Genomic DNA, 113,068 nt, shown 5'->3' with positions numbered 1-113,068 from the left:
ACCGGTGAGCACGGTGACGACCACTTCTTCGAGCCCGCGCGCCACGCGCGGCGGCCAGGGCAAGCCACTGCTGTCGATCCGCGACTTCAAGGTCGAGTACCGGACCGGGGCCGGGGCGACGGTGCAGGCCGTCCGCGGTGTCGACCTCGACCTGTTCCCCGGCGAGAGCCTCGCGCTGGTCGGGGAGAGCGGCTGCGGCAAGACGACGTTCGGCCTCGGGCTGCTGCGGTTGCTGCCGCGCCTCGGGCACGCCAGCGGCAAGGTCACCTTCAACCGCAGCGACGGCACCGAGATCGACGTCCTCGGCCTGGACGGCAAGGACCTGCGGCAGTTCCGCTGGCGGGACGCGGCGATGGTCTTCCAGGGCGCGATGAACGCGTTCAACCCGGTCCTGAAGATCCGCGCGCACATGCACGACACGATGCGTGCGCACACCAAGGCCAGTAAGCAGGAGATCGAGGACCGGGCGTCCGAACTGCTCCGGCTGGTCCGGCTGGAGCCGTCTCGGGTCCTCGACTGCTACCCGCACGAGCTGTCCGGCGGTATGCGGCAGCGGGTGCTGATCGCGATGAGCCTGCTGCTCGAACCCGAGGTGCTGATCCTCGACGAGCCGACCACCGCGCTCGACATCCTCACCCAGCGCTCGGTCGTCGACGTCCTGCACGAGGTGCGCGAACGCCTCGGGTTCTCGATGATCTTCATCTCCCACGACCTGTCGCTGGCCGCCGAGCTCGCGGACCGGGTCGCGACCATGTACGCCGGGCGCATCATCGAGACCGGCGGCGTCCGGGACATGTTCTACCGGCCGCGGCACCCGTACACGCTCGGGCTGATCAAGGCCGTGCCGCCGATCGTCGGCGACCTGCCGGACATGGAGTCGATCCCGGGCGGACCGCCGAGCCTCGCCGCGCTCCCGAAGGGCTGCACGTTCAGCCCGCGGTGCAAGTTCGCCACCGAGGAGTGCAAGGAGCAGGACCCGGCCTTGATCCCGATCACCGACGAGCCGGGCGACGCGCACGAGGCGGCCTGCATCCATTGGAAACAAGTGCACCTCGAGCGTGAGGTGCCGAGCGACTTGGGGAACGCATCATGAGCGCGCTGGAGAAGTCCCCCGAGACCCCGGAGTCCACCGAGTCCACCGCCCGGACGCCGCTGATGACGCTCGGCGGGGTCAGCCAGGTGTTCAGCACCAAGGCCGGCCCGATTCGTGCGGTCGACGACGTCGACCTGTCGGTCAACCCCGGCGAGGTGCTCTGCCTGGTCGGCGAGAGCGGCTCCGGGAAGACCACCGCGGCGCGGATGGCGGCCGGCCTGGCCCGGCCGAGCAGCGGCGAGGTGGCCTTCGACGGCAAGGACATCTGGTCGATGAACCGGCAGGACTTCAGCGCCTTCCGCCGCAGCGTGCAGTACGTGCACCAGGACCCGTACGCCTCGCTCAACCCGACGCGGACGATCCAGCAGACGCTCATCGCCCCGCTGCTCAAGCACGGCGTGGTGAAGACCAAGAAGGCCGCCGCCGAGCGCGCGGCCGAGCTGCTCACCAAGGTCGACCTGACCCCGCCCGAGAACTACCTGCCGAAGTTCCCGCACCAGCTGTCCGGCGGCCAGCGGCAGCGGGTCGCGGTCGCCCGGGCGCTGACGCTGGACCCGAAGCTGATCATCGCCGACGAATCCACTTCGATGCTGGACGTGTCGATCCGGATCAGCGTGCTGGCGATGCTCGGCCGGCTCCGCGACGACCTCGGGGTGGGATTCCTGTTCATCACCCACGACCTGGCGATCGCGAAGTACTTCGGCTGGAACGGCAAGACCGCGGTGATGTACCTGGGCCGGATCGTCGAGTTCGGGCCGACGCCGAAGATCATCAACGCGCCGACGCATCCGTACACCCGGGCGCTGATCGACGCGATCCCCGAGCCGGACCCGGACCTGACCAAGACCAAGGGCCGTGAGTCCCTGCGCAGCCTGGAGATCCCGAGCCTGGCGAACCTGCCGTCCGGATGCTCGTTCCACCCGCGCTGCCCGCTGTTCGAGGACGGGCTGTGCGACGCGACGATCCCCGACCTGACCACGATCCGATCCGGCCAGTCCGCCGCGTGCCACGTGGTCGCGCGCGACGGCGTACCAGAGGCCGGGCCGGATGACCTGGGGGCTTGATGTCACCTCAGCTCGGCCGGATGGCCATCGGCTGGGCGGCGTTCCTGGTTCTGGCCAGCGGAGTACTGCTGCTCACGCTGTCGCCGGGCACCCCGGAGTTCGTCGTCACCCTGTTCACCTTGTGTTTGGGCCTGCTACTGGGCCTGGTGGTCGTCGCCGGGATCGTCGTGACCCGGCGGCGGGAAAAACGCGAGGGCGGTAGTTAATCCCACCAGTAGTACCTGACCCACATGGGCGTGCGGTCAGTCCAGAAAGGACGAAGGATGAGCCCCACCGACACCAACGATCCCGGCACCAACGGAACGGGCGCTAGTGCCCTGACCAATGCGGTCTCCCGCCGGCACGTGCTCCAGCTGTTCGGCATCGCCGGTGTCGGCGCCGCCGGCATCGGTTCGCTGACGGCGTGCTCTCCGAGCTCGCCGAACAGCAACAGCGAGGGCGGCGGAAAGTCCGGCACCAAGGAGTTCCACGGGGCGTACCCGTACCAGCTCCCGCCGAAGGGTCACTTCAACCTGATCGCCGGTGTCACCGACGGCATTCAGGCCAGCAACAGCCCGTACTTCGACCTCGTCTACCCCAGCGCCGGCATGTACTACTGGGCCGACAAGAAGTGGGAATGGATGATGGCCGAGTCCGGGACCCTGGACGAGGCGAACAAGACCTACACCCTGAAGCTGCGCTCCGGCCTGAAGTGGAGCGACGACAAGCCGGTGACGGCGAAGGACGTCGTGTCGACGTTCAGCCTGCGCTGGCTGCTGCGCCAGCAGGAGTGGACGTTCCTGACCGACATCAGCGCCAAGGACGACACCACGGTGGTCTTCACCATCGGTACGCCGTCCACCGTGCTCGAGCGCTACATCCTCCGGGCCGGGATCCTGCCGGACTCGGTGTACGGCGAGTGGGCGACCAAGGCCGAGGCGCTGCGCAAGGCCAAGACCAGCCTGGACAGCGCCGAGGGCAAGCAGCTGAACGGCGACTTCCAGAAGTTCCGTCCGGAGAACCCGCCGGTCTCGGGCCCGTTCAACTTCGACGTGAAGAGCATGACCAACGCGCAGATGTCGCTGGTCAAGAACGACAAGGGCCTGTTCGCCGACAAGATCGGCTTCACCAAGGTCGTGCTGTACAACGGTGAGACCTCGGACATCACGCCGGTCGTGATGAACAAGGACGTCGACTACGCCACCCACGGTTTCGCGGTGGCCAGCGAGAAGACCATGCTGGGTTCCGGTTTCCGGATCCTCCGGCCGCCGGTGTACTCGGGCCCGTCGCTGGTGTTCAACTACACCACTCACCCGGAGCTCTCCGACGCCCGCGTCCGGCAGGCGATCGCCTACGTCCTGGACCGCAGCGAGAACGGCACCGTCGCGCTCGGCGACTCCGGCAAGCCTTGCAAGTTCATGGCCGGCTTCTCCGACATCCTGGTCCCGGACTGGATCTCGGACGCCGACCAGAAGAAGCTGCAGGCGTACGAGAAGGACGAGGCCAAGGCCACCTCGCTGCTGCAGGCCGCCGGGTGGAAGAAGACCGGCGGCAAGTGGATGCTGCCGAATGGCAAGCCGGCCGCCTACGACATCAAGTTCCCGACCGAGTTCGCCGACTGGAACCCGGCCGCCACCAACGCGGCCGACCAGCTGAACAAGTTCGGGTTCAACATCACCAAGCGGGGTATCACCTTCACCCAGCTGAACCCGGACGTACTGGCCGGCAAGTTCGACATCGCCATCCAGACCTGGGGCGCTTCGAGCCACCCGCACCCGTACTTCGCGTTCGTCCAAGACCTGTACACGTTCAACTACGTGATCGCGGCGAACTCGGGCGGCAAGGGCATGAACTTCCCGCTCAACCAGACCACCTCGGCCGGTCCGATCGACCTCAAGGCCGTCGTGGACAAGTCCGCCCAGGGCCTGAACCTCGACGAGCAGAAGAAGAACATCACCGCCGCGGCGATGGCGTTCAACGAACTGCTGCCGATCATCCCGCTCTGGGAGCGCTACGGTAACAACCCCGCGCTCGAGGGCACCCGGGTGGCGAAGTTCCCGGCCGACGACGACTCGATCCTGAAGAACGCGCCGTACGCGGACAACTTCGTGATCATGGGCATGTACTCGGGCAAGGTCGGTCCGGTCTAAAGCACTGGCGTTCTGACCCGATTGTTTGGTTGGGTCGGCCGGGTGATCAGCATGCGCGAGATCGACCCGGCCGACCTGGCCTTGTTCGACGAGTGGTACGACGCCTTCCGGGCCGGCGCGGTCGCCGGGCGGGAGGCCGCGCTGGTGACCGGACCTGAGGCGCTCGGGTACTCGCTGCGCAACCCGAGCCCGTTGAAGCAGCGGATCGTGGTCGGCGCGTTCGAGGACGACCGGGTGCTCGCCACGTTGCTGTTCGAGTACCGGCTGAACGACAACCTCGACACGGTCGAGGTCGAGATCGACGTTCCACCCGCGCACCGGCGGCGGGGGATCGGCACGGCGCTGTGGCAGTGGGCCGCGACCCGTGCCGCGCAGCTCGGGCGCACGATCGTGCAGGCCGAGGTCGCCGTACCGGCTGCCGGGTCGCCTGGGGCGGCGTTCGCTGCGCGGCTCGGATTCCAGGTCGAGCACGTCGAGGAGCATCTCGTCGTACCGCTGCCGTACGACGATCTGCGCCTGGAGGAGCTGCGCTCCGATGCCGGGCGGCTCGACGGGTACCGGCTGACGTCGTGGGCGGGGCTGTGCCCGCCGGAGCACCAGCAGGCGTACGCCGACCTGCACACCGCGATGGATCTCGACGTGCCGACCGGCGGTATGACGCGTGAGGTCGTGCCGTGGACTGTCGAGAAGCTGGAGGCGAGCGAGGCCCGGATCGACCGGAGCTACCTCGCGCTGGTGACAATGGCGCACACCCTCGCCGGTGAACCGGCCGGCTACACGCTGATCTACCTGCCGCGGGCCGATGCCGTGAACGCCCAGCAGGACGACACGCTGGTCCTGCGGGAACACCGCGGCCACAACCTCGGCATGTTCCTCAAGCTCGCGAACCTGGAACAGCTGGCCAAACATCGAACGACGCAACGCTTCCTGCACACCTGGACGGCGTTGACGAACGCCCCGATGCGCAAGGTCAACGCCCGCTTCGGCTTCCGTGCCGTCGAGGAGCACCGCGAACTCGAGCTCCGGCTGCCGCGGCTCCGCCCGGCGGCTCGGGGGTTGATCGTGGACGAGAACGAGCGGGTCCTGCTGGTCCGGTTCGAGTTCGCGGACGGGCCCTTGTGGGCGACACCGGGCGGCGGCCTGGAAGCCGGTGAGACCGTGGTCGAGGGCCTGCGGCGCGAGCTCGTCGAGGAGGTCGGCCTGACGGGCTTCGCCGACCCCGTCCACCTCTGGCACCAGGAAGTAGTTGCCGACGGCCACGCCACGGGCTACGACGGCGTCCTCAACGACTACTTCCTGATCCGCGCGGACCACTTCATCCCCGCCGGCTCCATGTCTGCCGCCGAGCTCGCTGCCGAGAATGTCCACGCGATGCGCTGGTGGACCCTCGACGAACTGCAAGCTCACAAGGACCGCTTCGCTCCGCGCGACCTCCCGGAGCTGGTTCGCCGCCTGCTGGCGAACGGCCCACCCAGTACACCCACCCAGCTCGGCCTGTGAGAGGCCCGTGCGAACTCCGTGAGAACCAGGGCGGCAAGCTGAGGGGCACAAGGGGTAGGTTCGGGGCATGCGTGAATCCCAGCTCGGTGACCTGACCGTTTCCTGCCTCGGCCTCGGCTGCATGGGCATGTCGCAGTCGTACGGCGTCCGCGCCGACGACTCGGAGTCCGTCGCGACGCTGCACGCGGCCATCGACGCGGGCTGCACCTTCATCGACACCGCCGACGTGTACGGCGACGGCGAGAACGAGGAACTCGTCGGCCGCGCACTGGCCGGCCGCCGCGACCAGGTGGTGCTCGCGACCAAGTTCGGCTTCAAGCGCCCGTCGTCGGCGTCGGCGGTGCCGACCGTCGTGGACGGCTCGCCGGCGTACGCCGCGGAGGCCCTGGACGCCTCGCTGCGCCGGCTCGGTGTCGACCACATCGACCTGTGGTACCTGCACCGGCGCGACCCGCAGGTCCCGATCGAGGAGACCGTCGGAGCGATGGCCGCCGCGGTCGAGGCGGGCAAGGTGCGGTACCTCGGGCTGTCCGAGGTGAACGGCGACACGGTGCGCGCGGCCCACGCCGTCCACCCGATCACCGCCGTCCAGAGCGAGTGGTCGCTGTGGACGCGGGACCCGGAGACCGTCGTCCTGCCGACGCTGCGCGAGCTCGGCATCGGGTTCGTCCCGTTCAGCCCGCTCGGGCGCGGGTTCCTCACCGGGCAGATCAAGTCCGAGGCCGACTTCCCCGAGGACGACATGCGGCGCGGGCTGCCGCGGTTCCAGGGCGAGAACTTCCAGCGCAACCTGGACCTCGTCGAGCAGGTCAAGACGCTGGCCGCCGCGAAGGGCGTCACCCCCGGCCAGCTGGCGCTCGCCTGGCTGCTTGCCCAGGGCAATGACGTGGCGCCGATCCCGGGGACGAAGCGGCGCAAGTACCTGGCCGAGAACCTGGGCGCCGTGGACGTCACGCTGACCGCTTCCGAGCTGGCCGACCTGGACGCGGCGTTCCCGCCGGACGCGGTGGCCGGCCAGCGGTACCAGCAGGGCGGGATGGACCTGGTGGGCAAGTGATCGGCGTCACCGGGTCGACCGGACAGCTCGGGTCCCGGATCGTCGCGCGGTTGACCGGCCAACCGCTGCGACTGATCGTGCGGGACCCGGCGCGGGCTCCGTCGGTGCCGGGCGCCACGGTGGCGCAGGCGGCGTACGGCGAGCATGCCGCTCTCTTGGCTGCTTTTGAGGGTGTCGACGTACTGCTGCTCGTCAGCGCGAGCGAGTCGGCGGACCGGGTGGCGTTGCACAAGGCCACGGTCGACGCGGCGGTGGCGGCGGGTGTGCAGCGGATCGTGTACACCTCGTTCGTCGGGGCGGCGCCCGGCGCGACGTTCACGTTCGCGCGGGACCACTGGCACACCGAGCAGCACATCCGGTCGGTTGGGGTCGACTTCACGTTCCTGCGGGACAACATCTACCTCGACTTCGTGCCCGGGTTCGTGGGTTCGGACGGCGTGATCCGGGGCCCGGCGGGGGACGGGCGGGTCGCCGCGGTCACTCGAGACGACGTGGCGGCGGTCGCGGCCGCGGTCCTGACGTCGGACGGGCATTCCGGCGCTACCTATGACCTGACCGGGCCGCGCGCGTTCACGCTGGCCGAGGCGGCGGCCGTGCTGACCGATGCGTTGGGGCGGAAGGTGCGGTACGAGCCGGAGACGCTGGACGAGGCCTACCGGTCGCGTGAGTCGTACGGCGCTCCGGCGTGGGAGGTGGCCGGCTGGGTGACGTCGTACGCCGCCATCGCCAGCGGGGAGCTGTCGGGCGTGACGACCGCGGTGCGTGACATCACCGGAGTCGAACCGACGGGGCTCGAGGAGTATGTCCGCGCTCAGTGAGACACTACTGACGTGCCGCTCTACCGGGATCAGGCGATCGTGCTGCGCACCCAGAAACTGGGTGAGGCGGACCGGATCGCCACGCTGCTGACCCGGGCCAACGGCAAGGTCCGCGCGGTCGCCAAGGGGGTCCGGCGGACGTCGTCGCGGTTCGGCGCCCGGCTGGAGCCGTTCAGCCACGTCGACCTGCAACTCGCCACCGGGCGCACCCTCGACGTCGTCACCCAGGCCGAGTCGATCGCGGCGTACGGCGAGGGCATCGTGGGCGACTATGCGCGGTACACCACCGGCACTGTCCTGCTCGAGACCGCCGACCGCCTCGTCGTCGAGGAGAAGGAACCGGCGATCCAGCACCACCTGCTCCTGGCCGGCGCGCTCCGCGTCCTGTCCACCGGCGAACGCGAACCCGCGCTGGTCCTGGATTCCTTCTTGTTGAGGTCTTTGGCGATCTCCGGCTACGCCCCGTCCTTCGACGACTGCGCCCGCTGCGGCGAACCAGGCCCCCACCGAGCCTTCAACCCCGCAGCCGGCGGCATGGTCTGCACCTCCTGCCGCCCACCCGCCTCAGCCATGCCGTCCCCCGCCACCGTCACCCACCTGGCCGCCCTCCTCACCGGCGACTGGCCCACCGCCCTCCAAGCCGACCCCAGAACCCGCCGAGAATCCACCGGCCTGATAGCCGCCTTCTTCACCTACCACCAAGAAAACCAACTCCGCTCCCTACCCCACCTAGACCTAACCTCCGGCGGAGCCTGATCCTCGGCTGTCAGGTCCGGCTACGGCCTTTCCGAGAGGTACCGCGGTACGCCGCGTCACGGCCGGCAGCCCGCCGACCGTCGCGCAGTTCAGGCCGCTGGGACGTGGCGCCCGAGGCAGGCGCCGTACCGGTCAGAAACCGCAGCTCGCCGTGGCTCACCATCCGCTCCTGCGGACCGCCGACGTGCTGATACGCCGACCGCGCAACCCGGAAATTAGGGTTCTCCGCGGGGTACGGCGTACCAGGATTCTGCAGGTAATGCTCGCGAATCCGATCCGCGGCCGCGCCGATTGCCTGCGTGGTCTCCTGTGCGACCGCCGCACCGACGTTTGCCTGGGTCTGATGCACATCGAGCCACCCCGGCCGGGTCATAGCGTGAATCAGTTCGGCGCGAGCGGCCTGCCGGTGCAGCGGATCCGGCGGCACCGTCGTTCCGAGATGGTTCTTCACGATCTCGTCCGCGATCACGTCCCATCGCATCACCACGGGCGCGTCGATCGCTCGGTCAGCGAGTTCCTGTGCACGGTCCGTGCCGGCGGCGTACTCGAGGAGGAGCTCAGTCGCGTAGTACACCTGGGAGTACTCCGGCACCGCATCCGGGAGCTGGCCGTAACCGGCCTCGTCGGCGAACACCGCAACGCCGTCGATGGCAACCCACTCCGTCAAGCCCTCGTCGAGCGCCTGCGAATGCTGCGACGGCACCGCGTTGGGCTCGAGCGGCGCGTCAACCTCGACGCGCGCATGGAGCGATTCGTGCAGGACCGTAGTGACCGCCTGCACCTGCTTGTGCGGCGGCGTACCGGCAGCCAGCCTGTCGAGTACGAGCTCCTTCGACAGCTTGAACGAGCCGTCCCGCTGGAGGCTTCCCCATCTCCGGCCTTCGCCGACCGTCGCGTACAACTTGCCGTTCCAGCGGTCGACCGCGCTCGGAAACTGCCTCCGCGCGATCCGGTACAACTTCGCGAACTGTCCGTACGTCTCCGACGAGGGGTCGATCTCAACGGTGGCCACCGGCTACTGCCCGTTGTGCCGCTGCCGTCCATCCGACGGCCAGTACGGCGCGCGGAGATTGTTCTCGAGGTGTTCCAGGACCCGTGTGAGTCCTTGGATACTCGGCGCCTCCTCCGCCGAGGCCCGCTCGGCCATCTCGAAGATCTGCCGACGCGCATCGGCGATCACCGCGGCCCGCTCCTCGACCGTCCCGGTGGCCTCGTACGCGGTGCGTTCGACCTCGCGCGCTTCCTGCATGAGCGCGCTCGGCGGGCTCGGGGGTACGGCGTAGCCCGGCAACCGCTCGATGAGATTGACTGCCAGCCGACGATCCTCGTCGGACGTCAGCTGAGGCAACAACGCCCGAAGCTCAGCCTCGGCCGCCGGCACGGCATCAAACCCCTCCCGTCGAATCCGCCGCTTCGCAGTCGCATGAGCGACGTTGAACTCCCTGAGCTCCACCGAACCTCCCTCCCTGCCGCGGCAATGATCGCGTACGATCCTCGCCCGTATCAGAAGTCTGCTCTGCGTCCCATCAGCGCCCGGCAGACCTCGCTGGTACGGCGTACTGCGGATGTCGGCCGATCAACCACCTGCCGATGCCGCGCCTTCCCGGACTCCCGTCCGCCACCGCTCAGCATTTCGAGTCGACCGGAGCTGTCGCCTCGCCACCATTCGGGTCGACAAGCACCGGAACTGCCTCCCCGATCCGAAGCTGGACCGAGGCCTGCTGAGTCATGGAGATCTCGCCGTTGTCACCCAAAGTGCTCTGCCAGGTGATCTCCCACTGCGCAGTAGCCGTCACCGGATACTTGCAGTTCGCCAGCTCCCGAGAGGTCTTCACATACCGATGCCCACAGGTAGGCGAGGCCTTAACCCCCATGGACTCGTCATACGGAGTCCCCGGCCCTTCACATCGAACCGTCTGACCGTCCCCCATAGCCCAGCTGATCGCGTTCACCCGAGCCGTCACCGTCACAGCCAACCCAGGCACACTCGCACTCCGCACGATCGGCCCCCAGGTGTTCTCCGACTTGGTCACCCACAACCAAACCGGCATATTCACCAGACCGATCTGACCAGGTGCCGGTGCCGTCTTGATCAGCGGCGGCCCCAAGTGCATCTCTCCGATGGCCTCGTAAACCAACGTCACCGGGTCAACCACAACCGTGTCAGGCCTACCGGGCAACCAGATCCACCGCGTCACGAAACGTGTGCCCTGCTCGCGAACGCAGGACCAAATTGCACCGTCCGTGTGTCCCTGCCACGCGGGGTCGCTCTTTGGAGGCTGCGGGGAGAGACGTTGCAGGTAGCACTGATGGCTGTTCGACCAATTACCAGCGTCGGATGTGCATGAGCGCGCGGCGCCACCATCGAAGCAGATCGGCTTCGGCTTCCGTGTGATCGACGTGGTGGGCTTCGTCCCCGGCTTCTCCGGCTCACCCGGGATGTTTACCGTCGTACGTGGAGCCCAGTAGCAGCGGCCGTTCGGCAAGCACAGCGGAACGTAGTCGCCGTCGGCCGGCTTCGGCGGCATCTTCTTGTCTTCGGTCGAGGCCCTCCCGGCAAAGGCGAGCGGTGTCAGAGCCGATGTGCTGATGAGAAGACCAGCGAGGAGCCGGAGCCCGAGCTTCAGCATTCGCCCGTGTCCTGCTGATCGATGAGGAACCACATCTTCTTGGTCTCCCCGTCCGGAGGTGCGAATACAAGCTTTGCCTGCACTTTGCTGCGCCCGCTCGTTCCAGGCCCGAGAGGCACGGGCTTGTGCGTTGCCAGGTACCTCAGCGTGACCTTGGTCGAGTTGAGGCAGGCGCTGAGGTTTACCTCTGGTTGCTCACCCTTGGTTTTGACCGATGTGACGGTCATCGACTCGACTTTGACCTTGCCGTCCTGGTACCAGCCGCGCTTCCGGTTGAACCCGACGTTGCCCCACACCTGGATGAGCCAATTTCCGCCTGTGCCCGCCTGCAAGAGTTTGTCGCGAGAGGCTGCAGGCGGGTTGTTCAGCGCCGCGTCGATAGCGACCCACGCCGCAACGTAGCGCGCTTTTGCGGCGGTGATGGCGGCCTGTTCCTCCGAGGGTTTGGGGGGCGTGGATGGTGCGGTCGGCGTCGCAGCTGGGGTTGCGGCGGGTGAAGTTGGGGCTGTGTTGGGCCGGCCGGCTTCGGGCGAGCCGTTGCAAGCGGTCAGCAGGCTGAGGGTGCTGAGCGTGGCGACGGCGGCGAGTATCGGTCGGCGGGGCATGTGGTGGGGCTCCGTTCTTGGGTGCTGTTGGTGTAAGGGTGGCATACGGAGGGTGTTCGGCGGGGTCGGTCGTCCACAGGTTGCAGGTTGCTGCAGTGACGGTGGGTTAGCGGTTGGTGAGGGTGCTTGGTGGAGTGGTCAGTTTGTGCGTTCTGTCCGTACGGCGGGCTGCCGCGGGTGCGGATTCGGTGCACAAAGCAGGGTGGTGACAGGCGCGGCCGTGGGTGCGGTAGCGGGTGGGCAGGGCGGCGAGCGAGTCGGCGTACAGCGCTCGGCGTTGCCTCCCGGCGTCGACGGCGACTGTTCTGTCAGTCGCGCGACTGTCTGCGGCCGCCGCGGTGTTCAGGGGGCCCGCCCGCCGGCCGCGGTTGCCGGGTCGGCTACCGCCGCGTGGTGGGGTGGGGTGCGGGTGGTGGGAGACTTCGGGTATGTCGCCTTTAGGTCGTCGTCGGGGTCGGGGGAGTTCGGGGCCGGTGGGGGAGAAGGTGGTGGTGGCGCCGGAGCCGCATCCTTCGGGGGCTCGGGCGCCGGGGGTGCCGAAGGAGTTGGTGCCGCGGCATGTGGCGATCGTGATGGACGGGAACGGGCGGTGGGCCAAGCAGCGGGGGCTGGCGCGGACCGAGGGGCACAAGGCGGGTGAGGCGAGCCTGCTGGATGTGATCAAGGGCGGGATCGAGATCGGGGTGAAGTACATCTCGGCGTACGCGTTCTCGACCGAGAACTGGGCGCGGTCGCCGGAAGAGGTGCGGTTCCTGATGGGGTTCAACCGTGAGGTGATCCACCGGCGGCGCGACGAGCTGGACGCGATGGGGGTCCGGGTGGTGTGGTCGGGGCGGCGGCCGCGGTTGTGGAAGAGCGTGATCGACGAGCTGGAGTACGCGCAGGAGCGGACGAAGGACAACGACACCATCACGCTGCAGTTCTGCGTGAACTACGGCGGCCGGGCGGAGCTGGCGGACGCGATGCGGGCGATCGCGCGGGAGGTTGCCGAGGGCAAGGTGAAGCCGGACCGGATCTCCGAGCAGACGATCGCCCGGCACCTGTACGCGCCCGACATCCCCGAGGTGGACCTGTTCGTGCGGTCGTCGGGGGAGCAGCGGACGAGCAACTTCCTGGTCTGGCAGCTCGCGTACGCCGAGATGGTGTTCCTGGACACACTCTGGCCGGACTTCGACCGCCGCGATCTGTGGCGGGCGATCGAGATCTACGCGCAGCGCGACCGGCGGTACGGCGGTGCGGTGCCCAACGAGATCGCGCCGCAGACCTGAGACCGGGTGGAACCGCGGACGGGTACGGTCGCGTCCATGGTCGTTGGAGGACTCCCCGACGACAGGAGCTGGAGCGTGCCGGAGCACGAGACACCGCGGCAGACCGCGGAGCGGGAACTGCTCGCCGCGCGCGAGGAGGTACGCCGGATGGCCGAGTCCATCCGCGCCAGACTCCCCGCCGACAACCACGACGAGCACGAGCAGGACGAGCCAGACAAGCAGCAAGAGCAGGAAGAGCAAGACAAGCAGCAAGAGCAGGACGAGCGAGCGGGGCGTTGGGAGAGCTGATGGTGAATCTGGCCGAGGTTGCCGGGCGGACGCATGAGGTCGCGTCGGCGATGGACGAGGCGAAGAACGTGCTCGTGCGCGCCGAGCGTGTGCTGGGCGAGCAGGAGGTCGACCACGCGCTGACCCGCCGGCTCGGCGACGTACAGTCCCTGGCCGACTCGTCCGAGCGGGTCTCCGCGCGGGAGCAGGACGCGAGTCGCAAGCGGCAGGTAGCGGCCACCGGCAAGGACGTCGCAGAGTCGGACGAGGCGGACAGGGCGCTGTGGAGCGCGTTCAGCAACTCGGTGGGCGAGGCCGCGAACATCCCGTCGGCGCTCCGGGAGACGTGGGCGGACCTGGCCGACCTGCGCGACCGCCTGGAACGCAGCAGCAAGCAGCTCGGCACGGCCGCGGAGCACGCCGATGCGCTCGACCGTATGCCGGAGTACGACGGCGACAAGTTTCTGCTCGCGAACGTCCGAGGCGTCAAAGGCGTTGTCGACAAGGCACACGAGGCTGTCGCGGAGGTCGTGGAGCGCGTCGAGGCGGTGCGGACGATCACCTCCCGCTTCGAGCAGGACCCACCTCATCTCAGAAGCGGTCAGATGGCCGAGCGGGTCACGTCGACCAGCAACAGCCTCCGGGGCGAGCTTGTGGCCGCGCAGAACAGGGTGCGTGAGGCGCACGGCCCGGTCGTGGCCAACAAGGCTGCCGTCGAGAAGGCGACGCAGCAGGCGATCGACGGGGCGGTCGCGGCCAAGGACGCGGAGAGGGACGCGGAGAGGGACGCCAAGGACCTGGCGAAGAGTGTGCAGGCCGCAACGAACCCCACTCCCAGGGACCAGCAGGTCCAGGGCAGTTCGCAGGAGGAGCTGCGCCGCCGGCTGGACGGGCCCGCGCAGGAAGCCGGAGTGCAGCGCTAGCGGCCGGGTGAAGGGAGCAGGCCGCGTTCGATTGCCACGGTGACCGCTCGCGTCCGGTCGTCGACGTCGAGCTTGGCGAACAGCCGCTGCAGATGTGTCTTGACCGTCGCCTCGCCGATGAACAGTTCGCGTCCGATCTCGGCGTTGCTGAGCCCGCGGGCGACCGCGGCCAGCACCTCGAGTTCGCGCGGTGACGGCTGCGCCGCAGCGGGCGCTGCCGGCGTCCGCAGACGCGACATCAGCCGCGCTGCGACCGGCGGCGCGAGGACGGTCTCACCGCGCGCGGCCGCCCGGATCCCGTTCAGCAGTTCGACGTGCGGCGTGTCCTTCAGCAGGTATCCCGCGGCGCCGGCCTCGACCGCGTGCAGGATCTCCGTGTCGGTGTCGTACGTCGTCAGCACCAGCACGCGCGTCGACGGGTAGCCGGACACGATCGCGCCGGTCGCGGCCACCCCGTCCATCCGCGGCATCCGCAGATCCATCAGTACGACGTCCGGCACCGTCGACTCGACCAGGGCGAGCGCCTCGAGACCGTCACCCGCCTCGCCGACGACGGAGATGTCGTCGGTGACCGCGAGCATCCCGCTCAGCCCGGACCGTACGACGGGGTGATCGTCGACCACCAGAACCCGGATCACACATTTTCCTGCACTGCCGGAATCAGGACTTGTACCCGGGTGCCGTGACCGGGGCTGCTCTCCACCTCGACGCTGCCGCCGGACTCCTCGACCCGCCCGCGCATGGCGCTCAGCCCGAAGCCGCCCGACACCGAACCCGGCGTGAACCCGGATCCGTCGTCGCGGATCTCGATCCACACCCGGCCGTCGGACAGCCCGAGCGTGATCAGCACCTGCGTGGCCGCCGCGTGCTTGCGGACGTTCGCCAGCGCCTCCTGCGCCGACCGCAACAACACGACCTGCTGCGCCTGCGGCAGCGCCGCGACCTCGTCGTCCGGCAGGTCCAGCGCGACCTGTACGTCGACCCCGGTCTCCGCGGCGAACCGCTCCGCCTGCCGGCGCAGCACCTCGGTCAAGGTTGCCTCGGACAACGCGACCGGGGTGAATGCGGCAACCAGCGCCCGCGCCTCGGCCAGGTTCTCCCGCGCGGTGTCCTCGATCGCCGCCAGCCGGGCCGCGGCGCCGTCGGTCCCGCCGCGGGACAGCTCGACGGCGGCGGCCTGCGCGAGCATCACGATCGACGTCATGCCCTGCGCGAGCGTGTCGTGGATCTCGCGCGCCATCCGCTCCCGCTCGGCCATCACGCCGGCGCTGTGGTGCGCCTCGGCGAGCTCGTCCCGCGCCGACTCGAGTTGCTCGATCAGCTCGGCGCGCTGCTGGCTCTGGGTGATCACCTTCTCGATCCAGATCCCGAACAGCAGGCTGACCACGAGACTGACCAGCATCCACGGCAGGATCTGCCAGAACGCGGCCCAGCCCCACCCGGCGCTCCACAACTGCGCCGTACCGACGCCGACCACGAGCAGCAGGCTGAGGCCGACGCCCTCACGGATGTCCTCGCACAGCAACCAGATCTGCGCCGACGCGATGAACATCAGGAACACCGACTGCGGGTAGATCCCGATCAGCACCATCAGGCAGGCGATCAGGACCAGCCGATAGGTGTACGACGGGAGCGCCCGCCGGGACCGGACCGCGGGCAGCCCGACGAACTGGTACGCCGCGCCGAGCAGCACGACCATCCCGGCGTACACCGCCTGCCGCGTGGCGCCGAGCTCGCCGGTGAACGACAGGGCCAGCGTCATCCCGAGCAGAACCCAGAACACGATGTGCCAGCCGATCAGCGTCCGTGTCCAGACGGGCTGCCCGGCACTGTCTCGTGAGCTCTGCACGGACCCCATCATCCTCCACGCCAGGATCCAGACCCGCGGTCCGGTCCAGGCGGGGCGGTCCATCAGCCCGCGTCCCGGCGGGTCCAGCGGAACAGGCGCTGGGCGAGGAACAGGCCGACGAGCAGCCAGGCGGTGAGGACCATCGCGCCGGTGCCGAGCTGCCAGGACCCGCCCGGCTCGTTCACCTGGTACCCGTCGGGCAGGAACACCGACCGCATGCCCTGCGCGAGCCACTTCAGCGGGAAGAACTCCGACACCGTCCGCATCCAGGCGGGCAGGCTGCTGTAGACGAAGTACACGCCGGAGATGAACTGCAGCAGCAGGACGACCGGCGTGACCACCGCGGACGCCGCCCGGCCGGACTTCGGGACGACCGAGAACGCGATGCCGAGCACCGAGCCGGACGCGGTGCCGAGCACGAAGATCCAGAAGAAGTTCAGCCACTTCTCCGGCGACGTCGGGACGGCGACGCCGAGCAGCAGGCCGGCGATCGTCAGCAGCAGCGCGAACTGCAGGACCGAGGTGACCAGGACCATGCCGATCTTGCCGATGAAGTACGACTGCGGCGACATCGGCGTACCGCGCAGCCGCTTGAGGACGTCCTGGTCGCGCTCGATCGCGATCGCGATGGCCAGTGACTGGAAGCTGGTCAGGAAGATGCCGGAGGCAATCATCCCGGGGGTGAAGTAGGTCGCGGCGGTGACGCCGCCGGAGAAGTCGGTGCCGCTGAACACGGCGGAGAAGATGCCGAGGAAGATGATCGGGAAGAAGAACGTGAAGATCAGCTGCTCGCGCTCGCGGAAGAACTCCTTCACCTCGATCGCGGTGCGGGACAGTCCGACCTTCAGCGGCGACGGCAGTACGGTGCTCACGTCGGGGCTCACGCGAGAGCTCCTTCCGGTTCCGGGGCGGCGCTCGCCACTCCGATGAGTTCCAGGTAGATGTCTTCCAGGCTCGGCCGCCGGACCTGCAGCTCCGGCACTTCCGAGCCGCCGTACTCGGCCATCAGCCGGGCGACCTCGGCGGTCGGGCGGTCGGTGCGTATCTCGCGCGGGCCGTCCGGGGTCAGCCAGGAGACGCGCGCGGTGCGGGCGCCGCGGCCGCCGAGCGTGTCCGGCGTCGCGACCTCGACCATCCGGCCGTCGGCGATCACGCCGACCCGGTCGGCCAGGTGCTCGGCCTCGTCGAGGTAGTGGGTGGTGAGCAGGATCGTGGTGCCCTCGGTGCGGAGCTCCTCGATCAGCGTCCAGAACTGACGGCGCGCCTCCGGGTCGAACCCGGTGGTCGGCTCGTCGAGGAAAAGCAGCTCCGGGTTGCCGATCACGCCGAGCGCGACGTCCAGCCGGCGACGCTGCCCGCCGGACAGGTTGCGCACCCGGGTCCTGCGCTTCTCCTCGAGCCCGACCGCGGCGATCACCTCGTCGGGGTCGCGCGGGTTCGGGTAGTAGCCGGCGAAGTGCCTGATCATCTCCGTGACCGACAGCACTGCCTCGTCGCGGGTGGTCTGGGCGACGATCCCGAGCCGCGCCCGCCAGTACCGGTCGCCGTGCGCCGGGTCGGTGCCCAGCACGCTCACCTCGCCCTCGTCGGCCCGGCGATACCCCTCCAGAATCTCCGTGGTCGTCGTCTTGCCGGCCCCGTTCGGCCCGAGCAGGGCGAACACCTCGCCACGGTGGATGTCCAGGTCGACCCCGTCGACCGCCACCTTGTCGGGGTACCTCTTGACCAGACCGCGCACCCGCACTGCGTCGTCGTTCTCCATGCCTCAACCCTCCCGCCCCGGCCCCCTCCCCGGGAGCCCCCGCCCGACGGACCCCTTGTCCCCCGACCGGTGGACACGGAGTCCTTGAGCGCCCACCAACCGTTTTCGCGGCCTCGGAATGGTTGGTGGGTGCTCAAGGAGGAGGTACGGCGGCGCGCCAGGTGGTGACGTGCTCCGGCGGATGCGGTTAGGTTCGGGGAATGGCTCAGACGGTGCGTGGTGTGGTGGCGGCGGGCAAGGGTGCGCCGGTGTCGATCGAACAGATCACGATCCCGGACCCGGGTCCGGGTGAGGCGGTCGTGCAGGTGCAGGCCTGCGGGGTCTGCCACACGGACCTGCACTACCGCGAGGGCGGGATCAACGACGAGTTTCCGTTCCTCCTCGGGCACGAGGCCGCGGGGATCGTGGAGGCGGTCGGCGACGGCGTCACCGACGTGCAGCCGGGCGACTTCGTCGTACTGAACTGGCGGGCGGTCTGCGGCAACTGCCGCGCCTGCCTGCGGGGCCGGCCCTGGTACTGCTTCAACACGCACAACGCGCAGCAGAAGATGACGCTCGCCGATGGCACCGAGCTGAGCCCCGCGCTCGGCATCGGAGCGTTCGCGGAGAAGACCCTGGTAGCGGCCGGGCAGTGCACGAAGGTCGACCCGGCGGCGAAGCCCGAGGTCGCGGGCCTGCTCGGATGCGGCGTGATGGCCGGCCTCGGCGCCGCGCTCAACACCGGCAACGTCGGCCGCGGTGACACCGTCGCCGTGATCGGTTCGGGCGGCGTCGGTACGGCGGCCGTGGTCGGCGCCCGCCTCGCCGGGGCCGCGAAGGTGATCGCGATCGACATCGACGAGCGCAAGCTCGCCACCGCGCAGGAGCTCGGCGCCACGCACGCGGTGAACTCCAAGGGCCTCGACCACGACGGCGTCGTCGCGGCGGTGCAGGAGCTCACCGGCGGCTTCGGCGCCGACGTCGTGATCGACGCGGTCGGCCGGCCCGAGACCTGGAAGCAGGCGTTCTACGCCCGCGACCTGGCCGGCACGGTCGTGCTGGTCGGCGTACCGACGCCCGACATGCGCCTCGAGATGCCGTTGCTGGACTTCTTCGGCCGCGGCGGCTCGCTCAAGTCGAGCTGGTACGGCGACTGCCTGCCGACCCGTGACTTCCCGCTGCTGATCGACCTGCACCTCCAGGGCCGCCTGCCGCTGGACCGCTTCGTCTCCGAGACGATCGCGCTGGACGAGGTCGAGGACGCCTTCGCGAAGATGCATCACGGGGACGTCCTGCGCTCGGTCGTCGTCTTCTAGCGAGCTCGGACCGCCCGGGCGAGGAAGCCGGCCGCGACGATGCCGATCGCGGCCGTCGACGCGATCGACCAACTCGTGGTGCCGAAGGACCGTACCGACAGGAACAGCGTTCCGAACAGCGTGACACCGCCGACCTGGCTGAGTTGCATGGCGGTGGTGAGGATGCCGCTCGCGTCGGCGGCCCGGGCCAACGGCACGTGGACCAGGGATTGGGTGACGAGTGGGCTCGCTGCCAGACCCATGCCTGCGCCCGCCAGGACGAGACCAGGCCACAGAACGGACAAGCTGACGCCGGCATAGCCGAGCGCGCACAACGCGAGGCCGGCGGGAACGACCAGGTGGTGCACTCGGCGCGGGAGGACACGCCAGAAGTAGCCGACCAGGCCGAACGTGACGGCGAACGGCAGCCAGGTGAGACCGGCCTGCTCAGGGGATTCACCGAGTTCGTTCTGCAGGTGGAGGGTGAAGGTGAACAGGAACCCGCCCATCGCCAGCAGCGTGCAGACGAGTGTCACGAGACCTGATGGCAGACCGCGGGCGCGCAGTACGTCGAGGTTCAGCAGCGGGTCGCCGCCGCGGTCCGCAAGCCGCCGTTCGAACGGTACGAAGACCACCGCGACCACCACCCCGGCGGCGCTGCAGCCGAAGGTCCAGAGCGGCCAGCCGACCTCGTGACCGACCACCGCCGGCAGCACCATCAGCAGTACGGCGCAGGTCGACAGTGCCAGGCCGATGACGTCGAGACGGCGCGTCGCGCTTGGCCGGTCCGCCGGCACGGACAGCGGTACGAGCAGTGCGAGGCAGATGCCGACCGGGACGTTCACCAGGAACACCGGGCGCCACCCGGAGCCGAGCAGGTTCGCTCCGACGAGGAGCCCACCGGCGATCAGCCCGGCGACCTGACCGGCGGACAGCGTCACGCCGTACGCCGACAAGGCCTTGGCCCGGGCCGGACCGGTGAAATGCGCCTGGATCAGGCTCATGATCTGCGGCACCATCAGCGCCGCCGAGATCCCTTGCACGAAACGGAACAGCACCAGCGGCAGGATTGCCGGGGCCAGGCCGCAGGCGAGCGACGCGAGGGTGAACAGTATCGCGCCGGTCAGGTACGTCCGGCGGCGACCGTAGAGATCGCCGAGCCGCGCGCCGGTGACCAGCATCATCGCGTACGCGACCAGGTAGCCGCCGACGACCAGTTGCAGCCAAGCGCCGGAGGCATGGAAGCCGGCACCGATGGCCGGCATCGCGACGTTCACGATCGAGGTGTCGAGCAGCGCCATGAACTGGCCGAGGAGCAGGACGGCGAGCATCAGCCCGCGCCGGGTGTCCGGGCCCGCCGGGCGGTCGGTGGTTGTTACAGCGGTCATCAGGTTTCTCCTTTGTCTGCACGGGACGTGGGGCATACCTGGCGGGTCCGCAGGATTCATCGGTGGCCGACCGATGATTTTCGCGAGGTTGCGCAGTACGTACTCCGGCAACCGAACCGTGGGAGGCTGACCTCGATGGACCGTGACGAATTCGACCTGAGGGCCGAGCCGCACCGGCGTGAGTTGCTGGTGCACTGCTACCGCATGCTGGGGTCGATCCAGGACGCGGAAGATCTGGTGCAGGAGACGCTGCTGCGTGCATGGCGCGCCGCTGATTCGTACGACGAGCGGCGCGCCTCGATGCGGACCTGGCTCTACCGGATCGCCACCAACGCGTGCCTGACTGCTCTCAAAGGCAGGGGCCGGCGCGCGCTGCCGTCGGGACTCGTCAGTGCAAGCCACGACGCCCAGGCGGCGATCGATCTGAACACGGACGTGGCCTGGCTGCAGCCCTTTCCGACGGCCGGCGACCCGGCCGCTGCGATCGCCGCCAAGGGGAGTCTGCGGCTCGCCCTCATCGCCGCCATGCAGTACCTACCGGCCCGGCAACGTGCCGTCCTGGTACTGCGGGACGTCCTCGACTGGCCGGTCGCGGACATCGCCGAGGCACTGGAAACCACGACCGCAAGTGTGAACAGCGCGCTTCAGCGGGCCCGCGCCAGGCTGGCCGAGATCGACATCACGGAGGACGACGTCGACGAGCCTGACGACCGGGAGACCAGTTCCGTCATCGACGACTACGTCCGGGCCTTCGAGGCCGCCGACGTCAACGGCCTGACCCGGCTGCTCACCGACCAGGTCGTCCTGGAGATGCCGCCGGCCCCGCTCTGGTACGTCGGGCGTGACGCGTACGGCGAGTTCATGGCCCGCGTGTACGCGATGCGCGGCCCGGCCTGGCGAGTGCTGCCGACCGTGGCCAACCAGCAGCCGGCCGTCGGCGCCTACGTGCGTGGGGACGACGGCCGCTTCCACGCGCACAGCCTGCAGGTGTTCACGGTCACCAAGGCCGGCATCACTCACAACGTCGTGTTCTTCGGCCAGGACCTCTTCGCGTACTTCGACCTGCCCTTACACCTTGAATGAGATCCACAGATCCGGCGGCGTGTCCGGCTTGCCCGGGATCGGCCGAGCCTCCTGCGTCCACACGTCGCTGGAGATCTCGGTCGCGACCCGCTGCCAGAACCTGACCGCCTTCTCGTTGCTGGCTTGGAAGGCGACCTCGCAGGGGCCGGGGTGGTGCGCCAGCACTTCCTGGACCGCCCGCAGTCCGAAGCCGCTGCGACGCACCGGTCGCACCATGAAGAACCCGTTCAGCACATGTACCGGCTGCTGCAGTGCGCGCATGAGGCAGAACCCGACCGGGTTCTCGCCGAGCGAGATGACGTACCCGGCCCACTCCGGATGGCCGGTCAGGGCGTTCTCCAGCCACTCGGTGCGGTAGCTGCCGTCGGGTCGCGGGAGCTGGCCCTGGAACTCGGACATGTCGTGGCGGAACATCAACCACAGCCGCTCCATCACGGGTCGGTCGGAAGGCTCCATACGGCGCACCAGAAGATCGGACATAGGTCTCCTTCGAAAGGGTCGGAAACGCAGAAAAGCCTCCCGCCGGAAGAGTCCGGTACGGAAGGCTTACTGCGCTCAGTTTATCAGTCGCGCGGTGCGGTCTGCCCGGCGACCCAGTTCATGTCCGGGTAGCGGGTGCCGACCGGCGTCAGCTTCGCGAGCGCCTCGACGTCGGCGGCGGACAGTTCCAGTCGCAGCGCCGCGACGTTCTCCTCCAAGTACTTGCGCCGCTTCGTGCCGGGGATCGGCGCCACGTCGTTGCCCTGCGCAAGCACCCAGGCGAGCGCGACCTGGCCGGGCGTCGCGTCGTATCGGCCGGCGACCGCGCGGATCTCCTCGACCAGGGCGAGGTTCGCGTCCAGGTTGTCACCGGAGAAACGCGGCAAGGTACGGCGGAAGTCGTCGGCCGGAAGGTCCGCGGGCAGCGCGCCGGTGAGCATGCCGCGCCCGAGCGGCGAGTACGGCACGATCCCGATGCCGAGCTCGCGGCAGGCCGGCAGCGCCGACTCCTCGATGTCCCGGCTGAACAGCGACCATTCGCTCTGCACGGCGGTGATCGGATGGACGGCGTGCGCCCGCCGGATCGTCTCCGCGGACGCCTCGGACAGGCCGAGGTACCGGACCTTGCCGGCCTCGACGAGCTCCGCCATCGCGCCGACCGTCTCCTCGACCGGTACGCCGGGATCCATCCGGTGCTGGTAGTACAGGTCGACGTGGTCGACGCCCAGCCGCCGCAGCGACGCGTCGATCGCGGACCGGACGTACTCCGGCGACCCGTTCACGCCCCGCACCGCGTCGGTGAGCGGATCTCCGGTGATGCCGAACTTCGTCGCCAGGAACACCTCGTCGCGGCGGTCCGCGATCGTCCGGCCGATCAGCTCCTCGTTGGCGCCGAAGCCGTAGATGTCGGCGGTGTCCAGGAACGTCACACCGAGATCGAGGGCGCGGTGCAGTGCCGCGGCGGACTCGATGTCGTCGGTGGTGCCGTACGCGTAGCTCATCCCCATACAGCCGAGTCCGAGCCGGCTGACCTCGGCGCCTTGGCTACCCAGTTTCATCAGAGTCTTCCCTTCAGATGGCCTTCAGATGGCATGGCTCCGCCGGCCGAGCGTCCGCGACGGTCGGCTGAGCTCAGTGGTCGGTTACGGGGCGGCGGTGCCGCCGTACACGGTGATCTTGTAGTCGGTCACCGCGAGGGCGAGCTGCAGATCACGCAGCTGCCGCTGGATCCGGTCGCGGTGCTCCTGCATCAGGGCGAGCCGCTGGGGTGCGGTGTGTTCGCCCTCGAGCACCAGCTCCAGATAGTGGCTGATCGTGCCGATCGGCATGCCGGAGGCACGCAGCCTGCTGATGAACACGATCCGCGCCATCGCCCGCTCGTCGTAGCTGCGGTAGCCGGCGGCGTCCCGGCGTACGTCGAGCAGACCGATCCGCTCGTAGTACCGCAGGGTGTGCGCGGTGAGGCCGGTGAGCTCGGAGGCCTCCGCGATCGACAGCTGCTCGGGCAGATCCTCCGGCAGCTCGAGCAGGCACAGCAGGTCCCGGTCGATCGGCTCCAGTACCTCGGTCGCGTTCATGTCTACGACCGTATGCCTTCGAGTGCGCTCAAAGGCAAAGGTGACCTACGTCACGCCTTCTGGCACTCCGCGCAGGTGCCGAAGATCTCCAGGGTGTGGCTGATGTCCGCGTACCCGTGCTCGGCTGCGACCTTGTCGGCCCAGCGCTCGACGGCCGGGCCTTCGACCTCGACGGTCCGCCCGCAGTTGCGGCAGACCAGGTGGTGGTGGTGACCCTTCGAGCAGCGCCGGTACGCCGTTTCGCCGTCGGCGGTGCGCAGGACGTCGACCTCGCGGGAGTCCGCGAGCGCCTGCAGGGTGCGGTAGACAGTGGTGAGCCCGACGGCCTCACCGGCGGACCGGAGCTCTTGGTGGATCTCCTGGGCGGTCCGGAAGTCGTCGATCTTGTCGAGCGCGTGCGCGACCGCCGCGCGCTGACGGGTCGAGCGTGTTCCGATAGCCACCGTTCCTCCTGTCATCTCATTACCGCCGTCCAGTCTCTCAGAAGTCAGCAACTCGCTGCCGCAGCAGTGCTGCATCACTGCTGCATCAGTGCTCGTCCCAGTGGTCGCCGTGCGCCGCGTGCAGATGCCCGTCGTGCACATAGTCGACATGGTCGCCGTGCTCGACCTTCTTGTGCCCGCACTCCTGGTTGTGCGCGTGCGGGTGCCCGGCGCTCACCACATGCGGCTCCGGCGTCGGCACGCCGATCTCCGGCTCCTCGTCCGCCAGTGGACGCGCGCGGCCGGCCCGCCGTCGCAGCAGCGTCCCGACCGTCGCCGCGACGACGAACCCGGCCAGCGCCAGCACGACGATGGTCGCGCCGGGCGCGACGTCCGCGTTGTACGACGTGACGATGCCGGCGAGACAGGCCGCCACACCGATCACGCACGCGGTGATGAACGTACTGCGGAACGACCGCGTGATCTGTTGCGCCGTCGCGACCGGAACCACCATCAGTGCACTGACCAGCAGCAGCCCGACGGTGCGCATCGCGACCGTCACAGTAACCGCGGCCATCACAGCGATCACCAGGTTGAGCAGCTGGACCCGGAGCCCCGTCGTACGGGCGAACTCCTCGTCCTGGCAGACCGCGAACAGCTGCGGGCCCAGGCCGATCGCGACGATCAGGACGGCGACGGCCAGGCCGACGACGACATACAGGTCGCTCTGGGAGACGGTGGTGAGTGAACCGAACAGGTAGGTGTTCAGCGTGGCTGCGCCCTGACCTGCGAGTCCGATGAGCAGTACGCCGCCCGCGATGCCGCCGTAGAAGAGAAGCGCGAGCGCCACGTCGCCCGTGGCCTTGCCGCGGGCGCGGACCAGCTCGATGGCGGTCGCTCCGGCGATCGAGACGATGATGGCGGTCAGCACCGGTGCGCTGCCGGTCAGCAGGCCGAGCGCCACGCCCGTGATCGCGATGTGGCCGATGCCGTCACCCATCAGCGACAGCCGCCGCTGCACCAGATACGTCCCGATGGCGGGCGCCGACAGCCCGGTGAGCAGGCCTGCGATCAGGGCCCGCTGCATGAACTCCAGCTGGAACATGGTCATGACGGGAGCCACCCCGGTTCGTCGTCGGTGGTGTGCGAGTGGTGGACGTGGGCGTGCGTCTGCGAGGCGTGCGGCGGGCCGTCGTACACGATGCGGCCGCGGCGCATCACGACCGAGCGGTCGATCAGCGCGTCCATCGGGCCGAGGTCGTGGCTCACCATCACCACGGTCGTGCCGCGCGCCACCCGCTCCCGGATCGCGTCGGCGAAGATCTGCTGGCTGGCCAGGTCCACACCCGCCGTCGGCTCGTCGAGGATCAGCAGCTCCGGGCCGGACACCAGGGCGCGCGCGATCAGCACCCGCTGCTGCTGCCCGCCGGACAGCTCGGCGACCGCGTCCTTGCGCCGGTCGGCCATGTCGACGACCTCCAGCGCCTCCTCGATCGCCTGCTTGCCGGCGGCGCCGAGCGGCGTGAACAGCCGCCGCTTCGACAGCAGGCCGGACGACACCACCTCGTACACCGTCGCGGGCACGCCGCCGGCGGCGGTGATGCGCTGCGGCACGTAGCCGACCCGGCGCCAGTCGCGGAACCGGGGGACCGGCGTCCCGAACAACCGGACCTCGCCGCGGGCCGCGGGAAGCAGCCCGACCACGGTCTTGATCAGCGTGGACTTGCCGGAGCCGTTGGTGCCGAGCACGGCGACCACCTCGCCCTGGCGGACCTGCAGGTCGATGCCCCGAAGCACCAGGCGGCCGCCCAGGTCGACCGAGAGATCGGCGACCTGGACGGCCTTGGCCGGTTCTGCCGGTTCTGCCGGTTCTACTGTCACGAGCAGCCGTTCGCTTTCTGTAGCTCTTGCAGGTTCTCCCGCATCAGGGTCAGGTAGGTTTCCTGGGAGTTGGCGTCCGACAGACCCTCGATCGGGCTCAGCACGGCGGTCTTGACGCCGACGTCCTTGGCGATCGTCTCGGCCACCTTCGGACTGACCAGCTCTTCGTAGAAGATGGTCGTCACGTGCTGGGCCTTCACGATGTCCTGGACCTCCTTGATCCGGGCCGGCGCCGGCTCCGCGTCCGGCGTGAATCCGGCGATCCCGACCATCGTCAGACCGTACCGCTTCGCGAGGTAGGCGAACGCCTCGTGGCTGGTCACGAACGTCTTCAGCCGGCAGCTCGCCAGACCGGTCTTGTAGTCGGTGTCGAGCTTGCCGACCTGGGCGAGCAGGGCCTTGGCGCGCTCGTGGTACCCGGCCGCGTTGGCGCTGTCGACGCTGACCAGCCGGTCCTCGACGGCCTTGACGACCGCGGCGTAGCGCACCGGGTCGAGCCAGAAGTGCGGGTCGAGGGCGTCGTCCTTGTGCGCTGCCGCCTCGGCGCCTTCCCCGTGCTCCTCGAAGTCGGCGCCGGTCGCCTCCAGTTGCGCGGCCGGGGCGACGTCGAAGCCTGCGTCCTTCGCGTTCTGCTCGACGGCCTCGTCGACGGCGGGCTGCAGGTCCTTCTCGAACAGGACCAGCTTCGCCTCGGCGATCTCGCCGACCTGCTTCGGGGTCAGCTCGAGGTCGTGGGGCTCCACACCGGGCGCGGTCAGGGTGGTCACGTGCACCGCGTCGCCCCCCACTGTGCGGGCGATGAACTCGAGCGGGTAGAACGAAGCCACGACGTCGAGCTTGCCGCCACCGGAGTCGTTGGCGGAGCCGCTGCACCCGGCCAGGGTGAGGGCGGCCAGGGCGGTGGCGCCGGCGACAACAGCTCGAAGACCAGATCTCATGACAATCATTTTCATTTAACTGGAACTGATTGTCAAAACAGGGAGTTCAGATTGGCCAGCCGTAACGTCGGGCGACGACGTGCCGACTCCAAGCGCAACCTGCGCCGGGCGCTCGATATTCCGCCGGGGCACGGGCACGGGCACGGTCATGGGCACGGGGATCATGTGGTCGACACGTCGGTGGTGAACTCCGACGCGATCGTCGCCCGCCGGGTCCGGATCGTGGTCGCCGCGGTGCTGGTCCCGCTGCTGCTGGCCGCCGTGGTGGCGATGATCGTGATGTGGCCCGGCGGTGACGTGAAGGTCGCGTCGTACCAGACCGCCACGGCGCGCGGCGAGGTCACCGCGGTCAAGGCCTGCCCGAACGTGAAGGACCAGTGCGACGAGGCGACGGTCGAGCTGACCACCGGAGCCGACAAGGGCGCGGTCATCCCGGTGCAGGTTCCGAAGGCCGGCCAGACGTCCATCCCGGTCAAGGTCGGCCAGACGATCATGCTCGGCGTCCAGGACGCACCGGAGGTCGCCGACCGGTACTCCTATGTCGATCACGACCGGACCAAGCCGCTGTTGTGGCTGGCCGCGATCTTCGCGGTCGCCGTGGTCGCACTCTCGCGCTGGCGCGGTTTCGCGGCGCTGATCGCGCTCGCGGTGACCGCGGTGATGCTGACGCAGTTCATCTTGCCGGCGATCCTGAAGGGCGAGAATGCGCTGCTCGTCGCGGTCGTCGGCGGCACGGTGATCATGGCGATCGCGTTGTTCCTGACGCATGGAATCAATGCGGAGAGTTCGATCGCGTTGTCCGGGACGGTGGCCGCGCTCGGGCTGACCGTGCTGCTCGGCTGGTTCTTCACCAAGTTCTGCCAGCTGAGCGGTCTGGCGTCCGAGGGGGCGTCCGGGGCCAAGGCGCTGGCGCCGGACATCGACCTGACCGGGTTGCTGGTCGCCGGGATGGTGATCGGCGCGCTCGGCGTGCTCGACGACGTGACCGTCACCCAGGCCGCGGCGGTCTGGGAGCTGTCGGCCGCGAACCCGTCCGCGAACCGTCGCGAGCTGGTCAGCGCCGGCCTGCGGATCGGCCGGACCCATGTCGCCTCGGTGGTCAACACGCTCGTCCTCGCGTACGCCGGCGCCGCGCTGCCGATACTGCTGATCTTCGCCATCCAGGACCTTCCCGGCCGGGCGGTGCTGTCCACCGAGTCGGTGGCGATGGAGGTGGTCCGCGGCCTGGTCGGCAGCCTCGGGATCATCGCGGCCGTCCCGCTGACCACCGCCCTCGCCGCGATGGCGGTCGCCGACCGGTCCCGCGACCTGGTGGCCTCGCAGGACTAACCGAAAATCAGCCCTTCCGCCTGAGCCTTCAGGCTCTTACGCTGCTGCTAAGTCACGGAGAGTCCGCCTGCGACTACCTTCAGTGGCTGCACGGGGTGAGGAGTGCTGATGAGGTTTCGTCATCGGGACGGTTCGACCGTCCACCTGGGGTACAGCGCGACCGTGCATCCGGCCGCGGAGCTCGACGAGCTGGTCGCCGGACTCGATGCGTGCGCCGGTGCGGTTCGGAAGGCGCTCGGCGTACCGGTCCTCGGCGTCGGCCTGTGGTTCCCGCACCGGCTCGCCGATCGCCTGGCGAACTCGCCGTCCGCGCTCAGCAAGCTCCGCCGCGCGCTGCACCGGAACCGGCTGGAAGTTGTCACGCTGAACGGCACACCGCACGCCCAGTTCACCGACAAGGTCGTCGGCACCAAGCTCTACTGCCCTGACTGGACCGATCCCGAACGGCTCCGCTACACGCTCGACCTGATCGACGTCCTGGCCGAGTTGCTGCCCGCGGACGCGCCGTACGGATCGATCTCGACCGTGCCGCTCGGCTGGCGGGTGCCGTGGTCGAGGGACCGCAATCGAGCCGCGCGCGAGGCGATCGACCGCGTCGAGCAGCATCTCGCCCGGACCGAGACCAGGACCGGCCGGACGATCCGGATCGCCGTCGAGACCGAGCCGGGCTGTGTCCTCGAGATGATCGGTCAGGCCGCCGCCTGGCTGGACCGCTACGCCAGTCCGTACGGTGGTGGGTCGCGCATCGGGCTGGGGCTCGACACCTGTCATCTCGCGGTGCAGTTCGAGGAGCCGGCGGAGTCGTTCGAGCTGTTGTGGCGTGCGGGCGTGGACGTGGTCAAAGCGCAGCTGTCCCTCGCGCCGACGCTCGTGGACCCGTCGGATGCGTCCGGTCGCTACGCCCTCGGCCAGCTCGGCAGACCGAAGTACCTGCGGCAGGTGCGTGAGTGGGGCGGCCCTGGCGTCGACGACGTGGCGCAGGCCAACGAACTGTCCGGTCACGCGGCCTGGCGGATGCATGCGCACTTGGCGGCCCATGCCGCGCCACCGGATCCGTTGAGCGCGACAACCGGCGTACTGGACGAGTGTCTGACCAGGCTGGTCGGCGGCGGGCATCCCCTCACGCACCACCTGGAGTCGGAGGTGTACGTGTGGCCGCGTGCGCCCAGAACCCAACAGGCGTTGGCGAAACGGATCGCCAAGGAGCTCGAGTGGCTACGTGACCGGCTGACCGCGCTCGGGCTGGACCAGGTCTGAGTAGTCCGGCATCGGGACCGAGCTGAGCGCCTTGCCCACCGAGTTCTGCGACCAGATGAAGCGCTGGACCGATGTGGGGAGCTTCGCCAGCGTGGCGGCTGCGGTCGGCATCAGCCGCAACGCCAGGGGACCGGCCGGAATGATCGTGCGCATCACCTTCGGTGCGAACCGGCGGCTCTGCTCGACGACCGGCCGGATGGTCCGCTCGTAGTTGCGGAGCCCGGACGGCAGATCGCTACGAGCCGCGGCCAGCTCACCCGCCAGGATGTACGCCGCCATGACCGCAAGGCTCGTGCCGCCGCCGACTGCCGGGCCGGGGCAGTAGCCCGCGTCGCCGACCAGGCCGATCCGGCCGCGGTGCCAGGTGTCCAGAGTGATCTGTGCGATCGAATCGAAGTAGAAGTCCTCGGCCGGCACCAGGTGCTCCAGCAATTGAGGCACCTTCCAGCCGTAGTCACGGAACTCCTTGACCAGCAAGGCTTTCTGCTCGTCCTTGTCGCGGTAGTCGTAGCGCAACTCAGGCGCGCGGAACAGGAACCCGGCGCGAACCTGACCGGTCTGGTGCACGCCGTAGATGCCGACCAGCTTGCCGACGGAGAAGTGGGACAGCGTGTGGTTGCCGAGACCGAAGACGTCCGGCATCGAGAACACCGCGAGGTATCCGCCGAGCGGCCGGAGCATCGGCTCCTCCGGACCGAAGGCGAGCCGCCGGACGTTGGAGTGCAGGCCGTCGGCCCCGATCACCAGGTCGAAACGGCGCTGCGTCCCGGACTCGAACGTCACGTCGACACCGGCGCCGTCGTCGTGCGCGGCCGCGATCGAGTCGCCGAACACGTACTCGGCGGTGTCGCGCGTGGCGGCGTACAGGATCCTGGTCAGCTCGCCGCGGAGGATCTCCACGTGCCGGCTCGAGATCCCGGCGTACATCCGGCTGAGGTCGACCTCGACCGGTCGCTTGCCGAACCGCTCGATGGTCATCGCGTCGAGCTGGGTGCGGGCCGCCTCGATCGCGTCCCAGCACCCCATCCGGCGGGTGATGTCGGCGGCGGAGCTGAACAGGTCGACGGCGTGGCCGCCGAGTCCGTGGCGGCCGGCGGGCGTGCGCTCGACCAGTGTCGGCTCGAAGCCGTAGCGGTGCAGCCAGTGGGCCAGCACCGGACCGGCCACGCTGGCACCCGAGATCAGAACCTTCATGACAACCTCCTTACTTATCGGAAGGTAAGTAAACGGGGGCGGGGTTGTCAATGGCTTACTTACCGGAAGGTCAGCTAATCTTCGGGGTATGCCGAGACGACGGACGGGCGACACCCGGGCGCGGATCCAGCAGGCCGCGCTGGAGCTGTTCGCCGAGCGCGGCATGCAGCAGACCAGCCTGCGCGACATCGCCGACCGCCTCGGAGTCACCAAACCCGCGCTGTACTACCACTTCGCGTCCCGCGAGGACCTGCTGAACAGCCTCGTCGAGCCGATGATCGCCGACTTCGAGGCGTACGCCGCGGCGCAACGAGCGGCCGCACCGGTCCCGCCGCGCGAGCTGCTCGGGTCGTACTTCGACCTCGCCCACCAGCACCGCGCGCTGATCCGGCTCGCGATCCGCGACCTGTCGGTGCTGCACGAGCTGAAGCTCGCCGACCGCTTCATCGAATGGCGCGGGACGCTCGCCGAGCTCCTGGTCGGCGCGAGTCCGTCGCTGTCGGACGCGGTCCGGTGCATGGTCGCGCTCGGCGGGCTGTCCGACTGCGCGGTGATGATCGACCACGAGCCGGTCGCCGAGCTCCGCGACGCCGCCGTCGAGGCGGCGTACGACAGCCTCGGGCGGCCGTGATCAGCCGGTCGCGATCCGCGAGACCGCGAACAGCAGGATCACGAGGATCGAGAAGATCCGCAGGAACCGCGGTCCGTTCGTCACCGCCGGCCACGACAGGAACGCCAGCCACCCCAGCAGCAACGCCAGCAACACCAACGCAGGCACCCCCACCGGCACCGGAGCGAACACTCCGACCAGCGCCAGCACCAACGTGATCCCCGGCAACGTCAACTTGGGCGCGGCGTGCAGCTTCGCGACGTACGGATAACTGATCTTCGTGATCCGCTGCCGCAACGGACTGCTGGGGGTGCTCATGACGCCATTGTTCCAGGTCGCGGAACCACTACGGGTGCAGCCGGTAGAACCGCCAGAACGGGTGGTCGATCGGCAGCACGTCGACCGATCCGAACCCGGCCTTCCCGGCCAGCTGACGCAATCCGTCCGGGCGCAGCATCGTGCCGACGACCTCGGAGTCCTCGTCGACCCTGCCCTGTGGCGTGCACCAGATGACGCTGGCCGCGGCCAGGAACCGCTGCACCTCGTCGCCGGGCGCGGCCAGCACCTCGTCGGCCCGCTCGTCCATGACGATCACCGAACCGCCTTCTGCGAGGGCCTCGCGGGCGGCGGTCAGCGCGTCGACCGGGTGTGCGAAGTCGTGCAGGCACTCGAAGAACGTCACCACGTCGTACCGCGTCCCATCCGCGGCGACCCGGGTGATGTCGCGGACCTCGAAGTCGACGCGGTCGGCGACGCCTTGCTCCGCGGCGTTCCGGCGGGCCCGGGTGATCGAGTCCTCGTCGTTGTCGTAGCCGTCGACCCGGACCGCCGGGTACGCCTTCGCGAGCTCGATCGCCGACCAGCCGGCGCCGGTGCCCAGATCCGCGACCCGCGCGCCGCGGGACAGGACGTCGTGCAGTCCGGGAACCGCCGGGATCCACTCGGCGACGAGCGAGTTGACGTAGGCCGGCCGGTTGAGGGCCTCCTGGGCGATGACCGCCTCCTGGCCGTACGCCGCGTACGGGACGCCGGCGCCGCTGCGGAACGCGTCCACCAGTTGCGGGAACGCGCGCCCGACGGCGGGGAGGATCGCGGCGAGACCGGCGGCGAAGAAGGGGTTCGCGGGGTCGAGCAGCGTCTCGCGGATCCCCGGCGCCAGGTCGTACCGATCCGTCGCGACGTCGGTGCCGTCGATCGTGAGCAGGCCGCTGATCGCCTGTGACTGCAGCCATTCGACGACGTACCGGTGGCCGAGACCGGTCCGGCCGGCGACCTCGGCGGCGGTGGCCGGACCGCTCTCGCCGATCGCCCGGTAGAGCCCGTGGACGTCGCCGAGGTAGATCGTGAAGAGCTCGGCGGCGCCCAGCGCCGCACCGAACATCCGCCCCATCAAGGCTTCCGCGGCAGCGAGGTCGGTCGTGGTGTCGGTAGTGGTGGTCATGTCGATCCCTCCTGAGGTAGGTACTGCCTTCACCACCTCAGGCGCCAGGTGCGGACTGGCAATGCCAGGTGACCTCGTCCTCGGGTTCGTACACGCACTGACGGCCGGTGCGGATCGAGACGCGCAGGTGCCGCCCGAGCGCCGGATGGACCTCGTCGATCGCCTTGATCGCGGCCGTGATGCGCATCGAGACCGCCTTCCGGCTCCGCTCGACCGGGTCACCCGCGGTCCGGGCCCGTCCGCCGAGTCCCAGCGCGCCGGCCAGCTCACGGGTCAGGAAGTCCCGCTCCGCCCGGTCGTTCTCGGCGCGGGCCAGATCGTTGCCCGCTTCCGCCTCGGCCAGATCGTCCTCCAGTTCGAGCAGCCGTTCGCGGTACGCCGTCCGCGCCCGGTCGTCGAGCACCGGGCCGAGGTCGCCGCCGGCCACCCGTCCGGGTCCGGACAGGTCGAGCACACTGACCGGAGTACGCGGCCGGGCCAGCAGGATCGCCAGGTCGCGAACTCCCTTGGAGTCCGGCACATGTGCGGTCACTCCGCGCCAGGTCGCGTCCCAGGTCGCGCCGAGCCGGCAGAGTTCGCCGGCGTCGACAGCCCGGTGGACCCGACCACCGCCCAGCTCTGCCAGCGCCTTCTCGGTCTCGGCGGTCAGCGTTCCGGCGTCCACCGCCCGGTGCGCCTCGAGCGCGGACTCGAGCAGCCGGCGCGCCTCCGGGCGTCCCAGCTGAGCCGCCAGCCGGCCGAGGAACAGCGAGACGGTCCCGAGACACGCGCCGCCGATCCCGTCGATCACCCACAGATCCGCGTACGGCGCCAGCGCGGCGTACGCGAGTGCCGATGCCTCGTCGTCGCCGACGAGCCGCGCGGCTTCACCGAAGAACGCGATCGACTCCAGCCATTCGGCGTCCTTGACGATCGCGTCCAGACCGTCGCGGACGCGATGCCGGACGATGCCGCGGCCGCGGTCGAGCACGCCGGCCTGGATCGAATAGAAGGCGTACGGGCCGTCTGCCATCGGGTTTCCGCCGTACGGCGTCATCACCTCCTCGAGGTACGCGCGCAGCGACGGCATCGTCCCGGTCGCGCACGCGTGGGCGGACCGCAGCGCGAACACCATCAGGCGGGCGTTCACACTGTCCGCCTCCTCGGCGAGCCGGGACGCCTGGTCGATGCATGCAGTCGTTTCGTCCAGGCGGCCGGTCATCAGTGCGCGCATGCCCTGCCAGATCGGCACCAGCCAGCCGTGCAGGGGCAGGCCGAGTGGTCGCACGGTGTGCGCGTATGCCGCGATCTGCCCGTCTGCCTCCGCGAACCGGCCTTGTTCGAGCAGAGCCACGACCAGTTGCCGGCGGGCGAGCAGCACGAGGGCCACATCGCCGATCGCGGACGCGGTCGCCAGCATGCGTTCGGCGGCCGCGATCCGTTCGGCCACGTGATCGGGACCCGCGTGCACGTCGTACCACGCCGCCAGTGCGGCGACCTCGGCGCGCGGATCGCCTGCTTCCCGGGCCAGCGCCACAGCTTGTTCCGCCAGGTGCCGCGGCCGGTCGCCGTGATCGGTGAGGGTCTGCCCGAGGGCGAGCCGGGCGACGGCCGCGGCCTTGAGAGCGGCGTCGGGCAGCTCGGGCACCACCTGTTCGAGCAACTGGGCCTGTTCGATGTCGGTCAGGTCGACCTCGAACCCGCCGACGCCGCCGCCCATCGCCAGCACCGCCCTGGCGACTGTCTCCGCCTGACCGGCGGCCGCGGCCTCGCGCGCGACACCGCGCAGGGTTTCCCGTCCGCTGGTGAGTTCGCCGGCCAGCACCTGGGCCTCGCCGAGTTCGAGGCGTACCGCCGGATCGATGTCGCCCGCCCAGCGGTAGAAGTGCGCCGCTTGTTCGTAGCCCGAACGGCGCATCGCGGCCCGGGCGGCGATGAGCGCGAACTCCCGCGACAGATCGCCGGCCTCAGGGTGACCGACCGCGGCACGGTAGTGCGCGGCGACCCTTCCGGCATTGGCCTCGAGCAGGTCCGCGCTGCAGCAGGTATCCACCAGCGGCAGGCCGCGGGTCACGTTGTGCACCCCGGTCGGGCAACAGCGTCCCGTGAGTTCCTGGGCGGCCCGCAGATGCAGATCCGACCGCCGTACGGCACCGAGACCGGAGTAGACGACCTCGCGGACGAGAGAGTGTGCGAAACGGAACCGATCGCCTTCGATCTCGGCCAACCGAGCGGCCACCGCGTCACCGAGAACGCCCAGGACGTCGGTCGTCGGCAACTGCTCGACGGCCGCCAGCACGTCGAGTTCCACCTCCTCACCGAGGACCGAGGCCGTCGCGAGAACGTCGTACGCCGGTTGGTTGAGGCGGGCGAGGCGCCGTTCGAGTACCTGGCGGACGCCGGTCGGGGTTTCCGTGGACGTCGTACCGCGGGCCGCATGCAGCCGGGCGAGTTCCTGGACGAAGAACGGATTGCCTCCGGTCCGCGCATGGACGTCGGCGGCGTACCCGGGATCCACGCCGGCACCGATCACCCGCTCCACCAGTTGAGCGGTCGCGGCCCGGTCCAGCCCGGCCAGAGGCAAGCGGACGAACGCGGGCGGCATCGCCCGCAAGGTCTCCGCGGCGCGCTCGGGGACGTCGACCGCGTTGTCACGGCTGCTGATCAGGAGCAGGCAGTGGAGTTCGGGAACGAGTCCGGTCACGAAACGCAGCAACGTCAGCGTCGGGCCGTCGGCCAGATGGACGTCCTCCAGGATGACCATCGCGGGCCGCTCGGCGGTCGCCGCGGCGAGCTGATCGGCAATCTCCACGAAGACAGTGGCCCGGCCGGTGGCCGCCGACTCGGGCAGCGCGGTGCTCAGTCCAAGTGCCCGGAACGCCTGCCGCCACGGCCAGTACGGCAGGGTCTCCGTCTCGGGGCACCGGCCCCAGGCGACGGCGTACCCGCGATCGCGCACGGTGTCCGCGAAGGCCGATGCCGTGGCCGACTTCCCGATCCCGGCGTCGCCGATCAGGAGCGCACCCTGGCCGCGGCCGCGGTCGACCTCGTCGAGGAGGCCGGCGAGGACGCCGAGTTCCCCGGCCCGGCCGACCACACGCTCATCCATACCGCCACTGTGCGCCGGAGCCCGCCACCGGGGGAAGTGACGATCGCTTACCGTAAGGTGATCCGGGTGTTCGTGGTGATCAGGTTCCGGGTGGGTGAGGCCGAGCAGGCCGCGTTCGGCGAGCGCTTGCAGGCGGCCGTGGACGTGCTGGCCCTGCAGAAGGGGTTCGTCGCGGCCCGCACGGGGCGCAACGTCGACGACCCGGAGCTGCTCGCGCTGACGCTCGAGTTCGAGAACATCGGGAGTTACCGGCGCGCGCTGTCGCCGTACGACGTGAAGGTGGCCGCGGTGCCGCTGTTGTCGGAGGCTCTCGACGAGCCGACGGCGTACGAGGATCTGCCGGGCTGACGCGGATTCGATCCGCGACGCCCGGGACCGATAGCCTGGACCCTTCCGTAGATTCGCCAGTACCCGTTCTGTGCCCGCTCTGGAGTCGAAAAGTGCCCGTGGAAACCGTCGATGCCGTCGTCAGCCTCAGCAAGCGCAGGGGCTTCGTCTATCCGTGCGGCGAGATCTACGGCGGTACCAAGTCGGCCTGGGACTACGGGCCGCTCGGTGTCGAGCTGAAGAACAACGTGCGCACCCAGTGGTGGCGGACGATGGTGACCGGCCGCGACGACATCGTCGGCCTGGACTCCTCGGTGATCCTGCCGACCCAGGTCTGGGAGGCCTCCGGCCACCTGGCCGAGTTCGTCGACCCGCTGACCGAGTGCCAGTCCTGCCACAAGCGGTTCCGCGACGACCACCTGCGCGAGGACTTCGCCCGCCGCAAGAACAAGGATCCCGAAGCGGTCGAGCTGGCCGAGATCGCCTGCCCGAACTGCGGTAACAAGGGCACCTTCACCGAGCCGCGGATGTTCAACGGGCTGCTCAAGACCTACCTCGGCCCGGTCGAGTCCGAGGAGGGCCTGCACTACCTCCGCCCGGAGACCGCGCAGGGCATCTTCATCAACTTCGCGAACGTGATGGGCACCGCGCGGAAGAAGCCGCCGTTCGGGATCGCCCAGGTCGGCAAGAGCTTCCGCAACGAGATCACCCCGGGCAACTTCATCTTCCGGACCCGCGAGTTCGAGCAGATGGAGATGGAGTTCTTCGTCGAGCCCGGCTCCGACGAGGACTGGCACGAGTACTGGCTGAAGGCGCGCTGGGACTGGTACACCGGCCTCGGTCTGAACCCGGACAACATGCGGTTCTACGAGCACCCGAAGGAGAAGCTGAGCCACTACTCCAAGCGCACCGTCGACATCGAGTACCGGTTCAACTTCGGCGGCAAGGAGTTCGACGAGCTCGAGGGCATCGCGAACCGCACCGACTTCGACCTGACCACGCACTCCAAGCACTCCGGCGCCGACCTGTCGTACTTCGACCAGGAGAAGGGCGAGCGCTGGACGCCGTACGTGATCGAGCCCGCGGCCGGCCTGACCCGCAACGTGCTCGCGTTCCTGCTCGACGCGTACACCGAGGACGAGGCGCCGAACGCCAAGGGCGGCGTCGACAAGCGGACGGTCCTGCGGTTCGACCCGCGGCTCGCGCCGGTCAAGGCCGCCGTGCTGCCGCTGTCCCGCAACGCCGACCTCTCGCCGAAGGCGCGCGACCTGGCCGCCGAGCTGCGGCAGAACTGGAACGTCGACTTCGACGACGCCGGCGCGATCGGCCGCCGCTACCGCCGCCAGGACGAGATCGGTACGCCGTACTGCATCACCGTCGACTTCGACACCCTCGAAGACCACGCAGTGACGATCCGCGAGCGGGACTCGATGAAGCAGGAGCGGGTCGCCCTCACCGAGGTCACCGGCTACCTCGCCCAGCACCTGGTGGGTTGCTGACGATGAAGCCGATTCGGGATCTGGCCGTCTTCGGACTGGTCGCCGTGGCGCTGCTCGCGCTGGTGTCCTGCTCGGACACCAAGCCCGAGGCGGGGACGTCGCCGACGGCGCCCGCCACGAGCGCGCCGCCGTCGAGCGCGCCGATCCCGACCGCGTCGACACCGACGCTGACCGCGCTGCCGACACCGACGAAGCCCTGGCCGACGCCGAAGGTCACCGGGGAACCGGAGTCCGACGCGCCGCTCGCCGAGCGGATCACGTTCGCGATCGCGAAGCAGGCCCAGGTCACGGCCGGCAAGGCCGCCGCGACGACCGTGAAGTGCCCCGGCATCGACACGGTCGAGACCGCCGGCAAGCACGAGCTGACCTGCACGGTGACGTACGCCGGGAAGCCCTACACCGGCACGCTGACGGTCGACGCCAAGCAGTACTCGGCGTCGTACAAGTTCACCTCGCAGTCGGTCGCGATCGTTCGCGCCAAGGTCGTGGACGCCGTGCTGCGGACCGTCACGGACGCCGCGAAGGTGACCTGCACGATGGACGATGTTGCCGTCGTCAAGCATTCCGGCGAGCCGATCGCGTGCGACGTGACGACCACCGCCAACGCCGTACAGCCTTACAAAGCACAGGTTTCCGGCGACGGACAGGTGCTGGTGGCGAAGGCCTGACATGCTGCACCTGGGAAATCTGACGATCGAGACGCCGGTGGTGCTGGCGCCGATGGCCGGCATCACGAATGCGGCGTACCGGCGGCTGTGCGCCGAGCAGGGCGCCGGGCTGTACGTGTGCGAGATGATCACGTCCCGCGGCATCGTCGAGGGCGACCAGAAGTCGCTCGACATGCTGACGTTCGACGCGCGCGAGACCGTGCGGTCGGTGCAGCTGTACGGCGTCGACCCGACGTACATCGGGCGTGCGGTGCAGATCCTCTGCGACTCGTACGGCGTCGCGCACATCGACCTGAACTTCGGCTGCCCGGTCCCGAAGGTGACCCGCAAGGGCGGCGGCGCCGCGCTGCCGTGGAAGCGGAACCTGCTCGGCGCGATCCTGCGCTCGGCCGTGCACGCCGCCACGCCGTACGGCGTGCCGGTCACGATGAAGACCCGGATCGGGATCGACCTCGACCACCAGACCTACCTGGACGCGGGGCGGATCGCTGCGGACTCGGGTGCGGCGGCGATCGGGCTCCACGGTCGTACGGCGTCACAGGCGTACTCGGGGCAGGCGGACTGGTCCACGATCGCCGCGCTGGTCGAGCACGTCGACATCCCGGTGCTCGGCAACGGCGACATCTGGGAAGCCGGCGACGCCCTGCGGATGGTTGCCGACACGGGCTGCGCGGGCGTCATCGTCGGACGCGGCTGCCTCGGCCGGCCGTGGCTGTTCCGCGATCTCGCGGTCGCGTTCTCCGGTGGTGAGGCGCTCAACCTGCCGACGCTCGGCGAGGTCGCGGACGTGATGCGCCGGCACGGCGAACTGCTCGCGGAGCTGATGGGGGAGCAGCGCGGCCTGCGCGACTTCCGCAAGCACGTCCCGTGGTACCTGAAGGGCTTCCCGGCCGGCGGCGAACTCCGCGCCGCGCTCGGCATGGTCGATTCACTCGCCCGGCTGGACGAGTTGCTGGAGGAACTCGACCGCAACGTCCCGTTCCCGGTCGCCGAACTCGGCGCCCCCCGCGGCCGCCAAGGCAGCCCCCGCGACCACATCGTCCTCCCACAAGGCTGGCTCGACGACACCGACGGCCTGACAGCCGACCTCGCCGACGCAGAAATCGGCGTCTCCGGCGGCTGATCCCTCCCGGACGGACAGCCGCGAAAGGACACCGCTTCGCGGCGACTGTTCTGTTGGCCGCCTTCGGCGGCGCAGCGCAACCTGACCGCGTCGGCGAAGTTGACCGGTGCTCAGCCCTGCCGCCTGGGTGATTTGGATGTGCGAAACGGGTGCAGCCGTCCCGGCCCCAGACGGCGAGGTCGGCGGGCGGTGAGGCTCGCCGTCTGGATACATGGTGGATGTGCTTGCACGAGATCAGGTGTGGTCGATTGAAGAGTGTGGTCCCGGCCCGCTACCCGTCCCGTCTGCAAAAGAATCTGCTGGGTAGGTGTCGGATCTCGGGTTCGGCATTCGTTGGATGGACAAAGAGCGCACCGGCTTAACCGAGGAGGGCATCATGACCGCGACCTACACCTTCGACATCTTCTGCACGCTCGACGGGTTCGGTTCGTACGACGAGAACGGGGACTGGGGCGGCTACTGGGGCAAGGCCGGGCCGGAGTTTCTCGAGCGGCGGCTGGACTCGTACAACTCGGAGCAGCGGCTGGTCCTCGGTGCCAACACGTTCCGCGTGTTCCGGGAGATTCTCGGCTCGAGTGACGCGCCGAAGGTCGACGACCCGGTGAACAACCGGATGATGGCGATGCCGTCGACGGTCGTCTCGACCACGCTCGACGGCCCGCTGGACTGGGCGAACGCGACCCTCGCCCACGGCGACGCGGTCGACGTCGTCGCCCGGCTGAAGAAGGAGTCCGACCTGCCGCTGCGCTCGCACGGCAGCCTCGCGATGAACCGCGCGCTGATGGCCGCCGGCCTCGTCGACCGCGTCCAGGTCACGATCTTCCCGGTCATCTCCGGCCGCACCGGCTCGGACCCGATCTTCGGCGGAGCCGCCGACTTCGACCTCGAACTGCTCGAGTCCCGAATCCTCGACGGCAACACCCAGGAGCTCGTCTACCGCCCGACCCTCCACACCTGATCCAGGTCGTCGACGGAACTCACCCGTACGGCGCCCTCGTCGTCCCCCGGCGGCTCGAACCCGGCCAGGTGCTCCTCGAGTACGTCGACCCCGACGTCCCGCCGCCGCGGATCGACAAGGTTCCCGGCCCGCCGCCGCCGTACGGTCGCGTCGTCGACATCGACGTACAGCAAGGTGAATCCGGCACCGGCATCCGCCGCCAGCGACCGCCACCCGTCCCGCAGGAACCGCGGCGAACTGGTGTCGTCGACGACCACCGACGAACCCGCGCTCAGCAGCCCGAGAACCTCGTCCGACGCCAGTTCGTGGGTCCGAATCCATTCCTCGACCGGAATGCCGTCACCGCCCCACAGCCCGCGCCGCTCGTTGATCTCGTCGAGGCTGACGATCCGCGCCCCCAGTCGCGGCGCCAGCACGCGCGCCACCGTGCTCTTCCCGGAGAACGACTTCCCACACAGCAGAACGAGCCTCACACCGAACACCCAACCACCCATCCCCGCGAACCGGCGACAAGTGATGGTGACGTGAGACAAGGAATACCGTGTCCCCACACACCATTTGGTGTTCCCGGTTCTGTCAGCGGGAGTTCTCGGAGCGCCAGGCGACGTAGTGGGCGACGGCCTCGGCCGTGTCGTACTGCGGGATGAAACCGGTGTCCGCGGTGAGGCGGCTGATATCCAGGTGCGGGCCCGGTTGGCCGCCGGGTTTGCTCGGGACGTTGAGCGCGTCGGCGAGGTCGCCGTTGCGCATCGGCCGACCGCTGGAGACGTTGTACGTCGTGTGGTTGAGCCGGTCCGCCGTGATGAGCAGGGCGATCGCGCGGCCGGCGTCGGGCGCGTAGCACGAGTCGCCGCCGTCGTCGGCGTACAGCGGTGCCGGCGTCTCGCCCCGCAGTACGGCGCTGACGTACGGCGGGATGAAGTTGAACGGGGACTCCGGATCCATCAGCGGCCCCCACGTCGACCCGATCCGCAGTACGACGGGGTGGACGCCGGTGCCCTGCAGAGCGTGAGTGGTGATCGGCTCGACCGCCTTCTTGAACGCGACGATCAGGTGCGGCAACTCCGCGTCAGGTAGCGCGAGCCCTTCGTGCCAAGGGCTTTCGCCCTGCCCGATGTACACCCCGAGGCTGCTCGCGACCGCGAATCGCCGTACGCCCCAGACCCGCGCCGCGTCGAGCGCGTTGAACAGGCCGGTCATGTCGGCCCGGAAGTACGCGACCGGATCGTCGGCCGGGACGCTGCCGGCGAGATGCACGATGTCGCTGACGGCGTACCGCTCCCCGAGCGCGAGGAACGCGTCCCGGTTGGTCACGTCCAAGGACTCGACCACGACCTTCCCGTCGAGGAACGACGGCACATCACCTCGGCGGTGCGACGTGACGACGACGTCCTCGCCGAGATCGAGCAGCGCGCGGGCGGTCTGGGCGCCGATCATGCCGAGCCCACCGGTCACAAGAATCATGCCGCGACGCTACGAGCGGTACGCCGTCCGCGTCTTGAACGAATCCCGCACGATCCCCACCTGGCGCCCACGACGCGCTGTTCCACGACGCCGCGCGCCCGCAGACGTTGCAACCCGGAGCGGAAAGGTGGTTCTCGATGCACTGGTGCGCCTTCTAAGCTCGGGGAATGGCCAGCAAGCCGGATGAGACCCGGGACGGGGTCGACCTGACCAATCTGGATCAGCCGCTGTTCGACGGGGCTGACGCCACGAAGCGGGACCTGGTCGACTACCTCGACGCCGTGCACGAACGGATCCTGCCGGAGCTGCGCGGGCGGCCGTTGTCGGTCGTGCGGATCCGGCCGGGACAGCCCAAGTTCATGCAGAAGAACGTCCCGAAGTACACGCCCGACTGGGTGCAGACCGTGCAGGTGTGGGCGGAGGCGTCGAAACGCCAGGTCTCGTACGCGTTGTGCGACGACCGCCGGACGCTGCTGTGGTTCGCCAACCAACGCGCTGTGGAGTACCACCCGACGCTGATGCGTGCCGAGCGCTGGGACCGCGTCACGCACCTGGTGCTCGACCTCGATCCGCCGGAGGGGGAGACGTTCGCGATGGCTGTCCAGGCCGCGCTGCTGGTGCGGCAGGCGCTGACCGACTCCGGGCTGGCGGGGGCGGTGAAGACGAGCGGTGCGAAGGGCGTGCATGTGATCGTGCCGATTGTCGACACTGTGACGATCGAGGACGCGGCGGCCGCCACGCGGGCGATCGCGGCGCGTGCCGAGAAGATCGACCCGTCGATCGCGACCACGGCGTACATCAAGGAGGACCGGCACGGGAAGGTGTTCGTCGACTCGACGCGGTCAGGCGGTGCGACGGTGGTCGCGGCGTACAGCCCGCGGGTCCGTCCCGGTGCGACGGTGTCGTACCCGGTCGGCTGGGACGACCTGGAGAACGTCGCGCCGCGCGACTTCACCGTGCGCAACGCTCCCGCCCTCCTCGCCGACCGCGACCCGTGGGCCGAACAGCTCCCCGCGCCGCAAGCCATCCCCGACGACGTACTCGAGGAAGGCCACGCCATCCCGGTCGCCCGCGTCGCCGCCATGCACGAAGGCAAACGCCGCAAACGCGCCCGCGAGGCCGAACAGGAGAATCCACCCACCTGATCCGCACACGCACCACACCGACGGCCGGAGTCTGGTTACTCCTGGGATGTCGTGAGGTCGAGGGCGTGGCGGCGGACTGGTGGTGTCGGGTGGTTGCGGAGGGCAACTAGGAGGGCTCGCCAGTCGGGTGGCCAGCCGGCTCGGGGGCCGGCTGTGGTGAGGAGGGCGTGGGCCAGCAGGCCGGATGCCAGGTCGGGGGATCGGACGAGGGACTCGGCGACGGGGAGTACGGCGGCGGGTGTCCAGGTCGTTTCTGTTGCGGACAGGCGGGCGCGGACGAGGTCGGCGGCCGTGGCCGCGGCGAGAGCGTCGTCGGTGATGAGTTCGCGGAGCTCGTTGGTGAGGACGCGCAAGTCGTCCTGTGAGAGGACCAGGAGCTGCAGACGGAGCTCGAGAAGGTCCGCTCCGGCAAGCTCAGAAGCGATTGCTCGCAGGTGGCTGCGGACGTCGGCGGAGCGGTTGGCGAAGTGAGCAGACAGCTGACGCATCAGATACGTGAGCCGCTGCCGCGCCGGGTGATCTCGGTCCGGCAACGCGTCCGGCAGCGATGGATCCCGTTCGAGACGCACCAGCAGCCGGACAGCCTCGACCACCTCGTCCAGCCCCGCGGGCGCGTCGGTAGCCAAGAAGGAGACCAAAGCCGAGCCCGCGTCCCGCCACACGCGACTACGCAGCTCCAGCCGGCTGATGAAGTCCGCACACACCCGAGCTGCAGCGGAGTTGTACCGCGCCCACCCCCGCAGCGCGTGCAATGCCGCCCCGACAACCTCAGGCTCGGCCCGTGTCGTCACGGCGATTAGCAGGTCGGCGTACCGCGAGCGATACGCCACAGGTACGTCGTACGGGCGCCGCACAGTCAACGCCGTGGCGGTAGCCGGCGAGTCGTGAACTGCCTGCTCCAACACAGCCCACGCCGCCGGGTCGTACAGCAAGTACTGCGACACAGTCCGCGCAATAGCCGCCCGCACATCCCGATGCGCACCGGACCACGTCTCTGTGAGTACGGCGCCGGCCCCCGGCGCCCTGAGCTCACCGAGCAGCCGCACGGCCTCTTTCCGCGACGTGACCTTCACACCGTCGCCAGAAAGCACCGGCTGGAGCAGCCCGGGCAGCCGACTCGGCCGCACGAACCGCGCCGCCCGGGCAGCAGCGTAAACAGCAACCCGCGCGCGATCGTTGCCCACATGCGCGAGCAGCAGCGGCATAGCCAAGTCAGGTCGTTCCGTCCACGCCAACGCGGCCAGCGCGGCCTCCTGCAGCAGTACGTCGGAACTAGCGAGAAACTCGTCCAACGCGGCCCGCCCCGCCACCGGCACGCGCCCCAGCGTCTTCACCGCCAACGCTCGATACCACTCCGGCATCCGCTCGTCGCGTGCGACGCCGACCAGCAACTCGGCGTACCGGGCCTGCTGTCGTGGCAACCACTGCCGCAGCGCGTAGCTCGGCACCTCCCACGCGGCACTGTTCCGGTCGAACCGGCGGATCCGGTCCGCCGCCGCGAACACCTGGTCGAGCAGGTCGGTGCGCAACTCGGTGACGACCCACCACACCGGATGCCAGCGGGCCATCCGTACGTCGCGAGCAATGATCTGCTCAACGCGGGCCGAGCGGGTCGCCGGTGCGTCCAGCCAGAACCGGCACGCGGACTGCACGGTGTGCTCCTGGTTCGACCAGACCGCCTGCTCCAGCACCTCCTGCAACGGCTCCAACGACCACGCGCGACGGCCGAAGGCTCCCGCCACCGCAAGCGCCAGACCGAACTCGTTCCGCTTCGCCGCCGCCTCGATCGAAGGCCGCAGGACGTCGTACACCTGGACCTCACGCCCGCGCGGCAGATCGTCGACCAGGCCGTACAGGCTGAGCGAGCCCGTGTTCTCGGACAACCGCGCGTGTGCCTGCAGCCCCCATTCCAGTACGCCGGGCCGGTCGTCGACGGCGCCGCGGACGACGGCGTGCTCGGCCAGTTGCGTCAACGCCCGCCGCGTCGCCCAAGAGACGTCTCGCGCCGCCAGCGCATCCGTGAGCAACAAGTCCAGCGACTCGAGTAGCGCGTCCGTCACCAGCGTCGGCGGCAACTCCACGACAGCCTGTACGGCGTTGAGTCGCACCATGTCCTGGTCGTTGCGGACCCGGCCGGCCGCCCACGTAACAGCCTGCACGACCTGCTCCGGCTGCCTGCCGTACCCGGCGGACCGGATCGCTGCCTGGTACACCGAGCCGCGCACTGCCGCATCGGGATCACGGACGTCCGGCTCCAGCAGCGCAAACGCCTCGTCAAAGGGCAGATGACCGGCGACACTGCGCCGCCACGCCCCATCTGAGCTGGCTGGCAGTGTCAGCATCCGGCGTGTCTGCTCAGCACGCACAGTGTGTGGCAGTGCCTCCAACAGCTCAGTACTCAGCTGCGCCTGACCCAGGTCGACATGTTGTGTGACCGCGGCGAAGATGACAGCGCGCCGGGACGGTGGCAGCACGCCCAGGATGCCGCCGAGCTGCGGCCAGAGGACCCGGCCGAGACTGACGAGGTCCTCATCGGAGTACCTGTGCAGACGGCGCCGGAACGCCGGCGTGAGGGCCCGCGACACCATACGGCGCCGGTCAGGTGCCAGCAGCAGCTGCAGCACGCCCTCGGGATCCCGGTCCGTCAGCGGACCGAGGACGTCGAGCACTGCGATCGGGAGGTCGTGCGCGGGGACGGCCTGCTTGATCAGCTCTACGTCGAGCGCTGCAGTGACGCCATGGCCGACGCCTTGCCACCACTCGTCGTCAGCCGGAAGCGTCTGGCGCGCAAACGCCAGTACTGCGTCCGGGTGGTGCTTCGCGAGCTGACGCCAACCACCTGGCGTCACGCAGTACGCCAGTTCGGGCAGCAGCCGCGCCACAGTCTCCTGGTCCGTTGCGGCGAGCAGTGCCGTCGCCGCCACGTCGCCCCACCGCGCGCGGTGCTCGTCGATCAGCCGTACGGCGAGATGCTCGCGCCGCTGTCGCCGTACCAGGGAGACCAGCTTCGACCGCAGTGTCGCGGGCGCGTCGTCGTACGCGATGCGCAGCTCGTCGTCCGTGACTGGCACCCCGCGGGCGACCGCCGCGAGCGCCCGGCTCTGCACGGCCGGATCCGGGTCGCGCAGCATCCGGCTCACGTACGCCGCCTGGCGCGTGACCTCGGCGATCTGCAGACCGAGGACGCGCTCGAAGGCCGAGCCGCGAGCCAACTCGTCGAGGAGCCCGGTCAGCTCCGGCGCCCGGTCGGCGAGCAGGCGTGCGCGCTGTCCGCGCGAGAGTCCGTCGATCGATCGCAACAGCTCGGGCAGGCGCATGCGCCCATCCTGCCCAATGGGTGGTGTCAGGCCTTCGCCGACGCGTCCAGGATCATGGTTGCGGCTTCCCGGGCGCGCAACGCGGGGTCGGCCGAGCCGGAGATCGCGGCCCGGGTGATCGCGCCCTCGCTGAGCAGGATCAGGTGGTCCGCGAGCCGGTCGGCATCGTCCGCGCCGGCCTCCTGGGCGAGCTCGGTGAGAGCCTGCCGGAACCCTTCCTTGTGCCGCGAGGCCATCTCGGCGACCCGCGGCGATACCGCGCCCAGCTCACCGAACGCGTTGATGAACGCGCAGCCGCGGTAGTCGCGCTGGCTCGACCAGTCGTAGAGGAAGTCGAACACCGCGAGGATCCGCTCGCGCGGATCGGTCTGCGCCTCGACGTGCTCGGCGAGCATCGACTTCCAGAGCGCGTCCCGGCGGTCCAGGTACGCCTCGATCAGGGCGTCCTTGGACGGGAAGAGCTGGTAGAGCCGTTTCAGCGACACCCCGGACGCCGCCCGGATCGCGTCCATCCCGACCGCCTGCACACCACGCTCGTAGAACAGCGCGTCGGCCGCGTCCAGCACCTGCTGCTGCGCCGTCGCCGTGTCCAGAACCATTCCCGCCTCCCGGGGTGACCCGCGCCACCTTGCGCGGAGAACCATCGTTCTCCTACAGTAGCAAACGCACCGGAGAACGAGCGTTCTCCGCAATCGACAGGAGGATGACCATGACCGTTCTCGAGCCCGCCGCCCAGGCTTTCGCCGATGCGACCGCGAAGCCCCCGTTCCTGTTCCAGCTGTCGCCCGAGGAGGGCCGCAAGGCCGTCGACGAGGCGCAGACCACCGACTACCCGAAGCTCCCGGTCGACGAGGAGTGGGTGACCGCGGCGGACGGCACGAAGGCGCGGATCGTCAAGCCGCAGGGTGCGACCGGTGTGCTGCCCGTCATCCTCTACATCCACGGCGCCGGCTGGGTGTTCGGCGACGCGCACACCCACGACCGGCTGGTGCGTGAGCTCGCCGTCGGCGCGGGCGCCGCGGTGGTGTTCCCGGAGTATGACCGCTCGCCGGAGGTGCGCTACCCGCACGCGCTCGAGCAGAGCTACGCCGTGGCCCGCTGGATCATTGCCTCCGGCAAGGAGCACGGCCTGGACGCGCAGCGGCTGGCGATCGCGGGCGACTCCGTCGGCGGGAACATGACGGCCGCCGTCACGCTGCTCGCGAAGGAGTGCGGCGACGTGAAGTTCGTCCAGCAGGTGCTGTTCTACCCGGTCACGGACGCGTCCTTCGACACCGCGTCGTACCGGGAGTTCGCCGAAGGGTACTTCCTGCAGCTGGACGGGATGAAGTGGTTCTGGGACCAGTACACGACCGACGAGAACGAGCGGAACCAGATCACCGCGTCCCCGCTGCGGGCGACCACCGAGCAGCTGCAGGGACTGCCGCCGGCGCTCGTCATCACCGGTGAGGCTGACGTACTGCGGGACGAGGGCGAGGCGTACGCGGCCAAGCTGCTCGAAGCCGGGGTGCCGACGACCGCGGTCCGGTTCGCGGCGATCATCCACGACTTCGTGATGCTGGACGCGCTCCGCGACACCTACGCCGCGAACGCCGCCATCGAGCTGGCGATCTCGACCCTGCGCAAGGCGCTCAACTGATCCGTTCGAGCTCCGCGAACGCCTCCGCGAGTTTCGGCAACGTGTAGTGGGCATTCAGGCCGCTCGGGTTCGGCAGCACCCAGACTCGGGTCGTGCCGATCGTCCGGTCCTGCTTGCCCACTGTCGCTGTCCGTTCCCCGAAGGCGTCCCGGTACGCCGTGACGCCGAGGACCGCCAGCCACTCCGGCTGGACGTCGAGGACCTTCTTGACCAGGTTCTCGCCGCCCGCGACGAGCTCGGCCCGCGTCAGCTCGGCCGCCTTCGCCGACGGCCGGTCGACGACGTTGGTGATCCCGAGCCGGTAGCTGAGCAACTCCTGCTGCTCACTCGGGTGCAGCTGCCGGGGTGTGAACCCGCTCAGGTGCAGCGCGGGCCAGAACCGGTTCCCCGGCCGGGCGAAGTGATGCCCCGTCGCCGCCGACATCAGTCCCGGGTTGATCCCACAGAACAGCACCCGCAACCCGGGGGCGATCACATCCGGAATCCCGTCCACGCGCCAGACGGTACCGCCCCACCACGATCGGCGGCCGACCAGCACGTAGGTTGGGCGCATGCCTGACTTGTCTGCGCGGTTGAGCGAGTTGGCGGTGGCGGCCGAGGTCACCGGCGCGGTGCTCGGGATCTGGCACGACGGCGAGACGACCATCGCGCCGTACGGCGTCCTGAACGCGGGGACCGGCGTCGAGACCACGGCCGACTCCCTGTTCCAGATCGGCTCGATCAGCAAGCCGTGGACCGCGTCGATGATCGTGCAGCTGGCCGCCGAGGAGCGGCTGCGGCTGGACGACCCGATCGTCGAACTGTTGCCCGAAGCGCCGGTCGATCCGCGGATCACGGTCCGTCACCTGCTGACCCACACCAGCGGCATCGACGGCGACCTGTTCACCGACACCGGTCGCGGCGACGACTGCCTCCAGCGGTACGTCGCTCTGCTCGCCGGCGTCGACCAGCTCTTCGAGCCCGGTACGGCGTACTCGTACTGCAACGCCGGCTTCGTCCTGCTCGGCCGGCTGATCGAGGTGCTCGACGGCCGGACCTGGGACGCGTCGCTGAAGGCCCGCCTGGTCGAGCCGCTCGGCCTCGCCCACACGGTGACCCTGCCGGAAGAGGCGATCCTGGAACGCGCCGCGGTCGGTCACCTGGCCACCGACGGCTCGCGGGTGAAGACGTGGCAGTTGCCGCGCAGCATCGGACCGGCCGGGACGATCAGCGCGAGCGCGGCCGACCTGCTCGAGTTCGCCCGGATGCACCTGACCGACGAGCGGTACGCGGCCATGCAGGAGCCGCAGGTCCCGTACGCAGCCGGCATCGGCGGCTTCGTAGACCTCGGCCTGACCTGGCGGATCTACGACTGGGGCGGTCGCCGGCTGTTCGGGCACGACGGGTCCACGATCTCGCAGCTGGCGTTCCTGCGGATCGACCCGGAGGCGCGGCTGGTGATGTGCCTGCTGACCAACTCGGGCAACGGCACCCGCCTTTTCGAGCCACTCGCGTCCGAGGTGTTCACGAAGTACGTCGGGGTCGCGCATCCGCCCGCACCCGAGCCGATCGACGTACCCGTCGACGACCGTCACGCAGGGCGGTACGAACGCGCCAGCGTACGGCTCGACGTCGCGAAGCGTGACGACGAGCTGGTGATGGTCTACACCGCGACCGGCGACCGGCTGCTGTTCTCCGAGGACCCCGAGCACGAGTACGAGCTGCGCCCGACCGCGCCGGCCGACGGGGACCATTTCGTCACCCGCGAGTCGCCCGCGCACCCGTGGGTGCCGGTCACGTTCCGGCCCACGCACGTATTCACCTCGGGCCGGGTCACGCCCAGGCGGTGAGATAAACCGCTCGCGATTTGGGGTGACCGAGCTAACGTCATCAGGGTGACTAGTGCACCTGCTGAACTTCCTCGTAAGGCCGGTGACCTCCGGGCCGCCGGATATCTTCCCCGGTCGATCAAGGCCGAAATCCGCGACAACCTGCTGAAAGAACTCCGGGCCGGGCGTGATCCCTGGCCCGGCATCGTCGGCTTCACCCGCACGGTGATCCCGCAGTTCGAGCGCGCCCTGCTCGCGGGGCACGACGTCGTCCTGCTCGGTGAGCGCGGTCAGGGCAAGACCCGGCTGCTGCGCACGCTGGTCGGTCTGCTCGACGAGTGGACCCCGGTGATCGACGGCGCGGAGCTGCCCGAGCACCCGCTCGACCCGATCACGCCCGCCTCCCGCCGCCGGGCCGCCGAGCTCGGTGACGACCTGCCGGTCGCCTGGCTGCACCGCTCGTTGCGGTACGCCGAGAAGCTGGCCACTCCCGACACGTCGGTCGGTGACCTGATCGGCGACGTGGACCCGGTGAAGGTTGCCGAGGGTCGCAGTCTCGGCGACCCGGAGACCATCCACTTCGGGCTGGTGCCGCGCTCGCACCGCGGCATCGTCGCGATCAACGAGCTGCCCGACCTCGCCGAGCGGATCCAGGTCGCGCTGCTGAACGTGATGGAGGAGCGCGACATCCAGGTCCGCGGATACACGCTGCGGCTGCCGCTCGACGTGTTGCTGGTGGCAACGGCCAACCCCGAGGACTACACCAACCGCGGCCGGATCATCACGCCGCTGAAGGACCGGTTCGGCGCCGAGGTCCGGACCCACTACCCGCTCGACATCGACGCCGAGGTGGACGTGATCCGGCAGGAGGCCGAGTTCACCGCCGAGGTCGGCGAGCCGCTGCTGGAGGTGCTGGCCCGGTTCGTCCGGCACCTGCGGGAGTCGACGGCGATCGACCAGCGGTCCGGGGTGTCCGCCCGGTTCGCGGTCGCCGCGGCCGAGACGATCGCCGCGGCCGCGCTGCGCCGGTCCGCGATCACCGGCGAGGAGCCCGCGGTGGCCCGGCCGGTCGACCTCGAGGCGGTGCCCGCCGTACTGCGGGGCAAGCTCGAGTTCGAGCCGGGGGAGGAAGGGCGCGAGATCGAGCTGCTCGAGTACCTGCTGCGCCGGTCCGTCGCCGACACCGCCCGCGAGCGGTTCGCGGGTCTCGACCTCACCCCGCTGGCCCACGCTGTTGCCGATGGCAACCTTGTGACGACGGGTGAGCGGGTGCCCGGCCGGGAGGTGCTGGCCGCGCTGCCGGAGCTGCCGGTCCTGCACGACGTCGCCGCGCGCGCCGGCGTGGAGCCGGACGACTCCTCCGGCCGGATCGCCGCCGCGGTCGAGCTCGCCCTGGAGATGCTCTACCTGTCGAAACGGGTGGCGAAGGACGCCGACAACGACACCACGATCTACGGTGCCTGACGTGTCGGCGTCCATCCCGGAAGGCTGGTCCTACGGGCCGTGGCACGACGGGCCGGATCCGCTCCAGGCGCCCGCGGACCTGCGGGACGCCCTGGACGAGATCGGCCGGGACGTCATGAACGGCTCGTCGCCGCGGTCCGCGCTGGAGGAACTGCTCCGGCGCGGCACCCGGAACACCCAGGGCCTCGACGACCTGACCCGCCGGTTGTGGGAGCGCCGCCGCGAGATCCAGCAGCGGCACAACCTCGACGGCACCCTGCAGGACGTCCAGCGGTTGCTGAACGAGGCGCTGGAGGCGGAGCGGCGCGAGCTGTTCCCGAACCCGTCCGACGACGCGCGGTTCAAGGAGGCCGAGCTCGACGCGCTCCCGTCCGGTACGGCGGCCGCCGTACGGGAGCTGGCGACCTACCAGTGGGAGTCGGCGGAGGCCCGGCAGAAGTACGAGGAGATCCGCGAGCTGCTCGGGAAGGAGCTGCTCGGGTCGCGGTTCGAGGGCATGAAGGAGGCCCTGCAGCAGACGACGCCCGAGGACGTCGAGCGGATCAACGAGATGCTCACGGACCTGAACGCGCTGCTCGCGGCGCATGCGCAGGGCCGTCCCGACGTACCCGAGCTGTTCGACGAGTTCATGGCCAAGCACGGCGAGTTCTTCCCGGAGAACCCGCGGAACGTCGACGAGCTGATCGACGTCCTCGCGCAGCGGGCGGCCGCGGCGCAGCGGATGCTGAACTCGATGACGCCCGAGCAGCGGGCGGAGCTGATGGAGCTGTCGCAGCAGGCGTTCGGCAGTCCGCAACTCGCGCAGCAGTTGTCGCAGCTGGACGCCCAGCTGCAGGCGCTGCGGCCGGGGGAGGACTGGTACGGGTCGGAGCAGATGAGCGGCGACGATCCGCTCGGTCTCGCCGACGGCGCCCGGGCGATGTCCGATCTCGCAGAGCTGGACGCGCTGGCCGAACAGCTGGCGCAGTCGTATCCGGGGGCGCGGCTGGAGGACATCGATCTCGACGCGCTCACCCGTCAGCTGGGCGACGAGGCGACCGTCGACGCGCGCCGGCTGAGCGAGTTGGAGCGGCAACTGCGGGACCAGGGCCTGATCGAGCGGGCGCCGGACGGCTCGCTGCGGCTGTCGCCCAAGGCGTTGCGCCAGCTCGGGCAGACCGCGCTGGCCGACGTACTGCGGACCGCTCGCGGATCCGGTGAACGGGACGCGGCCAACGCGGGCGCGGCCGGTGAGTTGAGCGGGTCGTCGCGTCCGTGGGAGTTCGGCGACACCCAGCCGTGGGACGTGCCGCGCACCGTGCGGAACGCCGTACTGCGGACTGCTTCGCGGAGCGGTTCGGTGAAGCTCGACGTCGCGGATGTGGAGATCGCGGAGACCGAGCACCGGGCCCGGGCCGCGGTGGCGTTGCTGGTCGACACGTCGTGGTCGATGGTGCAGGAGGGCCGCTGGCTGCCGATGAAGCGGACGGCGCTCGCGTTGCACCAGCTGATCTCGACGCGGTACCGCAACGACGCGCTGCAGCTGATCACCTTCGGCCGGTACGCCGGGGTGGTCGAGCTGCCGCAGCTGATCGGTATGGAGGGCACCTGGGAGCAGGGCACGAACGCGCACCACGCGCTGCTCCTCGCCGGCCGGCACCTGCGGCGGCACCCGGATGCGCAACCGGTCGTGCTGATGGTGACGGACGGGGAGCCGACCGCGCACCTCGAGCCGGACGGTACGGCGGAGTTCTCGTACCCGCCCGAGCCGGCGACGCTCCGCAAGACGATCTTCGAGGTCGACCGGCTCGCGAAGCTCGGCGCCTCGCTGACCGTCTTCCGGCTCGGCGACGACCCGCGGCTGAACGCGTTCGTCGACCTGCTGGCCCGCCGCAGCGGCGGGCGGGTCGTCGCGCCGGACGCCGACGGTCTGGGCGCCGCGGTGGTCGGCGACTACCTCCGGACTCGCCGGAAGCTGTAAGCCCAACAGAGAAGAGCGGACCTTGGACCCGGGACATCCCGGTCCAAGGTCCGCTGCGTTGTGGGCGGATCGCTGGTTGACTGGGAATCGTTGGAAACAGGGTCGGTTGTCCTGCGTTGTCAACGCTGTAAGGGTTTTCCGGCCTTCGAGCTGTGGGAAGCGTCACGTCGCGATAGTGAGACCAGTGTTCAACTGGACTGATTTTTGGGCTTACTCTGAAAGCACGCCCCCGCCGCCGGAGTCGACGGGCCAGCGGGCCATCTTCCCGTGCCTGAAACACGCTGCAAACACCCGCCTGCAACCCAGGGAGTGACCGTGCCGAAACTCGTCTACGACTTCGCCGAAGGCAACAAGGACATGAAGGAGCTGCTCGGCGGAAAGGGCGCGAATCTCGCCGAGATGACCAACCTCGGCCTGCCGGTGCCGCCGGGGTTCACCATCACCACCGACGCCTGCCGTGCGTACCTGGAGACCGGCGCGGTGCCGGCTGAGCTGGCCGAGGAGATCGACCGGCACGTCGACCTGCTGCAGCAGAAGATGGGCAAGAAGCTCGGCCAGGCCGACGACCCGTTGCTGGTCTCGGTGCGCTCCGGCGCGGCCGCGTCGATGCCCGGGATGATGGAGACGGTCCTCAACGTCGGCCTCAACGACGACTCGGTGAACGGGCTGGCCCACCAGTCCGGCAACCCCCGGTTCGCCTGGGACGCGTACCGGCGGCTGATCCAGATGTTCGGCAAGACCGTGCTCGACATGGACGGCGAGGTGTTCGAGGAGGCGCTCGACGCCGCCAAGGAGGCGAAGGGCGCACGGACCGACCTCGATCTGGACGCCGACGACCTGAAGGCGCTGGTCGAGACCTTCAAGCGGGCCGTGCACGACCACACCGGCCGCGAGTTCCCGCAGGACCCGCGGACCCAGATGGACCTCGCGATCGCGGCCGTCTTCGGTTCCTGGAACGCCGAGCGTGCAGTCCTCTACCGCCGCCAGGAACGCATCGACGGCAACCTCGGCACGGCGGTCAACATCTGCTCGATGGTGTTCGGCAACCTCGGCATGGACTCCGGCACCGGCGTCGCGTTCACCCGCGACCCCGCGAGCGGCCAGCAGGGTGTGTACGGCGACTACCTGCAGAACGCGCAGGGCGAAGACGTGGTGGCGGGTATCCGCAACACGGTCCCGCTCGCCGACCTCGAGCAGATCGACAAGACGTCGTACGACGAGCTGATGGGCATCATGGCCACACTCGAAGGCCACTACCGAGACCTGTGCGACATCGAGTTCACCGTCGAGCGCGGCAAGCTGTGGATGCTGCAGACCCGGGTCGGCAAGCGGACCGCGGCGGCCGCGTTCCGGATCGCGACCAGCCTGGTCGACGAGGGCGTGATCGACACCGACGAGGCGCTGCGGCGGGTCAAGGGCGCGCAGCTCGCGCAGCTGATGTTCCCGCGGTTCGACGCCGACGCCGGCAAGGACCGGATCACCAAGGCGATCGGCGCGTCGCCGGGTGCGGCGTCGGGCAAGGTCGTGTTCACGTCGGCCGCCGCGGTCGAGGCCGCGGAGAACGGCGAGAAGGTGATCCTGGTCCGGCGCGAGACCAACCCGGACGACCTGCACGGCATGATCGCGGCGCAGGGCATCCTGACCAGCCGCGGCGGCAAGACCTCGCACGCGGCCGTGGTCGCCCGCGGCATGGGCAAGACCTGTGTCTGCGGCGCCGAGGAGCTCGACGTGAACGTTGCCCAGGGCACCATCAAGGTGAACGGCACGGTGATCGAGGCCGGTGAGCTGATCTCGATCGACGGCACCACCGGCGAGGTGTTCCGCGGCGAGGTTCCGGTCGTGCCGTCCCCGGTCGTGCAGTACTTCGAGGGCACGCTGGCGCCCCACGCCGGCGACGAGCTGGTCGCGTCGGTGCACCGCCTGATCACGCATGCCGACGAGGTCCGGCGACTCGGCGTCCGGACCAATGCGGACACCGCGGACGACGCGGCGCGGGCGCGGCGGTTCGGCGCCGAAGGGATCGGGTTGTGCCGGACGGAGCACATGTTCCTGGGGGAGCGGCGCGAATCCGTCGAGCGGCTGATCCTCGCCGACAACGACGCCGACCGGGACACCGCGCTGGCCGAGCTGGAGCCCCTGCAGCGCGGGGACTTCGTGGAGCTGCTGGACGCGATGGACGGGCTGCCGGTGACGATCCGGCTGATCGACCCGCCGCTGCACGAGTTCCTGCCGTCGATGGAGGAGCTGGCAGTCAAGGTCGCCGTGGCGCGCGAGCGCGGCGAGGAGCCGGAGCACGACGCCAAGCTGCTGGCCGCCGTCGAGCGGCTGCACGAGCAGAACCCGATGCTCGGCCTGCGCGGCGTGCGGCTCGGGCTGGTGATCCCCGGTCTGTTCGCGATGCAGGTCCGCGCCATCGCCCAAGCGGCCGTCGAGCTGCGCGGGCGCGGCAAGGATCCGCGGCCGGAGATCATGATCCCGCTGGTCGGCGCCATCCAGGAGCTGCACCTGGCCCGCGACGAGGTCGAACGCGTGCTCGCCGAGGCCGGCATGGCCGGGGAGATCCCGATCGGGACGATGATCGAGCTGCCGCGGGCCGCGGTGATCGCGGACCAGATCGCGGAGGCGGCCGACTTCTTCTCGTTCGGCACCAACGACCTGACCCAGACCACCTGGGGCTTCAGCCGCGACGACGTCGAGGGCGCGTTCTTCTCGCGGTACCTGGAGAAGGGCATCTTCGCGGTGTCGCCGTTCGAGTCGATCGACCGCGAGGGCGTCGGCGCGCTGGTCCGCACCGGGGTGGACCGTGGCCGGGCGACCAAGCCGGACCTGAAGCTCGGCGTCTGCGGCGAGCACGGCGGCGACCCCGACAGCATCCACTTCTTCCACGAGGCAGGCCTCGACTACGTCTCCTGCTCGCCGTTCCGCATCCCGGTGGCGCGCCTCGAGGCCGGCCGGGCGACGCTGGACTGACCGCCGGAGCGGACCTACGCCACTCACCAACCATCGAGCGCGCCGGCGAGTCACGCTCAGCCGGACGTCGACCGCCGCCGAAACGACAGGTTGATGAGTGGCACAGGTCCGCTAACCTGCGGCTGCCCGAAGGTCCTGGAGATCGGACCCGGCACCGGCCAGGCAACCGCCGCCATGCTCGAACGCGGCTGGCAGGTCACAGCCGTTGAACTGAGCCCGGGGCTCGCGGGGGTTCTGCGGCAGAAGCTCCCCACGACCGAGGTGATCGTCGCGGACTTCGACACCTGGCCGCTCCCGCCGCCGTCGTACGACCTGGTCATCTCGGCGACCGCGTTCCACTGGCTCGACCCGCAGACGCGTGTCCAGCGTTGCGTGGACCTGCTGCGGCCGCGGACGACGTACCGGAGGATCCGGCAGACCTTGCGAAAACAGGGCTTTTCGGGTCTGTGCAGTCCCGCAGGTTTGTCTGGGATGCGGACTATTCGACGGCCGAGTATCTCGAACTTCTGTCCTCGTATTCGGGTCACCGGGCCTTGACAACGGACCGGCGTGACGGACTGTACGACTGCATCGGCGCTCACCTCGACGCAACCGGGCGGTCGGTCACGAAGCGTTACGTGAATCAACTGTCCGTAGAAATTCCCTTAACCAAACCCTTGCGTAGCGGCCGGCCGGCTGGTGGAATATCCGGGCGGGAAGGGAGATCACTCGTCGACTTTCGGGTCTGACCTGAACCAGCCGCTGTGGCGGCTCGTGGCTCCCTCTCCCGCACCAAATCCTCTTGTTTCCAAGGGCCTTGTAGAGTTCTGCGCATGGCCCAATTTGTCGTGCAGCTGCGCTTCGACGTCGCCGAGACCGACCGCCGGATGGAGGTCCGTCCGGCCCACCGCGAGTACCTCGCCGAGCTGAAGGCGGCCGGCAAGCTCGTGGCCGCCGGCCCGTTCACCGACCAGACCGGCGCGCTGCTCGTGTACGACGTCGCCGACGAGGCCGAGCTCCGCGACATCCTCGCCAAGGACCCCTACACCCCGGCCGGCGTCTACGAGATCGGCACCCTCGCCGAGTGGCAGCCGCTCTTCCCGTTCAGCTAACGCTGCAGGGAGGCGAGCTGCCCGGCTGTCAGGCCTCGGCGCTTTCCAGGTCGAGGTGGTCGACGTACGCCCAGAGCCAGGCCAGGGGAGCCAGGACGAGTTCGGGCTCGTCGTCCTCGTCGGCGATGAACAGCATCGAGGCCTCGCCGTTGGTCAGGTCCTCGATGACCGCCTCGCACATCTCGAGCGCGACGTCGAACGGCAGCAGCCGCGGCCCGTTCTCCCAGCGCGGCTCGGGCAGCGGGAGCACCGGCGCCTCGTCGGTGCCGCCCAGGTCGACCGAGACCTTCTGCAGCTCCTCGTACAAGTCGAACGAGATCAGCCCGGCGACCGGCCGCCCGTCCAGGCCGACCAGGTACGGATCGTCGGCGCCCTCGCGGAACGCGTCCCGGATGTCCGGCATCGCCGCCTTGAGATCGGTCGCCTCGAGGTACGGCGCCTCGTCCGGCTCGTCGGCCGCCTCCGCCTGGACCAGGCCGCTGCGCATCCGGTCGAACTGGTGCAGCAGGCTGTTCAGCTCGTCGTACGCCCCGCCGCCCGGCGTCTTCTGCGCGCGCGCCTCGAGATCGCGCAGGTGCTCGATCAGCTCGTCCTCGAAGTGCAGCTCGTACCGCGGGAGGCCCGGCTCGCGGCCGGCGTTGATCTGCGCGACCAGCTGCGTCGAGACCGGGCCGATCCGCTCGGCGAGCACCTCGAGCGGCGTCGTCGGCTTCTCCTCGTCGTCGTGCGCGCAGGAGTCGTCCTCGGTCTTGCCGTCGCCGTCCATCGCGAGCAGCACCTGGAAGGCCTGGAAGGACAGCAGCGCCGCGGTCGCCATCGTCCCGTCGCCGATCAGCATCAGCGGGTTCCCGCCGGCTTCGGTACGGCGCAGGTGGTCCGGCATCAGCGTCGCGGCCTGCTCGACGTTCACCTGGCTGGCCAGCGACGACAGGCCGTGGTCCGCGTCGACGCCGAGCAGCTCGACGAGGCGCTCCGAGCTCATGTCGAAGTTCGAGCGCAGGTAGTACCGCAGCCAGCCGGCGTCCACCGGGTTGCCGAGCAGCTCCGCGATCCGGGCCCGGAAGTCGGCCAGGTCGGCGATCGCGAGCACCACGAGCACCGGCTGGTCGCCGTCGCCGATCACCAGCGGCCTGGTGTCGCCGTTGTGGAACCCCTCGATGACCTGGTGCAAGCTGTCCGCGGCCGCCTCCAGCGGCCATGACTCAGCCTCGAACTCGCTGACCACGCCGGCGGAGGTGTCGTCGGGCATCTGGTGGGTCCTCTCCGGGTGGCGGCGGGAGTTGGGGGTAACTGTAGGCTGCGGGCGTTTCACCAGGTCACATGGGTCCTGTCCGGTCCTCGAGTGACGTTCGCTACGCTGGCACCGGCGGGTCGATGCAGTGATATCTCATATGTGAGATATGGTCCGGGGCATGACCGATGACTACCTGAGCCGGATCGGAAATCTCATCCGGGACGCCCGCAAGCATCGCGGTTGGACGCAGACGCAGCTCGCGGAAGTGCTGAACACCAGCCAGAGTGCGGTGAACAGGATCGAGAAGGGTCATCAGAACCTCACCCTCGAGATGCTCGCCCGGATCGGCGAAGCACTCGACTCCGAAATTGTCTCTCTCGGCGGCGGCCCGGTCCACCTTCGCGTGGCCGGCGGCCGGCGGCTTTCCGGCGCGATCGACGTCAAGTCGAGCAAGAACGCCGGTGTCGCGCTGCTCTGCGCCTCGCTGCTGAACAAGGGCCGGACGACGCTGCGCAAGGTGGCCCGCATCGAAGAGGTCAACCGCCTGCTCGAGGTGCTGAACTCGATCGGCGTGCGGACCACCTGGCTGAACGACGCCGGCGACCTGGAGATCGTGCCGCCCGCGCACCTCGACCTCGGCTCGATGGACGCCGACGCGGCCCGCCGGACCCGCTCGATCATCATGTTCCTCGGCCCGCTGCTGCACCGCGAGGACGCCTTCGAGCTGCCGTACGCCGGCGGCTGCGACCTCGGCACCCGCACCGTCGAGCCGCACCTGACCGCGCTGCGCCCGTTCGGGCTCGAGGTGAAGGCGACCGGCGGGCAGTACCACGCGCTGGTCAACCGGGCGATCGCGCCGGGCAAGCCGATCGTGCTGACCGAGCGCGGCGACACCGTGACCGAGAACGCGGTGATGGCCGCCGCACGGCACGACGGCGTCACGGTGATCCGCAACGCCAGCCCGAACTACATGGTCCAGGACCTGTGCTTCTACCTGGACCTGCTGGGCGTGCGGATCGACGGGATCGGCACCACCACGCTGACCGTGCACGGCAAGCCCGACATCGACGTGGACGTCGACTACGCGCCGTCGGAGGACCCGATCGAGGCGATGAGCCTGCTCACCGCCGCGATCGTGACGAAGTCCGAGATCACCATCCGGCGGGCGCCGGTGGAGTTCCTCGAGATCGAGCTCGCGTTGCTGGAGGAGATGGGGCTCGACTACCAGCGCAGCGCGGAGTACCTGGCCGAGAACGGCCGTACCCGGCTCGTCGACCTGACCACCCGGCCGTCGAAGCTGCACGCGCCGATCGACAAGATCCACCCGATGCCGTTCCCGGGCCTGAACATCGACAACCTGCCGTTCTTCGCGGTGATCGCGGCGACCGCCACCGGGCAGACGCTGATCCACGACTGGGTGTACGAGAACCGCGCGATCTACCTGACCGACCTGAACAAGCTCGGCGGCCGGGTCAAGCTGCTCGACCCGCACCGGGTGATGGTGGAGGGGCCGACGCACTTCTCCGGCGCCGAGATCATGTGCCCGCCGGCGCTCCGGCCGGCCGTCGTCACGCTGATCGCGATGATGGCCGCGAAGGGCACGTCGGTGCTGCGCAGCGTCTACGTGATCAACCGCGGCTACGAGGACCTCGCCACCCGGCTGAACTCGCTAGGCGCTCAGATCGAGACCTTCAGGGACATCTGAGTCCTGGGCCGAGTCCTGGGCTGAGTCCTGGGCTGAGTCCTGGAGGAAGGCGACCGCCTCGGCGATCACCGCGGGGTCCGAGAGGATCCTGCGGTGGCCGAGGCCGGTCGTCGGCAGGAAGTGCGCCCGCTCGCCGTAGTTGCGGAGCAGCAGGCCGGCCTGCGCCGGGTCCACGACGTCGTCCTCGTCGTTGTGGATCACCAGCAGCTCGGCCTTCCCGGTGGTGACCGAGAACCGGGTCCAGATCCCGCCGTCGCCGTCGAAGTAGCCGCGCTCGATCGACCGCCGCAGTTCCCGGTTGATCTGCGGGCCCAGTCCGAGCTCGGCGCAGAACGCGTCCGCCAGGTAGCCGAAGTCCGCGATGCCGCTGATCATCACCAGCCGCTTCGCCGCGACGCCCTCCCGGACGGCGTAGAGCGCGAACGGTACGCCGAGCGAGTGGGCGATCACGCCCTCGAAGGGCCCGTGGCGTTCCTCCAGCGCGCGGATGATCCGCTGGTGGCCGAGGATCGACACCACCTCGCCGTCGGAGTCCCCGTGCGCAGGAGCGTCGTACGACACCGGGCTGTAGCCGAGCTCGAGCAGGCGCGTGACGAATCCGGCGTACCGCGAGGCGCGGGAGCGCCAGCCGTGGACCAGGAGCACCGGGCGCTGTCCGTCGCCCCACGCGTAGGTCTTCACATTGTCGACAATCTCCACCCGCGCGGCGTCGTGGACCAGCTGCTCGTCCCCGCGGACCCGGCCGCGGGCGAGCGGGCGGCGCCAGAGCTTGAACGCGAGCCGTCCGCCGAGTCGCGGCGACAACACTCCGATTGTCTGCAATCCGACGCTGACCAGCTTCTGCATGGAAACCCCTCCGGAAACTATACGAACGGTCGTATTATTAGTTTCCATCAGGCTAGCAGTCAATGGACTTAGGATCGGGACTCGTGGAGAAGGTGGACGGACGGTTGGCGCGCGGTGACCAGACGCGTCGTGCCGTTCTGCGTCGTGCGGTCGACATCGCGTCGGTCGACGGACTCGAGGGGCTGTCGATCGGGCGGCTCGCGACCGAGCTCGGGATCAGCAAGAGCGGTCTGTTCGCGCACTTCGGGTCCAAGGAGGAGCTGCAGCTGGCGACCGTCCGGGCCGCGCGCCGGATCTACGCGGACAACGTGGTGGTCCCGGCGTACGAGATCGAGCCCGGGCTCGGGCGGGTCTGGGCGCTGAGCCGGCACTGGCTGGACTACTCGCGGAGCCGCGTGTTCCCGGGCGGCTGTTTCTTCCAGAAGGTCTCGCACGAGTTCTCCGCGCGCGGGGGCGCAGTGCACGAGTACCTCGCCGCCGTCCATCAGGAGTGGATGGATCTGATCGAGACCGCGGTCGCGGAGGCGGTGGAGCGCGGCGAGCTCGCCGACGACCCGGCGCAGCTCGCGTTCGACCTGAACGCGTACTACGAGGCCGCGAACCTCGCCTCGATCCTGCACAACGACGAGAACGGGTACGACCGCGCGCGTCAGGCGGTACGGATCCGGTTGGCGTCGGCTGTCGTCCCCGGCACGCCGGTGCCCTGGTGAGTCGGGAGGTCGCGGCGCCGACGGATCGGTGACGCGAGCAGGACGAGTCCCGCCAGTGGTACGCCGGCGGTCGTGATCCAGAGTGCCGTTGTCAGGCCGAAGTACTGACCGAGCGTCCCGCCGAGCAGTGCGCCGAGCGGGATGGTGCCGTAGTTGACGAACGCGGTCGTCGCGGTGAGCCGCCCGAACAGGTCGGGTGGGCAGTAGGACTGCAGGAAGGTCGCCTTGACGACATTGCCGCCGACCACACCCAGGCTCACCCCGAACGCGCCGACCAGATAGAACCACGGGCTCCGCGCGCCCAGGGGGATGAGCAGCGCAAGCGTCGGCAGGCCGAGCTCGCAGAGCAGCAGCGCCCGCGCCGTACCGAACCGTAGGGTGTGGCGGCCGACGAACGCGCCGGCGACGCCGCCGCTCGACGCGGCCGCGACCAGCGTGCCGACCGTCGCCGCGGTGAGCCCGGCCTCGCGAACCAGAAAGACGACGACGATCGCCTGATAGCCCATCAGGGCGAGGTTCGAGACCGCGCCGAAGATCGTCAGGGTCCGCAGCCAGACGTCGTGCGCGACGAGTCTGATGCCTTCGCGGATCGCGCCGGCCCGGCGAGGGACGTCCGTGCGACGCTCCCGGAAGCGGATCGCCGCGAGACAGCCGAGGGCGACCAGGAAGCTGGCTGCGTCGACGAGCAACGCGTTCGCAGCCCCGGCGAACTGGACGAGCAGACCGCCGCACCCGAGACCGGCGATCTGCGCGGCCGACGCGCTCCCGTGCAGTTTGGCGTTGCCCTCGGCGTGATCCGGGGGATCGAGCAGTGTCGGGAGATAGGCGGTGTACGCCGTCTGGAACACGACTCCCGCGGCTCCGACCAGTCCGGCGACCACCAGCAGCAACTGGATCGTCAGCAGCTCGCCCGCCAGCGGTACGGCGGCGAGCAGCAGCCCCGAGACCGCCGAGGATGCGAGCATGACCGGACGCCGCCGGACCCGATCGATCCACGCGCCGGTCGGCAGTCCGATCAGGAGCCACGGCGCCCAGGAGGCCGCCGTCAGCAGGCCGACTTCGAAGGTCGTTGCGTCGAGCATCGAAATCGCCACCAGCGGCAGCGCGACCGACGAGGTGGCGCTGCCGAAGCGGTTGATCGTCTCGCCGGCCCAGAACAGCCGGAAGTCGCGATGCGTGCGCAGCAGACTCATGAGCGGCGCGGGAACGACTGCAGTTGGACGATCACGCGCTCCGATCCTTCGGCCGGGGCGGTTTCGGTGTAGCGGTCGATGACGGCCCCGATCTCCTCGTTGAGGTCGTGCAGCTGCTCCGGCGTCAGGCGAAGGTCGCGCCAGTCAGAGAGCCCGGCTGCGTGCTGCCATTCGGCCGGCCAGTCTTCGTCGACGTACGTCCGGACGCGGTCGTAGTAGCGATCGACCAGATCTCGCAGGTACACGTCGAGCGCACGCCGGGTCTCCGGGTCCTCGAGGAACTCGGCCGGGTCCAGGACGGTGCGGCCGGGGATGCGCCACCAGCGCTCCCGCTTGGTGCCACGGTCGGGCTCCTCCTCGAGATAGCCGTGCTCGGCGAGCAGCCGCAGGTGCCAGCTGATCGTCCCGGTGTTCTCGCTGAGCCGCGCTGCCAGCGTGCTCGATGTGGCCGGCCCGTCGAGCTCGATCGCCTCCAGGATGCGCATCCGGAGCGGGTGGGCGAGTCCGCGCAGACTCCGGGCATCAATCCGCCGCATGAATGCAGAGTAATCTCTGCAGAGGAGTCTCTGCAACAGGATTCTGTCGGTGGCCGTCCCTAGGTTGGGCGCTATGCGGCCTCATGTGGTGGCTCAGCTGGCGGTCTCGCTGGACGGGGTGGCGTCGGGATTCGACGTCGACCTCGCGCGGTTCTATGCGCTGGCGACGCTGTGGCAGGAGGACGTGACGCTGATCGACGCCGGCGCGATCCTCGCCCAGGAGCACGCCTTGCTCGCGGCGCCGCGGCGCGGGCCCCGCGCGGAGGGTCCGCTGCTCGCGGTGGTTGACGAGCAAGCGCGGATCCGGAGCTGGGAGTTGTTGCGCGAGCTCGGGTACTGGTCCGGCGTCCTCGCGCTGTATGCCGACCAGACGCCGGAGCGCCCGCCGGATGCGACGACGCCCGAGCTGATCACCGGCTACGACCGGGTCGACCTTGCCGAGGCGCTGGACGCCATGGGTCGCCGCGGGGTGCGGACTGTGCGGGTCGATTCGTCCGGCGTACTGCTGAGAACCTGCCTGGCGCTCGACCTGGTCGACGAGCTCGCCCTGCTCGTCCATCCGGTGCTGATCGGCGGCGACCGCTGGTACGACACCGGCCGCCTCGACCTGCGTCACGCCGGCACCGAGGTGTTCCGCGACGGCGTCATCTGGACCCGGTACTGCGTTTCTCGCTGACGCCGGGAACTTCGGACTCGGTCCCGCCGTTGAACTGGGTACAGTGTACGAAGTTTCAGCGAGTGAGGAGCGGGATTGACCGAGAACGTGCCGACAACGGGTGGATTCGAGCCGAGCGCGGCGGACGTGGCGAGCGTGCTCGCGTGGTTCGAGCGGTACGACGCGCTGGCCGCCGAGCAGGACTACGAGGGGATGGCCGACGTCGCGCTGTTCCCGCTGAACGAGGTGTCCGACGACGGCAAGGGCAACGGGCGGGCCGAGCAGCTCGACCGGGCGGCGTACGTCGCGCAGATGGCGCAGGTGATGAGCGGCGCCGCCGACGTGCGGCTCGAGACCACGCGGACGCCGCACTTCCTGTCCGCGGACCTGGTGTTCGTGATCAGCGACGGCACGATGACGTACCAGGGCCACACCCAGCCGATCCGGTACGGCGACCTGCTCGTGAAGGTCGCCGGCGAGTGGAAGTTCCAGACGATGGTTCAGGGCGGCTGGGGCTGACGCGGTCCGGCCCCTAAATGTCAGTGGGCGCCGCTACTGTGAGCGGTGATGAGGAAGCAGCACGAGTGGTACGACGAGCATGATGCCGAGCGATGGGTCGCCGAGCCGGTCAAGAGGCCGGGGCGGACGGCCTTCGCTCGTGATCGCGCGCGGGTGCTGCACAGTGCGGCGCTCCGCCGGCTGGCGGCCAAGACGCAGGTCGTGACGGCAGGCAGCGACGACTTCGTCCGGAACCGGTTGACGCACAGCCTCGAGGTCGCGCAGATCGGCCGTGAGTTGGCGGCGACGCTCGGCTGCGATCCGGACATCGTGGACGCCGCCTGCCTGTCGCACGACCTCGGCCATCCGCCGTTCGGGCACAACGGCGAGCGTGCGCTGGACCAGGTCGCCGCGGACATCGGCGGCTTCGAGGGCAACGCGCAAACGCTGCGGCTGCTGACCCGGCTGGAGTCGAAGACGTTCGACGCCGAAGGCCGCAGTGTCGGGCTCAACCTGAGCCGGGCGACCCTCGACGCCGCGACGAAGTACCCGTGGCCGCGGCGCGCCGGCGAGCGCAAGTTCGGGGTGTACGACGACGATCTCGCGGTCTTCACCTGGTTGCGTCCGGGCGTGGGGGAGCGGCGTTGCCTGGAGGCGCAGGTGATGGACTTCGCCGACGACGTGGCGTATTCGGTGCACGACGTCGAGGACGGGATCGTCGCGCACCACATCGATCTCGCCGCGGTCGACGCGGAGCCGGCGCCGTACTGGGAGACGGTCCGGCAGATGTACTTGCCGGAGGCAACCGACGCCGAGCTGGACGAGGGCTGGGCGCGGCTGAAGTCGTTGCACTACTGGCCCGGGGCGGCGTTCGACGACAGCCGGCGGGCGCTGGGCGGGCTGAAGGACCTCACCAGTCAGCTGATCGGTCGATTCGCCACCGCGGCCGAGCAGGCGACCCATGCCGTCTTCGGCCGCTCCCGGCTGATCCGCTACGAGGCCGATCTGGTCGTCCCGGACGGCGTCCGTACCGAGATCGGGCTGCTGAAGGGCGTCGGCATGTTCCACGTCCTCAACTCCCCGGAACGCCAGGCCCGCCGCGCCACCCAGCGCGAACTCCTCACCGAGCTCGTGGACGCCCTGTGCAAAACGGCGCCGCGGCACCTGGACGCGCCGTTCCGGTCCGACTTCGCGGAGGCGGCCGACGACAACGCCCGCCTCCGCGTCGTCATCGACCAGGTCGCCTCCCTCACCGACCCCTCAGCCCAGGCCTGGCACGCCCACCTCGTCGAACGGTAGGTCGAGTCCCAGCCGGTTGTCGCTGGGCTTGTTGGTCAGGCGGATCTGTGTGAGCTCGGCGTCGGTGAGTGCCCGGCGGTAGACGCGGAGCTCGTCGAGGGTGCCGTGGAAGCGGTTGGCGCCGTCGACGCGCTGGCCGACGTGGATGCCCTGGACACCGAACTCCTTGCCCGCCGTGACCGAGCCGGCCGGTGCCGTCGCCGAGCCCACCTCGGCGCCGTCGATCACCAGCCGCAGCTTCCCGCCGGCCCGTTGCAGGACGACGTGATGCCACTGGTCGTCGTTGTACGCCGACGCCGACTGCACCGTCACGTTGAACCGATCGACCGACAACAGCGCGCGGATCCGCTTGCTCTCAGGCTCCGCCCGCAACCACACCTGCGGCGTACTGCCCGAACCGGTCCGGTACGCCCAGAGGATCGCGTGCGAACCGGTCGTCGCGCCGTACCGAATCCACGTCATCAGCGTGAAGTCGTCCGCGCCGAGATCGATCGACCGGTCGTACGGCACCTCGACGTAGTCGTCGACGCCGTCCAGCGCGAGCCCGTTCCCGAACTTGCCGGCGGCAACAGTCGCCCCGCCGCGCACGTACGCCGGGTTGTCCGCCGGGCCGGTGTCAGGCGTCAACGGCCCCGGCGCGGGCGGACCGGGGATCCCCGGCGGCGTCCCGTTCTGCGTCGACAGGTAGGCCTCGTTGAAGCGCGCCCAGCGGATCGATTCGTACGGGTTCGCGACGCCGGCCTCGTACAGCAGCCCGGCCTGATCTCCGTCGAGCCGGACCAGGTCCGAGTACGCCGACGGGCCCCAGTGGAAGACCTTGCCCTGCTCCCAGGTGCCGAACGATCGCGCCTCGTCGTACGACGACCGCACGGTCATCACCTCGCGCGCGGCCGGATGGGCCGGCGCCGAGAACAGGATCCGGTGCGGGCCGAACCGCAGCAGCGACCCTTGGACGTCGGGCATCGCCAACCGCGGGATCGTCCGGAACGGCGCGTCGAAGCTCGCGCCGCCGTCGCTGCTGATCGCGTACGCGCGGTTGCCGGGATCGGTGCCGCGTTCCCGCGCCAGCGCGTAGATCTGCCCGTTGGTGCGCTCGACGACAGTGACCTCCTGCGCGATCACCGTCCCGTCGTCGCGGGACGTCGTCGCCCCGATGTGCCAGGTCTCGCCCGCGTCGTCGGAGTACAGCAGGTGGGTGCCGTAGACATGCGGCCCCACGCCGTCGTACGTCTCGAAGTTCGCGCCGACGATCAGCCGGCCGGCGTGCGGGCCGTGCTCGAGCTGGATGCCGTGCATCGGGCCGGTGGCGTACCAGAAGTTCCAGCTCGGCAGCTTCGCGTCGGTCAGTTCGCGGGCCGCGGTCCAGGTCGCGCCGAAGTCGTCGCTGGTCTGGACGTACGGGTCGCGGTCGCAGCCGTTCGTGCAGGGCTCCGGACCGTTGTGCGTGGACACGAGGACGATCCGGCGCGTCTGATTGTCAACAATCGGCACGGGGTTGCCGTGCGTGCTGCCGTTGCCGTCGGACACCACCTGCAACGGGCCCCACGTCCTGCCGCCGTCGGTCGACCGGCGCAGCACGATGTCGATGTCGCCGTCGTCGCCGCAGTCCGCGACGCGACCCTCGGCGAACGCGAGGACGTCGCCGTTCGTCGCGTGCACGACGGCCGGGATCCGGAAGCACGAGTAGCCCTGAGTCTTCTGCTGGAACAGCACGTTGTCCTCGACGAAGGGGGCGGCTTCGCCGGCGTGAGCGGTCGGGGCGGTGAGGCTGCTGAACAGCAGCAGGGCGGCGGCCGCGAGACGGGCCGGTATGAGTACGCGCATGGCTCTCCCAGGGAGGACATAGGACGTATTATGTCCGCGCAAAGTTAGCGACTCGCGGGGACCGCGGCAAGGGGTCGGCGAGGACTAAGGTTCGTTGCATGGCTGATGCAGAGCAGATCGTGATCGTCGGTGCGAGTCTTGCGGGGGCGACCGCCGCCGAGACCCTTCGGAAGGACGGCTGGAGCGGCGCCGTCGTGCTGATCGGCAGCGAGCAGTCGCTGCCCTACGAGCGACCCCCGTTGTCGAAGGGCGTCCTGCTCGGCAAGGACGAAACCTCGTCCGCCCAGCTGCACGACCAGCAGTGGTACGACGACAACACCATCGACCTCCGCCTCGGGACCACGGTCACCGCGATCGACCCGGCTGCGCACACGGTCACGCTCGACGACGGCTCACAGGTGCCGTACACGAAGCTCCTGATCGCGACGGGCAGTCGCGTGCGCACACTCGACGTCCCGGGCGCGGACCTGCCGGGTGTGCACTACCTGCGGACGGCCGAGGAGGCGCAGGCGCTGACCGATGCGTATGCCGCGAAGCCGCGCGTCGTCGTGGTCGGCGCGGGCTGGATCGGGCTCGAGGCGGCGTCGGCGGCCCGCGAGCGCGGCTGCGAGGTGACGGTCGTCGAGCCGCAGTCCACCGCGCTGGCGTCGGTGCTCGGCGAGGAGGTCGGTGAGCTGTTCGCCGAGTTTCACCGGCAGCACGGCGTGCAGTTCCGCTTCGGCACCGGCGTGGACGGCTTCGAGGGGACCGACAAGGTCACCGGGGTGCGGGTGAGCGGCGGTGAGGTGATTCCGGCGGACCTGGTGGTGGTCGGGGTCGGCGTCCAGCCGAACACCGAGCTCGCCGAGGAGGCCGGCATCGAGGTCGCGACCCGCGACAACGGCTCGGGCATCGTCACCGGCGCGGACCTGCAGACCTCGGTCGCCGACGTGTACGCCGCCGGCGACGTGGTCCGCTGGGACCACCCGCTGTTCGGCCGGTTCGTCCGGGTCGAGCACTGGCAGAACGCGAAGGACACCGGCGCGTCGGCCGCCAAGGCGATGCTCGGTCAGGACGTGGCGCACGACGCGATCCCGTTCTTCTTCACCGACCAGTTCGACCTCGGGATGGAGTACGCCGGGGAGGTGCCGCGCGGCACGTCGTACCAGGTCGTCCTGCGCGGCGACCCGAAGTCCGGCGCCTACGTCGCGTTCTGGCTCTCCGACGACCACCACATGCTGGCCGGCATGCACGTCAACACGTGGGGCGCCATCGACGCGGTGCAGAGCCTGATCCGCTCCGGCAAGCAGGTCGACCCGGCCCGTCTGGCCGACCCCTCGGTGGAGCTCGCCGACGTCTAGAGCGGGTAGGTGACGTAGGCGAACGACGCACTGTCCGGCGACCAGCTCGGCACGTTCATCGTGCCCTGGCCGCCGAACAGGCTCGTCAGCTCGCGGACCTCGCCGTCCCTGGTCAGGAGCCGCAGCCGTACGTCGTCGATGTCGGCGGGATGGCCTTCGGTGCCTGGCGGGAAGCTGACGTACGCGATCGCCGACCCGTCCGGCGCCGGGTGCGGGAACCAGTTGACCCGCTCGTCGTCGGTCAGCTGCTCCGCCTGCCCGTCGGCGACCCGGATCCGGAACAGTTGCGCGTGCCCGGCGCGCTCGGAGTTGAAGTAGATCCACTCGCCGTCCGGGCCGAATTCGGAGCCGTCGTCGGCGAACTCGTCGTCGGTCACCTGGACGTCCGCGCCGCCCGCGCTCGGGATCGTCCAGACGTTGGTGATCCGCCGCTCGCCGACCCACTCCAGCCCGATGTACGCGAGCGTCGTACCGTCCGGCGAGACCCCGTGCAGGTAGTGGTGGAACCCCTGCCCCCGATCGTTGGTCACCCGCCGGCCGGCTCCGCCCTCCATCGGCACGGCGTAGAGGTGCCCGTCGCTCGCGGACACGTACACGGTGCGCCCGTCCGGACTCACCACGTGGTCGTTGTTGATCGCCGGCACGCCGCCGAGCTCGATCTCCTCGAGTCCGTCGCCGACGCGGAAGAGCCGCCCGTCGCCGTTGACGATCAGCTGCCCGTCAGGCGTCCAGTTGGGCGCTTCGAACAGCATGGTGCCGGAGCTGTGGACGAGCCGATGCTCGCCCGAGGTCACATCGACGAAGTAGAGCTCGGCGCGCTGACCTAGTCGCAGGGTGCGTGGCATGACAACCAACCTATGGCACCGAACGGCGGCCGCAGAGGACTGTCCAGCACGGGACCTCCGGCCCTGCTCGGCCGGAAGCCCGCTTCGTACGGTGAGTCCGAAGAGGTGGGTGCTGGTGGCAACGAGGACGTCGACGCCGCGGCCGGTGGGGGTCCGTGCCGAGCCGGTGCTGTCCGCCGTCCTCGCGTTCGTGGCCGGCACGGTGAGCCTCTCCGTCGGCATCGGGCTGGGGCTGCCGCATCTCACGGCAGGCTCTGCAGTCGGCGCGGTCATCGGGCTGGTCGCGTTGGTGGCCGGGCTGTTGCTGACCGGGTTCGCCGCGGTCGTTCTGGTACGGCGGGTGCGTGGCTGGTGGCGGCTCCTCGTCGTACCGGCGTTGTTGGTGTTTACGCTCGTTGCCGTCATGTCGGTCGGGCAGGCCGTCGCGGCGACGCAGGTGCCCCGGAGCACGGTCGGGGCGACGACGCCGGGTCATTGGGGACTGAGCTACACCGATGCAGCGTTCGAGACCAGCGACGGCGTCAAGCTGTCGGGCTGGTACATCCCTTCGACCAACGGTGCCGCGGTCGCCGTACTCCACGGTGCCGGATCCACCCGCTCGGACGCGCTCGGCCAAGCCGCCGTACTGGCGCGGCACGGGTACGGCGTCCTGCTCTTCGACGCCCGTGGCCACGGACGGAGCGCGGGCCGGGCGATGGACTTCGGCTGGTACGGCGACGAGGACGTCGGCGCGGCCGTCTCCTATCTACAGAGCAGGCCGGACGTCCGCTCCCGGATCGGCGCGCTCGGGCTGTCGATGGGCGGAGAGGAAGCGATCGGCGCGGCTGCCGTGGACGCGCGGATCGGTGCCGTCGTGGCCGAGGGCGCGACCAACCGCGGTACCGCGGACCGTGCGTGGCTCTCGGACCAGTACGGCTGGCGGGGGACCTTGCAGGAAGGCATCGAGTGGCTGACCTACGGCGTGACCGACCTGCTCACACCGGCCGACCAGCCGATCTCGCTGCGCGACGCCGCCGCGGCGGCCGCGCCGCGCCCGATCCTGCTCATCGCGGGAGGCGCGCTGCCCGACGAGGAGTACGCCGGCCGGTACATCGGGGCCGGCTCACCCGGTTCCGTCCAGCTGTGGGTCGTACCTAGGCGGGGCACACCGCGGGACTGCAGGTCGCGCCCGCGGAATGGGAGCAGCGAGTGATCGCCTTCTTCGACTCGGCCCTGCTCGGTTAGGACCCGTTCGTCGTCCCGCGGGCGAGTTTGCTTGCCGATGATCGTAGACTCACGGCGTGGCAGGCCGGATCAAGGAAGAGGACATCGCGCTGGTGCGCGAGCGAGCCCGGATCGACGACGTCGTCGGCTCGTACGTGACCTTGAAGAACGCCGGCGGGGGCAACCTGAAGGGCCTCTGCCCGTTCCATGACGAGAAGTCGCCGTCGTTCAACGTCACGCCGTCCCGTGGCTTCTTCTACTGCTTCGGCTGCCAAGAGGGCGGCGACGTCATCGACTTCATCCAGAAGGTCGACCAGATCACGTTCTCCGAAGCGGTCGAGACGCTGGCCTCCAAGGTCGGCATCCAGCTGCGCTACGAGGACTCCGGCGCGCCGGTGCAGCGCGGCCCGGGGAACCAGCGGCCGCGGCTCGTCGAGGCGCACAAGGTCGCGGCCGAGTTCTACGTCGACCAGCTGTTCGGCGCGGCCGAGGCCTCCCTCGGCCGGCAGTTCCTGGACCAGCGCGGCTTCGACAAGGACGCGGCCGTGCAGTTCGGGGTCGGGTTCTCGCCGCGCGGCGGCGAGGCGCTGGTCAGCCACCTGCGCGGTCGCGGTTTCACGAACGCAGAGCTGGTCGCGTCCGGCCTGGCCGCCGACGGGCAGCGCGGGCTGTACGACCGGTTCCGCGGCCGGCTGATGTGGCCGATCCGGGACGCGTCGTCCGACGTGATCGGGTTCGGCGCGCGCCGGCTGTTCGACGACGACCGGATCGAAGCGAAGTACCTGAACACCCCCGAGACGCCGATCTACAAGAAGTCCAAGGTCCTGTACGGCGTGGACCTGGCCCGCCGCGAGATCGCGAAGGGCCGCCAGGCCGTCGTCGTCGAGGGGTACACCGACGTGATGGCGTGTCACCTCGCGGGCGTGCAGACCGCGGTCGCCACCTGCGGTACGTCGTTCGGCGACGACCACGCGCGGGTCCTGCGGCAGCTGTTGCTGGACCACGACCAGTTCCGCGGCGAGGTGATCTTCACCTTCGACGGTGACGCGGCCGGCCAGCGTGCCGCGCTGAAGGCCTTCGAGGGCGACCAGGCGTTCGCCGCCCAGACGTATGTCGCGGTCGAACCGGACGGTCTGGATCCCTGCGACCTCCGCCTCGAGAAGGGCGACGCCGCGGTGCGCGAGCTGATCGGCCGCCGGGTGCCGCTGTACCGCTTCGTCCTCACCAACATCCTGTCCCGCTACGACCTCGACCGGGCCGACAGCCGGATCGACGCGTTGCGCGAGGCCGCGCCGCTGGTCGCCCGCATCCGCGACAAGTCGAAGGTGACGTCCTTCTCGCTGGAGCTGGCCGGGCGGCTCGGCATGGACGAGGAGCAGGTCCGCGCGGAGGTGTACCGCGCAGCGTCCAAGGCCGGCGCGCCGGGGCAGGCGGCCGGCAACCAGCCGCCCGTCGCGCAGCAGGTCATCAGGAACGACGTTCCGTCACCGCGGGACCAGCGGTTCGTGATCGAGTGGGACGTGCTGAAGGTCGCGATGCAGCACCCGGCGCTGGTCGGGGTCGCGTTCGACGAGCTCGACGACCACGACTTCACGCACCCGTGGCTGGCGGCGATTCGGGCCGCGATGGCGAAGACCGGCGGCCCGTCCGCCGCGCCGCCCGGCGAGGCCTGGGTGGTAGCCGTCCGCGACGCCGTCGGAAACGACCCCGCGGCCGCCGTCGTCGGCGCGCTCGCCGTGGACCCCCTCCGGCTCGGCCGCGAGCCCGACGAGCCGTACGCACTCGCGTTGCTGGCGCGGCTGCAGGAGCTGACCTGCGCACGCCGCATCCTCGACCTGAAGTCCAAGCTCCAGCGGACGAACCCGATCGAGCGCCCCGACGAGTACAACCGCATGTTCGGCGAACTCATCGCCCTCGAGGCCTACAAGGCCGAACTCCGCAACCGAGCCATCTCCGGCGCGATCTAGCAGCCGAGGGCGCGGGCGCTGCCGTCAGGCAGGATCGTTTCCCGTCAGGCCGTCGACCGATTCACGCAGGATGTCGGCGTGGCCGGTGTGCTTCAAGTACTCCTCGAGGAGGTCGAAGGCGATCATTCGCCGGTTCGCCGACCACGCCGGGTCCTCGATGACCACCTCCAGCCCACCGTCGGCGCTCAGCGCCCGCCACGCGGCACGCGAGCGCGCGGCCGCGCCGTACCAGAGCGCGTACAACTCATCCGGATCATCAGCGACCGCCGACTCCCACCCCCACCGATCGTTCTCGATCCAGCTCCTGGTGTCCCACGGGGCCGCCAGCGGCCGCGCGGCTGCCCGCGCCGTGAACCCGTCCTCGACGAACGCCATGTGCTTGATCAACCCGGCCAGCGTCATCGCCGACGGCGGATGCGTCTGCCGCAGCTCCTCAGCCCCCAGCCCACCGGTCTTCCAGGCGAACTGCTGCCGCACCCGATCCAACGCGAACTGCAACATCTCGACCTCCCCACCCCGCGGCGAAGCCTCGTACGGCAGATCCCTCCACTCCATGACCACTCCTTCGTCAGGACCCCAGCATGCCGTGGAAGCGGCTTCGGAGGATGTCGACGGCGGTTTGCGAGCCTACGCTGCTGACGTGACCGGTTCCTGGCTTCAGGCTGGCGTCCGCGGGCGTGGCCCTGGGCGGATCGGTGTCCGCTGGCTGGAGCGACTGGCCGACCTCGGCGCGCGGCCGGAGGACACGCACGACGAGCGCCTCCGCCAAGGCACGCTCATCTTCTCGTCACTGCTGATCACCGTGATCTCCACGATCTGGGTCACCACCTACCTCGCGTACGGCGACCCGATCTCGGCTGCGATCCCTGCCTTCTACCAGCTGGTCACGATCGTCGGGCTGGCGGTTCTGGCGCGCACGCGACGGTTCGCGATCTTCCGCACCACGCAACTGCTCGCGTTCCTCATCCTGCCGGCGCTGCTGCAAGTCTCGCTCGGCGGCTTCGTCGCCTCGAGCGCGATGATCCTCTGGGCGGTCTTCACCCCGCTGGCCGCGCTCGCGCTCCTCGGTATCCGGCGCTCCGTACCGTGGCTGATCGCGTTCCTGATCGAGCTGTTCATACTCGGCCTCGTCGACTCCAGGCTTGCGGAGTCGCCGTCGGAACTGCCGTCCGGTTTCGTGGTCACGTTCCTGGTGATGAACGTCGCGGGCACGATGGTGAGTGCGTACGTCATGCTCAGCTACTTCGTCGAGCAGCGTGAGCGCGCCCACCGAGCCCTCGAGGCGGAACGGGAACGCTCGGAACACCTGCTGCTGAACGTCCTTCCGGGGCCGATCGCCGATCGCCTCAAAACCGAGCCAGGAGTGATCGCCGAACACTACGACTCGGTCAGCGTGCTGTTCGCCGACCTGGTCGGCTTCACGGCCCACTCAGCGGTGATGGCCGCGGCCGACGTGGTAACGCTGCTGGATCAGGTCTTCTCGGCGTTCGACCGAATCGCCGACGCCGAGGGCGTCGAGAAAATCAAGACCATCGGCGACGCGTACATGCTGGTCGGCGGCCTCCCGAACCCGCGGCCCGACCACCTGGCCGCAGTCGCCCGCACGGCCCTCGCCCTCCGCGACGAGGTAGCCCGGCTCGCCGCACAACCCGGCCAAGAATGGCTGGCGATCCGCATCGGCATCGACTCGGGCCCTGTCGTGGCCGGCGTGATCGGCCGCCGCAAGTTCATCTACGACCTCTGGGGCGACACCGTCAACACCGCCAGCCGCATGGAGTCTCACGGCCAGGCAGGCGCCATCCAACTCACCGCCCGAGCCGCCGCGGCCCTGGGCCCCGACTTCGCGACCCACCCCCGAGGCACCATCGACGTCAAAGGCAAGGGCCCCATGGAGACCTTCTTCCTGGACCACTGATCCACCAGCGACCTCACCAGTCGGCACTTCGTTGCCGTCAGCACGCACCCGAACCCGGCGGCGTGCCGCGCACGTCCCGGCGCACATTCCCGGCTTACGCCGCCGTAGGCCGGCTCAGGCGGGCTCGGGGTAGAGCGCGGTTGCGCTGCCCCAGAGTGCGCCGGCGTTGAGGCGGTCCGGGAATCGTTGCAGCATCGCGTTGAAGAAACCCAGCGCGGTGTCCTCCTGCGTGAGCAACTCAGCGGCTGCGTTCAGGTACGAGCGCGTCTCGGCGACCGTACGGTCCGCAGCGTCGTCGAGTTGCTCGTTCTTGTGGCCGGTCACGATGTACCTCGGCTCGAGAGCGGCGACGGCGTCAATGGCTTCGTGCCACCGCTTGATGCCGTCGCCGGCGGCTTCCCGGAGGAACTGATGGACGCCGTTGTAGACGACGTCGCCGGCGACGACCAGGCTGAGCGCGGGGACGTGCAGGACGCTGGTGTCGTCGGTATCGGAGTGCCCGACCTCGACGACGAAGAGCTTGTGTCCCTCGAGTTCGATCACGTTGTCCACAGCCGGGACGGCCGTCACGTCGGTCTGCGGAATCTGTCCGGGGAACAACGCATCCCAGAAGACCGGCCGCAGCGCGACGTTGAGCTTCATCTGCTCGATGGTCCCCGGCGTCGCGACGAAGGTCGCACCGAAGCGCTCGGCCAACTGTGCACCGCCGAACCAGTGGTCGCCGTGACCATGCGTGGCGAAGACATGGGTGAGGTTCTTTCCGCTCGCCTCGACCCAGCCGGCGACCTGCTCGGTCTGCTCGATCGTCAGAGGTGGATCGACGAGTACGGCGTCCCTCTCCCCGGAGATGAGCGTGATCGAGAGCGGGGAGAACATCCGCCTCTCACCGGTGGGGATCGGCTCCCGGACGTTCTGCGGGATGGGCTCGGCGACGAACACGTCGTACGTCAATTGCGATGGCATGGCTGCTCCTCGTGGGCATGAGTTCTGATCGACGCCGGTTCTCCACACAGGGGAGGCGCCGGCGATCTGACTTCAAGAATTGATGTTAGCTGGCTGGGTTCAAATTTGAAAGTCAGAGTAGACTCGAGGCATGGATGCAATGCTGTTGCCGGCGAACCGGGCCTGCCCGATCGCGGGCTCCCTCACCGTCCTCGGCCAGAAGTGGAATTTGCTGTTGCTGCGCGAGGCGTTCCTGGGGAGCACGAGATTCGCGGAGTTTCAGCGCATCGGTATTCCCACCGCAACACTCGGAGGGCGTTTGGACGCATTGGTCGCCGCCGGCCTCCTGGAGCGCCAGGCCTACCAGGCCGAGGGGGAACGCACGCGTGAGGAGTACCGGCTCACGCAAGCCGGACGCGACGCGTTGCCGATCCTGGCCGCGCTGGCGCAATGGGGCGAAACGCACCTGGACCTCGGCGATCGCCCCGGGGTCGGATTCGCTTCCGCATCGACCGGTCGCCGAGCCCACCTGGAGTTCGTCGACGAGGACGGCAACCTGGTCCAGGCAGCTGACGTCCGCGTCGCCCGCGCCTCGTAAGACCCGCCGTCGAAGCCGTATGCGGCCGGCGTGAAGGGCCTCCGGACCAGCCGAACGCCCGCCGGTCAGGTCCGGTCAGGCGGACGCGAGCAGGCGGACCAACTCCCGTGCCGGGGCCAGTCCCGCCGCGGCGTGGCGGGGTGCTTCGCTTAGTACCTTCCTGGAGCTAACTTTCCGGGTCTGGTGAGTATCAAGGTAGGCAGAGCGCTGCTGCGTACTACGACCCGAAGGGCTGGTTGGGGAGCGATGGTCAACGCGTCGAAACAACTCAGGAGTGCGGCGCGGGTGGCTGCTGCCGCTGCGCTGGTGGCGGGGGCGCTGGCCGGGAATGCGGGTGCGGCATCGGCTGCCGGCGCCGCCGTCGCTGCGGCGTGCAAGATCGAACTCGGGTCGGTGACGGCTGGTGGCGATCACACGCACAGGGTGATCACTGCCGGTTCGCCGCCAAAGGTGCAGGAGAAGCCGCGGTACACCGCTCTCTTTCCTGAGGGCCTGCCCCGGTTGAGCAGTCTGTTCTTCAACGACCCCGACGTCCCCGGTTTCGGCGGCGCGTACGCCGGTCACGTGGTGATCGGCTCCGGGCTGTACGACAGCACCTACTTCCTCACCGAGTCCGGCGAGGTCGACCGGACACAGGCGCACAACTTCCGCGTCGGCGGCGGCTGGGGTGACGCCACCTTCCTCGAGACGAGCTACCCGCACGACACGAACCCCTGGGCCTTGGTCAACCACTACGCGCTGCGCTCGAACGGCACGCTCACCCGCTGGGACAGCAAGGGCGGGTTCGGCTGGACCAACCCGCAGTCCGCGACCGGCTTCTCGGCCGTCAAGACGATGGCGCTCATCAGCCAGACCGCGACGTACGACACCTTCCTGGCCACCACCCGCGGCGGCGCCCTCTACACGATCCGGCTCCCTCTGACGTCGCCGATGAAGCCGATCGTGAAGATGGTCCGCAGCTCCACCTGGCAGGCCTTCGACGCCCTGATCGCCGAGAAATGCGGTCAGTACGGCACCCTGCTCCTCGGCATCGACAAGGACACCCGATCCGGCTACCTGTACGCCATCGGCCACGCAAACGGCCCTGCCACAGTCATCCAAGGCCTGGGCAAGGTCCCGGCCACCTTCGCCGACCCGACCTACTTCCGCCACACAGCCGAGCCCGGCACCGCCCCACTCCTCTTCGGAGAGTGACCAACGCACCGGCGGCCGCCACGGTGCCCTCGGGTCCAGTGCCGTACCGGCTACGCAGCCGCAACCACGCCTTGCCCAGCGTGGAGCCGGCGTGGAACTGCAGTCCTGCGCATCGATGTCAACGGGGCCAGAACCGTTCAAGGGTTGACTTTGCGCCCTCCTTGCGTAGGGTCCGAAGTGGGGTGGGTAGCTGTAGCGCGGTGTTGGGGGGTCGGACTGTTCGGCTGCACGCTGCAGGCTTTCTACGCGTAGGCCGTGCCTGCCCTTCCGCCCGGCCTTGGTCGCTGGGCGATGGCGGGGGGTCGCCATTTGTTCGCACTGCGGCTAACCGTCTGCGGTCACCGGGCTCTGGCCTGGGCGGCCACCATGCCCATCGAGGCACAGGGAGGGACCATGCGCGTTCAGCCGTGGTCGAGATCTTCAGCAGGAACAGGACGCAGCTCGCGCGGCAGTGTGCCGACGCGACGACCAGGTCGGTGGCTGGTCGTCACGTTGGTCGCGGTGGTCGGGCTGATCGTCGCGAGCGCGGGGACGGCGTCAGCCACCGGAACGCACCACTCGAGGACCTGGGTGGTGAAACCGGGCCACTCGATACAGAAGGTGGTCGACAAGGCCCGCTCAGGTGACACCATCAAGTTGAAGAAGGGCGTGTACTACGACGCGGTCTGCGTCGTCGGCAAGGGACTCACGATCGTCGGTGCCGGCCAGGGTGGTACGGTCGTCAAAGCACCCAAGAAGTTCACGAAGACTGCCTGCTGGGCGACTCCGGACGAGGTCTCCGGCTTCGCGTTCGCGGGTCCGGACCGCAGGTCCAAGGTGAGCAACCTCACCACGGACGGCCACCCGGGTATCGGCGTGGTGGCGTTCGAAGCCAAGCGCGGGATCGAGGTGTCGCATCACACCGGGCTGAGGCACGGTGAGTACGGCGCGGCAGCGTTCGAGTCCATGGGTGTCGTCTTCACCCACAACACCGAGCTCGGCAACGGCGGCGAGGCCGGCCTGTATGTCGGTGACACCGACAACGCGAAAGCGTACGTGGCGCACAACCTGCTGAAGGGCTATTCGATCGGCATGTTCATGCGCGACTCACGGCATGGCCTGGTGACCCACAACGTGATGCGGGCCAACTGCATCGGCGCCCTGGTTCTCGACACCGGGCCGAACGGCACCACTCCGGACGGGGTCAACCGTCCGGCCGGCGTGTGGTCCCTGGTCGGCAACTTGGTCACCGACAACGACCGGTTCTGCCCGGCGGATCCGGAAGGCGGACCGGCTGTGTCCGGCAACGGCGTCATCGTTCTCGGTGCCGACCACGTGCTGGTGAAGGGCAACAAGATCGTCGGCAACAACGCGTCCAAGCCCGGCGACATCCCGTCAGCAGGTCTCGCCGTCCTCAACGGATCGCTGGCCGGCTCGGATGCCCCGGAGAACGTCGCGGCCGTACGCAACTTCTTCAAGAAGAACGACCTGGACATCTTCTGGGACGGGACGGGCAAGAACATCGTGTTCCGCGCCAACTTCTGCAAGACCAGCAATCCCGCGTCGATCTGCATGCACCACTGACCGGACGCCCGCCTGAGCAGAGGCGACACTGGTCCCACGCCCCCCGGACGTGGGACCAGTACGCCACCGCCCCAGCTCATCGGAATGCCGACGTACTCCGTACGTCCGACTCGGCCCACGTCTCGCCGCTCGGTGAGGATGGCGGCCGTCAACCCTCAGCCGAAGACGTGTAAGGCCTCAGCCGAGGACGATCTGTCGTCCATCAGCCGAGGCCCTACAACGGATTCGGTAGGGCGGACGGGACTCGAACCCGTGACCCAGGGATTATGAGTCCCCTGCTCTAACCAGCTGAGCTACCGCCCCGTGTGCGGGAGATCGTATCTGGTGGGTGGGGGTGGGGTGTGAAACCAGGGGTGGGTCAGGGGTTTGACTGAGGGGTGGGTGGGGTGGACCGGGCATGATGGAGGCAGGTCCGGACGAAGGGAACACCGATGGGCTGGTTCATTTTCCTGGTGCTCGTGGTGGGCGCGATCGCGGCGTACAAGTACCGCGTGCCGTTGCTCGCGAAGATTACCGGTCAGCCGCAGCACCGTATCCAGCGGGCGATCGACCGGAAGAAGGGGAAGTAGGACTTCCTCCTGAGGCGTGGCGCGGGTCCTGGAGCGGGTGGTGCGACGGGATCGGCCGGCGGACGTGACGAGGCCCTGACCGCGGGATGCGGTCAGAGCCTCCTGCTCATGTGGTCAGCCGACGAGGACCGCGACCACCGACGCGGACGCGGTGATCTCGCCGCTGCCGGCCGAACCGGCGTCGTCGTTGTAGCCGAAGGCGAAGACCTCGACCTTCGTCGGCTCCTTGACGGTCACGACCTTCACGGTCGAGCCGGTCAGTTCACGGTCTTTCGCGGGAGAGATCTCGGCGCCGAGGATGGTGCCGTAGTCCTCGCCGAACGCGGTGTCGGAAGCGCCGACGCGGAGGGCGAGTTGCGGGCGCGTGCCCGGTACGCCCGCGGTTGTGCGGGCGAAGAACGCCGTCGAGTTCAGCAGCCAGGTGCCAGGCTGGAGGGTGAAGTCGCCGACGAGTGTTTTGCCGGTCTTGAAGGAACCGCCGATCTTCGCGATCGCGACCGGCGCGAAGTCCTTCGTCACACCGGCTTTGCCGTTGTCCTTGAGGAAGGCTGCGCGGTCGGCAGGCGTCAGCTTGCTGGCCGGAATGCTGTTGTCGACGACCTGCTTCGCGGCCACCGAGCGGGCGCAGAGCGGGTACGACAAGGTCTTGCAGTCCGGCCGTACGGCGCCGTTCGCCGCGACCGTGACACCGACCAGCACACCGGCCCCCAGTACGGCCGCAACCAGCAGTCGGCCACCCTTGGTGCCGAAAACCTTCTTGATGTTCACAGGGTTCCTTCCCCTCCGTCCCCGAGGCCCCCTCGGGATCTGGAGAGGAAAGTACGCCAGTTGGTGGTCTAGGCCAATAGATCGGCCGAAGTAAATTGGCTGCCGATCAATCTGGGAACCTCAGGCACCAGGCGGTGAGGGTGAGCTTGGCTGTGGTGCCGAGGTCGGTGTCGACGGGCCAGACGGTGGGGCGGTCGCCCGCTCGGCGGGCGATGGCGAGGTAGGTGCCGGAGGCCTTGTCCTCGGCAACTTCTACCGTGTTGGACCAGGAGACGGCGGCGAGCGCGGATTCGCCTTTGCGTAGGCGGATCTGGGTCGGTCCGGGGTCTCTCGCCATGTACGACATGCCGTGAGTGATCGTCACGTTCATGGTTCGCCGGCGACCGTTGAGGACGGTGACCTCGGGGTAGCCGTTGAGGGTGAGGGGGGCCGCTCGGCAGTTGGTCAGTTTCAGGACTACGGCTCGGTGGCCGAGTGCCGGTTCTACCGGACCCACGGTGATCGAGGCGCCTGAGGGCGGGCAGGTTGGTGGGGGAGGAGTGGGGGTTGGTGTGCGCGCCATAGTCGGAAGTTGCGCGCTCGGGGCCGGCGGTCCTCCGCTGACTGTTACCGCGGTCTCGGTGCCGCATCCGCCCGATATCAGCAGTACGCAGGCCAGGCCTGCCCATCCCCACCGCCTCATCGCCTCAATCTAGTTGTCGAGAGGGGTCGCGGCAGCCGCGAATCTCCGGCGTGAGGCGGTACTTCCCGGCGTAAGCCCGAACCCCCGACGTCAGCCGGAAGTTGATGGCCGACGCTGGCGGGCATGCAAAAAGCCGGGCTCCTGGGGAGGAGACCGGCTGGTTGTTGCTCCCGCGACTGGACTCGAACCAGTAACCTGCCGGTTAACAGCCGGCTGCTCTGCCAATTGAGCTACGCGGGATCGGGGTGGTGCTTCGTCCTCGATCCCCGAGGACCTGAGTAGGTTAGCAGGCGGGCGGCGAACTACAAAAACGGGATTCGGGACGCTGCCGGGTCAGATTCCGAACTCGTCGCGGACCTGCCGGAGGGCCGCCTCGGCGGCGTCGACGATGCCGGGCTGGGTGGGCTCCAATCCCTTGTCCAGAACGATGTTCCAGGTGACGGCGGCGTCGGTGGCGGCCGGGTTGCGGCGGCCGACGATGCGTACGCCGCGCTTGCCGGCCAGCGGGACGTGGCGCTGGACGACGATGCTCGCGTCCACGCGCTCGCGGAGCAGCTGGCCGAAGCGGCCCGGGTCGTCGACCTTGAGCTCGGTGGCGCGCAGCGGGGTGCCGAAGTCGGTGGTCTCGTAGACGTGCAGCACCGAGGCCTCGGAGTCCCAGTTGGCGCGCTCGATCTTCTCCCACCCGACCCGGCGGTCCGCGTCCGCGGAGTCCGACGGCAGATAGACGGCCGCGCGGGTGCCGGCCACCCAGCGGCCGGTGGTCAGTTGGACGGCGGCGAGGACGTCTTCCTTCCTGCCGGTCGACTCTCGGGCGGAGGCCGACACGGCTTCGCCCAGCTCGCGCGGCCAGGGAGTACGCAGGAGTCTCACACCCACATCATTCCAGTCGCGCCAAGGAGCCGGTCAGGCGACGTAGTCACGGAGCTGTGGCAGCGCCCGGCGCCGGAGTTGCCGGAGCGCTTCACGCTCGAGCGCGCGGACCTTCGCCGTGTTCAGACCCAGCTGCGACGCGATCTCCTCGGGTGTGGACGGGATGTGACCGTGCAGCCCGTACCGCCGGTGGAGCACGGTCTGGTGCAGGTCGTCGAGAAACTGCAGGTGGTGGGCGAGGTCGCGGCGGAGCGCGGCGCGCAGCACGATCGGGTCGTCGTCGATCACCGGGTCCGTGTCGTCGAGGTCGAGGGTCTCGGGTTGTGTCCGCCACGCCTGCGCCCGCTCGATCCGGGCGATGCTCAGGCCAGTTGCTCGCGCGAGCTCCGGCGCCCCTGGGTCGCGGCCCAGCTCCTGGGTCAGCTCCTGGCGCGCGGACGCCACCCGGGACGCGTCGGCGTACGCCTGGGCCGGCATCCGGACCAGGCGGGAACGATCCGAGATCGCGCGGCCGATCGACTGGCGGATCCACCAGATCGCGTACGTCGAGAAGCGGTGCCCGCGGCGGTGGTCGAACCGCTCGACCGCGCGCATCAGCCCGATGTTGCCCTCCTGGATCAGGTCGAGCAGCGAGATGCCCTTCCCGCCGTACCGCCGGGCGAGCGAGACGACCAGGCGCAGGTTGCCCTCGATCATCCGGCGCCACGAGTGCTGCCCGAGCGCGACGACCTGGCGCAGGTCGCCCGGGTCGTGCGGGCCCGGGTCGCCGCTCAGCCGGTCCGCCGCCAGCACACCGGCCTCGATCCAGTACGAGTGCTCGTTCACCTCCTCCAAGGTCAGTAGCTCGTGCTGCCCGATGTCGCGCAGGTACGCCACCAGCGCGGTCACGTCCGCCGGTTCACAGTCCAGATCTCCCATCCCGTCCCCTTCGCCGCCGATCTCCTTGCCCAAGAGAGTGCCGCGTTTCACCCTCCCGCGGACCGATGACTTCGAGTATGTGGATAACTACGCCGAGTAGTGGCAGCTCGGCGACGACCTGACATGTCGGGTGATCGCCAAGCGGATTCGTAGCGGCACTCCGGCCGCCTTGGCGAGGCTGTGCGGCACCGGAACGGAATCCGGAAGAAGGAGGGCCACCCCCCATGGCAACCAGAAGATCGATGCTGCTCGGCGTCGCGCTCACCGCCACCCTCGTGGTGCCCGGCAGCGCGATCGCCTCCGCCGAGCCGCCGGCACCCCCGGCCGCGGCGACACCCAAGGCCGCAGCGACGCTCAAGGCTGCGGTAACTCCACAGGCAGGCAGCGCGTCCCAGCAGCCCGCGGCCAAGGTCACCTTGGTCACCGGTGACGTGGTCACCGTGACGAAGACGGCCGGAAAGCCGTCGGTCGCGGTCACCCCGCACGCCGGATCCGCGGCCAGCTTCCGCAGCTACGCGGTCGGCGACGACGTGTACGTCATCCCGCCCGAGGCGGAGCCGCTGATCGCGTCCGGGAAGCTCGACCAGAAGCTGTTCAACGTCACCGGCCTGATCGCCCAGGGGTACGACGACGCGCACAGCGGCGCCATCCCGCTGATCGTCAAGTACTCCGGCAAGACCAAGACCCCGTCCGGCACGAAGATCAAGCGCAGCCTGCCCAGCATCCGCGGCGCCGCCGTCACCGCGGACAAGGCGAAGACGGCCACCTTCTGGGACTCGGTCGACGACGCCGGGCCGCGGCTGTCCGGGGGCCTCGAGCACATCTGGCTGGACAGCAAGATGCACGCCCTGCTGGACAAGAGCGTGCCGCAGATCGGCGCCCCGGACGCCTGGGCTGCCGGGTACGACGGCACCGGCGTCAAGGTCGCGATCCTGGACACCGGCGTCGACCTGAACCACCCGGACCTGACCGGCAAGGTGGTCGCCAGCCAGAGCTTCGTACCGGGCGAGTCGGTCCAGGACGGGCACGGTCACGGCACCCACGTCGCGTCCACGGTCGCCGGCAGCGGTGCCGCGTCGGGCGGCAAGTACCGCGGTGTCGCGCCGGGCGCGGAACTGGTGATCGGCAAGGTGCTGTCCGACGCGGGCTCCGGCGCCCAGTCGGACATCCTGGCCGGGATGGACTGGGCCGCGCACTCCGGTGCCAAGGTCGTCTCGATGAGCCTGGGTGGATCAGCAGGGCCGAGGGACGAGGACCCGCTGGTTGCCGCCGTCGACACGCTCACCGCGCAGACTGGCGTCCTGTTCACGATCGCCGCAGGTAACTCGGGCCCGGCGGACTCGACCGTCGGCTCACCCGGCAACGCGGCCTCGGCCCTGACGGTCGGCGCTGTCGACCAGAACGACGCGGTCACGTACTTCTCCAGCCGCGGCCCGCTCGCCGAAGGCGCCCTGAAGCCCGAGATCACCGCCCCCGGCTCGGCGATCGTCGCCGCCCGCGCGGCCGGTACCACCATGGGCACTCCGGTGGACGCCAACTACACCACGGCCAGCGGTACGTCGATGGCGACGCCGCACGTCGCCGGCGCGGCCGCGATCCTCGCCGAAGAGCACCCCGACTGGACGCCCGCCCAGCTGAAGAACCAGCTGGTCAGCACGGCGAAGACCACCGCCGAGACGTCGGTCTACCTGCAGGGTGCCGGCCGCGTCGACGTGAGCCGCGCCTTCCGTCAGCAGGTGTCCGGGTCGGGTGTCGTCGACTTCGGGATGCGCCCGTTCGGCTCGACCGCACCGGTCGTCAAGCAGCTCACCTACACCAACAACGGCAACGAGCCGATCACCCTGACGCTGGCGCAGAAAGCAGCCGGTACCGCGGTCCCGGCCGGTACCTTCCAGCTCGGCGCGGACTCGGTGACGGTGCCGGCCCACGGCACTGCCGACGTACCGGTCACACTGACCGGCGGCACCATGGCCACCGGCTCGTACGGCGAACACGTCGTCGCCACGTCAGCCGACGGCAAGGCTGTTGTCACGACTGCCATCGGGTTCGTGCAGGACGTGGAGCGGTTCGACGTCACGATCTCGGTGAAGGACCGGGACACGACGCCGGCCCCCGCGGCGTACGGCATGGTCTACGTGTTCGACCTCAAGAACCCTAAGCCGGCCGACATGTACTACTTCCTGGGCACCGCGGGCACCATGACGCTCAGCCTGCCGCGGGGCGAGTACGCCTTCGAGTCGTCCACCTACCGGTTCACGCCCGACTACGGTCAGGTCCGCCAGGCCGTTTACGGCGCGGAGTCCGGCGTAGTGCTTGACGCAGACCGCACGCTCACGTTCGACGGCGCCAAGGCGCAGCAGGTACGTCTGCAGACGCCGCTGCCCAGCCAGACCAGCCAGGTCCGCATGAGCGTGTCCTTGATGAGCGACAACACCAAGCTGCGGTACGAGCTGCAGTCGGACGCCCCCGGCTACACGAAGTTGTGGGCGATCCCGTCCACCGGCAAGAAGGAGCTCATCGAGCACAGGCTGCAGTTCTCGGCCAGCGCCCCTGAGCTGAGCACCGAGGTCGTCGGCCGCAACTCCTTCGCGATCACGCCGGAATACATCGACGGCTGGGCCGGCTCTGCCCGGATCAATGGGACCAAACTGCTCCGCGTTGTCGACGCGGGCACCGGCCGGCCGGAGGACCTCACCGGCTCGGCGGTCCGTGGAGCCGTGGCGCTGGTGAAGCGGAGTGACGCAGTCAGCATCGGCCAGGTCATCGCGAACGCGGCTGCCGCAGGTGCGGCCGTAGCAATCGTCTACAACGACGCACCGGGTGACTGGGGTACCGCGATCTACCGGAAGGACCCGACCGCGATTCCCGCGCTCTCGCTGTCCAACGAGCAGGGCGTCAAGCTGGCTGCCAGCCGCGACGCCATGCTGCTGTTCCGCGGTACGGCAGTGCCGCCGTACAGCTACGAGGTCCTGAAGACCCAGGTGGGCATTGCGGCGAACCAGCAGTACCGGGTCGATCCGAGCGAACTGGCGACGGTCGACAGCAGCTTCCACGCGTCGACGCCGGCGCTGGGCGGCTATGCGCGGTACCTGATCTCGGACAAGCAGACGTTCGTCGTGATGATGCTGAAGCGGTCGGCGATGCCGCGCAGGACGACCGAGTATGTCACTGGCGGCGTACGGACCTGGGAGTTCGTGTCGGCGGCCGGTGTCTGGGAGCCGATGGGCGGGTCGTACCAGACCATGCCGACCGTTCTCCAGGCCGGCCGGACGACCAGCCGGGCCTGGAACAAGGCCGTGGTCCGCTCCGCGATCACGCCCAACCACCCGGACGGCGCCGTCCGCATCGGTGACCTCGGCGGCACGGACATCGCGCCGCTCCTGGACACGGGGACCGGACAGTGGTTCACGCTCCCGAGCAACCTGGACAAGTCGGTGACCACGGTCTACCGCGACGGCCAGCTGCTCGGCTCGGCGCCGTCCAGCACGGTGGCGTTCCCGATGGTGCCGCAGCCGGCGACGTACAAGCTCGTCCTCGACGTCACCAAGAACCAGCCGTGGTGGACGACATCGACCAAGGCCAGCACCGCCTGGACGTTCCGGTCGGAGCACAGCGACCGGAGCCTGCTGCCGGTCATGTCGATCGACTACGACCTGGACGTTGCGCTCGACAACACGGTGCAGGCGGGGCGGGCGGCCACCCTCGGCCTCGGCTTCCGGTACCCGAAGGGGCTGGCTGCTCCGAAGCTGCGGGACGTCACGCTGTCGGCCTCGTACGACGACGGCGCGACCTGGACCCAGGTCCCGGTGACCACGACCGGCGCCGCAAGCGCCAAGGGCGTCCTGATGAGCCCCGCGCTGCGCAACACCAACGGGTTCGTCACGCTGCGGGTCCAGGCTACGGACGTCGACGGCACCGCCGTTGAGCAGACCGTGACCCGGGCCTACCGGCTGCGCTGACCTCACGGGGTGCCCTTGCTCGCACAACGAGTGGGGGCACCCCCGCGGTCACGGCGCGATCAGTCCGGAGCGGGCGGCGTACCAGGCCAGCTGCATGCGGCTGTCGGTGCCGGACAGCTCCATCAGCCGCTTGATCCGGCGCTGCACCGTCCGCTCGCTGGTGCCGAGCTTGCCGGCCGCCGACTTGTCCGGCATCCCGGACAGCAGGTACGTGAGCAGCTTGATGTCGAAGTCGTCCCACGCCGGACCGCCTTCGACGAGATTGGCGGCGCTCAGCCGTAGCGGTGTGGCCAGCTGCCAGACCCGCTCGAACAGGTCCACCAGCAGCCGGACCAGGGACTGCCCGCGCACCAGCAGGAACCCCGGCTCGATCCCTGCCTGGTCCGGCAGCATCGGCAGCAGCACGATCGTCCGGTCCATGATGATCATCTTGCTCGGCAGCTCGTTGACGATCCGGATCTGGTACCCGCCGTCCAGGAATCGTCCGATCTCCGCCGGCGTCCGCGGGTCGTCGAGCGCGGCCCGCTCGTACACGTACCGGTACGACGGGACGTCCGTCGTGACCTCGAGATCGCCGTCCAGCACGTACGGCGGGCGGAAGAACGCGAGCAGCTCGTGTTTCGCGCCGCGCTCGATGTTGTCGACCCACGTCGCCAGCTCCTCCGGCGTGGTGAGCGCCTCGACCTCGCTCATTGTCGACGCGGCGCCGGTGCGGTACACATCGACGAGTTCGGACAGCCGTCGTTGCACCAGCTGCAGCGTGCTCTGATGCTGGACGACGAGCGTTCCGAGCCCGACGTCCGGCGGTACGGCGTTGTACAGGCCGGAATCGTCGCCGGTGACGAGTCCGAGCTCGGCCAGCCGGGTCAGCGCGGCGGCCACGCGCTCGCACGGCAGTTGCGCGGCGGAGCCGAGGTCGGCGGCCGTGGCCCGGCGCCGGCGTAGCAGCTCCACGTAGACGGCTTCCTCCTGCTGACCGATACCCAGCCCCTGCAGCATCCTCGCCCCACCCTCCCGCGCGCACGCAATTCCTGGCGGGACGCTACCCCGAACCGGCGAGTGATCCGACCTCTTGTCTCATGTATAGGCGCGCAGACCGCTGAGCAGGCCCCCGTGGAACGGGTTGGCGTCGACCGTGTCGAACCAGTCCGGACCGGTGGTCAGCGGCTCCAGCGGCGGGATGCTGACCGCCTCCGGGGGACCGGCGCGGTTGAACTCGTCGCCGACCTCGGGAGCCGGCATGTCCGGCAACAGCACGAACGAGTCGGCAAAGCCGGTCCCGTCAGCCCCGTCAGCGGCGAGCGCGGCGAACGTGATTGCGGCGCGCACAGATGCTCCGGCTGGATCGCTGCGGATCTTCTCCAGATCGGCGACCACGGTCTTCCACGTCACGGCCGAGTCGCCGTAGTCGATCATGCGGGACAGCCGTCCGACCCGGATCGGCGTCGCCGCCGGAGCGAGCGGAGTCATCAGTGACCGGAGGCCGTAGCGGGCACGGCCGCCCACGACGACCAGCCTGATGTCCGGCTCGGTCGCCTCGATGAGGCTGCGGTACGTGCCGCCGGCGGCCCGGCGTACGACGACCAGGTCGGCGAGCGCGCCGCGTTCGACCCGGCCGATCGGGCGCGGCCACACGCCGGACAACGCGTCGCCGGGATTCGACGTGACCATCCGGACCAGTTCCTCGTCGGTGAAGACCGAGTGTTTCTTGTTCCACAGGTCGGCGACCTTCAACTCCCACAGGACATTCCGCGTCCCGGAAGGGCCCCAGTCCGACCCCAGGCACAATCGCACCCCGGTTGAGTGCGCAGTTTTCACGTCCGCCGTTGCCCCGTACAACCACAGGTTCGAGAACGGCGACCACACCAGACTCGAATTCCCGGCCTTCATCGCGGCGAAGTCGTCGGCATTCAGCGCAGCCCCGTGAATCGCGACCAGTTGCGGTTTCACCACGCCGACATCGGCCAGCAGCCGGAACTCCGAGCGCAGTTTCGGATCCGATCCCTCCGCCGAATGCGCGATGAATCCGCGGCCGGCCGCCACCGCGGCGGCGTACGGCGCCAGGGCTTCGGCGCTGTCGGCAACCAGTGTGCTGACCCGGATGAAGTCGTCGTGGGTGCCCAGTTTCTCGGAGTCGATGTTGCGGATCAGGTCGTTGTCCGGCGGTACGGCGCCGCGCGGGTTGCCCTGGATCGACGTCGTACCGCCGACGATCGCCCGCGTCTCGACGTACCGCAGCAGCGCCCGGCCCGCGGTGGCGCCGAGCAACCTGGCCGGCTGGCTGATCTGAGCGCTGTACGTCGGTGCGCGGCCCCACTGGTTGTGCGAGGTCCACGGAACGGTGCGCGAGGGCTCCGTCCACAACGGCAAGCTGTTGTACATCAAGTGATTGTGCAGATCGATCAACCCCGGGCAGATCAATCCGCCCGCGGTGATCCGCGGCGCATTCCCGAAACCGTCGGGCTCCGGGTCCGACGGCGTCACCGCCGCGATCAGGCCGTCGTCGCCGACGTACACCGCTCCGCCGGAAAGAACCGCTCCGTCCGGCCGCATCGTCACCACGGTTCCACGCAGTACGAACATCGCCCACCCTCCCGTAGAATTCCCCGTGCCGCCCCTGATCATGAGCGTATCGCCGAGGGGGAGGTTGTTCGATGGGGGAATTCGATCCGGGCCCGCCGGCCACGGTGGCGCGGCACCTGGCGAAACTGCCGAGCTACGCGGATTTCCGGGAATTGTTCTGGTACGACTGGGGGCCCGTCTTCTACCGCGGCCGGCTGAACCGCACGGCCCGGCTGCTCGCGATCGCGTCCGATCCCGGGCCGACCGAACGGATCGCCGGCCGCACGCTGGTCGGCGACGCCGGGCAACGCGTGCAGGGCTTCCTGCACAAGCTCGGCCTGACCCGCAGCTACGCGCTGGTCAACGCGTACGCGTACGCGCTCCGGCCGTCCCGTGCCCAGCAGGCGGCGCCACTGCTGTCCAGGCCCGATCAGCTCGGCTGGCGCAACACCTTGCTGGACCTGATCATCGGCCCGCAACTGCAGGCGATCGTCGCGTTCGGCACCCAGGCCCGCGCGGCCGTGCAACTCTGGGACGACAAGCCGGACGTGCCGGTTTTCGAGGTGCCGCACCCGTCGAGCCGCAACGCCAAGGCTCTCGTCGACAGTTGGCGTGCGGCCGTCACGGACCTCCGGGTGATCGTGACCCCGGACCCGGACGGCGACAACGGTGTCCCCAACTACGGCCCGAAGTTCACCGAGTCGGACTACTCGCCGATCCCGCCGGGGGACCTGCCGTTCGGCGTACCGCCGTGGCTGGGCGACGACGCGTGGGGACGCAAGGACAAACCGCGCCACAACAACAGCGTCGAACGTCCCGGGACCGATTTGCTGAACACTCTCGTCTGGAGGGCGCCCAAGCTCGGCTGACGTTGTCCCCGGCGGGCGCTACCTTGGTCGGATGCGAGTCGCCACGTGGAATGTGAACTCGGTCAAGCAGCGGATGCCGCGGCTGCTGGACTGGCTCGACGAGCGGCAGCCCGATGTCGTGTGCCTGCAGGAGACCAAGCTCGCGGACGACGCGTTTACCAAGCTGCTCGGTGACGAGCTAGCCGGTCGCGACTACGAGTTCGGCCTGTCCGGCGAACCGCAGTGGAACGGGGTCGCGCTGCTGTCCCGGGTCGGCCTGGAGGACGTGGTGACCGGCGTGGCCGGCGCGCCCGGCTTCCCGCACCCTGAGGCCCGCGCGATCGCCGCAACCTGTGGCGGTGTGCGTATCCACTCGCTCTACGTTCCGAACGGCCGCGTGGTGGACTCGGACCACTACCAGTACAAACTCGCGTGGCTCGCGGCGCTGGCCGAGGTCGTTGCCGGCGGTCCGGCCGACCAGATCGTCTGCGGTGACATGAACATCGCCCCGACCGACGCCGACGTGTTCGACCCGGCGGCGTACGTCGGCGAGACGCACGTGACGCCGCCCGAGCGGCAGGCGCTCGCGGAGCTGATGGCCGCGAAGGACCTGCACGACGTGGTCCGTGACCGGTGGCCGGACAACCGCATCTTCAGCTACTGGGACTACCGCGCCGGCATGTTCCACCAGGACCTCGGCATGCGGATCGACCTGATGCTGGCCACCGTGCCGGTCGCGGAGCGGGTCAAGGCCGCGTGGATCGACCGCAAGGCACGCAAGGGCACCGGGCCGAGCGACCACGCCCCGGTGATCGTCGACCTGGACACCGCGCCGGACGGCGACATCGGCCCGGTCGTGCCACCGCCGTCCGCACCGCGGACCGGCCGGAAGCAGACCACCAAGCTCCCGCAGAGCCGCTGACATGCGGCGCCTCGCTGCGGTCGCGATCCTGGCCGGAGTGCTGATGGCAGCGGCAGCTGCGTGCAAGGACGAGAAGTCCGCGGCGCCGCCGCCGTTGGCATGGTCCAAGGTGGCGGTGGGCCAGGCGGAGCCCGTCGTCCTGGCTGCACATGGCAGCGAACTGCTGGTGGGTCTGCGGCATCGCGGGGCAAAGGTCGTGCCCGAAGCGCAGATCCTTCGGAACGGCCGGTGGACGCCGATCGCGGTGCGGCCGAACGCGGCCAGTCCGTACGCGTTCGAGGCGATCTGGTACTCGATCGCGTACGACGGCAAGCAACTCCTCGCCCTCGGCGGAGCGTCCGGCGGTGCGCACTCCAACACCCGCTGGACGGTCTGGACCGGCACACCGCAGACCGGGCTGGTCGAGCATCCGCAGAACTTCTGGACGTTCGGCGGCCAGACCGCCGGCGACCTGTTCAGCGCCGTCCTCACCCCGAGCGGCGGCGCCCTGCTCGGCACCTGGGGCGGAGTCGAGACCGGCAACGACGCGATGGTCTGGCTGCCGCAACCGGACGGCAAGTGGACGCGGCAGGACCCGACGAAGACGGCGCTGCAGAGCACGTCGTCATTGCTGGTCGGCCCCGGTTTCGGCACGACGCTCGGCGACAGCATCGTGCTCGTCGGCTCGCAGGTCCGGCTCGCGCCCAACACCGTCGCGCAGGAGGCCGCTGTGTGGCGGTCCACCAAGGCCAACCAGGGCTGGACCCGGATCGCGCTGCCCGAGCCCGGCAGCCGCAGCCAGGCCAACACCGCGACCTGCGCGAAGGACTGCGTCATCTCCGGGTACGTCGACGGCAAGCTCGCGATCTGGCAGCTGGACGCGTCCGGGACCGCGAAGCGGCTGCAGGGCGTGCCGTCGGTGCCGGTGGGGGACAAGGACAAGTTGCCGCCGCCGATCGTCGACGGCGACAAAATCGTCCAGGTCGTTGCTCAGGACAACAAAGTGAAGGTCCTCACCGGTCAGGGCGGGGAGTGGACCGTCCAGGACACGCAGGGCCCGGAGGGCCAGGTGACCGACGCCGTGCTGATGCCGGACCACAAGCTCTACCTGATCGCCGGCACGTCGCTGTGGCAGACCACGCTCAGCTGAGCAGACCCTTCACATAAGCCGCCTGACCGGAGTGCTGCGCGCAGTCGTCGATGACGCTGACCAGGCGCACGCCGAGCGTGACCGGCGGGTTCCACCGGCGGTCGACGATCCGGTCCAGACCCTCGTCGGTCACGGTGCGCAGGAACTCCACGGTCCGCGCGTGCACGGCGTCGTAGTACCCGAGCAACTGGTCCGCCGACAGCTTCACCAGCCCGACCTGCTCGGAGCTGTGCCCATACCCGGTGTCGGCCGCGTCGAACGGCAGTCCGAGCCGATCGAACCACCCGTCGGCGGTGTAGACCTGCTCATACCCGCCCGCGTCCGCCAGGTGGTCGTCCTGCACCCGGGTGAGATGCCAAACCAGCCAGGCGATCGAGTTCGCCGAGTCGCCCGGCCGCGTCGCGAGCGTCTTGTCGTCGAGCCCGCCCACGACGTCGTGCAGCACCTCCTGCACCCGGCTGTGTGCGTCGAGGAGTAGTTCACTTGTCTTCATACCCGCCACCGTAGTCTTCGCTGCAGACAGTTCCGATGAGAGGGAGCAACCGTGGAATATCGCACTCTCGGCACCAGTGGCGCCGTCGTCTCGACGTATGCGCTCGGCACCATGACGTTCGGCAACGAGACCGACGAGGCCGGGGCGCACGCGCAGCTGGACCGGTACGTCGAGGCGGGCGGCAACTTCGTCGACACCGCCGACGTGTACAACGCGGGGGTCTCCGAGGAGATCATCGGCCGCTGGCTGGCGAACAAGAGCGGCGACGTCGTGCTCGCGACCAAGGGAAGGTTCCCGACCGGCGACGGGCCGAACGACGTCGGCACGTCCCGACGGCACCTCCGCCAGGCGCTGGAGGCGTCACTGCGCAGACTCGGTGTCGACCACGTCGACCTGTACCAGCTGCACGCCTGGGACCCGATCACCCCGCTCGACGAGACGCTCAGCTTCCTCGAGGACGCCGTCCGCGCGGGCAAGATCTCGTACGGCGGTCTGTCGAACTTCACCGGATGGCAGCTGCAGAAGGCGTGCGACCTGATCGCGCACCGCGGCTGGTCGCGGCTCGTCACGCTGCAGCCGCAGTACAACCTGTTGGTCCGCGAGATCGAGTGGGAGATCGTGCCGGCCGCGCAGGAGAACGGGCTCGGCCTGCTGCCGTGGTCGCCGCTCGGCGGTGGCTGGCTGACCGGGAAGTACTCGTTCGACGAGGAGCCGGCCGGTGCGACCCGGCTCGGCGAGAACCCGGACCGCGGCGTCGAGTCCTGGTACCGGCGCAGCCGCAACCAGCGGGTCCGTGACGTGGTCGACGCGGTCCGTGAGATCGCCGGCAAGCGCGGGATCTCGATGGCGCAGGTCGCCCTCGCCTGGCTGGTCGACCGGCCCGCGGTCACGTCGGTGATCCTCGGCGCCCGCACGCTGGACCAGTTCGACGACAACGTCGCGGCCGCGGACCTGCACCTGACCGCGGAGGAGACCGCGACACTCGACGCGGCCAGCGACCCGGGCGCGGCGGACTACCCGTACGGCGGGCCCGGCGTCGCACAGCGCGACCGCCCCATCAGCGGGGGACGCGCCTAGCGCTCGACGGCGGCACGGAGCGCGGAGTACGAGGCAACCAGCGCACGCCGCTCGCTCGCGAGCAGCGGGTCGTCGCGATGACGCCCGGCCCGGACCCACTGGTCCGACAGGCCCATCGCCTCGACCCGCTTCCGCGCCGCGTGCCGCACGGTGTCGCGCTCGACGCAGAACACGTAGGCGTACAGCTCGGCGAGGGCGTCCACGATCTGCTCCCGGGTGACGTTCTCGTCGTGCTGGTGTGCGCGATGCACGCGCCACCACTCGACCTCCAGGCGCGCGGCCTCGACCGGCTCCAGCGACAGCGTGCCGGACAGGGCAACGAGTTCGTAGAAGCGGCGCATGTACGCGCGGGCCGCGTCCGGCTGGTTGTCCGGGTACGGCGACCACACCTGGTTGGCGCGCAGTACATACCAGGCTGCGGCGAGTGTCCGGCGCGGTGGCATGCCGAACCCGGCGGCGACCATGCCGACCGCGGCCACCAGGAACCGGCCCCACTCGTGCCGGTAGTACGCGGCCCAGGCGTCCGTCTCGCGGTTGCCGACCACCACCGGGTCGAAGGACAGTGGACTGGTGCGCATGTTCCCCCCTGAGGACATCCGATGACCGATGCTAGTCCGATCGCCGACGTCGTGGCGCGGATGCGGCAGCGGCTCGACGCGTTGCCGGCGGACCTGGCCGCTCGGCGGCACTTCCTCGGAACGTACCTGCGGACGACCCAGGCGGTGGGCCGGGCGATCGACCAGGCGCGGTTCGAGGATCCCGAGTGGGTCGAGATCTGGGACGTGCGCTTCGCCGAGCTGTACCTGCAGGCACACGACGCCGACCTGGCCACCGGGGCCGCCGGCGTGCCGCGACCCTGGCGCCTGGCGTTCGACGCATCGCCTGACCTGCCCGCGCTGGGACATGTGCTGCTCGGCATCAACGCACACGTGAACTACGACCTGCCGCAGGCGTTGCTCGCGGTGATCAGCGACGACGATTTCCTGGATCCGCGGCTGATGGCGCGACGCCGGCGGGATCACGAGCGGATCGACGCCGTGCTCGCGGAACGTGTCGCGGCCGAGGACGGTGAGCTCGCGGCGACCGGTCCGCGGAGTCTGCTCGACCGCGTCCTCACACCGCTCAACCGGCTCGCGTCACAGCGTTTCCTGCGCGAGTCCCGGCAGAAGGTGTGGCACAACACGGTCGAGTTGCAGCAGGCGCGTGTCAGCGGAGGCTACGAGAAACGGCTGGGTGAGCTGGAGGTACTGAGTGCGGCAAAGGTCGCCGATCTACTCAGGCCGGGACAGGTGCTCCTCCGGTTGGCAGTGACTGGCTTCGGCGTCACGCTCCCGCCGCCCTAGCTCGGCAGAACGCCGGACCACATCACGCCGAGCGCCAGGCACGCGAGCGTGACCAGCCCGAACACCCCGACCCACATCAAGGCCGGTACGCCGGTCAGCCGCCGGAGCTGATCCGCATCGGAACTACGCCCCTGACCGCGTCGCCGTGAGTGCTGCAGTTCCAGTACGGCCCGCGGCGCGGCCAGCAGCAGGAACCACGTGAGCAGGTGCGCGAACGCGGACTGCACGGACGGCGAGCCCCACCACGACACGCTGAACACCACGGAGCCGAACACCAGCACCGACCACAGCCCGAACAGGTTGCGGATCTGGAGCAGCAGGATCACGAGCGCCGCCAGCAGTCCCCACAGCAGCGCGACGGCGTACCCGCGGCTGAGGACGAACGCCGCGGCGAGGCCGAACAGCGCGGGACCCGGATAGCCGGCCAGCAGTACGGCGATCATGCCGCCGCCGGTCGGTTTGCCGCGCGACACCGTGACACCGGACGTGTCCGAGTGCAGGCGGATCCCGGAGAGCTTGCGGCCGACCAGCGCGGCGATCAGACCGTGCGCACCCTCGTGCGCGATCGTGACGACCTGCCGGGTGTACTTCCAGATCGGGCGCCACGCGATCAGCAGCAGCGCGACGACGCCCGTCCCGATGACCAGCCGCAGTGACGGCTCCGGCTGAACCGACGTGATGTTGTCCCAGAACTCCTTCACCCGCCCATCCTTACAGGCAGGTGGTCGACTGCTAGGGGAAGGGGACGTGCACAGTCACGCGTTCGCGGAGTTGCTCGCTGATCAGCCACAGCTCGCCGGTGGCCGGCCAGTACGACAGGTTCTCGGTGTTCTTCGGCGCCTTGGTCCAGACCGTTGTCGACTCCCCGCCGACGCCGCGATGCAGGCAGCTCGGGTAGTCGATCCCGTCTCCGATGTTCCCGGCGTACTCCGGGCACACGCCGGTGATCACGAAGTTGTTGTCGTACGACGTCGCGCCCTGCATCCCCCAGACCGGCGAGTTGAAGGCCTCGACCGCGTGGACAACGCCGTCCGATCCCGCCCGCGGCAGCCCGGCCGCCTCGTCGAGCGGCCAGCGCACGATCCGCCCGCCGCCGCGCTCGGTGTGCTCCACCGCCACGAACGAGCCGCTCCCGGCGTGATCGATGCCTAGCGACGCGAAGCACGGCTTCGTCCCGATCGAGTTCGCGCAACCGCCGCCGGCGTACCAGTAGGCGCCGACCTGCGGCAGGGCGAACGCGTGCCACAGCGCGTGGTACTTGCCGTCGGCCCCTAATCCGACCTCGCCGGTGCTGGTGTCCGTCCGCCAGATGTGCCGCAGGTCGAAGACCCGCAGCACCGATCCGCCGGTCGCCACGACGAGCATGTTCCCGGACCAGAACAGCCCGTGCCCGTGCCCGGCGATCGCCTGGAAGTTCCCGTCCGCCGTCGGCTCGACCAGCAGCACATGCCGGTACTTCAGCGTCGCCAGGTCCAGGAACGACACCCGGATCGCCGTGTCGTCGCTGTTGTGCCAGGTCGCGACCACGACCCGGCGCGCGCCGCCGGCCGGTTGCGCGTCGCCCGATCCGCTCACGCCCTGCGGGATCCACACGTTCTCGTCGTCGTCCTCGCCGTCCTGCCAGCAGAAGCCCTGCGGGTTGAGCGACGCGTTCAGGTACGTCGAATGGCACAAGGACCGGCCGGTGCGGTTGGACGCGGCGAGCACCTCGGTGACGCCGACCGGTGCGAGCTGCGGCTTGGTCTCCAGTTGCGCGACGCGGGCGCCGTACGTCGCGAACGTGTCGCCGGAGACGAGCTGGAATCCGCTCGCGTCGATGCGTGGGAACGTCGCCGCCGCGTGCGCCGGCACCGGGACGAGCACGCCGATCAGGAGGGCGGCCGTCAAGAATAAACGGCTGATCCGCATGTCTTCGATAATGATTGACAAGTCGCGGACTGTCCTGGCGGACGGCGTGGCGTTGACATCGCCTGGTGTGCGGACCACGGTGGAGGGATCGCGGCCCTGGGGAGGTGCCGCCGCACTTGGGGGGACCATGTCTCAACCGCGCACGATCAAAGCCACACCGAAGAAGACAGCCGCCAAGCGGACGCCCGCACGCCGCCGCGCCGCCACCAAGACCACGTCGGCGAAGGGTACGTCGGCGAAGGGCACGTCGGCGACGGGCACGGCCGCGGAGGTGAAAACCTCGGGCGGCAAGGGAGCTGCGGCGAAGCCGGCCTCGGCCGCGGCCGCCGCCGTGCCGCTCGCCACCTTCCTCGGTTCCGCGGGCAGTCTGACGCTCGAGCAGCGCCGGCTGCTGGTGGATCAGGCGCTTCTGCTGCTGAGCGAGAACTACGTCCACCTGCCGCTGAAGGTCGCGATGCACGCCGTGAACCCGTTGCAGCGGCTGCGCGTGCTGCGCGCCCGGATGGCGCGGCAGACGCCGGCGACGATGGGGGAGGAGTGGCTGTTCCATCGCGAGATGTCGAGCGTCTTCCACTCGGTCCGCGACCTGCACACCAACTACCTGCTGCCGGTTCCGTTCGCCGGGAAGGTCGCGTTCCTGCCGTTCATGATCGAGAAGTGCTACGACGCGGCGGGTGCCGAGCACTACCTGATCACCCGGACCGTCACCGGTTACCAGGCGCCGCAGTTCGGCCCCGGCGCCGAGGTCACGCACTGGAACGGTACGCCGATCGCGCGCGCCGTCGCGCTCAACGGCGCTGTCTTCGCCGGGAGCAACGACGCCGCCAACCTCGCCCGTGGACTGGAGTCGCTGACCCTGCGGCCGCTCGTCATCCAGGCGCCACCGGACGAGGACTGGGTGCGGCTGACCTACATCGGCCTCGACGGTTCGGACCAGGAGCTGCGCGAGGAGTGGAAGGTCGCCACCAACCTGCCGCCGATGACCGACCTGGACGCGATCAGCGAGGTGTCGGCGTCGATGGGTCTCGACCTCGACTCCGACGAGAAGTCCCGCGCGAAGAAGGCGCTGTACGTCCGCGAGGTGGTCGAGCTCGAACGCGGCCGGAGCTCGGCCGAGCTGGCCGCCCCGGCGGCGGTGGCCGGCGCGGATCTGCCGACCACGATGCCCGGTGTGTTCCGGGCCCGCGAGGTGGTCACGCCGTCCGGCACCTTCGGGCAGGTGCGGATCTTCACGTTCAGCGTGCAGGATCCGGTGGCGTTCCGCGACGAGTTCGTCCGGCTGGCCGCGGCGCTCCCGCAGAACGGCCTGATCGTGGACGTCCGGGACAACGGCGGCGGGCACATCTTCGCCAGCGAGTTCACCCTGCAGACGATGACGCCGCGGCGGATCGCGCCGGAGCCGGTGCAGTTCGTCAGCTCGCCGCTCAACCTGCGGATCTGCCGCCGGCACAAGGACAACCCGGCCGGGATCGACCTCGGTCCGTGGTTCGAGTCGCTCGACCTGGCGATCGAGACCGGCGCGCAGTTCTCGGCGGCGAGCCCGATCACGCCCGAGAGCGGCGCGAACGACATCGGGCAGACCTACCTCGGGCCGGTCGTGCTGATCACCGACGCCCGGGTCTACTCGGCCACCGACATCTTTGCGGCCGGGTTCGCCGACCACGAGATCGGCACCATCCTCGGCGTCGACGACAACACCGGCGCCGGCGGGGCGAACGTCTGGACGCACGGCCTGCTCGCCACGCTGCTGAACGAACCGCCGCCGCCCGACGAGACGTCGCCGTACGTCGCGCTGCCGAACGGCGCGAACCTGCGGGTCGCGATCCGGCGCACCCTGCGGGTCGGCAAGCTCGCCGGAACGCCGGTCGAGGACCTCGGCGTCAAGCCGCAGGAGACCCACCGGATGACCCGGGCCGACCTGCTCGAGGGCAACGTCGACCTGCTGAACCGGGCCGGTGAGCTGCTCGCCGCGCAGCCGGTGCGCCGGCTGGACCTGACCACCTCGTTCAGCGGAACGACGCTCACCGTCGCGATCGATGCCCAGGGCATCGACCGGGTCGACCTGTACGTCGACGACCGGCCGATCAGCTCCGAGGACCTGACCGGCCCGGTGAGCATCGACATCCTCGAGGTGACGTCCGGCCAGCTGCTCCGCGCGGACGGCTACGACGCCGGCAAGCTCGTCGCCTCCCGCCGACGGACCGTCTAGGAGGCGGACGCCCACCACTCACCAACTTCGCGCCAACGGCGCCCCGCCCGCCTGGACGAGCGTGGCGCAGCCCGCTTCGGGCGGGTTGGTGAGTGGTGGGCGTCCGCTAGGTTCGACGTATGCCGACTCTCCGCCTGACCGCCGAGGAAGAAGCGATGCTCGGCGGCCGGGACGGGGAGGGTGTCGCGCTCGCGATGCGGGTGCTCGTCGGACAGGCGCGGATCTCGGACGCGCGGCGGCTGGTCGCGATCACATCGGCGCACGTCGACTCCTGCTTGTACCACGGCCAGGTCAGTCTGGACTTCGCGCAGCGCCTCGTCGAGCTGGGCGCACGCGTGCGCGTGCCGACCACGCTGAATGTCGGCTCGACGGACCTCATCCACCCGGAGCTGGTCCGCGACCAGGCGCTGGCGTCGGCCGGGCGGGAGCTGATGGCGGCGTACGCCGAGCTCGGGTGCACGCCGACGTTCACCTGCGCGCCGTACCAGCTCCCCGGCCGGCCCGGGCTCGGGGAACACGTCGCGTGGGCGGAGTCGAACGCGATCGTGTTCGCGAACTCGGTGCTCGGCGCGCGCACGGACCGGTACGGCGACTTCCTGGACATCTGCGCGGCGATCACCGGCCGCGCGCCGTACGCCGGGTTGCAGACCCCCGAGGCGCGACGGGGGACCGTGGTGTTCGATTGCCGCCCGCTGGGTGAGTTCACCGAGCTGACCTATCCGCTGCTGGGGCACCACATCGGATCGACGGTCGGAGCCGGAATCCCTGTGCTGGTAGGGATTCCGCCGAATGTGCGTGAGGACGACCTGAAGGCGCTCGGTGCGGCGGCCGCGTCGGCCGGGGGAGTCGCGTTGTTCCACGCCGTCGGGATCACGCCCGAGGCGCCGTCGTCGGTCGACGGCCTGCCCGTGCGTGTGGTCGACGTGGAGACACTGCGGCGGGTCCAGCGGGAGTTGTCGGCGGACATCGCGGAGCTGGACGCGGTGAGCGTGGGTACGCCGCACGCGTCGTACGCCGAGTGCGTCCGCCTTGCCGGTCTCGTCGTCGGCCCGCCGTTGACATTGCCGTTGTACCTGTCGACCGCCCGCGCGACCCGAGACCGGCTGGCCGAGGACGGCGTACTGCAGGTGCTCGAGGCCGCGGGCGTGACCGTCGTCGTGGACACCTGCACGTACGTCACCGCGATCCTATCGCCCGGCTGGAAGAACGTGATGACGAACTCGGGCAAGTGGGCGCACTACGCGCCCGGCAACATCAACGTCTCCGCGATCCTCGGCTCGCTCGCCGAATGCGTGGCCTCGGCGCGCGCCGGACGGGTGGTGCTCGACGCATGATCGTGCACGGCCGAACCCTCCACCCCGGCAGCGCGACGGGCCTGCCGATCCGCCTCACCGCACCGCTGTCCTTCTGGGGCGGCACGGACGGCCAGGGGCGCATCGTCGACGCTCATCACCCGCAGTGCGGCGCCGTCCTCACCGGCCGGATCCTGCTGATGGAATCCGGCCGCGGCTCCAGCTCCGCGTCGAGCGTGCTGGCCGAGCAGATCCGCGCCCGGACGGCGCCCGCGGCGATCGTCCTGTCCCGCGCGGACACGATCATCCCGCTCGGCGCACTCGTCGCCGCCGAGCTGTACCACCTCGACCTGCCCGTCGTCGTCGCGCCGTACGACGCCGTTCCCGACGACGTTCTAGTGCGGGTGTCCGCCACCTCGGGCGAGGCTGCGATCTCGTGGTGATCCCATCAGTACGGCGGTGGCGGCGAACAGGACCGCGCACGCGGTGAGCGCGAGGGTGAGCGTGGTGAGCCGGGCGATCGCGGAGACGGCGACACCGCAGACGATCTCGCCCAGGTACTCGAGCTGGGCCAGGAACGAATGTGTCGTCGCGCGGACGTCCGCGGTCGCGCGGGCGTTGACCCAGATCGTGCTGATCACGCGGGTGAGCGGCGTGACGATGCCGTTCAGCAGGACGACCGCGGCCGCGCCCGAGACCGGATCGCGGGCGAACGCGAACAGCAGCATCGCGACTACCCCGGCGAGCGCGGCGAGGGCGTAGTCGGTCGCGGCCTGCTCGCCGGTGATCCTTCGGGCGACCAGTCGGAGGACGACGGCGCCTACGACCAGACCGAGGACGCCGAGAGCGGTGAACCAGACGATCGGGTCCGGCCGGATCGGCAGGCCCAGCTCGAGAAGCTGCTTCTGGGTGAGGCGGCCGGCGGCGTCGGAGGCGCCGTTCACGAGGAACGTGGCCGCGAAGATCAGCAGGAGCGCCCGGCTGCGCCGGACCAGCGTGACGCCACGGCGGAACGTGCCCCAGGACGCCGACCACCGGGCGCTCCGGGTCGGGACGAAGTTGTGCTCGGTGAAGCGGACCCCGACGTACAGGCCGAGCGACGTCATGGCGACGCCGGCGATCACGATCGTCAGGTCGCGCCGGGTCGCCCAGGCGAGCGCGCCGAGCAGGACCAGTCCGGTCGCGGCGCCGGTCAACTGGGCGCGGGCGGCGCGGGTCAGGACGAGGTTGATCTCCTCGGGCCGGTCCAGCTCGTCGGTGACGAGTGCGACGTCCGAGCCACTCGCGAACGTCCACGAGACGCCCCACAGCACCTGCGTCGCGAGCAGCGCCGGGAACGAGTCGGACAAGCCAGTCGCGAGCATCGCCGTACCCATCAGCACCTGGGAGATCACCAGCGACCACTTGCGGCTGATCGTGTCGGCGAACACTCCGGCCGGAACTTCGAGGACGAGCGCGAACGCACTCTGCACGGACCCGATCAGCACCAGCTGAGCGGGAGAGAGCCCGGCGTCGACGACCAGGTAAACGCTGGTGACCAGCCACCACCCGTTGTGCAGGACCGCCCGCATCCAGGTCCACCGGACGAAGACGTCGACCATGCGCCGATCCTTCCGCGCGTGGCCCGCCGCCCGCCAACGGATTTCTCCGGCGGTGTGAGTTGGTTCATATTGTTCGTAACTATCAGGAGCTTGCGATAGTTTGAAATGGTGCCGGGGATCACAGTGGAAAACGAATGACCGTTCTTGATTTGCGCGTGGACTCGGGCGCAGGGTGGAAGTTCGGAGAACGAGCGTTCGGTTTGATGTGGGGGTCGGCATGGCGCAGGTGACTCTGGAGCGGGTCGGGCAACCGGCACTGCCGGATCTGGACCAGCAGCGCGGCGGCCTGTGGCGGATCCTGCGGGAGATCGGACTGCTCGCCGTCCTCTTCGGGGTCTACAACCTCGGCCGGTTCCTGTCGGCGGAGCATGCGGGCTCGGCCTTCCGGCACGCGCACGAGCTGATCGGCTGGGAGGCCAGGCTCGGCCTCCCGAGCGAGGCGTCGATCCAGCACCACGCGCTGGCGATCGACGGCCTCGCCCGGGTCGCGAACGTGTTCTACGCGAGCGTGCACTTCCCACTGACCGCGGCAGTGCTGCTCTGGCTGATGATCCGCCGCCCGGCCGCGTACGGGAAGGCGCGCTGGGCGCTCGCGTCGCTGACCGGGCTGGCGTTGATCGGGCACATGTTCTTCCCGCTCGCCCCGCCGCGGATGATGCCGGGCTGGGTGGACACGGGTGTCCTGCTCGGTCAGTCGGTGTACGGACCGAGCACGGACTCCGGGGTGGCGAACCAGTTCGCCGCGATGCCGAGCTTGCATGTCGGCTGGGCGTTCCTGGTCGCGGTGGTCCTGATCCGCGCCACGCGGTCACGGTGGCGCTGGCTGTGGATCGCGCATCCGGTGCTCACCTTCACGGTCGTCGTGGTGACCGCGAACCACTACTGGCTGGACGGGTTGGTCGCGATCGCGCTCGCCGTCCCGCTGCTCCTGATCTTCGACAGCTCCTCGTCGGCGCGGACGAGGAAGGGCGCGCGGTCGACCACCGATCGGGCCGTCGCCGCGCCGATGTCGAACCAGAGTCCGATCAGCTCGAGCCGTCCTTGATCCTCGGCCCGGCGGACACAGTCGAAGCTGCGCAGGTTCTCCAGCTGGACGGCGACGTTCGCGACCGACAGCTTGTCCGCCGGCGACAACTTCGCGCCGCCGGCCGGATCCGCGATCTCCGGCAGCGCGAGCGCCCGGCGTACGGATGGCTCCAGGTGCCGCAACCAGTTGTGCAGGCCGGACCCCTCGGGGGCGTCGGCCGCGAGCGCGGCGGCCGCGGCGCCGCAGGAGGAGTGACCGCAGACCACGATCGACTTCACCCCGAGGACGTCGACCGCGTACTCGATGGCGGCGCCCACCGAGCTGCTGTTCGATCCTTTCGGCGGCACCAGATTCCCGATGTTCCGCACGCAGAACTGGTCGCCCGGGCCGCTGGTCGTGATCATCGTCGGGACGATCCGCGAGTCCGCACAGGTGATGAACAGGTGCGCCGGCTGTTGTCCTTCGGCCGCGAGCTTCGCCAGCAGCGCCCGGATCGGGACGTCGTCGAGCTGCTCGGCGATGCCGCCGCGGTGCACCTCGACCGAGCCGCCGCGCGCGATGTGCCCCCGCCGCCAGTCCTCGATCGCCTCGTACGCCGCGTGGTCAAGGTGGTCGACCGTGAGATCGACCCGGACCGTCGCCCCGGTAGGGATCGACCGCAACGTCCGCACCAGCGACGCGACCCCGAGGAACACCAGTGCGCCGCGGATCCGGACCGTCCACACGCCGTCGTCCTCGGTGGCGGTCACGGTCGCGCGGGCCAGCCGGTACAGCACCCGCGCGAGCGCGAGCACCAGACCGAGCAGCACGCCCTCGGCCAGGCCCAGGACGCCGACGCCGACCGCGGTCACGACGTACACGAGGAGCTCGTCGTGCCGGCGCAGGGTGCGGATGTGGGCCAGCTGCACCAGCCGGAGGCCGGTGACGAGCAGGACGCCGGCCAGCGCGGCCATCGGGATCAGCTCGAGCATCGACCCCGCCGCGAGCACGAACGCCGCGATCCACAGGCCGTGCATGATCGTGGACGCGCGGGTCCGGGCGCCGGCCGCGACGTTGGTCGACGAGCGCACGATCACACCGGTCACCGGCATCCCGCCGAGGGCACCGGAGACCGCGTTCGCGGCGCCCTGGCCGATCAGTTCGCGGTCGAGGTTGCTGCGCCGGCCGCGATGAAGTTTGTCGACGGCAACGGCCGACAGCAGCGACTCCACACTGGCGACCAGCGCGACGGTCAGGACGGCGGTGACGATTTCGAGCGGCGTACCTTCGGGCATCACCGGCAGCACCAGACTCTGCAACGGGTTGTCCGGCAGGTCGACGCGGGTGACGTCGGGCATCGCGACGGCCGCGAGCGCGGTGACCGCGACGACGGCGACGAGCGGAGCCGGAATCACCTTCACTGCGGGGATTCGCGGCCAGGCGAGGACGATCGCGACCGTGAGGACGCCGGCCACGACCGAGTGTCCGTGGTGCGCGATCAGTTGCGCGGGAAGCGCGGTCACGTTGGAGACCAGCGAGCTCTGCGCCTTGCCGCCGAGCACCACGTGCAACTGCTGGACGGCGATCGTGACGCCGATCCCGGCGAGCATGCCGTGCACGACGGCGGGGGACAGCGACAGCGCCAGCCGCCCGATGCGGGTGACGCCCAGCAGGATCTGCAGCAGGCCGGCCGCGCAGGTGATGGCGGCGGTCGCGGCCCAGCCGAACTGGCCGATCAGGCCGGCGACGACCACGGTGAGACCGGCGGCGGGGCCGCTGACCTGGAGTGGGGAGCCGCCGAGCGCGCCGGCGACGACACCGCCGACGACGGCGGCCACCAGGCCGGCGATGAGTGGGGCGCCGGACGCGGCGGCGATCCCCAGGGACAGCGGTATCGCGATCAGGAAGACCACCAGCGAGGCCGGAAGGTCATGGTGGAGAATGTTCTTCCAGGACAGGCGTTCGCTGGAAGTCGGTGGGGAATGAGACGTGGTCGGCACGGGTCCTCCGGCGTCGGTGCTCAGGGCAACTGCTCGGGCATCAGGCGTCGAAACTAAGAGTGTCGATCTGGTCACTGATCGTACTGAACGAATCCGGCCCACAAAAGCGACAGCGGCGAATTTGTTGCTCAGCACATCGATGAACGAGGAGAAGTGAGTGGACCTGCAACTCTCGGGCAAGACCGCGGTGGTCACGGGTGCGAGCAAGGGCATCGGACTGGCCTGTGTCGAGGCGCTGGCGCGTGAAGGTGCGGCGGTGGTCGGCATCTCGCGGGACACCGGCAACCTGGCGAAGGCGCAAAAGGACCTCGCCGCCAGGGGCCTGAGCTTCCGGGCGGAGGCGGTCGATCTCACCGACCCCGGCGCGACGCGGGCCGCCTTCGAGCGGATCGGTGTACCGGACATCCTGGTCAACTGCGCCGGCGCCGCCCGGCGGACGCCGGTGGACGAGCTGGACAGTGCGGCGCTGCACGCGGCGATGGAGGCGAAGTACTTCACGTACATGCACGCGACCGAGGCCGTGATCCGCGGGATGGCCGAGCGCGGCAGCGGCGCGATCGTGAACATCGTCGGTCAGGGCGGCCGCGCGGCGAACCCGTTGCACATCGGCGGCGGCGCCGCCAACGCCGCACTGATGCTCGCGTCGGTCGGCTACGCGAAGGCGTACGCGGGCCAGGGCGTCCGGGTGAACGTGATCAACCCGGGGATGACCCGCACCGGCCGGGTGGACGAAGGCCTCGAGGCCGCGGTCCGGGCCACCGGCCGCCCGAAGGACGAACTGCTGGCCGAGATGACCAGCGAGATCCCGATGGGCCGCGCCGGCGAGCCCGCCGAGGTCGCCGACGTCGCCGTCTTCCTGGCTTCACCACGCGCCGGCTACGTGACCGCTTCGATCATCACCATGGACGGCGCGACCACCGCGGGCATCTGACGCCGACCGTCACCGCGTGTTCACCTTTCCGTCCGTTGGTCGCTGAGCTGGGTTCGAGAACGGCGTGATCGGGCGGTCCTGCGGTACGCCGTCGATGGTGATGTCGACGTTCTCGTTGAAGAACGCGACGTGGTTGGCGATCGGGAGCAGCGGCGCCGTCGGGAAGTCGTAGGACCAGGCCACGTCGGGGACGGACGGAGCCGACCAGTACGCCGAGGTGCGGCCCTTGTACGGGCACGCGGTGACCGTGTCGGACGGGGTCAGGTGCTCGAAGTGCACCGCCGTCCGCGGGAAGTAGTACCGCGGCGGCAGCCCGGTCTCGAACACGATCACCGCAGCGCTCGACTCGGCGACGACCTGGTCGTCGGCGGCTACCTGGATGCGCCTCGTCGACTTGACCGCGTCGACTCGCGCGTACGGGTTTCTCGGATGGACGAAGACTTCCTCGTCTTCTTCGAACCAGCTGTCCAGCGCGTCCCATTGGAACCGGACGCGGTCCTTCGCGACACCGTCGTCGTACACCCAGGCACGTCCGGATCCGGCGCTGTGCACCCGCGCCACACCGTGCGTGAACTCCTTCGTCTCGCCGGTGTCGGTCAGGACGCCGGCAGCGACGTCCGCGACCGGGACGTAGTACTGCGGGTACGGCGGGAACTCCCACAGGTAGATCGCGTCGGTCGTGTCGAGGACGACGCGGTCGTCGAGCATCGCGCGGATCCGCCGCGGAACCGGCGCGGTGCCGCCGGGCGGGACCAGAGGTTCGGGGTAGGCGCTCATGGTTCCAGTAAAGCTTGTGCGGCCGGGGCCGGTGGTCGCAGCATTGAGGTCGTACGGCGAGCCAGGGGGAGGGATCGTGGGGGACCTGAGTCGGCGCTCGGCACGTGAGGTGCTGGACGACCATCTGAACATCGCGAACAACTGGGTGGGGATCCCGTCGTTCGAGGACGTGCTGGCGGAGGATCTGCGCCGGAACGTGTCCGAGGACATCGTGATTCTGATGAGCCGCGGCACGTTCCGCGGCCATGCCGGCGTCCGGGAGCTGGCGCTGATGCTGGCCGGTGAGCTGCCCGAGCACAAGGCGTTCGACTACACCTACGTCGCCGTCGACGGCCGGATGGGGCTGCTCGAGTGGGCCTACCAGGACTCGCAGGTCCAGGTCCGCGACGGCGTCGACTCGTACCTGATCGAGAACGGGAAGATCGTCGCCCAGACGATCCGGTACACGGTCGAGCCGCGCTGAGTACAAGCGCGGGGCCGGCCCTGGTGGTGCCGGCCCCGCGGATCTGGACGACTAGACCGTGATCCAGTCGATGTCGGCGATGTAGCCGTTCGGGTTGCTGACCTTGATCGAGTTCGCTCCGGCAGTGAGCGTCATCGGGAGGTAGGTGACCTGCGGCGTGCCCCAGTCGTTGTCGCCGAGGCCGTGGTAGTTCACCCAGTAGCTGTCGGTGCCGTTGACCGTCAGCATGCTCTGCCGGCTGGTGTCGCCGTCGGTGTAGGCGATCTTCACCAGGTACGTGCCGGTGGCCGGCACGGTGATCCCGTTCAGCGTCACCGTCGACGAGTAGCCGATGTTGCCGATCTTCGAACCGCCCGAGCATGCCGTGCACCCGGAGACACCCGCGTCGCCGGTCAAGGTACTGGTCGGGGCCTCTGCCTCGTACCGCACCGGCCCGCCCGACGCCGAGGTCGACAGGGCGATCGGCGCACTCGCCCCTGATGTCGCGTTGCCTCGCACACCCGTCACCGTGAAGGTGTACGGCGTTTGCGGAAGCAGCCCGGACACGACCGCGCTCGTACCCGACGCGGTCGCCACCTGCTTGCCGTTGGCAAACACCCGGTACGACGTGGCGCCGGCGCTCGGCCGCCACGCGAGGGAGATGGTGGTGCGGCTGACGTCGGTCGCGGTCACGTCCGCCGGTTTACCGACGGCGCCCAGGTTGTTCGGCGTGATCTTGTAGAGCGTCGACCCGTGCGCCGGCAGGTTCGCGCTGACCGAACCGGTGACGTTGCGGGTGTTCTGACCGGCCCAGATGTCACGAACCGTCGCCTTGCCGGTGATGCCGAGCCGGCCGAAGTCGCCGGTCACGGTCGCGGGGGCGTCGGCCAGGTTGAACAGGGCCACCGTCGTACTGCCGTCGGCGTTCTGCGCGTACCAGACCTGCTGCAGCTGGTCCTGGTCGAGCGGGCGCGCCGGGTTGCCGGACTGGTTGATCGCGATGACCTCGCGGTTCGTCAGCAGCTTCAGGCCGTACGCGTCCAGCTTGGTCAGGTCGTCACCGGCGAACAGCGGTGCCGAGTTGATCGCCCAGAACGTCATGTACGACTGGCGTTCCGCGTCGGTCAGGCCGTCCATCGCGCCGACGCCGACGTTGATCGCGTCCAGGTTGTTCCAGTGCCCCGGTCCGGCGTCGTCGATCCACTGCGCGACGTCCCACCAGCGGGCCTTCACCGAGCTGTCCCACTTCACGATCGTGTCGCAGTAGCACTCGACGTCGGTGTCGACCCGCCAGCCGTTCGAGTTCCGCTTCCATACGTCGGCGTACCGGTGGCTGAGCGACCAGGACAGCGTGTACATCATCGGCCGGCCGGCGTTCTGCACCGCGCGCCACCAGGCCTCGACGTCCTCGGTGTTGTTGTGGTTCGGGTCGTCCGGCGCACCCTTCCAGGAGCCGGGGCCGACGCCGTCCATCTTGATGAAGTCCACACCCCAGGACGCGAACAACTTCGCGATCGAGTCGGCGTACTTCTGCGCGCACGGGCTCGCGTAGTCGATCTTGTACGCCGCGTCCCAGCCGTTGGTGGTCCGCAGGTCCGGATAGACGATGTCGCGGGTGAAGCAGCCGGGCGCATCGTAGATCGGGGTGTTGCCGTCGCGGTACACGTCCTTGCCGAGACCGACGACGGTGTAGATGCCGAACTTCAGCCCGAGCTTGTGGATGTCGTCGCCGACGGCCTTCATACCGCGCGGGAACCGCTTGAGGTTGGCGACCGGGCGGCCGTACTCGTCGCCGCCGTCCTGCCAGCCGGCGTCGACGTTGATGTACTCGTAGCCGTACGGCTTGAGCTTGGTCGCCAGGGCGTTCGCCTGGGCGAGGATGTTCTTCTCGCTGATGAAGCTGCCGGGGCCGTCGGGGTTGACGCCCGGATAGTTGGTCGACTGCAGACTCCAGCTGCTCCAGCCCATGTAGGGCTTCGCGGCGATCTGCGGGTAGGTCGGCTGCTGCTCCTGGATCGCGTCGGCGGGGGCGGTGGGGGCTGCTGTCAAGGTTGCTGTCGACACCAGGGCGACGGCAGCCAGGACTGTTGCGGTGCGGCGTCTCAAGGACATGTGAACGTCCTCCGGGGGAGGCGTGAGCGGACGCCGTCGAGCCTAGGTCGGCTTAATTTACGCAGTCAAGTATTGAGGCTCTGTCATTTCCTGTCACTTCCTGTGACAGGACTGCCATGGAACCTTGATCAACTTCGCTCCGCGGCCGCGTCGTCGTACCAGCAACAGGCCGGATCGTGAGGATGCCGGCCGCAGCAGGAGGGGGTTCCGTCATCGTGAACGCAAGGAAACTCGGCCGGACGGCGGTCGCCGCGGCCGGGGCCACCGGACTGGTCGCGCTCGCGGCCGCCGGTGCGTCGGCGTCATCAGAATCATCAGCAGACCGGCCGCCGGTGAAACTGGTTGCCGGAAGCACCAACGTCACACTGGAGAGCGTCGAGGACTACGGCGTGGATCTCGACCTCGGCACCCACCTGGTGGCCGGGAACGCGCCGGTCGAGGTGCGCGCGACGCGGGCGTCGTACAGCTCGCCGGTCGTGGCGACGCAGTACGTGCACGGCAGGCCAGTCCGGAAGTTGCCGAAGGGTCTCGTCACGGACTTCTCCGGTCTCGGGAAGTTCCTGCACGTCACGCTGACGGACGCCGCGGGCAAGAAGGTGCTCGACAAGGACCAGGGGATCTGCCTGAACGGCGACGGCTCGCGGACCCGTCCGGACGCGCCGGCGACCTCGCCGTACCCGGACAGCTGTACGGCGAACCCGTTCACGCAGGGCGCCGTGTGGGGACTGCAGACCGGCTGGTCCGCGCGGACGTACGGCGGCGGCGATCCGGTACAGCTTGCCCTCGGCAAGTACAAGGCGACGATCACCGTGAACAAGGCGTACCGGGACTTCTTCAAGATCCCCGCCAAGGAGTCGGCGGTGACCTTGAACGTGACGGTGCGGAAGTCCGAGGGGTCGGCGGCCAAGCAGGCAATCGCGGGCCGGGCGGCACCGAAACCGAACGCGACGCGTCCGGCCGGCCGGGCGAGTGTGCCGCACGGACCGAAGCCGGACCTGCGGGCGGTGCCGGCCTGGGGGATCCAGGTCGCGACCGGCGACGAGGGGACGCCGGACGCGAACAAGGACTTCCTGCAGTTCTCCGCGACCGTGTGGAACGCGGGCCCGTCGCCGCTGGTGCTGGACGGCTTCCGCCGGCAGGGCAAGGACCTGATGGACGCGTACCAGTACTTCTACAACGCGCAGGGCAAGCAGGTCGGGTACCAGAACACCGGCACGATGGAATGGGACGGCCGCGACGGCCACACCCACTGGCACTTCACCGACTTCGCGCGCTACAGCCTGCTGAACGCCAAGCAGACCGAGGTCGTGCGCAGTCAGAAGGAGGCGTTCTGTCTCGCCGCGACGGACTCCATCGACTACACGGTGAAGAACGCGAACTGGCACCCGGACAACACCGACCTGCACACCGCGTGCGGCGACCACGGCTCGCTGTCGGTCCGTGAGGTGCTGGACGTCGGCTCCGGCGACACCTACGAGCAGACCCTGCCGGGGCAGTCCTTCGACATCACCAACCTGGCGAACGGCACGTACTACGTCCAGGTGACCGCCAACCCGGAACACCGCCTGTTCGAGTCGAGCACGAAGAACAACGTCGCGCTGCGCCAGGTGGTCCTCGGCGGCACCAAGCACCACCGCACCGTCAAGGTGCTCCCGGTCGGCGTCATCACCGCTCCCTGATGCCGCCGTTGCCGGCCCGCCCGCCGGCAAGTTCGCGCCCCCGGCCACGATCCAGCCGGGGGCGCGAGCAGTCCCAGCTAGCATGCACAAGGTGCGACGGGGACTGGTGCTCGGTGTGGCCGTGACCGTGCTGGCGGCGGGATGCACGTCGGCGGCTCCGGCCTCCCATCCGGCACCGACAACAGGCGGGCCGACGCGTATGACGCCGTCGGCGGCGCCTCGACCTGTCGGTCGTGCGAGGGTGGTCGCGGAGAACGCCAAGCGGGGTACGACGGCCTGGCGGATGGACCCGAGGCGGATCGCCGGACCGATGGAACTCGCCGGCTTCGCGGATCACGTCAGCGTCCGCAGTGGGCAGCCGTTCCGGCTGTTCGTGACGTCGGCCGCGGGCGCCTTCACCGTGCGCGCGTTCCGGATCGGCTGGTACGGCGGAACCGGAGCCCGACTGGTGTGGGCATCGCCGGCCGTTCCGGGGCGCCCTCAGCCCGCACCTGTCGTCCGGCAGTCCGACCACCTGGTCAGCACCACGTGGAAACCGTCGTTGACCGTGCCGACGACGGGCTGGCCGGCCGGAGCGTACCTCCTCATGCTCACTGCGGCGAGCGGCAAGCAGAAGTACGTCCCGATCACGGTTCGCTCGGACTCGACGCGCGGAGCGGTCGTCATCGTCAACGCCGTGAACACGTACGAGGCCTACAACGAGTGGGGCGGCTACTCGCTCTACAACGGCCCCGACAAGTCCTTGGCCTCGCGCGCGCACCGGGTCACGTTCGACCGGCCGTACGACGGCAACGGCGCGCGGACCCTCGTACAGTCCGAGTTGCCGTTGATCCAGTTGGCCGAGCGCAGCGGCGTACGGCTGGCGTACCTGACCAGTGTCGACGTGGCGACCAACCCGGCAGCGCTGACCGGCGCGCGGGGAATCGTGTCGCCCGGGCACGACGAGTACTGGACGGTCGCGATGCGCGATGCGGTCACCAAGGCCCGGGACGCGGGGACGAACGTCGCGTTCCTCGGTGCGAACGCGGTGTACTGGCGGGTGCGCTACGAGCCCGGCCCGCTCGGCGCGAACCGGATACTGGTCGGCTACAAGGACGCGGCCCTCGACCCGCTGCGGAATCGGCCGGACACGACCGCGAAGTGGCGGAGCAGGCCGGATCCGCGCCCCGAGAACTCGCTCACCGGCATGCTCTACGAATGCTTCCCGGCGGTCGGACGGTTCACCGTCCGCAACCCGGGCTTCTTCCTGTATGCCGGCACGGGCGCAACCAAGGGATCGACGTACCCGGGCCTCGTGGCGACCGAGGTGGACCGGGCCTACCCGATACCAGGAACACCCGCGAACCTCCAGGTCGTCGCACACTCGCCGGTGTCCTGCGGCCCGTCGGTCCACACCTTCTCCGACGCGATCTACTACACCGTGCCGTCGGGCGCCGGCGTGGTCGATGTCGGCACCATGAACTGGGTGCCGTCGCTGCGCGGCCCGAACTCCAAGCACGGGCTGGACGAAAGAGGTGTCGCGTTCGCGCGCAAGCTGACGCTGAACCTGATCGTGGCCATGGCCGCCGGGCCACTAGGCCGGGCTCACCCCGCTCAGGCGGATCTGAACACCCTCGGCGCCTCGTCGTCGACCTCCACCGGCACCGGCGGCTCCGTCGGCTGACCGCCAGCTTTGAGCACCGGCCAACCAGGCGGATTCAGCCGGTGGTTGCAACACCGGTGGTTGGGTAGGGGGTTGAGAGTAGCTGGTTGAGGGTTTCGGCGGGGGTTTGGTAGTTGAGGGTT

Annotated in this window: 104 protein-coding genes, 2 tRNA genes and 1 pseudogene (1 of these 107 cut by a window edge); 57 read left to right on the top strand and 50 right to left on the bottom strand. The window is 69.5% G+C overall.

The window, feature by feature from the left end:
- The 9 genes from ACWEOO_RS18710 to recO all read left to right on the top strand — a co-directional run.
- A protein-coding gene (locus ACWEOO_RS18710) for an ABC transporter permease (RefSeq protein WP_452144047.1) crosses the window boundary here: on the top strand, positions 1 to 8 show its final stretch. 889 nt of this gene lie to the left of the window's left edge; 8 of the gene's 897 nt are visible here — the last part of the coding sequence; its start codon lies beyond the left edge, outside the window; the stop codon is at positions 6 to 8.
- Positions 9 to 13: 5 nt separating this feature from the next.
- On the top strand, positions 14 to 1,093 hold the full coding sequence (locus tag ACWEOO_RS18705; RefSeq protein ID WP_359932223.1) for an ABC transporter ATP-binding protein: 1,080 nt from the start codon (positions 14 to 16) through the stop codon (positions 1,091 to 1,093).
- A complete protein-coding gene (locus tag ACWEOO_RS18700; RefSeq protein WP_452144046.1) occupies positions 1,090 to 2,157 on the top strand; it encodes an ABC transporter ATP-binding protein in 1,068 nt (355 codons plus the stop codon). Before ACWEOO_RS18705 ends, ACWEOO_RS18700 begins: the two co-directional genes overlap by 4 nt.
- Complete coding sequence (locus ACWEOO_RS18695; RefSeq protein WP_355485752.1) at positions 2,157 to 2,363, top strand: hypothetical protein; 207 nt, start codon at positions 2,157 to 2,159, stop codon at positions 2,361 to 2,363. The genes ACWEOO_RS18700 and ACWEOO_RS18695 overlap by 1 nt, the downstream gene beginning before the upstream one ends.
- Positions 2,364 to 2,420: 57 nt before the next feature.
- Positions 2,421 to 4,286 carry an ABC transporter substrate-binding protein gene (locus ACWEOO_RS18690; protein ID WP_359932227.1) on the top strand — a complete coding sequence of 622 codons (1,866 nt, stop codon included), beginning with the start codon at positions 2,421 to 2,423 and terminating at the stop codon, positions 4,284 to 4,286.
- Positions 4,287 to 4,337: 51 nt separating this feature from the next.
- Positions 4,338 to 5,786, top strand: a complete 1,449-nt coding sequence (locus tag ACWEOO_RS18685; protein ID WP_452144045.1) for a GNAT family N-acetyltransferase — start codon at positions 4,338 to 4,340, stop codon at positions 5,784 to 5,786.
- Positions 5,787 to 5,853: 67 nt separating this feature from the next.
- Positions 5,854 to 6,843: an aldo/keto reductase gene (locus ACWEOO_RS18680; RefSeq protein ID WP_359932231.1), complete on the top strand. Its 990-nt coding sequence runs from the start codon at positions 5,854 to 5,856 to the stop codon at positions 6,841 to 6,843.
- Positions 6,840 to 7,661: an SDR family oxidoreductase gene (locus ACWEOO_RS18675; RefSeq protein ID WP_452144044.1), complete on the top strand. Its 822-nt coding sequence runs from the start codon at positions 6,840 to 6,842 to the stop codon at positions 7,659 to 7,661. The genes ACWEOO_RS18680 and ACWEOO_RS18675 overlap by 4 nt, the downstream gene beginning before the upstream one ends.
- Positions 7,662 to 7,673: 12 nt before the next feature.
- Entirely contained in the window at positions 7,674 to 8,417 is a 744-nt protein-coding gene (recO, locus tag ACWEOO_RS18670) for a DNA repair protein RecO (protein ID WP_452144043.1), read from the top strand.
- A 10-nt stretch (positions 8,418 to 8,427) separates the two neighbouring features.
- Here recO and ACWEOO_RS18665 read toward each other — a convergent pair whose 3' ends face one another.
- The 4 genes from ACWEOO_RS18665 to ACWEOO_RS18650 form a co-directional block, all read right to left on the bottom strand.
- Positions 8,428 to 9,429, bottom strand: a complete 1,002-nt coding sequence (locus ACWEOO_RS18665) for a hypothetical protein (protein WP_452144042.1) — start codon at positions 9,427 to 9,429, stop codon at positions 8,428 to 8,430.
- A 3-nt stretch (positions 9,430 to 9,432) separates the two neighbouring features.
- On the bottom strand, positions 9,433 to 9,870 hold the full coding sequence (locus ACWEOO_RS18660; protein WP_452144041.1) for a hypothetical protein: 438 nt from the start codon (positions 9,868 to 9,870) through the stop codon (positions 9,433 to 9,435).
- 172 nt (positions 9,871 to 10,042) lie between these two features.
- Positions 10,043 to 11,047, bottom strand: a complete 1,005-nt coding sequence (locus ACWEOO_RS18655; RefSeq protein ID WP_452144040.1) for a hypothetical protein — start codon at positions 11,045 to 11,047, stop codon at positions 10,043 to 10,045.
- Positions 11,041 to 11,652: a hypothetical protein gene (locus ACWEOO_RS18650; RefSeq protein ID WP_452144039.1), complete on the bottom strand. Its 612-nt coding sequence runs from the start codon at positions 11,650 to 11,652 to the stop codon at positions 11,041 to 11,043. Before ACWEOO_RS18650 ends, ACWEOO_RS18655 begins: the two co-directional genes overlap by 7 nt.
- 428 nt (positions 11,653 to 12,080) lie before the next feature.
- Between ACWEOO_RS18650 and ACWEOO_RS18645 the strand changes: the two genes are divergently transcribed.
- From ACWEOO_RS18645 to ACWEOO_RS18635, 3 genes are read left to right on the top strand one after another with little or no spacing between them, the layout of a single operon-like run.
- Positions 12,081 to 12,920 carry an isoprenyl transferase gene (locus ACWEOO_RS18645; protein WP_452144038.1) on the top strand — a complete coding sequence of 280 codons (840 nt, stop codon included), beginning with the start codon at positions 12,081 to 12,083 and terminating at the stop codon, positions 12,918 to 12,920.
- Between the two features lie 36 nt (positions 12,921 to 12,956).
- Entirely contained in the window at positions 12,957 to 13,208 is a 252-nt protein-coding gene (locus tag ACWEOO_RS18640) for a hypothetical protein (RefSeq protein WP_452144037.1), read from the top strand.
- Positions 13,208 to 14,110 (top strand): hypothetical protein, encoded by a 903-nt coding sequence (locus tag ACWEOO_RS18635; protein ID WP_452144036.1) that lies wholly within the window; start codon positions 13,208 to 13,210, stop codon positions 14,108 to 14,110. The genes ACWEOO_RS18640 and ACWEOO_RS18635 overlap by 1 nt, the downstream gene beginning before the upstream one ends.
- On the opposite strand, the gene ACWEOO_RS18630 is transcribed toward ACWEOO_RS18635, so the two are convergent.
- The 4 genes from ACWEOO_RS18630 to ACWEOO_RS18615 are packed head-to-tail and all read right to left on the bottom strand — an operon-like array spanning position 14,107 to position 17,721.
- Positions 14,107 to 14,748 (bottom strand): response regulator transcription factor, encoded by a 642-nt coding sequence (locus ACWEOO_RS18630; RefSeq protein ID WP_452144035.1) that lies wholly within the window; start codon positions 14,746 to 14,748, stop codon positions 14,107 to 14,109. The two genes, ACWEOO_RS18635 and ACWEOO_RS18630, sit on opposite strands and share 4 nt — an antisense overlap.
- Positions 14,745 to 15,968, bottom strand: coding sequence for a sensor histidine kinase (locus ACWEOO_RS18625; protein WP_452144141.1), 1,224 nt, complete (start codon positions 15,966 to 15,968; stop codon positions 14,745 to 14,747). Before ACWEOO_RS18625 ends, ACWEOO_RS18630 begins: the two co-directional genes overlap by 4 nt.
- A gap of 53 nt (positions 15,969 to 16,021) precedes the next feature.
- Complete coding sequence (locus ACWEOO_RS18620) at positions 16,022 to 16,843, bottom strand: ABC transporter permease (RefSeq protein WP_452144034.1); 822 nt, start codon at positions 16,841 to 16,843, stop codon at positions 16,022 to 16,024.
- Positions 16,840 to 17,721 carry an ABC transporter ATP-binding protein gene (locus tag ACWEOO_RS18615; protein ID WP_452144033.1) on the bottom strand — a complete coding sequence of 294 codons (882 nt, stop codon included), beginning with the start codon at positions 17,719 to 17,721 and terminating at the stop codon, positions 16,840 to 16,842. The genes ACWEOO_RS18620 and ACWEOO_RS18615 overlap by 4 nt, the downstream gene beginning before the upstream one ends.
- Positions 17,722 to 17,921: 200 nt before the next feature.
- On the opposite strand from ACWEOO_RS18615, the gene ACWEOO_RS18610 reads away from it, so the two are divergent.
- Positions 17,922 to 19,016, top strand: a complete 1,095-nt coding sequence (locus ACWEOO_RS18610) for an S-(hydroxymethyl)mycothiol dehydrogenase (RefSeq protein WP_452144032.1) — start codon at positions 17,922 to 17,924, stop codon at positions 19,014 to 19,016.
- Here the strand turns inward: ACWEOO_RS18610 and ACWEOO_RS18605 are convergent.
- Complete coding sequence (locus ACWEOO_RS18605; protein ID WP_452144031.1) at positions 19,013 to 20,383, bottom strand: MFS transporter; 1,371 nt, start codon at positions 20,381 to 20,383, stop codon at positions 19,013 to 19,015. The genes ACWEOO_RS18610 and ACWEOO_RS18605 overlap by 4 nt on opposite strands.
- A gap of 135 nt (positions 20,384 to 20,518) precedes the next feature.
- On the opposite strand from ACWEOO_RS18605, the gene ACWEOO_RS18600 reads away from it, so the two are divergent.
- On the top strand, positions 20,519 to 21,466 hold the full coding sequence (locus ACWEOO_RS18600; protein ID WP_452144030.1) for a sigma-70 family RNA polymerase sigma factor: 948 nt from the start codon (positions 20,519 to 20,521) through the stop codon (positions 21,464 to 21,466).
- Here ACWEOO_RS18600 and ACWEOO_RS18595 read toward each other — a convergent pair.
- The 7 genes from ACWEOO_RS18595 to ACWEOO_RS18565 form a co-directional block, all read right to left on the bottom strand.
- Complete coding sequence (locus tag ACWEOO_RS18595; protein WP_452144029.1) at positions 21,452 to 21,946, bottom strand: GNAT family N-acetyltransferase; 495 nt, start codon at positions 21,944 to 21,946, stop codon at positions 21,452 to 21,454. The genes ACWEOO_RS18600 and ACWEOO_RS18595 overlap by 15 nt on opposite strands.
- Before the next feature lie 83 nt (positions 21,947 to 22,029).
- A complete protein-coding gene (locus ACWEOO_RS18590; RefSeq protein ID WP_452144028.1) occupies positions 22,030 to 23,004 on the bottom strand; it encodes an aldo/keto reductase in 975 nt (324 codons plus the stop codon).
- A gap of 84 nt (positions 23,005 to 23,088) precedes the next feature.
- Positions 23,089 to 23,523, bottom strand: coding sequence for a MerR family transcriptional regulator (locus tag ACWEOO_RS18585; protein WP_452144027.1), 435 nt, complete (start codon positions 23,521 to 23,523; stop codon positions 23,089 to 23,091).
- Positions 23,524 to 23,573: 50 nt separating this feature from the next.
- Positions 23,574 to 23,966, bottom strand: coding sequence for a Fur family transcriptional regulator (locus ACWEOO_RS18580; protein WP_359932284.1), 393 nt, complete (start codon positions 23,964 to 23,966; stop codon positions 23,574 to 23,576).
- An 85-nt stretch (positions 23,967 to 24,051) separates the two neighbouring features.
- On the bottom strand, positions 24,052 to 25,056 hold the full coding sequence (locus tag ACWEOO_RS18575; protein WP_452144026.1) for a metal ABC transporter permease: 1,005 nt from the start codon (positions 25,054 to 25,056) through the stop codon (positions 24,052 to 24,054).
- A complete protein-coding gene (locus ACWEOO_RS18570) occupies positions 25,053 to 25,826 on the bottom strand; it encodes a metal ABC transporter ATP-binding protein (RefSeq protein WP_452144025.1) in 774 nt (257 codons plus the stop codon). Before ACWEOO_RS18570 ends, ACWEOO_RS18575 begins: the two co-directional genes overlap by 4 nt.
- Complete coding sequence (locus ACWEOO_RS18565) at positions 25,823 to 26,764, bottom strand: metal ABC transporter substrate-binding protein (RefSeq protein ID WP_452144024.1); 942 nt, start codon at positions 26,762 to 26,764, stop codon at positions 25,823 to 25,825. Before ACWEOO_RS18565 ends, ACWEOO_RS18570 begins: the two co-directional genes overlap by 4 nt.
- Positions 26,765 to 26,815: 51 nt before the next feature.
- Here ACWEOO_RS18565 and ACWEOO_RS18560 point away from each other — a divergent pair, with 51 nt between their 5' ends.
- Positions 26,816 to 28,093: a YibE/F family protein gene (locus tag ACWEOO_RS18560; RefSeq protein WP_359932296.1), complete on the top strand. Its 1,278-nt coding sequence runs from the start codon at positions 26,816 to 26,818 to the stop codon at positions 28,091 to 28,093.
- Between the two features lie 108 nt (positions 28,094 to 28,201).
- Entirely contained in the window at positions 28,202 to 29,350 is a 1,149-nt protein-coding gene (gene eboE, locus ACWEOO_RS18555; RefSeq protein WP_452144023.1) for a metabolite traffic protein EboE, read from the top strand.
- Here the strand turns inward: eboE and ACWEOO_RS18550 are convergent.
- Complete coding sequence (locus ACWEOO_RS18550) at positions 29,309 to 30,544, bottom strand: FAD-dependent monooxygenase (protein WP_452144022.1); 1,236 nt, start codon at positions 30,542 to 30,544, stop codon at positions 29,309 to 29,311. The two genes, eboE and ACWEOO_RS18550, sit on opposite strands and share 42 nt — an antisense overlap.
- Before the next feature lie 88 nt (positions 30,545 to 30,632).
- Between ACWEOO_RS18550 and ACWEOO_RS18545 the strand changes: the two genes are divergently transcribed.
- Positions 30,633 to 31,175: a TetR/AcrR family transcriptional regulator gene (locus ACWEOO_RS18545; RefSeq protein ID WP_452144021.1), complete on the top strand. Its 543-nt coding sequence runs from the start codon at positions 30,633 to 30,635 to the stop codon at positions 31,173 to 31,175.
- Here ACWEOO_RS18545 and ACWEOO_RS18540 read toward each other — a convergent pair whose 3' ends face one another.
- From ACWEOO_RS18540 to ACWEOO_RS18530, 3 genes are read right to left on the bottom strand one after another with little or no spacing between them, the layout of a single operon-like run.
- Positions 31,176 to 31,472, bottom strand: coding sequence for a DUF6703 family protein (locus ACWEOO_RS18540; protein WP_355688907.1), 297 nt, complete (start codon positions 31,470 to 31,472; stop codon positions 31,176 to 31,178).
- Between the two features lie 28 nt (positions 31,473 to 31,500).
- Positions 31,501 to 32,595: a class I SAM-dependent methyltransferase gene (locus ACWEOO_RS18535; RefSeq protein ID WP_452144020.1), complete on the bottom strand. Its 1,095-nt coding sequence runs from the start codon at positions 32,593 to 32,595 to the stop codon at positions 31,501 to 31,503.
- A gap of 37 nt (positions 32,596 to 32,632) precedes the next feature.
- Complete coding sequence (locus ACWEOO_RS18530) at positions 32,633 to 35,683, bottom strand: ATP-binding protein (RefSeq protein ID WP_452144019.1); 3,051 nt, start codon at positions 35,681 to 35,683, stop codon at positions 32,633 to 32,635.
- Positions 35,684 to 35,749: 66 nt separating this feature from the next.
- Here ACWEOO_RS18530 and ACWEOO_RS18525 point away from each other — a divergent pair, with 66 nt between their 5' ends.
- From ACWEOO_RS18525 to ACWEOO_RS18505, 5 genes are all read left to right on the top strand, one after another.
- Positions 35,750 to 36,031 (top strand): antibiotic biosynthesis monooxygenase family protein, encoded by a 282-nt coding sequence (locus ACWEOO_RS18525; protein ID WP_452144018.1) that lies wholly within the window; start codon positions 35,750 to 35,752, stop codon positions 36,029 to 36,031.
- A 92-nt stretch (positions 36,032 to 36,123) separates the two neighbouring features.
- Positions 36,124 to 37,509, top strand: coding sequence for a glycine--tRNA ligase (locus ACWEOO_RS18520; protein WP_359932311.1), 1,386 nt, complete (start codon positions 36,124 to 36,126; stop codon positions 37,507 to 37,509).
- Between the two features lie 2 nt (positions 37,510 to 37,511).
- A complete protein-coding gene (locus tag ACWEOO_RS18515; protein ID WP_452144017.1) occupies positions 37,512 to 38,177 on the top strand; it encodes a hypothetical protein in 666 nt (221 codons plus the stop codon).
- A 1-nt stretch (position 38,178) separates the two neighbouring features.
- On the top strand, positions 38,179 to 39,300 hold the full coding sequence (dusB, locus tag ACWEOO_RS18510) for a tRNA dihydrouridine synthase DusB (RefSeq protein ID WP_452144016.1): 1,122 nt from the start codon (positions 38,179 to 38,181) through the stop codon (positions 39,298 to 39,300).
- A 376-nt stretch (positions 39,301 to 39,676) separates the two neighbouring features.
- Positions 39,677 to 40,258, top strand: a complete 582-nt coding sequence (locus ACWEOO_RS18505) for a dihydrofolate reductase family protein (RefSeq protein WP_452144015.1) — start codon at positions 39,677 to 39,679, stop codon at positions 40,256 to 40,258.
- Here the strand turns inward: ACWEOO_RS18505 and ACWEOO_RS18500 are convergent.
- Positions 40,234 to 40,731, bottom strand: coding sequence for an AAA family ATPase (locus ACWEOO_RS18500; RefSeq protein WP_452144014.1), 498 nt, complete (start codon positions 40,729 to 40,731; stop codon positions 40,234 to 40,236). The two genes, ACWEOO_RS18505 and ACWEOO_RS18500, sit on opposite strands and share 25 nt — an antisense overlap.
- Positions 40,732 to 40,834: 103 nt before the next feature.
- Positions 40,835 to 41,722, bottom strand: a complete 888-nt coding sequence (locus ACWEOO_RS18495) for an NAD-dependent epimerase/dehydratase family protein (RefSeq protein WP_452144013.1) — start codon at positions 41,720 to 41,722, stop codon at positions 40,835 to 40,837.
- 167 nt (positions 41,723 to 41,889) lie between these two features.
- Here ACWEOO_RS18495 and ligD point away from each other — a divergent pair, with 167 nt between their 5' ends.
- A complete protein-coding gene (gene ligD / locus ACWEOO_RS18490) occupies positions 41,890 to 42,867 on the top strand; it encodes a non-homologous end-joining DNA ligase (RefSeq protein WP_452144012.1) in 978 nt (325 codons plus the stop codon).
- 35 nt (positions 42,868 to 42,902) lie between these two features.
- Here ligD and ACWEOO_RS18485 read toward each other — a convergent pair whose 3' ends face one another.
- Positions 42,903 to 46,184 (bottom strand): hypothetical protein, encoded by a 3,282-nt coding sequence (locus tag ACWEOO_RS18485; RefSeq protein ID WP_452144011.1) that lies wholly within the window; start codon positions 46,182 to 46,184, stop codon positions 42,903 to 42,905.
- Between the two features lie 26 nt (positions 46,185 to 46,210).
- Entirely contained in the window at positions 46,211 to 46,783 is a 573-nt protein-coding gene (locus ACWEOO_RS18480; RefSeq protein ID WP_452144010.1) for a TetR/AcrR family transcriptional regulator, read from the bottom strand.
- 110 nt (positions 46,784 to 46,893) lie between these two features.
- On the opposite strand from ACWEOO_RS18480, the gene ACWEOO_RS18475 reads away from it, so the two are divergent.
- Complete coding sequence (locus ACWEOO_RS18475; RefSeq protein WP_452144009.1) at positions 46,894 to 47,823, top strand: alpha/beta hydrolase; 930 nt, start codon at positions 46,894 to 46,896, stop codon at positions 47,821 to 47,823.
- Here the strand turns inward: ACWEOO_RS18475 and mug are convergent.
- The gene (gene mug / locus ACWEOO_RS18470) at positions 47,816 to 48,376 is read right to left on the bottom strand and encodes a G/U mismatch-specific DNA glycosylase (protein ID WP_452144008.1); all 561 of its coding nucleotides are present in this window, start codon (positions 48,374 to 48,376) and stop codon (positions 47,816 to 47,818) included. The two genes, ACWEOO_RS18475 and mug, sit on opposite strands and share 8 nt — an antisense overlap.
- Between mug and ACWEOO_RS18465 the strand changes: the two genes are divergently transcribed.
- From ACWEOO_RS18465 to ACWEOO_RS18440, 6 genes are all read left to right on the top strand, one after another.
- The gene (locus ACWEOO_RS18465; protein ID WP_452144007.1) at positions 48,375 to 49,652 is read left to right on the top strand and encodes a serine hydrolase domain-containing protein; all 1,278 of its coding nucleotides are present in this window, start codon (positions 48,375 to 48,377) and stop codon (positions 49,650 to 49,652) included. The two genes, mug and ACWEOO_RS18465, sit on opposite strands and share 2 nt — an antisense overlap.
- Before the next feature lie 45 nt (positions 49,653 to 49,697).
- The gene (locus tag ACWEOO_RS18460; RefSeq protein ID WP_452144006.1) at positions 49,698 to 51,095 is read left to right on the top strand and encodes a sigma 54-interacting transcriptional regulator; all 1,398 of its coding nucleotides are present in this window, start codon (positions 49,698 to 49,700) and stop codon (positions 51,093 to 51,095) included.
- Position 51,096: 1 nt separating this feature from the next.
- Entirely contained in the window at positions 51,097 to 53,055 is a 1,959-nt protein-coding gene (locus tag ACWEOO_RS18455; protein WP_452144005.1) for a hypothetical protein, read from the top strand.
- 315 nt (positions 53,056 to 53,370) lie between these two features.
- Positions 53,371 to 56,025, top strand: coding sequence for a pyruvate, phosphate dikinase (gene ppdK / locus ACWEOO_RS18450; protein ID WP_452144004.1), 2,655 nt, complete (start codon positions 53,371 to 53,373; stop codon positions 56,023 to 56,025).
- 93 nt (positions 56,026 to 56,118) lie between these two features.
- Complete coding sequence (locus ACWEOO_RS18445) at positions 56,119 to 56,562, top strand: class I SAM-dependent methyltransferase (RefSeq protein WP_452144003.1); 444 nt, start codon at positions 56,119 to 56,121, stop codon at positions 56,560 to 56,562.
- Positions 56,563 to 56,837: 275 nt separating this feature from the next.
- Positions 56,838 to 57,116, top strand: a complete 279-nt coding sequence (locus tag ACWEOO_RS18440) for a YciI family protein (protein ID WP_452144002.1) — start codon at positions 56,838 to 56,840, stop codon at positions 57,114 to 57,116.
- Between the two features lie 28 nt (positions 57,117 to 57,144).
- Here ACWEOO_RS18440 and ACWEOO_RS18435 read toward each other — a convergent pair whose 3' ends face one another.
- Entirely contained in the window at positions 57,145 to 58,365 is a 1,221-nt protein-coding gene (locus ACWEOO_RS18435; RefSeq protein ID WP_452144001.1) for a hypothetical protein, read from the bottom strand.
- Positions 58,366 to 58,528: 163 nt separating this feature from the next.
- Between ACWEOO_RS18435 and ACWEOO_RS18430 the strand changes: the two genes are divergently transcribed.
- The gene (locus tag ACWEOO_RS18430; protein WP_355688876.1) at positions 58,529 to 60,055 is read left to right on the top strand and encodes a helix-turn-helix domain-containing protein; all 1,527 of its coding nucleotides are present in this window, start codon (positions 58,529 to 58,531) and stop codon (positions 60,053 to 60,055) included.
- Here ACWEOO_RS18430 and ACWEOO_RS18425 read toward each other — a convergent pair.
- Entirely contained in the window at positions 60,020 to 60,901 is an 882-nt protein-coding gene (locus ACWEOO_RS18425) for an alpha/beta hydrolase (RefSeq protein WP_452144000.1), read from the bottom strand. The two genes, ACWEOO_RS18430 and ACWEOO_RS18425, sit on opposite strands and share 36 nt — an antisense overlap.
- An 83-nt stretch (positions 60,902 to 60,984) precedes the next feature.
- On the opposite strand from ACWEOO_RS18425, the gene ACWEOO_RS18420 reads away from it, so the two are divergent.
- Positions 60,985 to 61,611 carry a TetR/AcrR family transcriptional regulator gene (locus tag ACWEOO_RS18420; protein WP_359932368.1) on the top strand — a complete coding sequence of 209 codons (627 nt, stop codon included), beginning with the start codon at positions 60,985 to 60,987 and terminating at the stop codon, positions 61,609 to 61,611.
- Here ACWEOO_RS18420 and ACWEOO_RS18415 read toward each other — a convergent pair.
- Positions 61,551 to 62,804, bottom strand: coding sequence for an MFS transporter (locus ACWEOO_RS18415; protein ID WP_363714115.1), 1,254 nt, complete (start codon positions 62,802 to 62,804; stop codon positions 61,551 to 61,553). The two genes, ACWEOO_RS18420 and ACWEOO_RS18415, sit on opposite strands and share 61 nt — an antisense overlap.
- Complete coding sequence (locus ACWEOO_RS18410) at positions 62,801 to 63,340, bottom strand: winged helix-turn-helix domain-containing protein (RefSeq protein ID WP_452143999.1); 540 nt, start codon at positions 63,338 to 63,340, stop codon at positions 62,801 to 62,803. Before ACWEOO_RS18410 ends, ACWEOO_RS18415 begins: the two co-directional genes overlap by 4 nt.
- Positions 63,341 to 63,413: 73 nt before the next feature.
- Between ACWEOO_RS18410 and ACWEOO_RS18405 the strand changes: the two genes are divergently transcribed.
- From ACWEOO_RS18405 to ACWEOO_RS18395, 3 genes are all read left to right on the top strand, one after another.
- Positions 63,414 to 64,016, top strand: a complete 603-nt coding sequence (locus tag ACWEOO_RS18405) for a dihydrofolate reductase family protein (protein ID WP_452143998.1) — start codon at positions 63,414 to 63,416, stop codon at positions 64,014 to 64,016.
- 75 nt (positions 64,017 to 64,091) lie between these two features.
- Positions 64,092 to 64,514: a nuclear transport factor 2 family protein gene (locus ACWEOO_RS18400; RefSeq protein ID WP_363714110.1), complete on the top strand. Its 423-nt coding sequence runs from the start codon at positions 64,092 to 64,094 to the stop codon at positions 64,512 to 64,514.
- A 48-nt stretch (positions 64,515 to 64,562) separates the two neighbouring features.
- Positions 64,563 to 65,792 (top strand): deoxyguanosinetriphosphate triphosphohydrolase, encoded by a 1,230-nt coding sequence (locus ACWEOO_RS18395; protein WP_452143997.1) that lies wholly within the window; start codon positions 64,563 to 64,565, stop codon positions 65,790 to 65,792.
- On the opposite strand, the gene ACWEOO_RS18390 is transcribed toward ACWEOO_RS18395, so the two are convergent.
- Positions 65,754 to 67,616 carry an exo-alpha-sialidase gene (locus tag ACWEOO_RS18390; RefSeq protein ID WP_452143996.1) on the bottom strand — a complete coding sequence of 621 codons (1,863 nt, stop codon included), beginning with the start codon at positions 67,614 to 67,616 and terminating at the stop codon, positions 65,754 to 65,756. The two genes, ACWEOO_RS18395 and ACWEOO_RS18390, sit on opposite strands and share 39 nt — an antisense overlap.
- A 98-nt stretch (positions 67,617 to 67,714) precedes the next feature.
- Between ACWEOO_RS18390 and ACWEOO_RS18385 the strand changes: the two genes are divergently transcribed.
- On the top strand, positions 67,715 to 68,956 hold the full coding sequence (locus ACWEOO_RS18385; protein WP_452143995.1) for an NAD(P)/FAD-dependent oxidoreductase: 1,242 nt from the start codon (positions 67,715 to 67,717) through the stop codon (positions 68,954 to 68,956).
- On the opposite strand, the gene ACWEOO_RS18380 is transcribed toward ACWEOO_RS18385, so the two are convergent.
- Positions 68,953 to 69,801 (bottom strand): TolB family protein, encoded by an 849-nt coding sequence (locus ACWEOO_RS18380; protein WP_452143994.1) that lies wholly within the window; start codon positions 69,799 to 69,801, stop codon positions 68,953 to 68,955. The genes ACWEOO_RS18385 and ACWEOO_RS18380 overlap by 4 nt on opposite strands.
- Positions 69,802 to 69,916: 115 nt before the next feature.
- Here ACWEOO_RS18380 and ACWEOO_RS18375 point away from each other — a divergent pair, with 115 nt between their 5' ends.
- Together ACWEOO_RS18375 and dnaG are read left to right on the top strand one after the other, a co-directional pair.
- On the top strand, positions 69,917 to 70,993 hold the full coding sequence (locus ACWEOO_RS18375; protein ID WP_452143993.1) for an alpha/beta hydrolase: 1,077 nt from the start codon (positions 69,917 to 69,919) through the stop codon (positions 70,991 to 70,993).
- Between the two features lie 88 nt (positions 70,994 to 71,081).
- Positions 71,082 to 72,971, top strand: coding sequence for a DNA primase (dnaG, locus tag ACWEOO_RS18370; protein WP_452143992.1), 1,890 nt, complete (start codon positions 71,082 to 71,084; stop codon positions 72,969 to 72,971).
- Positions 72,972 to 72,995: 24 nt separating this feature from the next.
- Here the strand turns inward: dnaG and ACWEOO_RS18365 are convergent, their stop codons facing one another.
- Positions 72,996 to 73,526, bottom strand: coding sequence for a mycothiol transferase (locus tag ACWEOO_RS18365; RefSeq protein ID WP_452143991.1), 531 nt, complete (start codon positions 73,524 to 73,526; stop codon positions 72,996 to 72,998).
- A gap of 85 nt (positions 73,527 to 73,611) precedes the next feature.
- Between ACWEOO_RS18365 and ACWEOO_RS18360 the strand changes: the two genes are divergently transcribed.
- Complete coding sequence (locus ACWEOO_RS18360) at positions 73,612 to 74,886, top strand: adenylate/guanylate cyclase domain-containing protein (protein WP_452143990.1); 1,275 nt, start codon at positions 73,612 to 73,614, stop codon at positions 74,884 to 74,886.
- 114 nt (positions 74,887 to 75,000) lie between these two features.
- Here ACWEOO_RS18360 and ACWEOO_RS18355 read toward each other — a convergent pair whose 3' ends face one another.
- Positions 75,001 to 75,849, bottom strand: a complete 849-nt coding sequence (locus ACWEOO_RS18355) for an MBL fold metallo-hydrolase (RefSeq protein ID WP_452143989.1) — start codon at positions 75,847 to 75,849, stop codon at positions 75,001 to 75,003.
- Positions 75,850 to 75,979: 130 nt separating this feature from the next.
- Between ACWEOO_RS18355 and ACWEOO_RS18350 the strand changes: the two genes are divergently transcribed.
- Together ACWEOO_RS18350 and ACWEOO_RS18345 are read left to right on the top strand one after the other, a co-directional pair.
- Positions 75,980 to 76,426 carry a winged helix-turn-helix transcriptional regulator gene (locus ACWEOO_RS18350; protein WP_452143988.1) on the top strand — a complete coding sequence of 149 codons (447 nt, stop codon included), beginning with the start codon at positions 75,980 to 75,982 and terminating at the stop codon, positions 76,424 to 76,426.
- A 285-nt stretch (positions 76,427 to 76,711) separates the two neighbouring features.
- Positions 76,712 to 77,620 (top strand): hypothetical protein, encoded by a 909-nt coding sequence (locus tag ACWEOO_RS18345; RefSeq protein WP_452143987.1) that lies wholly within the window; start codon positions 76,712 to 76,714, stop codon positions 77,618 to 77,620.
- Positions 77,621 to 78,021: 401 nt separating this feature from the next.
- Here ACWEOO_RS18345 and ACWEOO_RS18340 read toward each other — a convergent pair whose 3' ends face one another.
- Entirely contained in the window at positions 78,022 to 78,165 is a 144-nt protein-coding gene (locus ACWEOO_RS18340; protein WP_452143986.1) for a hypothetical protein, read from the bottom strand.
- Between the two features lie 28 nt (positions 78,166 to 78,193).
- Between ACWEOO_RS18340 and ACWEOO_RS18335 the strand changes: the two genes are divergently transcribed.
- Positions 78,194 to 79,183: a hypothetical protein gene (locus tag ACWEOO_RS18335; protein ID WP_452143985.1), complete on the top strand. Its 990-nt coding sequence runs from the start codon at positions 78,194 to 78,196 to the stop codon at positions 79,181 to 79,183.
- A 229-nt stretch (positions 79,184 to 79,412) separates the two neighbouring features.
- Here ACWEOO_RS18335 and ACWEOO_RS18330 read toward each other — a convergent pair.
- Positions 79,413 to 79,486 (bottom strand) — tRNA-Ile (locus tag ACWEOO_RS18330).
- 128 nt (positions 79,487 to 79,614) lie between these two features.
- Between ACWEOO_RS18330 and ACWEOO_RS18325 the strand changes: the two genes are divergently transcribed.
- Entirely contained in the window at positions 79,615 to 79,752 is a 138-nt protein-coding gene (locus tag ACWEOO_RS18325; protein WP_355484662.1) for a hypothetical protein, read from the top strand.
- Between the two features lie 114 nt (positions 79,753 to 79,866).
- Here the strand turns inward: ACWEOO_RS18325 and ACWEOO_RS18320 are convergent, their stop codons facing one another.
- From ACWEOO_RS18320 to ACWEOO_RS18300, 5 genes are all read right to left on the bottom strand, one after another.
- Complete coding sequence (locus ACWEOO_RS18320) at positions 79,867 to 80,520, bottom strand: hypothetical protein (protein WP_452143984.1); 654 nt, start codon at positions 80,518 to 80,520, stop codon at positions 79,867 to 79,869.
- Between the two features lie 106 nt (positions 80,521 to 80,626).
- Entirely contained in the window at positions 80,627 to 81,082 is a 456-nt protein-coding gene (locus ACWEOO_RS18315; protein ID WP_452143983.1) for a DUF4232 domain-containing protein, read from the bottom strand.
- A gap of 287 nt (positions 81,083 to 81,369) precedes the next feature.
- Positions 81,370 to 81,442, bottom strand: a tRNA-Asn gene (locus ACWEOO_RS18310).
- A 93-nt stretch (positions 81,443 to 81,535) separates the two neighbouring features.
- Positions 81,536 to 82,075 carry a hypothetical protein gene (locus ACWEOO_RS18305; RefSeq protein ID WP_452143982.1) on the bottom strand — a complete coding sequence of 180 codons (540 nt, stop codon included), beginning with the start codon at positions 82,073 to 82,075 and terminating at the stop codon, positions 81,536 to 81,538.
- Positions 82,076 to 82,108: 33 nt separating this feature from the next.
- Positions 82,109 to 82,993: a sigma-70 family RNA polymerase sigma factor gene (locus ACWEOO_RS18300; RefSeq protein WP_452143981.1), complete on the bottom strand. Its 885-nt coding sequence runs from the start codon at positions 82,991 to 82,993 to the stop codon at positions 82,109 to 82,111.
- 224 nt (positions 82,994 to 83,217) lie between these two features.
- Here ACWEOO_RS18300 and ACWEOO_RS18295 point away from each other — a divergent pair, with 224 nt between their 5' ends.
- On the top strand, positions 83,218 to 86,952 hold the full coding sequence (locus tag ACWEOO_RS18295; RefSeq protein ID WP_452143980.1) for a S8 family serine peptidase: 3,735 nt from the start codon (positions 83,218 to 83,220) through the stop codon (positions 86,950 to 86,952).
- Between the two features lie 48 nt (positions 86,953 to 87,000).
- Here ACWEOO_RS18295 and ACWEOO_RS18290 read toward each other — a convergent pair whose 3' ends face one another.
- A complete protein-coding gene (locus tag ACWEOO_RS18290) occupies positions 87,001 to 87,951 on the bottom strand; it encodes a helix-turn-helix domain-containing protein (protein WP_452143979.1) in 951 nt (316 codons plus the stop codon).
- 78 nt (positions 87,952 to 88,029) lie between these two features.
- Positions 88,030 to 89,535, bottom strand: a complete 1,506-nt coding sequence (locus ACWEOO_RS18285) for an amidohydrolase family protein (protein WP_452143978.1) — start codon at positions 89,533 to 89,535, stop codon at positions 88,030 to 88,032.
- A gap of 71 nt (positions 89,536 to 89,606) precedes the next feature.
- On the opposite strand from ACWEOO_RS18285, the gene ACWEOO_RS18280 reads away from it, so the two are divergent.
- From ACWEOO_RS18280 to ACWEOO_RS18270, 3 genes are read left to right on the top strand one after another with little or no spacing between them, the layout of a single operon-like run.
- Positions 89,607 to 90,383, top strand: coding sequence for a uracil-DNA glycosylase family protein (locus tag ACWEOO_RS18280; RefSeq protein WP_452143977.1), 777 nt, complete (start codon positions 89,607 to 89,609; stop codon positions 90,381 to 90,383).
- Positions 90,384 to 90,414: 31 nt separating this feature from the next.
- Positions 90,415 to 91,284 (top strand): exodeoxyribonuclease III, encoded by an 870-nt coding sequence (locus ACWEOO_RS18275; protein ID WP_452143976.1) that lies wholly within the window; start codon positions 90,415 to 90,417, stop codon positions 91,282 to 91,284.
- 1 nt (position 91,285) lies between these two features.
- A complete protein-coding gene (locus tag ACWEOO_RS18270) occupies positions 91,286 to 92,413 on the top strand; it encodes a hypothetical protein (protein ID WP_452143975.1) in 1,128 nt (375 codons plus the stop codon).
- Here the strand turns inward: ACWEOO_RS18270 and ACWEOO_RS18265 are convergent.
- Positions 92,406 to 92,906 carry a mycothiol transferase gene (locus ACWEOO_RS18265; RefSeq protein ID WP_452143974.1) on the bottom strand — a complete coding sequence of 167 codons (501 nt, stop codon included), beginning with the start codon at positions 92,904 to 92,906 and terminating at the stop codon, positions 92,406 to 92,408. The two genes, ACWEOO_RS18270 and ACWEOO_RS18265, sit on opposite strands and share 8 nt — an antisense overlap.
- A 51-nt stretch (positions 92,907 to 92,957) precedes the next feature.
- On the opposite strand from ACWEOO_RS18265, the gene ACWEOO_RS18260 reads away from it, so the two are divergent.
- Positions 92,958 to 93,983, top strand: coding sequence for an aldo/keto reductase (locus ACWEOO_RS18260; protein WP_452143973.1), 1,026 nt, complete (start codon positions 92,958 to 92,960; stop codon positions 93,981 to 93,983).
- Here the strand turns inward: ACWEOO_RS18260 and ACWEOO_RS18255 are convergent.
- On the bottom strand, positions 93,980 to 94,561 hold the full coding sequence (locus ACWEOO_RS18255) for a hypothetical protein (protein ID WP_452143972.1): 582 nt from the start codon (positions 94,559 to 94,561) through the stop codon (positions 93,980 to 93,982). The two genes, ACWEOO_RS18260 and ACWEOO_RS18255, sit on opposite strands and share 4 nt — an antisense overlap.
- Before the next feature lie 21 nt (positions 94,562 to 94,582).
- Between ACWEOO_RS18255 and ACWEOO_RS18250 the strand changes: the two genes are divergently transcribed.
- Positions 94,583 to 95,326: a DUF5995 family protein gene (locus tag ACWEOO_RS18250; RefSeq protein ID WP_452143971.1), complete on the top strand. Its 744-nt coding sequence runs from the start codon at positions 94,583 to 94,585 to the stop codon at positions 95,324 to 95,326.
- Here the strand turns inward: ACWEOO_RS18250 and ACWEOO_RS18245 are convergent.
- Both ACWEOO_RS18245 and ACWEOO_RS18240 read right to left on the bottom strand, forming a co-directional pair.
- Complete coding sequence (locus ACWEOO_RS18245; RefSeq protein ID WP_452143970.1) at positions 95,323 to 96,027, bottom strand: M50 family metallopeptidase; 705 nt, start codon at positions 96,025 to 96,027, stop codon at positions 95,323 to 95,325. The two genes, ACWEOO_RS18250 and ACWEOO_RS18245, sit on opposite strands and share 4 nt — an antisense overlap.
- Positions 96,028 to 96,058: 31 nt before the next feature.
- The gene (locus tag ACWEOO_RS18240) at positions 96,059 to 97,234 is read right to left on the bottom strand and encodes a hypothetical protein (protein ID WP_452143969.1); all 1,176 of its coding nucleotides are present in this window, start codon (positions 97,232 to 97,234) and stop codon (positions 96,059 to 96,061) included.
- 127 nt (positions 97,235 to 97,361) lie between these two features.
- On the opposite strand from ACWEOO_RS18240, the gene ACWEOO_RS18235 reads away from it, so the two are divergent.
- The 3 genes from ACWEOO_RS18235 to ACWEOO_RS18225 all read left to right on the top strand — a co-directional run bounded on the left by ACWEOO_RS18235 (position 97,362) and on the right by ACWEOO_RS18225 (position 101,178).
- A complete protein-coding gene (locus ACWEOO_RS18235; protein WP_452143968.1) occupies positions 97,362 to 99,443 on the top strand; it encodes a S41 family peptidase in 2,082 nt (693 codons plus the stop codon).
- 119 nt (positions 99,444 to 99,562) lie between these two features.
- Positions 99,563 to 100,777, top strand: a complete 1,215-nt coding sequence (locus ACWEOO_RS18230; RefSeq protein WP_452143967.1) for an aconitase X — start codon at positions 99,563 to 99,565, stop codon at positions 100,775 to 100,777.
- On the top strand, positions 100,774 to 101,178 hold the full coding sequence (locus ACWEOO_RS18225) for an aconitase X swivel domain-containing protein (protein WP_452143966.1): 405 nt from the start codon (positions 100,774 to 100,776) through the stop codon (positions 101,176 to 101,178). Before ACWEOO_RS18230 ends, ACWEOO_RS18225 begins: the two co-directional genes overlap by 4 nt.
- Here the strand turns inward: ACWEOO_RS18225 and ACWEOO_RS18220 are convergent.
- Positions 101,131 to 102,336: an MFS transporter gene (locus ACWEOO_RS18220; protein ID WP_452143965.1), complete on the bottom strand. Its 1,206-nt coding sequence runs from the start codon at positions 102,334 to 102,336 to the stop codon at positions 101,131 to 101,133. The genes ACWEOO_RS18225 and ACWEOO_RS18220 overlap by 48 nt on opposite strands.
- Before the next feature lie 217 nt (positions 102,337 to 102,553).
- Here ACWEOO_RS18220 and ACWEOO_RS18215 point away from each other — a divergent pair, with 217 nt between their 5' ends.
- A complete protein-coding gene (locus ACWEOO_RS18215) occupies positions 102,554 to 103,381 on the top strand; it encodes a phosphatase PAP2 family protein (RefSeq protein WP_452143964.1) in 828 nt (275 codons plus the stop codon).
- 14 nt (positions 103,382 to 103,395) lie between these two features.
- Here ACWEOO_RS18215 and ACWEOO_RS18210 read toward each other — a convergent pair.
- A pseudogene (locus tag ACWEOO_RS18210) lies at positions 103,396 to 105,555 on the bottom strand (bifunctional SulP family inorganic anion transporter/carbonic anhydrase); the annotation flags it as partial.
- On the opposite strand from ACWEOO_RS18210, the gene ACWEOO_RS18205 reads away from it, so the two are divergent.
- Positions 105,500 to 106,273: an SDR family NAD(P)-dependent oxidoreductase gene (locus ACWEOO_RS18205; protein ID WP_452143963.1), complete on the top strand. Its 774-nt coding sequence runs from the start codon at positions 105,500 to 105,502 to the stop codon at positions 106,271 to 106,273. The pseudogene ACWEOO_RS18210 and the gene ACWEOO_RS18205 sit on opposite strands and share 56 nt — an antisense overlap.
- Before the next feature lie 9 nt (positions 106,274 to 106,282).
- Here ACWEOO_RS18205 and ACWEOO_RS18200 read toward each other — a convergent pair whose 3' ends face one another.
- Positions 106,283 to 107,050, bottom strand: coding sequence for a DUF427 domain-containing protein (locus ACWEOO_RS18200; RefSeq protein WP_452143962.1), 768 nt, complete (start codon positions 107,048 to 107,050; stop codon positions 106,283 to 106,285).
- A gap of 76 nt (positions 107,051 to 107,126) precedes the next feature.
- On the opposite strand from ACWEOO_RS18200, the gene ACWEOO_RS18195 reads away from it, so the two are divergent.
- A complete protein-coding gene (locus tag ACWEOO_RS18195; protein WP_355688801.1) occupies positions 107,127 to 107,513 on the top strand; it encodes a nuclear transport factor 2 family protein in 387 nt (128 codons plus the stop codon).
- Between the two features lie 51 nt (positions 107,514 to 107,564).
- Here the strand turns inward: ACWEOO_RS18195 and ACWEOO_RS18190 are convergent, their stop codons facing one another.
- Entirely contained in the window at positions 107,565 to 109,604 is a 2,040-nt protein-coding gene (locus ACWEOO_RS18190; protein WP_452143961.1) for a fibronectin type III domain-containing protein, read from the bottom strand.
- Positions 109,605 to 109,819: 215 nt separating this feature from the next.
- Between ACWEOO_RS18190 and ACWEOO_RS18185 the strand changes: the two genes are divergently transcribed.
- Entirely contained in the window at positions 109,820 to 111,283 is a 1,464-nt protein-coding gene (locus ACWEOO_RS18185; RefSeq protein ID WP_452143960.1) for a lysyl oxidase family protein, read from the top strand.
- Between the two features lie 91 nt (positions 111,284 to 111,374).
- Positions 111,375 to 112,946: a N,N-dimethylformamidase beta subunit family domain-containing protein gene (locus ACWEOO_RS18180; RefSeq protein WP_452143959.1), complete on the top strand. Its 1,572-nt coding sequence runs from the start codon at positions 111,375 to 111,377 to the stop codon at positions 112,944 to 112,946.
- Positions 112,947 to 113,068: the final 122 nt, after the last annotated feature.

It is taken from the genome of Kribbella sp. NPDC004138, from assembly GCF_053603655.1.
The sequence above is the reverse complement of the archived record's forward strand: the minus strand, read 5'-3'. Positions and strand labels throughout refer to the sequence as shown.

Bases quoted from the DNA above. Each gene is read 5' to 3' on its own strand.
- ACWEOO_RS18700 (WP_452144046.1), top strand. From the start codon at position 1,090: ATGAGCGCGCTGGAGAAGTCCCCCGAGACCCCGGAGTCCACCGAGTCC.
- ACWEOO_RS18695 (WP_355485752.1), top strand. From the start codon at position 2,157: ATGTCACCTCAGCTCGGCCGGATGGCCATCGGCTGGGCGGCGTTCCTG.
- ACWEOO_RS18690 (WP_359932227.1), top strand. From the start codon at position 2,421: ATGAGCCCCACCGACACCAACGATCCCGGCACCAACGGAACGGGCGCT.
- ACWEOO_RS18685 (WP_452144045.1), top strand. From the start codon at position 4,338: ATGCGCGAGATCGACCCGGCCGACCTGGCCTTGTTCGACGAGTGGTAC.
- ACWEOO_RS18680 (WP_359932231.1), top strand. From the start codon at position 5,854: ATGCGTGAATCCCAGCTCGGTGACCTGACCGTTTCCTGCCTCGGCCTC.
- ACWEOO_RS18655 (WP_452144040.1), bottom strand. From the start codon at position 11,047: ATGCTGAAGCTCGGGCTCCGGCTCCTCGCTGGTCTTCTCATCAGCACA.
- ACWEOO_RS18650 (WP_452144039.1), bottom strand. From the start codon at position 11,652: ATGCCCCGCCGACCGATACTCGCCGCCGTCGCCACGCTCAGCACCCTC.
- ACWEOO_RS18645 (WP_452144038.1), top strand. From the start codon at position 12,081: ATGTCGCCTTTAGGTCGTCGTCGGGGTCGGGGGAGTTCGGGGCCGGTG.
- ACWEOO_RS18640 (WP_452144037.1), top strand. From the start codon at position 12,957: ATGGTCGTTGGAGGACTCCCCGACGACAGGAGCTGGAGCGTGCCGGAG.
- ACWEOO_RS18635 (WP_452144036.1), top strand. From the start codon at position 13,208: ATGGTGAATCTGGCCGAGGTTGCCGGGCGGACGCATGAGGTCGCGTCG.
- ACWEOO_RS18625 (WP_452144141.1), bottom strand. From the start codon at position 15,968: ATGGGGTCCGTGCAGAGCTCACGAGACAGTGCCGGGCAGCCCGTCTGG.
- ACWEOO_RS18615 (WP_452144033.1), bottom strand. From the start codon at position 17,721: ATGGAGAACGACGACGCAGTGCGGGTGCGCGGTCTGGTCAAGAGGTAC.
- ACWEOO_RS18610 (WP_452144032.1), top strand. From the start codon at position 17,922: ATGGCTCAGACGGTGCGTGGTGTGGTGGCGGCGGGCAAGGGTGCGCCG.
- ACWEOO_RS18605 (WP_452144031.1), bottom strand. From the start codon at position 20,383: ATGACCGCTGTAACAACCACCGACCGCCCGGCGGGCCCGGACACCCGG.
- ACWEOO_RS18600 (WP_452144030.1), top strand. From the start codon at position 20,519: ATGGACCGTGACGAATTCGACCTGAGGGCCGAGCCGCACCGGCGTGAG.
- ACWEOO_RS18595 (WP_452144029.1), bottom strand. From the start codon at position 21,946: ATGTCCGATCTTCTGGTGCGCCGTATGGAGCCTTCCGACCGACCCGTG.
- ACWEOO_RS18590 (WP_452144028.1), bottom strand. From the start codon at position 23,004: ATGAAACTGGGTAGCCAAGGCGCCGAGGTCAGCCGGCTCGGACTCGGC.
- ACWEOO_RS18585 (WP_452144027.1), bottom strand. From the start codon at position 23,523: ATGAACGCGACCGAGGTACTGGAGCCGATCGACCGGGACCTGCTGTGC.
- ACWEOO_RS18575 (WP_452144026.1), bottom strand. From the start codon at position 25,056: ATGACCATGTTCCAGCTGGAGTTCATGCAGCGGGCCCTGATCGCAGGC.
- ACWEOO_RS18565 (WP_452144024.1), bottom strand. From the start codon at position 26,764: ATGAGATCTGGTCTTCGAGCTGTTGTCGCCGGCGCCACCGCCCTGGCC.
- eboE (WP_452144023.1), top strand. From the start codon at position 28,202: ATGAGGTTTCGTCATCGGGACGGTTCGACCGTCCACCTGGGGTACAGC.
- ACWEOO_RS18550 (WP_452144022.1), bottom strand. From the start codon at position 30,544: ATGAAGGTTCTGATCTCGGGTGCCAGCGTGGCCGGTCCGGTGCTGGCC.
- ACWEOO_RS18545 (WP_452144021.1), top strand. From the start codon at position 30,633: ATGCCGAGACGACGGACGGGCGACACCCGGGCGCGGATCCAGCAGGCC.
- ACWEOO_RS18540 (WP_355688907.1), bottom strand. From the start codon at position 31,472: ATGAGCACCCCCAGCAGTCCGTTGCGGCAGCGGATCACGAAGATCAGT.
- ACWEOO_RS18535 (WP_452144020.1), bottom strand. From the start codon at position 32,595: ATGACCACCACTACCGACACCACGACCGACCTCGCTGCCGCGGAAGCC.
- ACWEOO_RS18530 (WP_452144019.1), bottom strand. From the start codon at position 35,683: ATGGATGAGCGTGTGGTCGGCCGGGCCGGGGAACTCGGCGTCCTCGCC.
- ACWEOO_RS18515 (WP_452144017.1), top strand. From the start codon at position 37,512: ATGAAGCCGATTCGGGATCTGGCCGTCTTCGGACTGGTCGCCGTGGCG.
- dusB (WP_452144016.1), top strand. From the start codon at position 38,179: ATGCTGCACCTGGGAAATCTGACGATCGAGACGCCGGTGGTGCTGGCG.
- ACWEOO_RS18505 (WP_452144015.1), top strand. From the start codon at position 39,677: ATGACCGCGACCTACACCTTCGACATCTTCTGCACGCTCGACGGGTTC.
- ACWEOO_RS18495 (WP_452144013.1), bottom strand. From the start codon at position 41,722: ATGATTCTTGTGACCGGTGGGCTCGGCATGATCGGCGCCCAGACCGCC.
- ligD (WP_452144012.1), top strand. From the start codon at position 41,890: ATGGCCAGCAAGCCGGATGAGACCCGGGACGGGGTCGACCTGACCAAT.
- ACWEOO_RS18485 (WP_452144011.1), bottom strand. From the start codon at position 46,184: ATGCGCCTGCCCGAGCTGTTGCGATCGATCGACGGACTCTCGCGCGGA.
- ACWEOO_RS18480 (WP_452144010.1), bottom strand. From the start codon at position 46,783: ATGGTTCTGGACACGGCGACGGCGCAGCAGCAGGTGCTGGACGCGGCC.
- ACWEOO_RS18475 (WP_452144009.1), top strand. From the start codon at position 46,894: ATGACCGTTCTCGAGCCCGCCGCCCAGGCTTTCGCCGATGCGACCGCG.
- ACWEOO_RS18465 (WP_452144007.1), top strand. From the start codon at position 48,375: ATGCCTGACTTGTCTGCGCGGTTGAGCGAGTTGGCGGTGGCGGCCGAG.
- mug (WP_452144008.1), bottom strand. From the start codon at position 48,376: ATGCGCCCAACCTACGTGCTGGTCGGCCGCCGATCGTGGTGGGGCGGT.
- ACWEOO_RS18445 (WP_452144003.1), top strand. From the start codon at position 56,119: ATGAGTGGCACAGGTCCGCTAACCTGCGGCTGCCCGAAGGTCCTGGAG.
- ACWEOO_RS18440 (WP_452144002.1), top strand. From the start codon at position 56,838: ATGGCCCAATTTGTCGTGCAGCTGCGCTTCGACGTCGCCGAGACCGAC.
- ACWEOO_RS18435 (WP_452144001.1), bottom strand. From the start codon at position 58,365: ATGCCCGACGACACCTCCGCCGGCGTGGTCAGCGAGTTCGAGGCTGAG.
- ACWEOO_RS18430 (WP_355688876.1), top strand. From the start codon at position 58,529: ATGACCGATGACTACCTGAGCCGGATCGGAAATCTCATCCGGGACGCC.
- ACWEOO_RS18425 (WP_452144000.1), bottom strand. From the start codon at position 60,901: ATGCAGAAGCTGGTCAGCGTCGGATTGCAGACAATCGGAGTGTTGTCG.
- ACWEOO_RS18415 (WP_363714115.1), bottom strand. From the start codon at position 62,804: ATGAGTCTGCTGCGCACGCATCGCGACTTCCGGCTGTTCTGGGCCGGC.
- ACWEOO_RS18410 (WP_452143999.1), bottom strand. From the start codon at position 63,340: ATGCGGCGGATTGATGCCCGGAGTCTGCGCGGACTCGCCCACCCGCTC.
- ACWEOO_RS18405 (WP_452143998.1), top strand. From the start codon at position 63,414: ATGCGGCCTCATGTGGTGGCTCAGCTGGCGGTCTCGCTGGACGGGGTG.
- ACWEOO_RS18395 (WP_452143997.1), top strand. From the start codon at position 64,563: ATGAGGAAGCAGCACGAGTGGTACGACGAGCATGATGCCGAGCGATGG.
- ACWEOO_RS18390 (WP_452143996.1), bottom strand. From the start codon at position 67,616: ATGCGCGTACTCATACCGGCCCGTCTCGCGGCCGCCGCCCTGCTGCTG.
- ACWEOO_RS18385 (WP_452143995.1), top strand. From the start codon at position 67,715: ATGGCTGATGCAGAGCAGATCGTGATCGTCGGTGCGAGTCTTGCGGGG.
- ACWEOO_RS18380 (WP_452143994.1), bottom strand. From the start codon at position 69,801: ATGCCACGCACCCTGCGACTAGGTCAGCGCGCCGAGCTCTACTTCGTC.
- ACWEOO_RS18365 (WP_452143991.1), bottom strand. From the start codon at position 73,526: ATGGAGTGGAGGGATCTGCCGTACGAGGCTTCGCCGCGGGGTGGGGAG.
- ACWEOO_RS18355 (WP_452143989.1), bottom strand. From the start codon at position 75,849: ATGCCATCGCAATTGACGTACGACGTGTTCGTCGCCGAGCCCATCCCG.
- ACWEOO_RS18350 (WP_452143988.1), top strand. From the start codon at position 75,980: ATGGATGCAATGCTGTTGCCGGCGAACCGGGCCTGCCCGATCGCGGGC.
- ACWEOO_RS18325 (WP_355484662.1), top strand. From the start codon at position 79,615: ATGGGCTGGTTCATTTTCCTGGTGCTCGTGGTGGGCGCGATCGCGGCG.
- ACWEOO_RS18315 (WP_452143983.1), bottom strand. From the start codon at position 81,082: ATGGCGCGCACACCAACCCCCACTCCTCCCCCACCAACCTGCCCGCCC.
- ACWEOO_RS18300 (WP_452143981.1), bottom strand. From the start codon at position 82,993: ATGGGAGATCTGGACTGTGAACCGGCGGACGTGACCGCGCTGGTGGCG.
- ACWEOO_RS18295 (WP_452143980.1), top strand. From the start codon at position 83,218: ATGGCAACCAGAAGATCGATGCTGCTCGGCGTCGCGCTCACCGCCACC.
- ACWEOO_RS18290 (WP_452143979.1), bottom strand. From the start codon at position 87,951: ATGCTGCAGGGGCTGGGTATCGGTCAGCAGGAGGAAGCCGTCTACGTG.
- ACWEOO_RS18285 (WP_452143978.1), bottom strand. From the start codon at position 89,535: ATGTTCGTACTGCGTGGAACCGTGGTGACGATGCGGCCGGACGGAGCG.
- ACWEOO_RS18280 (WP_452143977.1), top strand. From the start codon at position 89,607: ATGGGGGAATTCGATCCGGGCCCGCCGGCCACGGTGGCGCGGCACCTG.
- ACWEOO_RS18275 (WP_452143976.1), top strand. From the start codon at position 90,415: ATGCGAGTCGCCACGTGGAATGTGAACTCGGTCAAGCAGCGGATGCCG.
- ACWEOO_RS18270 (WP_452143975.1), top strand. From the start codon at position 91,286: ATGCGGCGCCTCGCTGCGGTCGCGATCCTGGCCGGAGTGCTGATGGCA.
- ACWEOO_RS18265 (WP_452143974.1), bottom strand. From the start codon at position 92,906: ATGAAGACAAGTGAACTACTCCTCGACGCACACAGCCGGGTGCAGGAG.
- ACWEOO_RS18255 (WP_452143972.1), bottom strand. From the start codon at position 94,561: ATGCGCACCAGTCCACTGTCCTTCGACCCGGTGGTGGTCGGCAACCGC.
- ACWEOO_RS18250 (WP_452143971.1), top strand. From the start codon at position 94,583: ATGACCGATGCTAGTCCGATCGCCGACGTCGTGGCGCGGATGCGGCAG.
- ACWEOO_RS18240 (WP_452143969.1), bottom strand. From the start codon at position 97,234: ATGCGGATCAGCCGTTTATTCTTGACGGCCGCCCTCCTGATCGGCGTG.
- ACWEOO_RS18235 (WP_452143968.1), top strand. From the start codon at position 97,362: ATGTCTCAACCGCGCACGATCAAAGCCACACCGAAGAAGACAGCCGCC.
- ACWEOO_RS18230 (WP_452143967.1), top strand. From the start codon at position 99,563: ATGCCGACTCTCCGCCTGACCGCCGAGGAAGAAGCGATGCTCGGCGGC.
- ACWEOO_RS18225 (WP_452143966.1), top strand. From the start codon at position 100,774: ATGATCGTGCACGGCCGAACCCTCCACCCCGGCAGCGCGACGGGCCTG.
- ACWEOO_RS18220 (WP_452143965.1), bottom strand. From the start codon at position 102,336: ATGGTCGACGTCTTCGTCCGGTGGACCTGGATGCGGGCGGTCCTGCAC.
- ACWEOO_RS18215 (WP_452143964.1), top strand. From the start codon at position 102,554: ATGGCGCAGGTGACTCTGGAGCGGGTCGGGCAACCGGCACTGCCGGAT.
- ACWEOO_RS18200 (WP_452143962.1), bottom strand. From the start codon at position 107,050: ATGAGCGCCTACCCCGAACCTCTGGTCCCGCCCGGCGGCACCGCGCCG.
- ACWEOO_RS18190 (WP_452143961.1), bottom strand. From the start codon at position 109,604: ATGTCCTTGAGACGCCGCACCGCAACAGTCCTGGCTGCCGTCGCCCTG.